The 109937-nt window shown below is 39.7% G+C and carries 127 protein-coding genes and 3 pseudogenes (1 of these 130 running past the window's edge); 56 read left to right on the top strand and 74 right to left on the bottom strand.

The genetic code is table 11. From position 1 onward, the window contains the following. Window positions 1-279: 279 nt before the first annotated feature. The 10 genes and pseudogenes from G6W41_RS02170 (at window position 280) to cas1 (ending at window position 8482) form a co-directional block, all read left to right on the top strand. Window positions 280-963 (top strand): CRISPR-associated endoribonuclease Cas6, encoded by a 684-nt coding sequence (locus G6W41_RS02170; RefSeq protein WP_194170486.1) that lies wholly within the window; start codon window positions 280-282, stop codon window positions 961-963. A gap of 63 nt (window positions 964-1026) precedes the next feature. After that, window positions 1027-2217 (top strand): TM1802 family CRISPR-associated protein, encoded by a 1191-nt coding sequence (locus tag G6W41_RS02175; RefSeq protein WP_194170487.1) that lies wholly within the window; start codon window positions 1027-1029, stop codon window positions 2215-2217. Between the two features lie 44 nt (window positions 2218-2261). Further along, entirely contained in the window at window positions 2262-2417 is a 156-nt protein-coding gene (locus G6W41_RS02180; protein WP_194170488.1) for a hypothetical protein, read from the top strand. Between the two features lie 2 nt (window positions 2418-2419). After that, window positions 2420-2836 (top strand): hypothetical protein, encoded by a 417-nt coding sequence (locus G6W41_RS02185; protein ID WP_194170489.1) that lies wholly within the window; start codon window positions 2420-2422, stop codon window positions 2834-2836. After that, window positions 2829-3704 carry a type I-B CRISPR-associated protein Cas7/Csh2 gene (cas7b, locus tag G6W41_RS02190; RefSeq protein ID WP_194170490.1) on the top strand — a complete coding sequence of 292 codons (876 nt, stop codon included), beginning with the start codon at window positions 2829-2831 and terminating at the stop codon, window positions 3702-3704. Before G6W41_RS02185 ends, cas7b begins: the two co-directional genes overlap by 8 nt. Further along, window positions 3704-4444 carry a CRISPR-associated protein Cas5 gene (gene cas5 / locus G6W41_RS02195; RefSeq protein WP_194170491.1) on the top strand — a complete coding sequence of 247 codons (741 nt, stop codon included), beginning with the start codon at window positions 3704-3706 and terminating at the stop codon, window positions 4442-4444. Before cas7b ends, cas5 begins: the two co-directional genes overlap by 1 nt. Further along, the gene (cas3, locus tag G6W41_RS02200) at window positions 4441-6654 is read left to right on the top strand and encodes a CRISPR-associated helicase Cas3' (protein ID WP_194170492.1); all 2214 of its coding nucleotides are present in this window, start codon (window positions 4441-4443) and stop codon (window positions 6652-6654) included. The genes cas5 and cas3 overlap by 4 nt, the downstream gene beginning before the upstream one ends. After that, window positions 6654-7188: pseudogene (locus tag G6W41_RS02205) on the top strand (Dna2/Cas4 domain-containing protein). The gene cas3 and the pseudogene G6W41_RS02205 overlap by 1 nt, the downstream one beginning before the upstream one ends. Window positions 7189-7196: 8 nt before the next feature. After that, window positions 7197-7475, top strand: coding sequence for a CRISPR-associated endonuclease Cas2 (cas2, locus tag G6W41_RS02210; protein WP_021089505.1), 279 nt, complete (start codon window positions 7197-7199; stop codon window positions 7473-7475). A 9-nt stretch (window positions 7476-7484) separates the two neighbouring features. Next, window positions 7485-8482: pseudogene (cas1, locus tag G6W41_RS02215) on the top strand (CRISPR-associated endonuclease Cas1). Window positions 8483-8927: 445 nt separating this feature from the next. Here cas1 and G6W41_RS02220 read toward each other — a convergent pair. Both G6W41_RS02220 and G6W41_RS02225 read right to left on the bottom strand, forming a co-directional pair. Beyond that, the gene (locus tag G6W41_RS02220; RefSeq protein WP_009293986.1) at window positions 8928-9206 is read right to left on the bottom strand and encodes an addiction module antidote protein; all 279 of its coding nucleotides are present in this window, start codon (window positions 9204-9206) and stop codon (window positions 8928-8930) included. Then, on the bottom strand, window positions 9203-9496 hold the full coding sequence (locus G6W41_RS02225; protein ID WP_194170493.1) for a type II toxin-antitoxin system RelE/ParE family toxin: 294 nt from the start codon (window positions 9494-9496) through the stop codon (window positions 9203-9205). Before G6W41_RS02225 ends, G6W41_RS02220 begins: the two co-directional genes overlap by 4 nt. A 120-nt stretch (window positions 9497-9616) precedes the next feature. Here G6W41_RS02225 and G6W41_RS10080 point away from each other — a divergent pair, with 120 nt between their 5' ends. Next, a complete protein-coding gene (locus tag G6W41_RS10080; protein ID WP_242039887.1) occupies window positions 9617-9715 on the top strand; it encodes a S26 family signal peptidase in 99 nt (32 codons plus the stop codon). A 153-nt stretch (window positions 9716-9868) separates the two neighbouring features. Here G6W41_RS10080 and G6W41_RS10430 read toward each other — a convergent pair whose 3' ends face one another. The 17 genes from G6W41_RS10430 to G6W41_RS02310 all read right to left on the bottom strand — a co-directional run bounded on the left by G6W41_RS10430 (window position 9869) and on the right by G6W41_RS02310 (window position 21676). Further along, a complete protein-coding gene (locus G6W41_RS10430) occupies window positions 9869-10390 on the bottom strand; it encodes a helix-hairpin-helix domain-containing protein (RefSeq protein WP_194170494.1) in 522 nt (173 codons plus the stop codon). 136 nt (window positions 10391-10526) lie between these two features. Further along, window positions 10527-10883, bottom strand: coding sequence for a 50S ribosomal protein L19 (gene rplS / locus G6W41_RS02235; RefSeq protein WP_002941851.1), 357 nt, complete (start codon window positions 10881-10883; stop codon window positions 10527-10529). A gap of 8 nt (window positions 10884-10891) precedes the next feature. Then, the gene (trmD, locus tag G6W41_RS02240) at window positions 10892-11584 is read right to left on the bottom strand and encodes a tRNA (guanosine(37)-N1)-methyltransferase TrmD (RefSeq protein WP_194170495.1); all 693 of its coding nucleotides are present in this window, start codon (window positions 11582-11584) and stop codon (window positions 10892-10894) included. Further along, window positions 11581-12111, bottom strand: a complete 531-nt coding sequence (rimM, locus tag G6W41_RS02245; protein WP_194170496.1) for a ribosome maturation factor RimM — start codon at window positions 12109-12111, stop codon at window positions 11581-11583. Before rimM ends, trmD begins: the two co-directional genes overlap by 4 nt. Continuing rightward, entirely contained in the window at window positions 12104-12346 is a 243-nt protein-coding gene (locus G6W41_RS02250) for a KH domain-containing protein (protein WP_194170497.1), read from the bottom strand. Before G6W41_RS02250 ends, rimM begins: the two co-directional genes overlap by 8 nt. Then, window positions 12346-12573 (bottom strand): 30S ribosomal protein S16, encoded by a 228-nt coding sequence (rpsP, locus tag G6W41_RS02255; protein WP_009293992.1) that lies wholly within the window; start codon window positions 12571-12573, stop codon window positions 12346-12348. Before rpsP ends, G6W41_RS02250 begins: the two co-directional genes overlap by 1 nt. 71 nt (window positions 12574-12644) lie before the next feature. Then, window positions 12645-13985: a signal recognition particle protein gene (gene ffh / locus G6W41_RS02260; RefSeq protein ID WP_103595132.1), complete on the bottom strand. Its 1341-nt coding sequence runs from the start codon at window positions 13983-13985 to the stop codon at window positions 12645-12647. Between the two features lie 62 nt (window positions 13986-14047). After that, window positions 14048-14806, bottom strand: coding sequence for an RluA family pseudouridine synthase (locus G6W41_RS02265; RefSeq protein ID WP_107849867.1), 759 nt, complete (start codon window positions 14804-14806; stop codon window positions 14048-14050). Further along, on the bottom strand, window positions 14803-15939 hold the full coding sequence (gene waaA / locus G6W41_RS02270) for a lipid IV(A) 3-deoxy-D-manno-octulosonic acid transferase (RefSeq protein ID WP_194170498.1): 1137 nt from the start codon (window positions 15937-15939) through the stop codon (window positions 14803-14805). Before waaA ends, G6W41_RS02265 begins: the two co-directional genes overlap by 4 nt. 8 nt (window positions 15940-15947) lie before the next feature. After that, a complete protein-coding gene (locus G6W41_RS02275) occupies window positions 15948-16655 on the bottom strand; it encodes a zinc ribbon domain-containing protein (RefSeq protein ID WP_194170499.1) in 708 nt (235 codons plus the stop codon). Between the two features lie 16 nt (window positions 16656-16671). Next, entirely contained in the window at window positions 16672-17394 is a 723-nt protein-coding gene (locus G6W41_RS02280; RefSeq protein WP_107849868.1) for a Nif3-like dinuclear metal center hexameric protein, read from the bottom strand. 6 nt (window positions 17395-17400) lie between these two features. Then, on the bottom strand, window positions 17401-18261 hold the full coding sequence (gene glyQ, locus G6W41_RS02285) for a glycine--tRNA ligase subunit alpha (protein ID WP_107849869.1): 861 nt from the start codon (window positions 18259-18261) through the stop codon (window positions 17401-17403). A 10-nt stretch (window positions 18262-18271) separates the two neighbouring features. Next, window positions 18272-18688 carry a GyrI-like domain-containing protein gene (locus G6W41_RS02290; RefSeq protein ID WP_103557713.1) on the bottom strand — a complete coding sequence of 139 codons (417 nt, stop codon included), beginning with the start codon at window positions 18686-18688 and terminating at the stop codon, window positions 18272-18274. Between the two features lie 3 nt (window positions 18689-18691). After that, on the bottom strand, window positions 18692-19165 hold the full coding sequence (locus G6W41_RS02295; RefSeq protein WP_107849870.1) for a DUF3972 domain-containing protein: 474 nt from the start codon (window positions 19163-19165) through the stop codon (window positions 18692-18694). An 11-nt stretch (window positions 19166-19176) separates the two neighbouring features. Continuing rightward, window positions 19177-19671, bottom strand: coding sequence for a 5-(carboxyamino)imidazole ribonucleotide mutase (purE, locus tag G6W41_RS02300; RefSeq protein WP_021088047.1), 495 nt, complete (start codon window positions 19669-19671; stop codon window positions 19177-19179). Next, window positions 19668-20927: a peptidase U32 family protein gene (locus tag G6W41_RS02305; RefSeq protein ID WP_107849871.1), complete on the bottom strand. Its 1260-nt coding sequence runs from the start codon at window positions 20925-20927 to the stop codon at window positions 19668-19670. Before G6W41_RS02305 ends, purE begins: the two co-directional genes overlap by 4 nt. After that, window positions 20927-21676, bottom strand: coding sequence for a chemotaxis protein (locus G6W41_RS02310; protein ID WP_194170500.1), 750 nt, complete (start codon window positions 21674-21676; stop codon window positions 20927-20929). Before G6W41_RS02310 ends, G6W41_RS02305 begins: the two co-directional genes overlap by 1 nt. A 136-nt stretch (window positions 21677-21812) precedes the next feature. Here G6W41_RS02310 and G6W41_RS02315 point away from each other — a divergent pair, with 136 nt between their 5' ends. Beyond that, window positions 21813-22592 (top strand): histidinol-phosphatase, encoded by a 780-nt coding sequence (locus G6W41_RS02315; RefSeq protein WP_194170501.1) that lies wholly within the window; start codon window positions 21813-21815, stop codon window positions 22590-22592. Between the two features lie 87 nt (window positions 22593-22679). After that, entirely contained in the window at window positions 22680-24110 is a 1431-nt protein-coding gene (gene glnA / locus G6W41_RS02320) for a type I glutamate--ammonia ligase (protein ID WP_009294014.1), read from the top strand. A gap of 524 nt (window positions 24111-24634) precedes the next feature. Here the strand turns inward: glnA and G6W41_RS02325 are convergent. Continuing rightward, entirely contained in the window at window positions 24635-26299 is a 1665-nt protein-coding gene (locus G6W41_RS02325) for a DNA polymerase III subunit gamma/tau (protein WP_194170502.1), read from the bottom strand. A gap of 117 nt (window positions 26300-26416) precedes the next feature. On the opposite strand from G6W41_RS02325, the gene G6W41_RS02330 reads away from it, so the two are divergent. Beyond that, window positions 26417-26917 carry a LysE/ArgO family amino acid transporter gene (locus tag G6W41_RS02330; protein ID WP_275944612.1) on the top strand — a complete coding sequence of 167 codons (501 nt, stop codon included), beginning with the start codon at window positions 26417-26419 and terminating at the stop codon, window positions 26915-26917. Then, window positions 26841-27026, top strand: a complete 186-nt coding sequence (locus G6W41_RS10265) for a LysE family transporter (protein ID WP_275944613.1) — start codon at window positions 26841-26843, stop codon at window positions 27024-27026. The genes G6W41_RS02330 and G6W41_RS10265 overlap by 77 nt, the downstream gene beginning before the upstream one ends. Here G6W41_RS10265 and ccoS read toward each other — a convergent pair. From ccoS to G6W41_RS02345, 3 genes are read right to left on the bottom strand one after another with little or no spacing between them, the layout of a single operon-like run. Next, entirely contained in the window at window positions 26961-27230 is a 270-nt protein-coding gene (gene ccoS, locus G6W41_RS02335) for a cbb3-type cytochrome oxidase assembly protein CcoS (RefSeq protein ID WP_103640143.1), read from the bottom strand. The two genes, G6W41_RS10265 and ccoS, sit on opposite strands and share 66 nt — an antisense overlap. Continuing rightward, entirely contained in the window at window positions 27230-29608 is a 2379-nt protein-coding gene (locus tag G6W41_RS02340) for a heavy metal translocating P-type ATPase metal-binding domain-containing protein (RefSeq protein WP_194170503.1), read from the bottom strand. The genes ccoS and G6W41_RS02340 overlap by 1 nt, the downstream gene beginning before the upstream one ends. After that, window positions 29605-30225 (bottom strand): helix-turn-helix transcriptional regulator, encoded by a 621-nt coding sequence (locus G6W41_RS02345; RefSeq protein WP_194170504.1) that lies wholly within the window; start codon window positions 30223-30225, stop codon window positions 29605-29607. The genes G6W41_RS02340 and G6W41_RS02345 overlap by 4 nt, the downstream gene beginning before the upstream one ends. 149 nt (window positions 30226-30374) lie before the next feature. Here G6W41_RS02345 and G6W41_RS02350 point away from each other — a divergent pair, with 149 nt between their 5' ends. From G6W41_RS02350 to G6W41_RS02360, 3 genes are all read left to right on the top strand, one after another. Continuing rightward, window positions 30375-30758: a RidA family protein gene (locus G6W41_RS02350; protein WP_103558502.1), complete on the top strand. Its 384-nt coding sequence runs from the start codon at window positions 30375-30377 to the stop codon at window positions 30756-30758. A 20-nt stretch (window positions 30759-30778) separates the two neighbouring features. After that, window positions 30779-31864: a pyridoxal-phosphate dependent enzyme gene (locus G6W41_RS02355; RefSeq protein ID WP_194170505.1), complete on the top strand. Its 1086-nt coding sequence runs from the start codon at window positions 30779-30781 to the stop codon at window positions 31862-31864. 169 nt (window positions 31865-32033) lie between these two features. Further along, on the top strand, window positions 32034-32240 hold the full coding sequence (locus G6W41_RS02360; protein ID WP_194170506.1) for a hypothetical protein: 207 nt from the start codon (window positions 32034-32036) through the stop codon (window positions 32238-32240). A gap of 54 nt (window positions 32241-32294) precedes the next feature. On the opposite strand, the gene G6W41_RS02365 is transcribed toward G6W41_RS02360, so the two are convergent. The 3 genes and pseudogenes from G6W41_RS02365 to G6W41_RS02370 form a co-directional block, all read right to left on the bottom strand. After that, a complete protein-coding gene (locus G6W41_RS02365) occupies window positions 32295-32747 on the bottom strand; it encodes a hypothetical protein (RefSeq protein WP_194170507.1) in 453 nt (150 codons plus the stop codon). Between the two features lie 109 nt (window positions 32748-32856). Continuing rightward, window positions 32857-33063 (bottom strand): hypothetical protein, encoded by a 207-nt coding sequence (locus tag G6W41_RS10090; protein ID WP_242039888.1) that lies wholly within the window; start codon window positions 33061-33063, stop codon window positions 32857-32859. Continuing rightward, a pseudogene (locus G6W41_RS02370) lies at window positions 33006-33986 on the bottom strand (cation diffusion facilitator family transporter). Before G6W41_RS02370 ends, G6W41_RS10090 begins: the two are co-directional and overlap by 58 nt. A 121-nt stretch (window positions 33987-34107) precedes the next feature. On the opposite strand from G6W41_RS02370, the gene rho reads away from it, so the two are divergent. Together rho and G6W41_RS02380 are read left to right on the top strand one after the other, a co-directional pair. Continuing rightward, entirely contained in the window at window positions 34108-35451 is a 1344-nt protein-coding gene (gene rho, locus G6W41_RS02375; protein WP_021092197.1) for a transcription termination factor Rho, read from the top strand. 157 nt (window positions 35452-35608) lie between these two features. After that, window positions 35609-36079, top strand: coding sequence for a hypothetical protein (locus tag G6W41_RS02380; protein WP_194170508.1), 471 nt, complete (start codon window positions 35609-35611; stop codon window positions 36077-36079). A 56-nt stretch (window positions 36080-36135) separates the two neighbouring features. Here the strand turns inward: G6W41_RS02380 and G6W41_RS02385 are convergent, their stop codons facing one another. Continuing rightward, entirely contained in the window at window positions 36136-36348 is a 213-nt protein-coding gene (locus G6W41_RS02385; protein WP_194170509.1) for a transcriptional regulator, read from the bottom strand. Window positions 36349-36509: 161 nt separating this feature from the next. On the opposite strand from G6W41_RS02385, the gene G6W41_RS10275 reads away from it, so the two are divergent. Beyond that, the gene (locus G6W41_RS10275; RefSeq protein ID WP_275944614.1) at window positions 36510-36641 is read left to right on the top strand and encodes a hypothetical protein; all 132 of its coding nucleotides are present in this window, start codon (window positions 36510-36512) and stop codon (window positions 36639-36641) included. Between the two features lie 67 nt (window positions 36642-36708). Further along, a complete protein-coding gene (locus tag G6W41_RS02390; RefSeq protein ID WP_242039889.1) occupies window positions 36709-37113 on the top strand; it encodes a hypothetical protein in 405 nt (134 codons plus the stop codon). 48 nt (window positions 37114-37161) lie between these two features. Here G6W41_RS02390 and G6W41_RS02395 read toward each other — a convergent pair whose 3' ends face one another. Both G6W41_RS02395 and nusA read right to left on the bottom strand, forming a co-directional pair. Beyond that, window positions 37162-37641, bottom strand: a complete 480-nt coding sequence (locus tag G6W41_RS02395) for a GNAT family N-acetyltransferase (protein WP_149708714.1) — start codon at window positions 37639-37641, stop codon at window positions 37162-37164. Next, on the bottom strand, window positions 37641-38747 hold the full coding sequence (gene nusA, locus G6W41_RS02400; protein ID WP_194170510.1) for a transcription termination factor NusA: 1107 nt from the start codon (window positions 38745-38747) through the stop codon (window positions 37641-37643). Before nusA ends, G6W41_RS02395 begins: the two co-directional genes overlap by 1 nt. A 172-nt stretch (window positions 38748-38919) precedes the next feature. Here nusA and G6W41_RS02405 point away from each other — a divergent pair, with 172 nt between their 5' ends. The 8 genes from G6W41_RS02405 (at window position 38920) to G6W41_RS02440 (ending at window position 44269) form a co-directional block, all read left to right on the top strand. Further along, window positions 38920-39162, top strand: coding sequence for an HP0268 family nuclease (locus tag G6W41_RS02405; protein WP_002941786.1), 243 nt, complete (start codon window positions 38920-38922; stop codon window positions 39160-39162). Then, window positions 39162-40463 carry a tRNA (N6-isopentenyl adenosine(37)-C2)-methylthiotransferase MiaB gene (miaB, locus tag G6W41_RS02410; RefSeq protein WP_194170511.1) on the top strand — a complete coding sequence of 434 codons (1302 nt, stop codon included), beginning with the start codon at window positions 39162-39164 and terminating at the stop codon, window positions 40461-40463. The genes G6W41_RS02405 and miaB overlap by 1 nt, the downstream gene beginning before the upstream one ends. Further along, the gene (locus tag G6W41_RS02415) at window positions 40444-41223 is read left to right on the top strand and encodes a lysophospholipid acyltransferase family protein (protein ID WP_194170512.1); all 780 of its coding nucleotides are present in this window, start codon (window positions 40444-40446) and stop codon (window positions 41221-41223) included. Before miaB ends, G6W41_RS02415 begins: the two co-directional genes overlap by 20 nt. Next, window positions 41213-41659, top strand: coding sequence for a hypothetical protein (locus tag G6W41_RS02420; RefSeq protein WP_194170513.1), 447 nt, complete (start codon window positions 41213-41215; stop codon window positions 41657-41659). The genes G6W41_RS02415 and G6W41_RS02420 overlap by 11 nt, the downstream gene beginning before the upstream one ends. 60 nt (window positions 41660-41719) lie before the next feature. Further along, a complete protein-coding gene (locus tag G6W41_RS02425; protein WP_194170514.1) occupies window positions 41720-42724 on the top strand; it encodes a hypothetical protein in 1005 nt (334 codons plus the stop codon). After that, on the top strand, window positions 42721-43242 hold the full coding sequence (locus G6W41_RS02430; RefSeq protein WP_194170515.1) for a hypothetical protein: 522 nt from the start codon (window positions 42721-42723) through the stop codon (window positions 43240-43242). The genes G6W41_RS02425 and G6W41_RS02430 overlap by 4 nt, the downstream gene beginning before the upstream one ends. After that, complete coding sequence (locus tag G6W41_RS02435; RefSeq protein WP_103617497.1) at window positions 43235-43771, top strand: hypothetical protein; 537 nt, start codon at window positions 43235-43237, stop codon at window positions 43769-43771. Before G6W41_RS02430 ends, G6W41_RS02435 begins: the two co-directional genes overlap by 8 nt. Window positions 43772-43954: 183 nt before the next feature. After that, the gene (locus G6W41_RS02440; RefSeq protein WP_194170516.1) at window positions 43955-44269 is read left to right on the top strand and encodes a winged helix-turn-helix domain-containing protein; all 315 of its coding nucleotides are present in this window, start codon (window positions 43955-43957) and stop codon (window positions 44267-44269) included. A 44-nt stretch (window positions 44270-44313) separates the two neighbouring features. On the opposite strand, the gene G6W41_RS02445 is transcribed toward G6W41_RS02440, so the two are convergent. The 4 genes from G6W41_RS02445 to G6W41_RS02460 are packed head-to-tail and all read right to left on the bottom strand — an operon-like array spanning window position 44314 to window position 47274. Then, a complete protein-coding gene (locus G6W41_RS02445) occupies window positions 44314-44937 on the bottom strand; it encodes an SEL1-like repeat protein (protein ID WP_194170517.1) in 624 nt (207 codons plus the stop codon). Between the two features lie 12 nt (window positions 44938-44949). Next, on the bottom strand, window positions 44950-45609 hold the full coding sequence (locus G6W41_RS02450; protein ID WP_103617490.1) for a tetratricopeptide repeat protein: 660 nt from the start codon (window positions 45607-45609) through the stop codon (window positions 44950-44952). Window positions 45610-45619: 10 nt separating this feature from the next. Next, window positions 45620-46960 carry a dihydrolipoyl dehydrogenase family protein gene (locus G6W41_RS02455; protein WP_194170518.1) on the bottom strand — a complete coding sequence of 447 codons (1341 nt, stop codon included), beginning with the start codon at window positions 46958-46960 and terminating at the stop codon, window positions 45620-45622. Further along, complete coding sequence (locus tag G6W41_RS02460; RefSeq protein WP_012139947.1) at window positions 46957-47274, bottom strand: hypothetical protein; 318 nt, start codon at window positions 47272-47274, stop codon at window positions 46957-46959. Before G6W41_RS02460 ends, G6W41_RS02455 begins: the two co-directional genes overlap by 4 nt. Before the next feature lie 77 nt (window positions 47275-47351). Between G6W41_RS02460 and G6W41_RS02465 the strand changes: the two genes are divergently transcribed. Further along, window positions 47352-47903 (top strand): tetratricopeptide repeat protein, encoded by a 552-nt coding sequence (locus G6W41_RS02465; RefSeq protein WP_194170519.1) that lies wholly within the window; start codon window positions 47352-47354, stop codon window positions 47901-47903. 398 nt (window positions 47904-48301) lie between these two features. On the opposite strand, the gene prfB is transcribed toward G6W41_RS02465, so the two are convergent. Continuing rightward, window positions 48302-49402, bottom strand: coding sequence for a peptide chain release factor 2 (gene prfB, locus G6W41_RS02470; RefSeq protein WP_103568484.1), 1101 nt, complete (start codon window positions 49400-49402; stop codon window positions 48302-48304). 120 nt (window positions 49403-49522) lie between these two features. Between prfB and panC the strand changes: the two genes are divergently transcribed. The 3 genes from panC to tilS are packed head-to-tail and all read left to right on the top strand — an operon-like array spanning window position 49523 to window position 52647. Continuing rightward, window positions 49523-50344 (top strand): pantoate--beta-alanine ligase, encoded by an 822-nt coding sequence (panC, locus tag G6W41_RS02475; RefSeq protein WP_194170520.1) that lies wholly within the window; start codon window positions 49523-49525, stop codon window positions 50342-50344. A gap of 3 nt (window positions 50345-50347) precedes the next feature. After that, window positions 50348-51658 carry a 30S ribosomal protein S12 methylthiotransferase RimO gene (gene rimO, locus G6W41_RS02480; RefSeq protein ID WP_194170521.1) on the top strand — a complete coding sequence of 437 codons (1311 nt, stop codon included), beginning with the start codon at window positions 50348-50350 and terminating at the stop codon, window positions 51656-51658. Then, complete coding sequence (gene tilS / locus G6W41_RS02485; protein ID WP_194170522.1) at window positions 51655-52647, top strand: tRNA lysidine(34) synthetase TilS; 993 nt, start codon at window positions 51655-51657, stop codon at window positions 52645-52647. Before rimO ends, tilS begins: the two co-directional genes overlap by 4 nt. Before the next feature lie 721 nt (window positions 52648-53368). Here the strand turns inward: tilS and G6W41_RS02490 are convergent. From G6W41_RS02490 to gmhB, 5 genes are read right to left on the bottom strand one after another with little or no spacing between them, the layout of a single operon-like run. Further along, complete coding sequence (locus G6W41_RS02490; protein ID WP_087580865.1) at window positions 53369-53764, bottom strand: SseB family protein; 396 nt, start codon at window positions 53762-53764, stop codon at window positions 53369-53371. 1 nt (window position 53765) lies between these two features. Further along, window positions 53766-54335: a D-sedoheptulose 7-phosphate isomerase gene (gmhA, locus tag G6W41_RS02495; protein ID WP_103605584.1), complete on the bottom strand. Its 570-nt coding sequence runs from the start codon at window positions 54333-54335 to the stop codon at window positions 53766-53768. Further along, on the bottom strand, window positions 54310-55728 hold the full coding sequence (gene rfaE1 / locus G6W41_RS02500) for a D-glycero-beta-D-manno-heptose-7-phosphate kinase (protein WP_194170523.1): 1419 nt from the start codon (window positions 55726-55728) through the stop codon (window positions 54310-54312). The genes gmhA and rfaE1 overlap by 26 nt, the downstream gene beginning before the upstream one ends. After that, window positions 55721-56710 (bottom strand): ADP-glyceromanno-heptose 6-epimerase, encoded by a 990-nt coding sequence (gene rfaD, locus G6W41_RS02505; RefSeq protein WP_194170524.1) that lies wholly within the window; start codon window positions 56708-56710, stop codon window positions 55721-55723. Before rfaD ends, rfaE1 begins: the two co-directional genes overlap by 8 nt. Next, complete coding sequence (gene gmhB / locus G6W41_RS02510; RefSeq protein ID WP_103637915.1) at window positions 56707-57222, bottom strand: D-glycero-beta-D-manno-heptose 1,7-bisphosphate 7-phosphatase; 516 nt, start codon at window positions 57220-57222, stop codon at window positions 56707-56709. Before gmhB ends, rfaD begins: the two co-directional genes overlap by 4 nt. 92 nt (window positions 57223-57314) lie before the next feature. Between gmhB and G6W41_RS02515 the strand changes: the two genes are divergently transcribed. Continuing rightward, window positions 57315-57617 carry a c-type cytochrome gene (locus tag G6W41_RS02515; RefSeq protein WP_002941852.1) on the top strand — a complete coding sequence of 101 codons (303 nt, stop codon included), beginning with the start codon at window positions 57315-57317 and terminating at the stop codon, window positions 57615-57617. A 24-nt stretch (window positions 57618-57641) separates the two neighbouring features. Here G6W41_RS02515 and G6W41_RS10015 read toward each other — a convergent pair whose 3' ends face one another. The 15 genes from G6W41_RS10015 to yajC all read right to left on the bottom strand — a co-directional run bounded on the left by G6W41_RS10015 (window position 57642) and on the right by yajC (window position 73316). Beyond that, window positions 57642-58088, bottom strand: a complete 447-nt coding sequence (locus G6W41_RS10015; protein WP_196779794.1) for a helicase IV — start codon at window positions 58086-58088, stop codon at window positions 57642-57644. After that, window positions 58052-58432, bottom strand: coding sequence for a hypothetical protein (locus G6W41_RS02525; RefSeq protein WP_194170525.1), 381 nt, complete (start codon window positions 58430-58432; stop codon window positions 58052-58054). Before G6W41_RS02525 ends, G6W41_RS10015 begins: the two co-directional genes overlap by 37 nt. A gap of 31 nt (window positions 58433-58463) precedes the next feature. Beyond that, complete coding sequence (gene epsC / locus G6W41_RS02530) at window positions 58464-59015, bottom strand: serine O-acetyltransferase EpsC (protein ID WP_002941946.1); 552 nt, start codon at window positions 59013-59015, stop codon at window positions 58464-58466. A 4-nt stretch (window positions 59016-59019) separates the two neighbouring features. Beyond that, a complete protein-coding gene (gene cysK / locus G6W41_RS02535) occupies window positions 59020-59925 on the bottom strand; it encodes a cysteine synthase A (protein WP_021087886.1) in 906 nt (301 codons plus the stop codon). Window positions 59926-60018: 93 nt separating this feature from the next. After that, window positions 60019-60687: an endonuclease III domain-containing protein gene (locus G6W41_RS02540; RefSeq protein WP_194170526.1), complete on the bottom strand. Its 669-nt coding sequence runs from the start codon at window positions 60685-60687 to the stop codon at window positions 60019-60021. Next, on the bottom strand, window positions 60684-61448 hold the full coding sequence (locus G6W41_RS02545) for an ATP-binding protein (RefSeq protein WP_103650637.1): 765 nt from the start codon (window positions 61446-61448) through the stop codon (window positions 60684-60686). The genes G6W41_RS02540 and G6W41_RS02545 overlap by 4 nt, the downstream gene beginning before the upstream one ends. After that, complete coding sequence (gene mfd, locus G6W41_RS02550; RefSeq protein ID WP_194170527.1) at window positions 61445-64390, bottom strand: transcription-repair coupling factor; 2946 nt, start codon at window positions 64388-64390, stop codon at window positions 61445-61447. Before mfd ends, G6W41_RS02545 begins: the two co-directional genes overlap by 4 nt. Then, window positions 64371-65573 carry a Mur ligase family protein gene (locus G6W41_RS02555; RefSeq protein ID WP_194170528.1) on the bottom strand — a complete coding sequence of 401 codons (1203 nt, stop codon included), beginning with the start codon at window positions 65571-65573 and terminating at the stop codon, window positions 64371-64373. Before G6W41_RS02555 ends, mfd begins: the two co-directional genes overlap by 20 nt. Beyond that, window positions 65570-67144, bottom strand: a complete 1575-nt coding sequence (locus G6W41_RS02560) for a GGDEF domain-containing protein (RefSeq protein ID WP_194170529.1) — start codon at window positions 67142-67144, stop codon at window positions 65570-65572. The genes G6W41_RS02555 and G6W41_RS02560 overlap by 4 nt, the downstream gene beginning before the upstream one ends. Further along, window positions 67125-67664 (bottom strand): LPS assembly lipoprotein LptE, encoded by a 540-nt coding sequence (gene lptE, locus G6W41_RS02565; protein WP_103606006.1) that lies wholly within the window; start codon window positions 67662-67664, stop codon window positions 67125-67127. Before lptE ends, G6W41_RS02560 begins: the two co-directional genes overlap by 20 nt. A gap of 3 nt (window positions 67665-67667) precedes the next feature. Next, window positions 67668-70133 (bottom strand): leucine--tRNA ligase, encoded by a 2466-nt coding sequence (gene leuS, locus G6W41_RS02570; protein WP_194170530.1) that lies wholly within the window; start codon window positions 70131-70133, stop codon window positions 67668-67670. An 8-nt stretch (window positions 70134-70141) separates the two neighbouring features. Further along, the gene (locus tag G6W41_RS02575) at window positions 70142-70480 is read right to left on the bottom strand and encodes a DUF6394 family protein (RefSeq protein ID WP_002942000.1); all 339 of its coding nucleotides are present in this window, start codon (window positions 70478-70480) and stop codon (window positions 70142-70144) included. Window positions 70481-70489: 9 nt separating this feature from the next. Next, window positions 70490-71461: a protein translocase subunit SecF gene (secF, locus tag G6W41_RS02580; RefSeq protein ID WP_194170531.1), complete on the bottom strand. Its 972-nt coding sequence runs from the start codon at window positions 71459-71461 to the stop codon at window positions 70490-70492. Between the two features lie 2 nt (window positions 71462-71463). Further along, a complete protein-coding gene (gene secD, locus G6W41_RS02585; RefSeq protein WP_103634204.1) occupies window positions 71464-73044 on the bottom strand; it encodes a protein translocase subunit SecD in 1581 nt (526 codons plus the stop codon). Beyond that, a complete protein-coding gene (gene yajC / locus G6W41_RS02590; RefSeq protein WP_002941849.1) occupies window positions 73044-73316 on the bottom strand; it encodes a preprotein translocase subunit YajC in 273 nt (90 codons plus the stop codon). The genes secD and yajC overlap by 1 nt, the downstream gene beginning before the upstream one ends. Here yajC and G6W41_RS02595 point away from each other — a divergent pair. Continuing rightward, on the top strand, window positions 73292-74584 hold the full coding sequence (locus G6W41_RS02595; protein WP_194170532.1) for an apolipoprotein N-acyltransferase: 1293 nt from the start codon (window positions 73292-73294) through the stop codon (window positions 74582-74584). The two genes, yajC and G6W41_RS02595, sit on opposite strands and share 25 nt — an antisense overlap. 42 nt (window positions 74585-74626) lie before the next feature. On the opposite strand, the gene metK is transcribed toward G6W41_RS02595, so the two are convergent. After that, complete coding sequence (gene metK, locus G6W41_RS02600) at window positions 74627-75832, bottom strand: methionine adenosyltransferase (RefSeq protein WP_194170533.1); 1206 nt, start codon at window positions 75830-75832, stop codon at window positions 74627-74629. 138 nt (window positions 75833-75970) lie between these two features. Between metK and sstT the strand changes: the two genes are divergently transcribed. The 13 genes from sstT (at window position 75971) to G6W41_RS02665 (ending at window position 87716) form a co-directional block, all read left to right on the top strand. After that, window positions 75971-77338, top strand: a complete 1368-nt coding sequence (gene sstT, locus G6W41_RS02605) for a serine/threonine transporter SstT (RefSeq protein ID WP_430733012.1) — start codon at window positions 75971-75973, stop codon at window positions 77336-77338. An 89-nt stretch (window positions 77339-77427) separates the two neighbouring features. Then, complete coding sequence (locus tag G6W41_RS02610) at window positions 77428-79149, top strand: M3 family oligoendopeptidase (protein WP_194170534.1); 1722 nt, start codon at window positions 77428-77430, stop codon at window positions 79147-79149. Window position 79150: 1 nt separating this feature from the next. Next, window positions 79151-79600, top strand: a complete 450-nt coding sequence (locus G6W41_RS02615) for a hypothetical protein (protein WP_021084337.1) — start codon at window positions 79151-79153, stop codon at window positions 79598-79600. Between the two features lie 51 nt (window positions 79601-79651). Further along, window positions 79652-81721, top strand: coding sequence for an ATP-dependent helicase (locus G6W41_RS02620; RefSeq protein WP_194170535.1), 2070 nt, complete (start codon window positions 79652-79654; stop codon window positions 81719-81721). Then, window positions 81718-82539: a tRNA pseudouridine(55) synthase TruB gene (gene truB, locus G6W41_RS02625; RefSeq protein WP_194170536.1), complete on the top strand. Its 822-nt coding sequence runs from the start codon at window positions 81718-81720 to the stop codon at window positions 82537-82539. The genes G6W41_RS02620 and truB overlap by 4 nt, the downstream gene beginning before the upstream one ends. Next, a complete protein-coding gene (gene csrA, locus G6W41_RS02630; RefSeq protein ID WP_002941828.1) occupies window positions 82533-82763 on the top strand; it encodes a carbon storage regulator CsrA in 231 nt (76 codons plus the stop codon). Before truB ends, csrA begins: the two co-directional genes overlap by 7 nt. Further along, the gene (locus G6W41_RS02635) at window positions 82760-83503 is read left to right on the top strand and encodes a 4-(cytidine 5'-diphospho)-2-C-methyl-D-erythritol kinase (RefSeq protein ID WP_194170537.1); all 744 of its coding nucleotides are present in this window, start codon (window positions 82760-82762) and stop codon (window positions 83501-83503) included. Before csrA ends, G6W41_RS02635 begins: the two co-directional genes overlap by 4 nt. Window positions 83504-83517: 14 nt before the next feature. Then, a complete protein-coding gene (smpB, locus tag G6W41_RS02640; protein ID WP_035142320.1) occupies window positions 83518-83970 on the top strand; it encodes an SsrA-binding protein SmpB in 453 nt (150 codons plus the stop codon). Between the two features lie 8 nt (window positions 83971-83978). Next, the gene (locus tag G6W41_RS02645; RefSeq protein WP_194170538.1) at window positions 83979-84575 is read left to right on the top strand and encodes a TlpA family protein disulfide reductase; all 597 of its coding nucleotides are present in this window, start codon (window positions 83979-83981) and stop codon (window positions 84573-84575) included. A gap of 62 nt (window positions 84576-84637) precedes the next feature. Beyond that, a complete protein-coding gene (gene flgB, locus G6W41_RS02650) occupies window positions 84638-85072 on the top strand; it encodes a flagellar basal body rod protein FlgB (protein WP_194170539.1) in 435 nt (144 codons plus the stop codon). 9 nt (window positions 85073-85081) lie between these two features. Continuing rightward, on the top strand, window positions 85082-85582 hold the full coding sequence (flgC, locus tag G6W41_RS02655; RefSeq protein ID WP_012139981.1) for a flagellar basal body rod protein FlgC: 501 nt from the start codon (window positions 85082-85084) through the stop codon (window positions 85580-85582). Next, a complete protein-coding gene (gene fliE, locus G6W41_RS02660) occupies window positions 85582-85875 on the top strand; it encodes a flagellar hook-basal body complex protein FliE (protein WP_194170540.1) in 294 nt (97 codons plus the stop codon). The genes flgC and fliE overlap by 1 nt, the downstream gene beginning before the upstream one ends. A gap of 8 nt (window positions 85876-85883) precedes the next feature. Further along, on the top strand, window positions 85884-87716 hold the full coding sequence (locus G6W41_RS02665) for a peptidoglycan D,D-transpeptidase FtsI family protein (RefSeq protein WP_021085499.1): 1833 nt from the start codon (window positions 85884-85886) through the stop codon (window positions 87714-87716). 88 nt (window positions 87717-87804) lie between these two features. Here G6W41_RS02665 and G6W41_RS02670 read toward each other — a convergent pair whose 3' ends face one another. Genes G6W41_RS02670 through G6W41_RS02680 form a run of 3 tightly spaced genes read right to left on the bottom strand, consistent with a single transcriptional unit; the run spans window position 87805 to window position 90136 of the window. Beyond that, the gene (locus tag G6W41_RS02670) at window positions 87805-88266 is read right to left on the bottom strand and encodes a hypothetical protein (protein ID WP_009294079.1); all 462 of its coding nucleotides are present in this window, start codon (window positions 88264-88266) and stop codon (window positions 87805-87807) included. A 47-nt stretch (window positions 88267-88313) separates the two neighbouring features. After that, window positions 88314-89267, bottom strand: a complete 954-nt coding sequence (hemH, locus tag G6W41_RS02675; protein ID WP_194170541.1) for a ferrochelatase — start codon at window positions 89265-89267, stop codon at window positions 88314-88316. Next, window positions 89267-90136, bottom strand: coding sequence for a Gfo/Idh/MocA family oxidoreductase (locus tag G6W41_RS02680; RefSeq protein WP_194170542.1), 870 nt, complete (start codon window positions 90134-90136; stop codon window positions 89267-89269). The genes hemH and G6W41_RS02680 overlap by 1 nt, the downstream gene beginning before the upstream one ends. 170 nt (window positions 90137-90306) lie before the next feature. Here G6W41_RS02680 and alaS point away from each other — a divergent pair, with 170 nt between their 5' ends. The 5 genes from alaS to G6W41_RS02705 are packed head-to-tail and all read left to right on the top strand — an operon-like array spanning window position 90307 to window position 96149. After that, a complete protein-coding gene (gene alaS, locus G6W41_RS02685) occupies window positions 90307-92865 on the top strand; it encodes an alanine--tRNA ligase (RefSeq protein WP_194170543.1) in 2559 nt (852 codons plus the stop codon). Then, window positions 92862-93359 carry a 3-isopropylmalate dehydratase gene (locus tag G6W41_RS02690; protein ID WP_149709998.1) on the top strand — a complete coding sequence of 166 codons (498 nt, stop codon included), beginning with the start codon at window positions 92862-92864 and terminating at the stop codon, window positions 93357-93359. Before alaS ends, G6W41_RS02690 begins: the two co-directional genes overlap by 4 nt. After that, window positions 93359-93901, top strand: coding sequence for a septum formation inhibitor Maf (gene maf, locus G6W41_RS02695; RefSeq protein ID WP_194170544.1), 543 nt, complete (start codon window positions 93359-93361; stop codon window positions 93899-93901). The genes G6W41_RS02690 and maf overlap by 1 nt, the downstream gene beginning before the upstream one ends. Next, window positions 93898-95826: a transglycosylase domain-containing protein gene (locus tag G6W41_RS02700; protein ID WP_194170545.1), complete on the top strand. Its 1929-nt coding sequence runs from the start codon at window positions 93898-93900 to the stop codon at window positions 95824-95826. The genes maf and G6W41_RS02700 overlap by 4 nt, the downstream gene beginning before the upstream one ends. An 8-nt stretch (window positions 95827-95834) precedes the next feature. Next, on the top strand, window positions 95835-96149 hold the full coding sequence (locus tag G6W41_RS02705) for a helix-hairpin-helix domain-containing protein (protein ID WP_194170546.1): 315 nt from the start codon (window positions 95835-95837) through the stop codon (window positions 96147-96149). Window positions 96150-96302: 153 nt separating this feature from the next. Here G6W41_RS02705 and G6W41_RS10095 read toward each other — a convergent pair whose 3' ends face one another. Continuing rightward, window positions 96303-96476, bottom strand: a complete 174-nt coding sequence (locus G6W41_RS10095) for a hypothetical protein (RefSeq protein ID WP_223227800.1) — start codon at window positions 96474-96476, stop codon at window positions 96303-96305. Window positions 96477-96499: 23 nt separating this feature from the next. On the opposite strand from G6W41_RS10095, the gene G6W41_RS02710 reads away from it, so the two are divergent. Beyond that, complete coding sequence (locus G6W41_RS02710; RefSeq protein WP_275944615.1) at window positions 96500-97507, top strand: phosphoethanolamine transferase; 1008 nt, start codon at window positions 96500-96502, stop codon at window positions 97505-97507. A gap of 28 nt (window positions 97508-97535) precedes the next feature. Beyond that, entirely contained in the window at window positions 97536-97793 is a 258-nt protein-coding gene (locus G6W41_RS10280; protein WP_275944616.1) for a sulfatase-like hydrolase/transferase, read from the top strand. A 42-nt stretch (window positions 97794-97835) separates the two neighbouring features. Here G6W41_RS10280 and glyS read toward each other — a convergent pair whose 3' ends face one another. The 15 genes from glyS to G6W41_RS02785 form a co-directional block, all read right to left on the bottom strand. Continuing rightward, complete coding sequence (gene glyS, locus G6W41_RS02715; RefSeq protein WP_194170547.1) at window positions 97836-99854, bottom strand: glycine--tRNA ligase subunit beta; 2019 nt, start codon at window positions 99852-99854, stop codon at window positions 97836-97838. Further along, window positions 99851-100003, bottom strand: coding sequence for a hypothetical protein (locus G6W41_RS02720; protein ID WP_162141601.1), 153 nt, complete (start codon window positions 100001-100003; stop codon window positions 99851-99853). The genes glyS and G6W41_RS02720 overlap by 4 nt, the downstream gene beginning before the upstream one ends. 3 nt (window positions 100004-100006) lie before the next feature. Then, window positions 100007-101389 carry an endonuclease/exonuclease/phosphatase family protein gene (locus G6W41_RS02725; RefSeq protein ID WP_194170548.1) on the bottom strand — a complete coding sequence of 461 codons (1383 nt, stop codon included), beginning with the start codon at window positions 101387-101389 and terminating at the stop codon, window positions 100007-100009. After that, window positions 101386-101865: a tRNA (cytidine(34)-2'-O)-methyltransferase gene (locus G6W41_RS02730; RefSeq protein WP_021085887.1), complete on the bottom strand. Its 480-nt coding sequence runs from the start codon at window positions 101863-101865 to the stop codon at window positions 101386-101388. Before G6W41_RS02730 ends, G6W41_RS02725 begins: the two co-directional genes overlap by 4 nt. Before the next feature lie 74 nt (window positions 101866-101939). Beyond that, on the bottom strand, window positions 101940-103112 hold the full coding sequence (locus G6W41_RS02735) for a CCA tRNA nucleotidyltransferase (protein ID WP_194170549.1): 1173 nt from the start codon (window positions 103110-103112) through the stop codon (window positions 101940-101942). Beyond that, window positions 103072-103479, bottom strand: coding sequence for a CiaD-like domain-containing protein (locus G6W41_RS02740; RefSeq protein WP_194170550.1), 408 nt, complete (start codon window positions 103477-103479; stop codon window positions 103072-103074). The genes G6W41_RS02735 and G6W41_RS02740 overlap by 41 nt, the downstream gene beginning before the upstream one ends. After that, window positions 103476-103721 carry a hypothetical protein gene (locus tag G6W41_RS02745; RefSeq protein ID WP_002941772.1) on the bottom strand — a complete coding sequence of 82 codons (246 nt, stop codon included), beginning with the start codon at window positions 103719-103721 and terminating at the stop codon, window positions 103476-103478. Before G6W41_RS02745 ends, G6W41_RS02740 begins: the two co-directional genes overlap by 4 nt. Further along, window positions 103718-104785 (bottom strand): 3-isopropylmalate dehydrogenase, encoded by a 1068-nt coding sequence (gene leuB / locus G6W41_RS02750; RefSeq protein ID WP_103613730.1) that lies wholly within the window; start codon window positions 104783-104785, stop codon window positions 103718-103720. The genes G6W41_RS02745 and leuB overlap by 4 nt, the downstream gene beginning before the upstream one ends. Before the next feature lie 9 nt (window positions 104786-104794). Next, the gene (locus G6W41_RS02755) at window positions 104795-105280 is read right to left on the bottom strand and encodes a 3-isopropylmalate dehydratase small subunit (protein ID WP_109146406.1); all 486 of its coding nucleotides are present in this window, start codon (window positions 105278-105280) and stop codon (window positions 104795-104797) included. 124 nt (window positions 105281-105404) lie between these two features. Beyond that, window positions 105405-106952, bottom strand: a complete 1548-nt coding sequence (locus G6W41_RS02760) for a flavocytochrome c (RefSeq protein ID WP_149709990.1) — start codon at window positions 106950-106952, stop codon at window positions 105405-105407. Window positions 106953-107084: 132 nt separating this feature from the next. Next, window positions 107085-107978, bottom strand: coding sequence for a DUF4299 family protein (locus tag G6W41_RS02765; protein WP_149709989.1), 894 nt, complete (start codon window positions 107976-107978; stop codon window positions 107085-107087). Between the two features lie 16 nt (window positions 107979-107994). After that, the gene (locus tag G6W41_RS02770) at window positions 107995-108354 is read right to left on the bottom strand and encodes a DsrE/DsrF/TusD sulfur relay family protein (protein ID WP_107965124.1); all 360 of its coding nucleotides are present in this window, start codon (window positions 108352-108354) and stop codon (window positions 107995-107997) included. Between the two features lie 73 nt (window positions 108355-108427). Beyond that, entirely contained in the window at window positions 108428-109027 is a 600-nt protein-coding gene (locus tag G6W41_RS02775) for a LysE family translocator (protein ID WP_194170551.1), read from the bottom strand. Between the two features lie 292 nt (window positions 109028-109319). Next, the gene (locus G6W41_RS02780) at window positions 109320-109811 is read right to left on the bottom strand and encodes a DUF1877 family protein (protein WP_087580901.1); all 492 of its coding nucleotides are present in this window, start codon (window positions 109809-109811) and stop codon (window positions 109320-109322) included. Between the two features lie 85 nt (window positions 109812-109896). Beyond that, window positions 109897-109937 carry the final stretch of a type II asparaginase gene (locus tag G6W41_RS02785; protein WP_035142308.1) on the bottom strand. The gene runs 1006 nt beyond the window's last position, so 41 of the gene's 1047 nt are visible here — the last part of the coding sequence; its start codon lies off the right edge, out of view; its stop codon occupies window positions 109897-109899.

Here is a 109937-nt window from a genome sequence, read left to right on the forward strand (position 1 = left end):
CTGCGTTGGATTCGAACCAACGGCCCCCTCATTAAAAGTGAGATGCTCTACCGACTGAGCTAGCAAGACATGATTATTTAAAAAAGAATTGAGATTATACAAAAAACATTATTATATGTCAAGAAAAGAGCGTTTAAATTTTAAAATAAGTCTTTGATTTTATTTAGCTACATTATTTTAAAATAAAAAATAAATTCTAAAAAATTTATTTTATATAATTGTCTATTTTTTACAAAATTTTGAGTTATAATCCATTTTAGCAACAAATAAGGAGCAAGGATGATCATTATAAATTCACGTCTACCAACTCAAAATTTAAAAATAGCAAAGTCTTTATCTAAGCTCATACAAGGCTATATTTATAGCTATTTGCCAAAGGCTGAACATGACGGATACACACATAAAGAAAGCGGTAAAAATTTTAAAAGATCAAATTTTGATTTTAGATTAAATAGCTTAAGTTTAGATATAAGATTTAGCTCGTTTGTGCCAGAATTTGAAAAAACGATCGCTTTTGCTGTGCTAAAAGACGGATTAAAACTTGGCAATATTTGTTTGCTTGATACGTCTGTGTCAATAAAAAAGCATAGAATTTCACAAAATGAGGCTACTTTTCAAGGATGTGTTGCGTGTTCGGTCGTTGGACTTTTGGGATATAAAGTGCATCTTGAGCCGCAAGACTCCAGGCATCTTGAAATGATGAAAACAAACGCGCTGCAAAGATTTGAAACACTTATGGGGTATAAATACGAGGGCGAATTTGAGCTAAATTTGCTTTGGCAAAATTTACAAAAACCTTTTTATTTTTTCTATGGCAACAACAATATGCCTGTCAGAGCTTGGCCTGCAAAGTGGCATATCAAAGCAAAGCCAGAGCTTATAAATTTGATCCTTGATGTGGGAGTTGGTAGTGGATGTATGAACTGCGGACTTGGGTTTTTAGAAGTAGTTGAAGATAAATAAATTTTATAAATATTTAAGGTATGTTGTCTTAATATTAATAAAAATTTTTAAGGTCAATTTAAAATGGGACTTGCTCATAAGTTACATGTGATCGGAAATTTAATAAGCGATGACGACACTATCGCTATGATAAAAAATTCAAATTTTAAAGATAGCGAACATATTGTTTTAACCATCGATTTTAAAGTAGAAAATTTAAAAATTGTCGATAAGCCAAAAATATCCAGAGCCTCGCTAGATAACATAAAGACGCTTTTTACTAAAAAGATAGGCGGCACGAGCAACTCATACTATCTATATCCAAATTTTGAGTATCAAGGCGAAAAAGATCTATACAAGAAATTTAAAGCCATCTCACATACACTACAAAATTCGGTTATGGTCTATGCAAACGACGACAATAAGCGTGTTGCCGCCTTGGTATTTGAATACATTAAAAATTATGAAAATGACGAGCTTGAGCTAAAGAATTTTAAGCAGGATGATTATTTTTTGATTTTGCTTGTAAATGGCAAGAGTTTTTATGAGTTTATGCCTGAAGTTTTGCAAAACTATCTTAACGAATTTGTCCGCCCTCATATTAAAAACAGCAAAAACGAACCAATTCTAAAAGAACTAGCAGATGTCGTCACAAAAGAAAAAATTGCCTGCGGATACAATCCTGATATTAAATTTTTCACCATGGATAATTATGATGATAGCTACTGCATACAGCAGATAAACAAACTGCCTATGTCTCTAGAAAGCGCAAAGGCAATAAAAAAAGGTTGGATGTTTGCGATAAATAACTTAAAATTTTACTACAAAGGCTTAGAATACATAATCATCCCTTCTATGGCAAATTTCGACGCTGAAATTTTCAAAGGATTAATAAGCTTTCTTAAAAATGCAAAAAATATGCAAGAAGAATCCGAAAGAGAAGAGAGCTTTATGAGAAGATTGCGAAAGCAAATCGAAAATTACGACCAAATAAATAGCTTTACGCTTGATATTTTATTTGCCGAGGTTGATCAGACAAATTTATCCGTTAAGATATTTTCTACACTTGAAGACGTTTTGCCAAGCAGGATAGCAAAGGTCGTAAAACTAATGCAAGAGCATCATATTACCGACTCTTCAAAGCAAATTCAAGATACAGATGATGATATCAAATTTACCTATCTCAAAGATTATTTTGGCGTTCTTGAAAAATATGCCGTTGCCACAAGAGTCAAAGGACTTGATAACAAAATCATACAGGAGAAAATTTTTTAGCAAAGTTGCTGCTCGGATACGCAAAGATAAAATATATCGAGCTTTTGAAACGATTTGAACATTTTAGAGAATTTGATGCCCAAAATAAGAAAAAGATAAAAGACGGCGTCAAAAACTGGATAGCCTTTCCTGAAAATATTGTCAAAAATGAAAATAAAATTTTAGGATTTTTACAAGAGATAAACGCGATAAGGATGTGATTATGAAGCTTTTTTCTGATTATTTTAAGGAGCTGTTAGAAAAGCAGTCAGATTATTTTAAAGATGATCTAATCAAAGGTGCTTATTTGATAGGCGCTTATTCAAAGAGTATTATAAATAGCTCTTTTGCTTCAGACGTTTCTAAAGAAAATAAGACATTTGAAAAGTGGCTTTCAAATCAAAAAATAATAGCGCCAAATTTAAAGAAAATTTTTAATAAAGCAAATGAATTTGAAAGAAAACTAAAGCTAGGTAGTTCGACAAATAGCGATCTGTCGCAACTGATAACTACGCATTTTTGCAATGAAAAAAGCAAGAGCGTTTCTCGCTATGAAATTTCATTTGCATTTATACGAGGTATGAACGACTACGTTAAATTTAAAAAAGATAATCAACAATCAGGAGAAAATAATGAGTGAGATAGCAAAACATAGTGAAATTTTGTTTTTATGGGACGCAAAGATGACAAATCCTAACGGAGATATGCTAAACGACAATGCGCCAAGATACGATGAGAGCGACAGAAAAGCTATCGTGAGTGACGTAAGAGTAAAGCGAACCATTAGAGATGATCTGCAATACAGAAAGTCTCAAACAATCTTTGTAAATAACGCCGAACAAGTACAGTCAGCAGAAACTAGATTTGCCGAGGTAAAGAAAATTTTAGGCGAAGCAGATGATAAAAAAGCATTTTTAAGCTGCATAGACAATAGACTTTTTGGAGGCGTGGCGCCAAAAAGCAATATCCAAATCATAGGCACAGTGCAATTTTCTTGGGCTAAATCACTAAACGAGACAGAGACTATAATGTCTCAAGGAACCGGCGCGTTTGGCAAAGACGGCAGCGGCAATAAAACATTTAGAACCGACAACTACATACCGTATGGCCTATTTGCCATGTATGGCACTATAAATTCACTAAATGCCACCAAATCAAACACTAGCGAAGAAGATGTCGCACAGATGCTTGACTCGATGTGGCAAGGCACAAAGTTGCTAAACACAAGAAGCAAGGTCGGTCAAAAGCCAAGAATGCTTATTAGAGTGATCTATAAAGATACTTATATGATAGGCTTACTTGACGAGCTTGTAAAGCTAGACAATAAAGATTCCGATCAGATCAGAAGCATTGACGAGTGTGAGTTAAATTTTACAGCCCTCATTAGATCGCTAAAAAATATGAGCCAAAAGATAGAAAAGGTTGTGATCTTTTACGATGACTCTTTTAGGAGGTATGTGGATCAGTTTAAAGAGCTGGGACTAGAAATAGACGCAAGAGAGCTATAATGTTTGCATTTAAAATTTGGGGTAAATTTGCTTGCTTTAGAGATCCGCTTTCTATAAGCCAAAATATCACTTTGCCGCTACCGCCAAAGACCACTGTAGGCGGTATGTTGGCGGCTCTGCTTGGTGTGGATGACTATTTAGGCGACGAAAATTTTATGGATTTTGGATATAGCGTCGTTTTGGACGGTGCCATTTCAAAGAAAACCTTTTCGCAAAACTACATAAACGACTACACCAAAAAAACAAAAGCCCATCTAAATAGCCTTAAAAATTTAGATATGCAAAAGATTTCAAATGGTCTAAGAGACGGCTCGGCACCACAGAAACCTATAAACAGAGAGCTGCTAATCGATCCAAGATATACGATTTTTATCGATAAATTTAAATTTGAAAACGAAGCGATAGATAGTCTAAAAAATAGAATTTCCAAATTTCCTTTTTATCTTGGCAATAGCGAATTTACAGGCAATTTTGAGTTTATAGAGATAGCAAATTTTGTAAATAAAAATTTTGATGAGGTAAGTATTGACTCGTTTGTGCCGCAAAGCAAGGCGCATAATATATGCTTTGACGAAAATGTTTTATACTCGCCAATCTGCTTTGCCAAAAGCCTAGATAACGACAGGTCTCCAAAAACGCATATAAATTTGATAGTTTCAAACGATCAAATAAGGGCAAAAAATATAGAGGTTTGCGAGGTGATTTGCGCCCAAAAAACTTATCGATGCATATTTGTATGATGCAAATTTCAGACGTTTTTAACTCACATCCGCAAAAATCATACAACTCACACATTAAAAATATAGCCAACAGCTTTGATGACAATGAGCACAAGGAAGCAGCATCTTTTCACGATCTAGCTAAAATTTCACAAAAATTTCAAGACTATATAAATTTAGACTCTAAAAATTTTAACTCGGCAGATGAATTTGAAAAAGCACGGCAAAAACTAAAAACTACACACACGCTAGAAAGCGCTTTTATATACTTTTTTGCTAGAGACAACAAGGATATAAATTTCTTAGCAAATTTCTTTGCTATCTTAAAGCACCACTCTGATTTACCTGATATAGACTACTTTCTCTCAAGCATAGGCTCCACAAAAGCAAAATTAATAGACAGGCTCAAAAAGATAGATGAGGTAGCCCAAAGAGCAAATTTAGATATCGATATAGATATCTACGATTTTGTAGATTATTTTTTAGACTTAGAAAATGAACTATCAAAATATTATGGTTTGGAGAGCTTTTTTATTTTTAAAAAAAGATACTCAAGGCTCATTTTGGCTGATAAATTTGAAGCCATTTTTTCAGAAAGCTATCAAAATTTAGCCGTTTTAAATGCCAAAAAGATAGATCTTTACATAGACCGCATAAAGAGCTTAATAGCCACCAAAAAGCAAGATGATTATAAAGACAAAGCAAGAGAGATTATATTTAAAAATTTTAACTCCAACAAAGACAAGAAAACATTTCTCATAAAAGCGCCAACAGGTATCGGCAAAACGTTTTTGGCATTAAATTTAGCCCTAGAAATTGCTAGAAACGGCAATAAAAGGCGCATCATAACGGCTATACCTTTTACCTCTATCATAGATCAAACGCACACCGAGTATCAAAAAGTCATAGCAGATCAAGACGTCTTAAAGTATCACCATCTAACAAGCTATAAAAGCCAAAATGACGATGAACAAGAGCAGTTTATGCAAAAGGTATTCTTAGCCGACATCTGGCATGAAAATTTTATAGTCACGACTTTTAACCAGCTATTTTTTGCTTTTTTCTCAAACCACAATAAAGACAATCTCAAGCTTGAAACTCTGCGAGATAGCGTCATCATCATAGACGAGATACAAAATATTCCGCGAGTGCTGCTAAAATCCATGGCAGCTGCTTTTAACGAATTTTCAAAAAGATACAATATCCATTTTATAATCATGTCAGCAACTATGCCTCATATCGCAGCTGAGCTAGAGAGCTTTACCGAGCTTTCGGAGTCTATTTTATATAAACGTGAAAAAGATAGATATGAGATCATCTACGAGCCGGATATAAAAGGGCTTGATGATTTGGTAAGTGAAATTTTAAAACATCAAGACGAAAGCGCACTTTGCGTCGTAAATACAATTTCAAAAGCCAAAAAACTATATGAAACCCTAAAAAACAGTGGCAAAAAAGGCGTCTATCTTTTGACGACGCATCAGATCCCACTTCACAGAGTACAAATAATAGACGAGATAAAAGAAAAACTTGAAGGCGGCGAGAAGATTACCCTAGTTGCCACTCAGCTCATCGAGGCCGGGGTTGATCTTAGTTTTGACGTGGGATTTCGCGAATTTGCACCCATTGGCGCCATCATCCAGGCAGCTGGTAGAGTAAATCGCAACGCCACATCTAGCAGGCCGGCAAAAGTTGTTGTTTTTGACTACATAGACGGCGAAACATTTCCATACCACGATATAGACCTACAAGAAGACAAGGTAAAAGAAATTTTATCTCGCTCTATAAAAGAGAGCGAAATTTATCAAATTTTAGAGAGTTATTTTCAGAGCACCAAAGACGAAACGACAAGCATAGATATGCTAAGCCTTGCTAAAGAGTTAAAATTTCAAACGTTATTTGATAAATTTAATGCCAACTTCATGCCAAAGCAAGACTACAAAGTATCGCTTTTTATAGAGCAATACAATGGTCATTTCAATGAATTTTTAGAAAAACGAGAGGCTCTTTTGACCTCAGGCAAAGATAAATTTATCATCTTGGCAAATATCAAAGAGCTTGAAAAAGAGCTAGCGCTATATACCATTGCGGTTGGCAAAAATATGCTTGGCAATATTAAGTCTTATACTAGAGAGCTTTTTGGTAGATATGTTTTAGTGCCTAGCGATTTTTATAATAAATTTGACGGATTTTTGCCTGAGCTAACGGCAGTAGACGAGGTATTTGACTAATGTTCTCAAAAGATCAGATCACTGGCACGCTTGTGAATTACTACATCACCTGCAAGCGCGAGGCATGGCTTTACGCACATCAGATCCACGCGGACCAAGAAGACGAAAACGTGCTAATGGGCAAGGCGCTAGCAGATATCAAAGAGAGCGATTTGCAGGACTTTGCATTTTCAAATTTGAAATTCGACAAACTTTCCAAGCAGCACGGCCACTACCTCATCACGAAGTATCCTCGCTTTAGCGTTACGAGCGAGAGCGAAGTAAAAAAAGAGCCTAAAAAACGAGCTTGCAGGCAAGATGCAACTGCTTTTTTACATCTATCTTTTAAAAACGGGCCTAAATTTAAAAGAGGTAAAAGGCAAACTAATAAGCGGTAAAAAGGTGATATTAGTTGATGACACCAGCGAAAATTTCGCTCTAATGGAGCAAATTTTAAGCGAGATAAGCGCACTTGCAAATTTAGAAAAGCCACCCAAATTTACTAGCTGTAAATTTTGCCAAAACTGCGCATATCACGACTATTGCACTGCTTAGGAGAGAAGATGTATGTGATACTTTTTTACGACATCGCAGGACGCGAGCAAAAAGAGCGAAATAACGCAAATCGCATCAGAAAAGCGGTCGAGAAATTTCTGCCTCGCGTGCAGTTTTCGGTCTATGAGGGCGAGATCCGCGAGAGCGACTTTAAAAAGCTAAGCAAGACGCTGCAAAAAGAGTGCGTAAGCGAGCTTGACTCCATCGTCATCTATACATTTAACTCGCTAAAATACTCCGAGCGCATCGTCATTGGCGTAGATAAAAATAGCCCAGTATTTAGCTAAGAAGCAAATATGCAAAAGAGCGACAGGACGCACTTTATACTTAGTCCAGGCAGACTTTACAGGCAAGATAACAATATCTACTTTGAAAAATTTGACGAAACGGGCGCACTTGTCGATAGTAAAATTTTGCCGGTAAATGCGATCGATGAAATTTACGTGCTAGCAAAAGTGCAGATCGACACCTACACCATCGCATTTTTGGCGGATAATAACATCCTTTTGCACATCTTTAGCCCGTATCAGAGTTTTCGCGGGAATTTCTACCCAAACACGCCAAACTCCGTAAATAAAAGCGGCTTTGTGTTGCTGTGCCAGCTCTGCTCTTTTGACGACCCGATCAAGCGTGCATATATCGCGCGCGAGATCACTAGAGCCCACATCATAAACGACGCTGCAAACTGCAAAAGACACGGCGTGAAATTTGACATGCAGCCTCACATAAAGGCACTAGATGCCGCCACTAGCGTGCCTGCTATCATGGCGGTAGAGAGTGCATTTCAAAAGCTCTACTACGAAAAGTGGAATGAGATCATCGCAGATCAGCGAAGCTTTAAATTTACCGTCCGCTCAAAAGCCCGCCCGCTGATAAGATCAACAGCTTCATAAGCTACGCAAATACGCGCATCTACAACATCTGCTTAAGCGAAATTTACAAGACCGAGCTAGATCCTCGCATTGGCTTTTTGCACGAGCCAAACTACCGCGCGCTAAGCCTACATCTCGATCTTGCGGAGATTTTTAAGCCGATCTTGGGAGATACGCTGATTTTTAACATGCTAAATAAAAAAGAGATCACTGCAAAAGACTTCCAAACGGACGCTGGCAGGATAAAATTTAGCAACGACGCCGTGCAAAAGATCGAGCTAAAGATGATCTCGCGCCTTTGCGAGACGCTCACGGTGGGCGGTAGGGAGCTAACGTGGAGGCAGGTGATCCGCCGCGAAGCAAATAAGCTTAAAAAGTGTATCTGCGAGGACGCGCCTTATGAAGGCTTTAGGTGGGAGTAAAATCGCATTTTAATAAAGCGTTTTTTAAGATTTTAAAATGCTTGAAATTTAGGGCTTGGCGTATTTACACATGGCTAAATTTTAGTCAAATTTAAGGCGAAAAAATATAGACTTCTTGCACTAGAACACCTATAAAATCAGCTTTTTGGTGCTATTAGAATTTACTCCGTTGGAGTTTGAAACCGAAAATGAACAGCCCCCCCACTTTTTTTCATATTTGGCTCTCCATTAGATTTTGGAGTTTGAAACAACACAGAAGCGACAAATTTAAAAGCCAAAGATTTTCAGAGAAGAGATTTAAATAATAGATCAGATAAATAATAATTGCTATCTTGCAAAGATATATCAAACTGATGATAATATAGTTTTATGCAGATACTTCGAAAAACCAAAACCCCAGCCAATACAGCAAAAAAAGAAACTAGAAATAATAATGAAAAATAGACTAAGCATAAACAAGCTTAATATCAAGAGCATTCACAACCTTAAATATACTTTCAAATCTAGGCTTTGAATTCTCTTTAAACATCTTATAAAAGCTTTCTCTATTTAAATTTGCTTTCTTTGCAACGTTTTCAATGCCTTTTGACTTTGCTATATAAAATAATGCTCTTTTAAATTCTTCAATATCGCCATCAGCTAAGACTTGATTTAAATACTCTTTTCTTAATTCATCAGTTGTTAAGTAGTCTTCTAAATTAAATTTTGTAAATTCTTCTTTCATCTATAATCCTTTAAAATATCTTTTGCTTTTTTAATATCATCGCTTTGGCTATCTTTATCGCCAGCATTTAACAATATAATTATTTCATCGCCATCAAAGGTAAAAAATATCCTTAACCCGCCACGATTGAAAAACCTAAGTTCGTATAAGCCTGTATCTATAAATTTATAATCCCCTAAATGATCTTTTGTTTCTATCTGCTCTAATCTTCTTAATATAGAAACCTTGACAATAGGATTATTTAACTTATGTAACCACTTATTAAATGTCGAACTTTTTAATACTTTCATATGGCAAATTTTAACAAATGTAGCTTAATGGCTACTTATAAAAATAGCGCATAACACTCATAACCCGAAGGTCGGCGGTTCATTAGAATTTATTCCGTTGGAGTTTGAAACTCGACAAACATGGTTGACGACAACCGCAATCACTCTTTTGATAGTCGTTTTTTTGGGACAGTTTCATATAAATTTTTAGTTGGCAAAATTAGATGGCAGTTATTTTGACACAATTTAGAAAAACTCCTTGACCAAAGATAAAAATTATCGGATCAATGAAATTTGAAGAAAGTTGTGATATTTTTTGTCAATTATAATTAAAACAAAAAATATATGGATTTATAAAACCCACTTGTAAAGACAAGCAGGTTTTAAAATGTTTTATTTCTCTAGTTTTTCTTTAAGTTTTTCTTTTTTAGATTTAGCTTTTAAAGCAGCTTTTTCTTTCTTTTCTTTTACTTTGTCAACAACTTTATCTTTTTCATCTTTTGCTTTTTCACTCATACTAGCTTCATCTTCTTTGCTAGAAGTTAGCTCTTCTTTAGTTTTAGAAGCTTTCTTTTTAAATTTATCTTTTTTATCAGAGATTTTTTCTTTCATCTCGTCTTTTGCCTCATCCATTTTCTTCTTACCAGCTTTTGCTTTTTCGCTTACTTCGCTTTTGCCAGTAGTAGAAATTTCACCTTTTAGGTTATCAAAAGTTTTATCGCCGATGCCATTTACATTTTTGAGATCGTCGATTGAGTTAAATTTATTTGCTTTTCTATACTCGATGATAGCATCTGCTTTTGCACTGCCGATACCATCAAGACTCATAAGTTCCTCTTTTGTAGCTGTGTTTAGATTGATTGCTGCCATAGCCAAAGACGCAATAGCTGCAAGTGAAATCAAAATCTTTTTCATTTTTATTCCTTAAAAGTAAATTTGAAGTAAAATTCTAGCAAAGAGTGATTAATGAAGTATAAATATCGAGTAATATAAAAATGATTTTAAATATAGTTTGTAGTAGAGAATCCCTGAAAATTTCAGGGAAAAAGTTTTATTTTCTAAGTTCGCGGATCTTAGCTGCTTTACCGCGTAGTTCGCGTAGATAGAATAGCTTAGCTCTTCTAACACGACCTTTTCTAAGAACCTTTATCTCTTCGATAGAATCGCTAAATATTGGGAAAATTCTCTCAACACCAACACTGTTAGCGCCGATTTTTCTGATGATAAATGTTTCACCAGTACCGCTACCACGTCTAGCTATACAAATGCCTTCAAAATTTTGAATTCTCGTTTTGTCTCCCTCGTGAATACGAGTAGCCACACGCAATGTATCTCCTGCACGGAAGTCAGGGATATTCTTACCAGCAATTTGAGCATTTTCAAACGCTTCAATGTATTTATTTCTCATGTTTTTCCTTATTTATGTGGCTTTAGCTTTTGATATAAATCAGGGCGAAAGTACCTTGTTTTGCAGTGAGCCATCTTGTTTTTTAAGTTGTGGATTTTAGCATGATTACCCTTTAAAAACTCTGAAACCACAAAGAGGGATTTAAAATTATCAGGTTTTGTAAAAGATGGGGCTTCAAGCAAATTACCCTCAAAACTCTCTATTTCAAGGCTCATGTCGTTTCCTAAAACTCTGGGCACATTTCTTGATATCGCGTCGCTCATACAAAGTGCAGGCAGCTCTCCACCAGTTAAAATAAAATCACCTATGCAAAAAACTTCGTCCGCCCAAAGCTCAACAACTCTCTCATCAAGACCTTCATATCTGCTGCAAACAAAGCAAATATGATCTTTTTTAGAAAGCCTCTTTGCGTCATTTTGACTAAATTTTTTACCAGCTGGCGTCAAAAAAATAACATGGGCATTTTTGTCTTTTTCTTTTAAAAATTTGATCGACTCATCCAAAGGCTGTGGAAACATCAAAAGCCCTGCTCCACCTCCAATCATATAATCATCAACTTTATTATGTTTATCGTTGGTAAAATTTCTTGGATTTATGAAATCAATTTCAATAAATTTATTGCTAATCGCGCGTTTTAAAATAGAATCACTAAAGTAAGGTTTAACTAAATTTTCAAAAAGTGTAATAAATGTAAATTTCATGAATTTTCTAAGATATCTCTAGCGCCTTTTACCAAAATCTCTCCACTATCCAAATTTACGCTTTCGATAAAACGCTCCAAATACGGAATGTAGAAATTCTTTGGTTTACCAGCCGCAATAAGCACTTCATCAGTTTTTATGTATAAAAGTGAATTTGCAAAATTATCTTGGATATCTTCTACAATACCTAAATTTTCACCATTTTCTACAACTTTTAAACCAATGATATCAAACCGAAAAAATTCATCTTTTTTTAGTTTGCAGTTTTTTCTGGTGAGCTCTTTTGTGGTATAAATAGTTTTGTTTACAAGTGCTTTAGCAAGGTCTAAGTCATCAAATTTTTCAAACAAAACCAGCTCTTTTTGTCTGTTGTAATCTTTTATGATGAGCTCATCATCGTTTTTATCAAAAAAGGTTGCACCTTTTTTAAATTGCTCTGGGAAGTCGCTCTTGTTGTGAAGCTTTAAATAGCCCCTTAAACCAACACATCTCCCGATGGTAGCGACTTCAACAATATCACTATTCAATAGCTTTTACCGTTACTCTATAACTTGTATTGTCTTTTGCTTTACAGCCAATAATAACGGTTTTTATAGCATTTATCATTTTGCCGTCTTTACCGATAAGCTTTCCAGTATCAACCTTATCAGCACTTATAATAATCTCGACAAAATTTTCACCAAGCTCTTGATGCTCGATAGTTACCTTTTCAGGAAAATCAGCTATCAGCTTGGCGTATTCGTATAAAAAATTTTCAACCATTATTTTGTAATTTGTGCAACTCTGTCGCTAAGTTTAGCACCGACGCTTTTCCAATAATCCAATCTCTCTTTGTTGAAATTTATAACATTTGGCTCGACCATAGGGTTGTAATAACCAATGCTCTCTATCCAACCGCTGTCGCGTCTTTTTCTGCTATCTGTAACAACTATACGATAAAAAGGTCTTTTTTTACGTCCCATTCTTGTTAGTCTTACTACTGTTGCCATATTATATTCTCCTCTTGTTTTTAAATAAAGCTTAAATTTAGATAACAAATATCCAAATTTAAACCCTTTTATCAAACAGGTCTTTTCAAATTTGCTTGTGAAAGCATATTTGCAAGTCCTTTTGCTCCGCCTTTTCCTGAAAATTTCTTAGCAAGCTTTGAAGCATTTTCAAACTGCTTTAAAAAGCGATTTACCTCTACTTGAGATAGTCCTGAACCAGCTGCTAAACGCCTTTTTCTGCTATTGTTTAAAAGGTCTGGATTTTCACGCTCTTTTTGCGTCATAGAGTTTATCATAGCCTTAATATGCAAAATTTCTTTTGAATTATCAAGATCTATATCTTTTATCTGATTTGCAATATTTGAAAGTCCAGGTATCATCCCCATCAAAGACTTCATACTACCAAGCTTTTTAACGCTTTCCATTTGATCTAAAAAATCATTAAAGTTAAACTGACCTTTTTTTATCTTTTGATTTAGACGTTTTGCCTCTTTTTCATCGATAATAGTCGATGTTTTCTCGACCAAAGTAGCTAGGTCGCCCTCGCCCATTATACGGCTTACGATACGCTCTGGTATAAAGCTCTCGATATCAGCTACTTTTTCGCCAGTACCGACAAATCTAAGTGGGATATTTAGCTGTTTTGCAATACTAATAGCTACGCCACCTTTTGAGTCAGAGTCAAATTTAGAAAGGATAACTCCAGAAATCCCCAAAATTTCATTAAAACTTGTAGCTGTTTTTACAGCATCTTGTCCGCTCATAGCGTCAGCTACATAGAAAATTTCATGTGGATTTATCGCATTTTTTACATCTTTTATCTCTTGCATCAACTTTTCATCGATCGCAAGACGACCAGCGGTATCCACCAAAAGCACATCATAAAGACCGCTTTTTGCTTTTTCTAGTGCTTCTTTTGCTACTTTTATAGGGTTATTTTCATTTTCTATATAAAAAAGATCGATCTCGTTTGCAACGCAGAGCTGTCTTAGTTGCTCAACTGCCGCTAATCTTTGCAAATCACAAGCAGCAACTAAAACTTTTTTCTTTCTTAGTTTTAGATAGTTTGCAAGCTTAATAGTTGTTGTTGTTTTACCGCTACCTTGCAAACCAGCCATCAAAACAATGGTTGGCGCAACTGGCGCATAGACAAAGCCTTGATTACCAGGAGCTGTTAAGATAGTCGTTAAATTTGACTTGATCGCATCTAGAAAATTCTTTTGACCAACACCAGTTTGCTTTAGTTCGCTTTCGATAGACGCGAGTAGATCTTTGGTGACTTTGTGGTGAACATCAGCTTTTAAAAGAGCTTTTTTGAGCACGTCAAGTGCGTTTTTTAGAGCTTTTTCGTCATCTACAAAACGTATCTTACTAACGGCTAATCTAAAAGACTCGCTAATTTGTTCGAACACTAATCACCTTTCTAAGTTGTTATTAAAGGGCGTATATTACTAAATAATTTCTTTATTGCTCTTTAAATTTCAAATTTATTAGATAGCTCAAATCCAAGAGAGTTAAATTCTTTTGGTATCGGCGCTTTAAATTTATAGTCTAAAAGAGCGATAGAATAGGCATGCAAGAACATTCTATTTGCCCTATTTTTGCCGTATTTCTCATCGCCAACGATAGGTAAATTTAAACTAGCCAAATGCACTCTTATCTGGTGCGTTCTGCCTGTTTTTATGGCAACTTTTACAAGCGTTTTTTTACCCGCAACCATGAGCGGTGAAATTTCACTGATCGCCTCTTTGCCATCTTTTGAGATCTTAGAAAAGGCACCATTTTTATTTTTTATCGTTAAGATCGGCTCATTTACGACCACCTTCTCGCTCATGATGCCCCTAACTGCGGCCACGTAAATTTTCTCAACCTTCATCTTTTTAAACTCATTTATGGCAAGGCTCGCAAATTCGTCATTTTTTACAAGAAGCAGCACGCCGCTCGTGTCTTTATCGAGCCTGTGAAGGAGTGGAAATTTATAAATTTGACTGATTTTTTCGCTAGTTATGGCAGCTGGTTTGTTAATGGCTATTAAATTTTCATCTTCAAAGATAACACTTGGCTTTGGCATCTCTTCGACGTTAAATTTAGTATTTTCGCTCATTAGCGCACGAGCGATCATCACCTTTTGCCCCTTGGCATAGACTAGTCCGCTGTCGATTAGCTCCTTTGCCTCGTTGTTTGAGATGTTTTTTTGCTTGGCTAAAATTTTATACGCTTTTTCTTCACTCATAAAGTGCTCCTTATATCTTCTATGATCGCATCAGCGCTGGCCTGCACGGCGATCTTGCTCTTTTTGGCGTCACTATCTATTATGCCGCCGATCTCGCTAGTCTTTGCGATGTAGATGTTTTCAACTAGGCCAAATAACACCTTTTGGTTAAATATAAACTCACCACTAATTACCACTGGGTTAAATTGTGCGCACTCGATTGGATTGTGCCCACCTATATTTGGCACAAAACTGCCTCCAAGCACGACTACATCGCTAATAGCATAGACATTTACAAGCTCGCCTAAAGTATCAAGTAAATTTATCTTTGCTTCAAATTTATGTATTTGGCTAAATTTAGCAAAGCTAAAATCATGCTTTTTAGCGTACTCGCCTGCTAGCTTTTCCACCTCTGCAAATCTCTCAGGGTGGCGTGGTGCGATGATTAAAAGATCGTTTTCTTTTAAATTTAAATTATCTAAAATCATCTCTTCTTCGCCCGCATGCGTGCTTGCTAGCACGATCACTCTAGCTTTTGGCCTTTCATAAATTTTACTCACACTTGGTAAAAACGCAGCTTTTATGTTGCCAACAACTTCTATTTCACCTGCTCCAAGCGACTCTAGCCGCTCTTTATCAAGCTCGCTTTGGGCGTAAATTTTATCTATAAATTTAAATAGATATCTGTAAAAAAAACAAAATTTTAAGTAACTTTTATAGCTTCTATCTGAAATTCTAGCGTTTATCAGTATCACGCGACTGCCTTTTAGCTTTGCCATGAAAACTAGCATAAGCCAGAGCTCAGCCTCAAAAATGACTAAAATTTTGCTCTTTTTTAGCCAAAATGGCAAGAAAATTTCAAATGGCAAAAACCTCGTGTTAAAGCAAATTTTGCTCGCCGCTTCAAAGCCCGTATTTGTCACCACGCTTATGGCTTTGCTGTCAAATTTTTGCATCAAAGGCTTAAGCGCTTGCACCTCGCCAAACGAGCAAGCATGAAAATGCACATCTGCATCTTTAAATTTAGGATTATTAAAGAGAAAGAAACGTGCTGGGATTGATCTATGGTATTTTTTTTTGAAACTTAATAAAAGTAGAAAAATAGCCCCAAAAAAGTAAAGTATTGAGGCTAAAAAATAATATATTATTATCACGAAATGTGTTATTGCTCTTGTTTGTATAAAATTCTGCCACAATGCGGGCAAGTAACGATATCTTCGCCTTTTACAACCGCAGAGAAAGTTTTATCATTTATCTGCATAAAGCAGCCATAACAAGCTTGTTTTTTAACAGGCACAACGGCTGTGTTGTGAGCCCATTTTCTTATTTTCTCATAAAATGCTAGTATCTTTTGGTTCATCGCAGCAACAAGCTTATCTTTTTTAGCATAGACCTCTTTGCGCTCTTTTTCGATCTTTTCTAGCTCAGATGAAACCTCGCTTTTTATCTTTTCTAAATTTCCTTCAAGCTCTTTTTTTTTAGCATTTAGCTCATCTTTTTGAGCATTTTTATTGTCTATTAGTTTTTCAAGTCTAGCGATCTCTTCATTTGCTGCTTCAAGTTGCTCTTTTGCGATATCTTCTTCAAGACCTAGAGCTTTTATCTCTTTTTCGCTTTTTGCGCTTGAGCTTTTTTTAGCCACGTCTTTGATCTTTGCGCTAAACTCTGCGATATGAGCGTTTGTGCCTGATTTTTGTGATTTTAGATCATTTACCTCTTCGTCAAGTCTTTCTACATTAACCGCTATAGTTTCACACTCTTCTTCTATGCTTTTATAGGCTTTTTCTACTTCTTGTATGCGTGGCGTGAAACCATCTATTTGTTTGTCAAGATCAGATAATTCAACTAATTGTTGCAAATATTTATTCATAATGTTTCCTTTTTTGTTAGCAATATGTAAATGGGTTTTTAGAATTGCTTATTATAACTTCAATTTTTAGATTTTGCAAATATTTTGCTAAAAAATCACTAAAATAACGCTCGCTTTCATAGTGATTTATGTCGATCAAATTTAGTCCATTTTCCTTTGCGTAAAGGGCTTGGTGATACTTTAGATCGCCTGTTAAAAAGGCGTCTGCTTTGACATCTTGCATGAGATCTGCGCCGCTTCCAGTGCATATGCAAATTTTAGAAATTTCATCTTTTGCATAAACTGCTCTTAAATTTTCTAGCCCAAGTTTTTCTTTTACAAATTTACAAAGCTCACTAAATTTCATCTTCACATTAGCGTAGATCAAAAAGCCTTCTTTGCTTGAAATTTCAAGTCCCAAAACCTGCGTCACAAATTTTTCATTTAAAAATGCAAGGTCGGCATTTGTGTGAAGCGAGATGAGCGAGATATTTTTTATCATCATCTCTCTTATGAGTGAGCTTGGATAGAGGCTGTAGTCTAGGCTCTTTAGTCCTTTAAAAATGAGCGGATGGTGGGTTATGATGAGCGAGTTTGGCAAGACATTTTGCAAAAGCTCACTATCAAGATCAAGACTTAGATAAATTCGCTCAAATTCGCTATCAAATGAGCCAACTTGCAGGCCGCTATTATCCCAAGACTCTTGGCTCACAAATGGGCAAATTTCATCTAAATTTTTATAAATTTCAGCTATTTTCATCAAATTTTACTTTTGCTCTAAGCTCTCTTTATATGTTAGCGCGCACTCTTTTGCAAGCTCGCGAATTTTTAAGATGTAGTCTTGTCTTTGCGTCACACTGATCGCTCCGCGCGCATCAAGGACGTTAAATGTATGAGCCGCAAGCATGCAGTAGTCGTAAGCTGGCAGTGAAATTTTAGCCTCCAAGCAACGCTTACACTCGCCAAATGCATTTTCAAACTGGTTAAAAAGCATATCAACGTTTGCCACTTCAAAGTTATATTTACTCCACTCATACTCGCCTTGTTTATGCACGTCGGCGTAGGTTACGATGTTGCCATTAGAGTCGTCCCAAACGATGTCATAGACGCTATTTACATCTTGTAGATACATAGCTAAGCGCTCAAGACCGTATGTTATCTCGCCAGATATGAGCTCGCATGCGATGCCGCCAACTTGTTGAAAATAGGTAAATTGCGTAACCTCCATGCCATCTAGCCAGACCTCCCAGCCAAGCCCCCAAGCGCCAAGTGTAGGGCTCTCCCAGTTGTCTTCGACAAAGCGGATATCGTGATTTTTCAAATTTAGACCAAGTCTTTCAAGGCTTTTTAGATAAAGCTCTTGGATATTTTCTGGACTTGGTTTTATGAGCACTTGAAACTGATAGTAAGCGCCAAGGCGGTTTGGGTTTTCGCCGTATCTGCCATCAGTCGGGCGGCGGCTTGGAGCTACGTATGCGGTCGCCCATGGCTTTGGTCCAAGGCTTCTTAAAAATGTCGCTTGGTGATATGTGCCCGCACCTGCTGGCATGTCGTATGGCTGAAGTATGACGCAGCCTTGCTCTTGCCAATAGTTTTGAAGCGTTAGTATTATTTGTGAAAATGTCATTTTTTGCCTTTTATTTTATTGATATATAAATTTCTATTTTGTCTTTTAAGTATTTTTCAAAGTCCGTTTTATAGGTTCTTTTTAGCTCACTACTTTCAAAATATCTCCAAATTTCACCCCAAAATTTTGCAACATTTTGTGGCTCATTTGCAAAACTAAAAAGAGCGTATTTTCCGCTTTGTATCTTTAAATTTTCATCATCTTTTTGGCATGATCTTGTGCCGATGAAGTTATCGTAATGTCCATTAAGATCACTTTCGTAGTTGCAGTAAACGCTATAAATTTCACTCTCGCCATCATAGTATTCACTCATAAATTTAGACCATAAAGCTGGAATTTTACCCTTTCCGTCTATCTCATCTTCATTTTTAGTTCGAGTTTTTACTCCGCAAATTTCAAAGCTATCTTCTAAATTTATAATCTTCATAAGCTACTTTTGTCCGTTAAAATTTTCAACCGCTTGGTTCCACATGAGCTTGTATTTTCGTTTTAAAAATTCAACTTCATCTTGTGAAATTTTAAGCTGTTTTGTAAGCGTCTCGACCGTTTTTCTATCTTCATCATAGAGCTCTTGCATCGAAATGAGTGCCTCTTTTAAAAATTTATTCTCATTTCTTAAGGTCTCAAGCGTCTCATCTTTTGCGTCAAGCACCTTTTCGTGTAAATTTAATATCGTGCCAATCGTCTTTTCGACAAAGCTAAAACCATCTTGGCTTCGCGGCTGCAAGGATAAATTTTGCGAAACACTAGGCACCACGCTCATCGTTCCCTCGCTCGCCTCTATCAAAATTTCTCCATTTTCCTCTTTGGTCTTCAAAACGCCACGATTTATCATATCCTCGATAACTTCGCGCTCCAAGTGCACAAGTTTGCAAAATTCATCAACTCCAAGATAGGTCTGCACCGCTTCTCCTTTTATAGTATCACTTCAACCTTTGAAGAGTCTTCCTCTAAAGCCTTTATCTTTGCCTCTCTGTCGGCCTTTAGCGCACTTGCTAGCCCCTCATCTTCAAGGGCTAAAATTTGCACCGCAAGATAGGCTGCATTTATCGCGCCAGCCTTGCCGATAGCCAAGGTTGCCACTGGCATGCCACTTGGCATTTGCACAGTTGAGTAAAGTGCATCAACGCCGCTAAGAGCCGATCCTGCCATTGGTATGCCGATCACTGGTTTTGTTGTGTTTGCAGCGATCGCTCCAGCTAGGTGAGCTGCCATACCAGCAGCTGCGATGAAGACTTTTGCGCCCTTTTTCTCGGCATTTGCGACGTACTCGCTAGTTCTTTTTGGGCTTCTGTGGGCTGAGCTGATTATCAGTTCATATTTTACGCCAAATTTCTCCAGAGTCTTTGCCGTCTCGCTAACGATCTCATAGTCGCTTTTACTTCCCATTATAATAGAAACAAATTTCATATCTTCTCCCTTAAAAAACTAAATTTTGGCAGCTTAACGCCGAGGTTTATCTCATTTTCATTGCCGCTGTGAATTTCGCTCATGACCTTGCCTTTTTTGGTGATGAGCTGCTTAAATTTGATAAATTTCTTGCCATCTTGCGAATAGACTTTTGAAATTTCATTTTCACTATCATCTATGTGCGAGCCAGTTGGAGCTACGATCTCGTAGCTCTTATCTGGGAAAATTTTATATTTACATTTAAAAAACTCACCGTCTTCACTTATAGCATTTACCTGATGAGTGCCCTCTTCTAGGCTGCTAACGTGGTTTTGCGTATCGGTTCGCTCATAAGGTCTATGCACCAAGTAGCCGTCCGTAAAGCCGCGATTTTTCAGCGTATTTATCTCATTTTCATAAATTTGCGCGTCAAATTTATCACTCAGCGCATCATCTATCGCCATTTTATAGGCTCTTGCTGTGCAGGCTGCGTAGTACTCGCTCTTTGTGCGACCCTCTATCTTAAAGCTATCAATGACACCGCTATCAACGATCTCTTTGATGTGCGAGATGAGGCAAAGATCCTTTGAGTTCATGATGTGAGTGCCGTTTTCGTCCTCTTCTAAGCGAAAAAGCACGCCGCTCTCTTCGTTTTTGGCGTAGAGTTCATACTTAAATCTGCAGTCATTTGCACAGCTGCCGCGGTTTGACATACGTCCGCTTTGCACTGAGCTTACCAAGCACCTGCCAGAGTAGGCAAAGCACATCGAGCCATGGACGAAAATTTCAATGTCAAGGGTTGGAATTTCCTCTTTTATCTTTATAACATCTTTTAAATTCATCTCTCTAGCCACGACGATGCGTTTTGCGCCCATATCATGATAAATTTTAGCGTCCAAAACGTTCATAACGTTTGCCTGAGTTGAGAGGTGTATCTCGATATCTGGAGCGATCTCTTTTGCTAGGCTCATGACGCCCGGAGTTGCGATGATAAAGGCATCTGGCTTCATCGCTGAAATGGTTTGCAGGTGCCTTTTTAGCGGCTCTATCTGAGAGTTAAAAGGGAAGGCATTTATGGTCGCATAAAATTTCTTTCCCTTTTCATGAGTGTAGTCTATCGCCTCTTTGAATGTTTCAAGGTTAAACTCCCTTGCTGATCTAGTCCTTAGCGAAAAGCTAGCCACTGAGCCGTAAACAGCGTCGGCTCCATATTCAAGGGCGATTTTAAGTTTTGTTAAATTTCCAGCTGGAGATAAAAGCTCAGGCCTTTTTAGCACTATTTTTTACCTAGACTTTCTATCAAGGCTTCGATGTCGTCGTTGCTGACAAGGTTTTCAGTCGTTGTATCGCCAGCGATATGAACAGCTGAACCAACACGCTTATCGTCATCGATACGACCTTCAAACAAGGTATTCATATATTTGCTAAGCGCCCTCATAACGTTGATAACACGCTCGATCTTTTGCCTGTGGATGTCTTGATACTGCATCATATCCATAGCCATCATGATCTCATCTTGTCCCATTTGTAAATTTCCGATGATATTATCAATCGTGCCAAGAAGAGAGTTGTTTCTCTCTAAAGCCTCGCTAAATGCGGCAATATTTGGAAATTTCTCACTTAGTGTCGTAAATAGCTCAACGTTTGAGTTTATCGCATCTTTTAGGCTATTTGAGTCCCTCTCAGCGTCCATAAAAAAGTTATTTATCGTCTCAAGCTTGTCAAACATCTGAGTAGCTTTCTCTTCGCTATCTCTTGTCACATCGTCAAGCTGGTGTACCATTTTATGGTCTTCAGTTGGTGGTGGTGGTGGCCAAACGCCGTCTGCACTCACTCTGTAGTTTTCGCCATGTTTTGAACTATTTGCTTGTGGCTCATCTGCTTTAGCACTCATTGCCTCTGCAACTTCTGCTACCTCGTCTGTTTCCTCTTTGACGTCCGCGACCTCTTGGCTGGCATCTTTAGTATCACCTAAATCATCCTCTAATCCGCCCGCCATAAGCGCGTCAAGTTCCTCTTGGGTCATAAAAGCTCCTAATAAAATTTGCCTTGATTATATAGGATTTAAATAAAAAGAAAGTTTAAAAAGTATGCGTTTATCTTTAAATTTATCAAATTTTAGGTAGCATTTTTGAAAAATAAACGACTTTAAAAGGCTAAAAATGACCGTCGATCTTCACAACCACACACCTCTTTGCAACCACGCAGTTGGCGAACCGATAGAATTTGTGAGATGCGCCATAAAAGCTGGTACAAAATACTTTGGCTTTAGCGATCACGCGCCGATGAACTACGATGAAGCTTATAGGATGAAATTTGAGGAGATGCAAAGCTACGAAGACGAAATTTTACGTTTAAGAGAGGAATTTAGCGGTAAGATAGAAATTTTACTTGGCTACGAGATGGACTTTTTAGATGGCTTTATGGACGAGCGAGTTTTTGCTAGAAAGGTTGATTATCTAATAGGCTCTGTGCATTTTTTTAACGGCTGGGCGTTTGACAATCCCGAATTTATCGGTGGCTACGAGGGCAAAGACTTGGATCAAATTTGGCAAGAGTATTTTGACCACATAGAAAGATCGGCCAAACTTGGTAAATTTGACATCATGGGGCACATCGATCTTTTAAAACTCTTTAAATTTTTACCTAAAAAAGATGTCAGGATCCTAGCCAAAAACGCGATAAAAGCGATAAAAGAGGCAAATTTGGTAGTTGAGATAAACGCAGCTGGCTTTAGAAAGCCTATCGGCGAGCAATATCCAAGCATAAATTTACTTGAGCTTATCGCTGAAAATGACATAACCATCACCTTTGGTTCAGACGCTCACGCCAAAGAAGATATCGGCAAAAACGGCGAAATTTGCGAGCAGATAGCTAGAAATTTGGGATATTCAAAGTGTGCGATATTTAAAAATAGAGATAGAGAATTAGTAAAATTTTAGTTTGGGGTCAAATAAAATATAAAGATAATCTTAAATATAAAATTTTGTGATACAATACGAAAATTAAAAACCAGAAGGAGATAAAAAATGGGAAAATTTGTCCAAAACATCGATCATTTTTTTGATTTTTGCAAAGAAAATGAAGTTAAATTTGTAGATTTTAGATTTACCGATCTAAACGGCGCTTGGCACAGCATAAGCTACAACATTAAAGCTGTTACAAAAGAGAATTTCACAAACGGTATCCCGATGGACGCTAGCTCGATGAACGGCTGGCAGCCAATCGACAAGAGCGATATGATAATGAAGCCAGAAGCGACATCGGCGTTTTTGGACCCATTTACCTCTGACATCACAGTCGTTGTTTTCTGCGATATCTACGACATCTACAAAGGTCAAATTTATGAAAAATGCCCTCGCTCGATCGCAAAAAGAGCGATGCAATATGTAAAAGATAGCGGACTTGGCGACGAGGCATATTTTGGCCCTGAGAATGAATTTTTTGTATTTGACAACGTCAAGATCATCGACAGCCCAAACTGCGCGATGTATCAAGTAGATAGCGAAGAAGGCGAGTGGAACGACGCTGCAGACTTCAAAGATAGCTACAACACAGGCCACCGCCCACGCAGAAAAGGCGGCTACTTAATGACTCAGCCAATCGACAGCATGGTCGATCTAAGAGCTGAAATGATGCAAGTTTTAGAGCAAGTTGGCCTTGAAGTATTTTTAGGACACCACGAAGTCGCTCAAGGTCAGGGCGAGATCGGCGTGAAATTTGGCAACTTAGTCGAGGCTGCTGACAACGTTCAAATCTACAAATATGTCGTTCGCATGGTCGCTCACCTAAACGGCAAGACAGTTACTTTTATGCCAAAACCACTTTATGGCGACAACGGCAGCGGCATGCACGTGCATCAATCAGTCTGGAAAGACGGCAAAAATTTATTCTACAAAGAGGGCAACTACGCAAATTTAAGTGACTTTGCAAGGCACTACATCGGCGGCGTTTTAAAACACGCAAGAAGCGTTGCCGCCTTTACTAACCCAAGCACAAACAGCTACAAACGCCTAATCCCAGGCTTTGAAGCGCCATCTATCCTCACTTACTCGAGCCAAAACCGCTCAGCGAGCATCCGCATACCTTACGGCGCTGGCGAGAAGTCAGTTAGAGCTGAGATGAGATTTCCAGATAGCACAGCAAACCCTTATCTAGCCTTCTCAGCGATGCTAATGGCAGGGCTTGACGGCGTTAAAAACAAATACGAGCCAGTTGGTCCGATGGATGAAAATTTATTTAAACTTCACCTAGATGAGATCAGAGAGCGTGGCATCGAGCAGCTACCACACACACTTCGTGGCAGCCTTGAAGCACTTATCCGCGATAACGAATACCTAAAACCGATAATGAGCGATCTTTTCATCGACACTTATCAGCACATGAAATTTGAAACTCAGGTTTGGCCTTACGAAGCGCGCCCAACCGCTTATGAGTTTAAAACCTGCTTCTCTTGCTAAAAAGAGAGTTTCCAAGCTTTTTGGGCTTGGAGACTTTTTTAATCAAATTTAAAATATAAAATCCTGCAACTATTAAATTTTGAGATAAATCTAGTAAGCTCTATCGCTTAGAAATTTTTTTAACCACAACAGATAATTTTTTAAAAATATAAAATCTATATAGTTAAATTTTGGGCTAAATTTGGCTTTACGCACAAGAATAAATTTTAAATTTAATAAGACTAAACTCATGAAAATTTAGAAATTTAAAGCTATACATAAAAATAGTCATAGCAGATAAATTTAAACTTCAAATTTAATATGGCGCTTAAATTTTGAGCTAAATTTGATTTTGCAAACAAGGGGTAAATTCGCCAAAATTTTAAATTTATCTGCCTCATTAAAAGCTCAAATTTAACAAGCCCTAGCTCTTTTAAATTTGCAATATAAATTTGAGATTTTATTTAGTCAGGATAGCAGCAGATAAATTTATTAAAAGCTAAATTTGACCACTTTTATTTAGAAATTACAAAAAAGCCAAATGCTTAGCTATTTTGCACTTCAGGCTGTCCAAAGAGCCTATTTGCCTCTTTTATCACGCCCTCTTCTCTTTGTCTTTTAAGCTCCTCTGGGCTTTTGCTCTGACTTAGTGACATCAGCTCTTTTGCAAAGTCATTTTGAGGCTGAGATAGCGCATTTACCCTATTTTCAGGCACTACGGCTGGCATGCTTGCTGGCTCATATTTTTGCTCATCTTGTTGCCTAGCCTTTATCTTAGCGATCTCCTCGTCAAGGTAGCTATATTTGTCCTTTGTCTCTTGTGGTGGAGTTTGTGGCTCAGGCTTTGGGGCAAGAATTTGAGTCTTAGCATTTACGATCTTGATTTTTTTACCAAAAATTGTATGTAAAATTTCATGCATTACGCCCCAGCTTTTTTTGAAAAATGCTAGCTCGTCACCAGTTGCATTGACGACTAAGCCAAGCTCATTTTCATTTAAAAAGCCAAAACTTATGTGATTTTTAAAAATTTCTCCAAGTTCAAAGCTTCTATCATAAATTTTTGCCACAAACTGCTCGTATGGCGTCTTTGGCGCTTCTTTTATGGCTAAAATTTGCTCACTCACGCCAGCTTTTGGCTCGATCACAGCCACGCTAGGCTCGCTCTTAGCAAGCTTTATGGCTTCATTGATATCTTGTAAATTTAGCGCCTCTATCATCATAAATAGCATAAGCATCAGCACAAAGCCATTGTCGCTTGATATGCTTAACATCGACTTTGCCTGCGCCAAAATCCTAAAAAATCTCTCATATATAAGAAGTGAAAATTTTGGGTCATTGTCTAAAAATCTCTGCTTTAAATTTGCCAAAATTTCATCTATGATCATCTCTGGCTCATATGTCTCAAGCTCAGTTACAAGCACTCTTATGGCGTTTTTATCGGCATTTGCGACGTGCTCGATGATCTGCTCGATCCTACTTGGATCAAGAAGTCCAAGCATCGCTGCCACGCTTGATTTTGTGATATTGCCAGCGCCATAAATGATAGCTTGATCAAGCAGCGTTAGCGTATCTCTTAGCGAGCCGCCGCCACTTCTAGCTAGTATCTCAAGCGCCTCCCTCTCGTAGCTCACGCCCTCTTTGCTAAGTATAAATTCAAGATGTTTTACGATCTCATATCTGCTTATTTGCTTAAATCTAAAATGCTGCGTCCTTGAAAGCACCGTCGTCGGAAGCTTAAGCGGGTCGGTCGTTGCAAGGATAAATTTAACATAGCTTGGCGGCTCTTCAAGCGTTTTAAGAAGGGCATTAAAGGCCTCCTTTGTTAGCATATGCACTTCGTCGATGATGAAAATTTTATATCTAGCAGCCGTAGGAGCGTATTTTGTCTGCTCGATGAGCTCCCTTATATCGTCGATCTTTCTGTGGCTAGCTGCATCCATCTCGATGATATCCATATGGCGCGACTCGTTTGCCATCACGCACTGCGCGCAGACCTCGCAAGGCCTAGAAGTTGGCCCTTTCTCGCAGACCAAAGCCTTTGCAAATATCCTAGCACTCGATGTTTTACCGCTTCCCCTAAGGCCTGAAAACAAATAAGCATGGCTCACTCTGTTTTCGTCAAGTGCGTGGGTTAGGCTCTTGCTCACGGCTTCTTGTCCGATGAGCTCGTCAAAATTTTTTGGTCGATATTTTAGGGCTAGTGCTTGCAACTGCTTTCCTTTTTGCAATTTTAATTTGCTGATTTTATAAAAAAAGGCATAAATTTATGGTTATGATAAAGTTAAATTTTGCTAAATTTAAGCCAAAATTTAGCGAGAAGGATAAATTTGCAAGCATTTATATCTGGATTTTTCACCTCTTTATCGCTCATTTTAGCTATTGGCGCGCAAAATGCATTTGTGCTAAAACAGGGCATCAAAAGAGAAAATATCTTTATCATCTGTCTTATTTGCACTATTAGCGACGCCCTCTTGATCTTTGCAGGAGTTTTTGGGCTTGGCAGCCTCGTGCAAAACTTCACCATCATCAAGCAAATCGCCCTTTATGGCGGCTTTTTATTTTTGCTATTTTACGCGCTAAAGAGCTTTCACTCATGCTTTTTCAAGGACCTTAGCATGGATATCAGCGGCGAAAATGCCAGATCAAATTTAAAGAAAAATATCCTTTTAACGCTCGCTTTTACCTGGCTAAACCCTCACGTCTATCTTGACACGATGATCCTAATAGGCTCAGTTTCGACTAAATTTAAAGATGAAAATTTTGATATTTGGCGTGGGGGCCAGCCTTGCCTCGTTTTGTTTTTTCTTCACACTTGGCTATCTGGCTAGGTTTTTAGCGCCCATCTTTGCAAGGCCCATCTCTTGGAAAGTTTTAGAGTTTTTTGTCGGCCTCATCATGCTCGCCCTTGCCTTCATGCTCCTTTTTGCTAGCTTCTAGCCTCTTTTTTAGCGCCTCTTTTTTGCGAAGTTCAAGCGCATAGGCTTCATTTAGCGCGTCTTCGCCATCTAAATTTGCTCCGTCTAAAAATTTGCGGTAGTCTTCAAACTGCCTATTTTTTATCCCCCAAAGCACGCCAAAAAGCAGGGCCGCCCCCATCAAAACCGAGATAAAAACAAGCATCGCAAGAGTCGTTGTATCCACTATTTATCCTTAAATTTTCTAACTATAAAAAGCGAGTTTAGTATGACGCTTAGTGAGCTTGCCGACATGAAAAGCGCGGCAAATAGCGGCATGACGTAGCCACACACGGCAAATGGCAGACTAAGTGCGTTATAAAGCAGGCAAAAGAGTAAATTTTGCTTTATCGTTTTGTAGGTAAATTTTGAAATTTTCACCGCTTTTGCAAGGCTTTGCAAGCTATCATCAAGTAGCACCACGTCGCTTTTTTCTAAGCTCACCGCCGCACCACTTCCCATACAAATAGCCACATGAGCAAGGCTAAGCGCGGCTGCGTCGTTTATGCCGTCCCCCACCATCAGCACCTTTTTGCCATGTTGCTTAAGCCCAGCTATAAATTTAGCCTTTTCATCAGGCAGCATTCCCGCTCTAAACTCGCTCACACCAAGCTCATCTGCCACGTTTTTTACCACATTTTGCACGTCGCCACTTAGGATACACACCTTCATGCCAGCGCTCTTTAGCTCGTCCATAAGCGCCTTTGCCTCAGGCTTTACGCTATCTTTTAGGTAAAATTTAGCCACCAGCTCGCCCTGCTTGCCCACAAAAAAGCTAACATTTTCTTCGCTCTCATCAAATTTCACCCCATTTTCAGCCAAAAAGCGCCTACTTCCAGCCACAAAACGCTCACCCAAAATATCAGCGCTAACTCCCTTTGCCACGCTTAAATTTGCATTTTCAAGCTCAACTTTTTTTGCGCCTTTTTGCTTTAAAAACTCAGCCACTGCCACGCTTATTTGGTGGTTTGAGATGAGGCAAAGCGAGTAAATTTTATCAATACTCACGCCCTCTTTTACAAAAAACTCGCCAACTTCAAATTTAGCCTTTGTGAGCGTCCCAGTCTTGTCAAATACCGCCATATCGCACTTTGCAAGGCTTTCAAAAAATTTAGCCTCCTTAAAAAGCACCTTGTTTTTAAAAGCCACCCCAAGAGCGCAAACGCTGCTAACTGGCGTGGCAAGGGCAAGCGCACAAGGGCAAGCGATCACGATGACGCTCACGGCTGTCACCACCGCTTCTGAAAAGCCAAATTTAAAATACCAAAACCAAAATGTAAAAAATGCCAGAGTTAGCACGCTAAGAGAGAATTTCGAGGCGATTTTATTGACTGCTAGCTCGATATTTGGCTTTTTTAGCTCTGCGTTTTGGAGTAAATTTATAAGCTTATTAAGATATGAGTTTTTAAAAATTTGCCTTGCCTCATAGACGATCTGCCCGTTTATACAGACAACGCCGCTTTTGACCTCGCCGCCAGAGCCTAGCAAAAGTGGCAAACTCTCACCTGTTAAGCTTGAGCTGTCCACGCTCGCCTCACCACTAAGCACCACCCCATCAAGCAGCGCCCTCTCGCCTGATCTAAGCACGATCTTTTCGCCTAAATTTACATCCTTTGGCTCTTTTAAAATGTCCTTGCCATCCTCTAAAACGCACACTTTTGCAAGCAACATGTCGCTTAAGAAATTTGAGGTCTCAAGCGCCTTTTTCTTGCCTAAAATTTCTAAAAATTTACCGATAAAAACAAAGGTTATGATCATAGCAACCGAGTCAAAATAACTCTCGCCGCTTCTCGTAAACATCGCAAAAATCGAGTAGATATAAGTTATGCTAGCCCCAGTGATAACGAGCAGGTCCATATTTGGCGAGGCGTTTTTAATGGCGATCTTTGCCCCCTTGAAAAACTCGCTACCAGTATAGAAAAGCACAGGCGTTGCCAGCACAAACTGCGCGAAGCTTAGCAAATCCTTCACGTCGCTTCTGATACCGCTAAAGTAGCCGCCATACTGCGCGATCGCCAGCCACATGATATTCATCGTGGCAAAGACGCCAACAAGCGCTTTTGCGTAGAAAATTCGCCTTTTTTTGACTAGTTCGTCCTCTTTTTGGCTCGCCGCGTAAGCCTTTGGAGTGTAGCCAACGGCGTAAATTTTCTCGATTATTTGCTCCACCAAAAGCTCTTGCTCATCGTAAACGATAACCGCTTTTTGGCTAAGTGAGTTGATATTTACCTCCAAGATACCAGGCAGGCCAAAAAGAGCCTTTTCAAGTAACCAGATACACGCCGAGCAGGTTATGCCATCAATGAGAAGTGAAATTTTAGAAAACTCGCCCTCTTTTGTCACTAGCTCGCTAAAATTTGCCGCTAAATTTTTGACATTTGCGCCGCTATTTGCAGGATTTAGCGTGTTTTTGTCAAGTCGTTCATAAAACTCGCTAAGGCCACTTTCATTTAAAATTTCATAGACGCCTTTGCAACCAACGCAGCAAAACTTAAGCCCGCCTTTAGCCTCTATCATCGCGCTTTCATCAAAGCTTTGCTTGCAGTGAGCGCACCTACACTTCACGGACGCTTCTTTTTAAGCTGGTCTAAATAGCCATATATCGTGATCTTTGAGACATTTAGCTTGGCTGCCACGACCTCGATAGCGCCCTTTATGTTAAAAATGCCCTTTTCGTTCATAAAGCCCACGAGTTCTAGCTTTTGCTCCTTTTTGAGCTTTTTGCCCTCGTTTTTGGCGATGATCTTGTCGATCAAATTTAAAACGATCTGCATCACATCGTCGTTTTGCTCGCTCTTTGGCTCATTTTCACTCGTCTTTAAGAAATTCCCAGCCATTTCAAAAAGGCTCTTTGCCACGCTCGCATCGACATTTACGCATATTGCTCCTATGATCTCGCCGTGCTCGTCTCTGATAAATGCAGTTGATGACTTCACCAGCTTTTCATCCTTGGCAAAAAAGTAGTTTGCTACGTAGTCGTCTTTGAAATTCTTGCTGTTTAAGACCTCGCTTACAAGGTGGTCAAAGCTTTGTCCGACCTTTCTGCCAGTGACGTCGCCAGCTACGTAGACGACTGAGCGCTGCGGGTGAGAGAGATCGTGCAAAACGACTTCGCAGGCAAATGGCGAGCTTTTTTGGATCAAATTTGCCGTTGGGATAAATGCCTTTAATATATGGTGCATAAGGCGCCTTTTGTTTTTTGCCAAGTAGTTTATCTAAAATATTTTTAAAATTTAGATAAGTAAAATATAATTTTTTATGAAAATTTGTGAAATTTAAGTGCTAATAATAATTTTTTATCTATAATCCTTTAAATTTTTAAGGAGAAAATATGAAAATTTACGAAACCGAAATTTCAAAAAAGAAAAAGGCTCACTACTCTTTGGCAACCGAGCACAACGGCATCCTCTACATCTCAGGCCAGCTTAGTATGGACCCAGAGACTAGGCAGATCCCAGAGGGGCTAAAGGCGCAAACAAGACAGGCTTTAAAAAACCTTGATAACGTGCTAAAGCTGGCAAATGCGACAAGAAACGACATCTTGATGTGCCGCGTCTATACGCCAGATATCGACTTTTGGGACGAGATAGACGACGAGTATGCGCTATTTTTTGGCGATCATAAGCCAGCTCGCGTCGTAGTGCCGACAAACAAACTTCACTTTGGCTGCCTACTAGAGATCGAAGCCACAGCGATACTTGATAGAAAACTTTAAAAAGCTTTAAAGGAGTAAAAATGCCTAAATTTATCTGCTCAAAATGCGGCAAGAGCGCAGATTTTGAGACGCCTATATTTGCGTGCGAGTGCGGTGGGCTTTATGATCTGGACTTTAAACCGGCTAAATTTGATCTAAATTTGATCGATCAGCGCGAGTTTAGCCTATTTAGATACCGAGAGTTTTTCCCTATCAAAAATGAGCTTTGGCGCGACATCAGCCTTGGCGAAGGGCTAACAAAGAGTGTGAAATTTGATGACTCGCTCTACCTTAAAATGGACTATGCAATGCCAACGCTCTCTTTCAAGGATAGGGGTGCGGTGATGCTTATTTGGTTTTGCAAAACCAATGGCATCAAAAAGATCTTGCAAGATAGCAGCGGAAACGCTGGAAACTCGGTCGCTGCCTACGCTGCTAGAGCTGGGATAGAGTGTGAAATTTACGTCCCAAAAGGCACAAGCGAAAAAAAGATAAAGATGCTTGAGTACTACGGTGCAAAGGCGGTTGTCTTTGACGGCACACGCGATGAGACGGCAGATGCTTGCAGAAAAAGGGCAAAAGATGAGGGTATATTTTACGCAAACCACGTGTTTAACCCGCTTTTTTACCAAGGCACCAAAACATATATATATGAAATTTACGAGCAGCTTGGCTTTGTCCCTGAAAATCTCTTTTTGCCAGTTGGCAACGGCACCTTGCTAATTGGCTGCGAGATCGCGCTAAACGAGCTATATGAGGCTAGAGCGATCAAAAAACTACCTAAAATTTTCATCGTTCAAAGCGAGAAGTGCGCACCATTTTTATGGGCAACAGGCGAGCCACGTGCGATCAAGCCAGAGCCAACTTTGGCTGAGGGCATAGCAATAGCAAAACCTGCTCGTGGCGCTGAGATATTAGCTAGCAGGTACGCAGGCGAGCGCGAGGTGATCACGATAAAAGAAGAGGATATTGAGCCAGCTAGAAATTTCCTAGCAAGCCGCGGCTTTTACGTCGAGCACACCACAGCAGCGATCTACGCGGCATACGCAAGCTACGTAAAATCACACAAGATAGAGGGCAGAAGCATCATCTCGATGTGCGGCGCTGGGCTAAAGAGCGAACACTAATTTTTTAAATTTTATCGCTTTAGTTTTCTGCTTTTTGCGCATGTAAGCGAGTGCAGTCTTTTTTGACGGATGCGTCGATTTGGCGGTAAATTTGACGAATTTAAATCGGCTATCAAATTTGATAGCCGATTTTTGCCTCGTTTTCGAGTGTTTAGCGGAGTTAAATTTGATGAGGCCAAACTTACGATGCTTAAATTTAAATGTAAATTTTATAGCCGAGTTTTTTGCACCAAGCGGACTAAATTTGGCAGACGTTTTGCAAAAGCCGTCAAATTTTGCAGCAGATTTTTGGCAAAACTCACATTTTGAAAACGCTGGCAAATTTACGAGCGAATTTTTAATGCTTGCAAATTTTGGCCTCGAATTATACCCATAACCGCTCTTTGGAAACTTGTAGTAATATAAATGGCGTTTTGAGCGCTAAAATTTACTACTTTTGCTCTCTTTTTAGCAAGCGAGCTATTGTGACTATAAAAAGTATTTCGGCTAAAAATATGCCAACCCCTTGAGCAATAACAAAATCTCCTCGTCGTGCCCCAACCGCAAACGGGAGTATCGCACTCAAAATAAGCGCCAAAATAATCGTCGCAGCGGCAGGTAAAAACAAATCTATGAAAAATTTTGCAATTTCGTCAAAATAACTTAGCCGCTTATAAAGCACTGCGCACACGCCGCTAAAAAATATCCAAAAACCAACCAAATAAGCGATATTTAGCTCAAGCCAATCAAGCGGATCACCTAAATCGCCGAGAGGATCGGCATCTCCCGCCGGATTATACTCTGTAAAAAGCACAAGCTCTACCGCGCTAGTCGTAAGCCCGTAGATACTCATAAAGCAAAAACTCATCGAAAACGCACAAGTCAAAATTTTTAAAAACGCCATTTTTCTCACGATTAGATTAAAATTTTTATGCTCTAGTTTTATATTTTTAAAGCCGCATGATTATAACATATTAAAGTGCCCTAACCGCTACCGAATTTATCCCCAAATCTCACGCAAATTCCCTATCTATCACGATGAAAATTTTATATCCTGGATAGCTTAACGATACCTCACGCTCGATCGCAGCACGTAGCTTGCCTAAATTTCTCTCAGCAAAATCAACCACCACGTCAAACCTCACGCTCTTTTTCTTGGTGTCTATAAAAAACGCGTGAAATCCACGCACGCTGCTAAAGCGCGATAGTAAATTTGCCACGCAGGCACGGCTCTCTCTTCTTGACCTAAATTTACGCTATAAACGCCAAAAACCAGATATATCCTATAAATTTTATATATCTTGATCTGAAGCTCATTTAGCCTTTGCGAAACCTCACTAAGTGGCAGATGTTCGTCTATCTCGACATTTACAGAGCCCACGTATCGCTGCGCGCCGTAGTTATGTAGTATCAAGTCGTATGCCCCGCGCACGATCTCGCAGCGATTTACAGTGGCGTAAATTTCATCGCTGATCTCTTTTTCGACGCGCTGTCCGATGATCTTGTCAAAGGTTTCTTTTATCAAAAGCACGCCGTTTATGATGATAAAAAATGATGCCAAAGCGCCCGCATAGCCATCTATCTGAATGTCGGCAAAGTATGAGAGTGCAGCTGAAACTAAGATCACACACGAGATGATAGCATCGCCTAAAGCCTCTTGCTCTACGGCTCTAAGCGAGATAGACTTGGTCTCTTTGCCGATCTTTTTGTAGTAAAAGCCGAGCGCAAATTTAACAAATATAGCACAAAATAAAAATACCAAAAATGGCATCGTAAAGGTTGTAGGCTCTGGCGCAAAGATATTTTCTACCGATGTTTTTAGAAACTAAAAACCAAGCATCAGCACGATAACCGAGACGATGAGACCGCCGATATACTCGGTTCTACCATAGCCGTATGGATGATCCTCGTCAGGCATCTTGCTAGCTAGCTTTGAGCCAAATATCGTGATGATACTTGAGCCTGCATCACTAATGTTATTTATAGCGTATGATATCAAAGCAACTGAGTTTGAAACCATAGCTATAAAAATTTTTGCTCCAGCTAAGAAAAAATTTGTAACTATGCCGATAAACGCCGTTTTTATTATCTTCTTTTCGCGTTTGCCGTCTTTAAAATCCATCATTTTGAGATCCCTTTTCATTTTTCGCAAGATTATATCATTTCTTGACAACAAAGTTTTATTTTTATAAAATGCCAAAACTTTCAAAAAACTTTTGAAGCCCAGAATTCTGCAATCTTATCCCCGCATTTAAAGAGGAAAAATGGAAAACAACAACCAAACCGAGCAAAGTGCTGCTCAAAGCACAAAAACTACAAAAAAACATCAAGCATCAAGAACCCACGTACCAGTCGATGGACACAAGATCGAAGAGCTAAGAACGCTTAGCTTAGATGAGTTAGTGCAGATCGCAAATGGCGTTGGTGTCGAAAATCCACGCGAATTTCGCAGACAGGATTTGATATTTGAGATACTAAAAACCCAGACAAAACAAGGCGGCTTTATACTATTTACTGGAATTTTAGAGATCACAAACGAGGGCTACGGCTTTTTAAGGGCTGTTGATGCAAATTTAAGCGACAGCTCAAACGACGCTTATGTTTCAAACTCTCAGATCCGCAAATTTGCACTTCGTGTGGGCGACATCATCACCGGCCAAGTAAGAGAGCCAAAAGATCAGGAAAAATACTACGCTCTTTTAAAGATCGAAGCGGTAAATTATATGCCTCTAGCAGATGCAAAAGAGAGGCCACTCTTTGACAACCTAACCCCACTCTTTCCAACTGAAAAGCTAAATTTAGAGTATGATCCGATGAAGCTAACGGGCCGTGTGCTTGACCTTTTCACGCCTATTGGCAAGGGTCAGCGTGGCCTCATCGTCGCACCTCCAAGAAGTGGTAAAACAGAGCTTATGAAAGAGCTAGCTCACGGCATCGCTAAAAATCACCCAGAAGCCCAGCTAATGGTTCTTCTAGTAGATGAAAGACCAGAAGAAGTTACAGACATGCAGCGCTGCGTAAAAGGCGAGGTATTTAGCTCGACATTTGACCTACCAGCACTCAATCACGTCCGCGTAGCGGAGCTAGTCATCGAAAAGGCAAAACGTCTAGTTGAGATGGGCAAAGACGTCATCATCTTGCTTGATAGCATAACCCGTCTAGCACGCGCCTACAACACAGTGACCCCGCCAAGCGGCAAGGTGCTAACAGGCGGTGTGGATGCAAACGCACTTCACAAGCCAAAACGCTTTTTTGGCGCAGCTAGAAACATCGAGCACGGCGGCTCACTAACCATCATCGCAACCGCGCTAATCGACACTGGCTCACGCATGGATGAAGTGATATTTGAAGAGTTTAAAGGCACTGGAAACAGCGAGATTGTGCTTGACCGCAATATCTCAGACCGCAGAATTTACCCAGCTATCAACGTGCTAAAATCAGGCACCAGAAAAGAAGAGCTACTTCAAAAACCTGATGAGCTTCAAAAAATTTGGGCTATTCGCTCTGCGATCGCGACAATGGACGACGTCGAAGCGCTTAAATTCTTATACGCAAAAATGCTAAAAACAAAAGACAACAAAGAGCTTCTCTCTATCCTAAACGAGTAAATTTAACTGAGCTTGAAGCACTTGCTTTGAGCTCAAATTTCTTTTTACATCAAATTTATCAACAAATATTTCATAAATTTATTAATTTATTTTTTTCAGTTTTATTTTTTTTTTTTTTGTAAAATCCGAATTTCTAACTTCTACAAAAAGGAAAAATATGAAAACAAAAATCGTTCTTTCAGGCATTACAGCAACACTTGCTCTTGCTCTAACTGGATGTGGCGAGCCAACTACTTTGGCTGAAATTTGTAAAGCCGACATGGGAAGCATCAAGCACTTTAAAGGCGAAGTGAAAGTCTATAAAAGGGTAAGCTATACGACCAAATACGACTATATAAAGGACCAATCAAGACTAGAAGAAAATGGAAAAGGTTATCTGATAGTAGATAAAGACACAAAGGTTAATCTAGATAAATTTAATGAAAAAGAATCTGATAGTTACGAGGTTATAAAAAATAGCATAGCACAAGGGACGCCTTATTATTATGGTGAGCAAAAATATGGAGAGATAGGTGACGAAAATGCGACAGAATTCTTAGCAACACTAGAAACGCTAAACCCAAGATGTATAAAAGGCGAGGAAATAAAACTAAACCATAAAGATACAGAACTAACTCCGATAAAATAACAAAAGGTGGTTCGCCACCTTTAAAACCTTACATCATCTCACTTTAAATTTATACGTCACTTACTAAATTTTTCTATGTCTTGATTGATTAAATTTTCATATTCACAAAGCTCGTTGCAAGTCTTTTTGCTCTGCTCGATAAGCTCGTCAAATTTAAATCCAAGCATCACGATACGATAAAGGTTGGGCTTGTGCTTTCGCCAGTTGTAAAGCGTTGCGATATCAACGTCTAAATGATAAGCCATATCACGTTTTGTCATCTTAGCCACTTTACACTCCTTTTTTTTCGAGTGATTTTATAAATTTTATTCTGATAAGAAAACAATTGAATTATTTTATGTTTTTTATTAATTTCATTGAATATTTAAACTTTATTTAATATAAGAAAATTTAAAATAGCTGCGTAACATTTTTTAAATAAGGAGTAAAAATGAAAAATGTAGTTTTAAAAGTTGCTTTAGGTTTAAGCCTAGCTAGTGCCGCTGCTTTAGCGCAAGGAGCCTTTGTAGGAGTTGAAGGAGACTACTCTTTTGGATCAAAGCTTACTGTAAAAGGCCGATGACGGCTCAAAGATCAAATTTAAAAAAGCTCAACCAGGTCTTGGTATAAAAGCTGGTTATGACTTTGATGTGGCTAGAGTTTATGGTGCTTACATATATGATTTTAAAGTTAAGAAAACAGCAAATGACGAAGATAAAAGCGTAGCTGAATGGAAAACTCATAAATTTATAGTTGGAGCTGACTATACTCCAAGCGTAGCAAAAGATCTTAAACTAGTTCTTGGTGGCTACACTGGTTTTTCAAAGCTTAAACTAAGAGGTGGCGATGCTGAAAATCCGATGGAAAGTGCTAGCACGAACGGCTGGATACTAGGTGCAAGAGTTGGCGCTGAGTACTCTATCAATGAAAACAATGCAGTTGAGTTTGGTCTAAAAGCTGATAGAACTGACTACGGCAAGATCAGCAAATTTGATATGATTGATGCCAAAGAGACAAACCTCGGTCTTTATATGGGATATACATATAAATTTTAATCACCAGCAAGCTCAAATTTCAAAGTAAATTTGAGCTTTTACTAGAAACTATAAATTTACCAGTTTTTCTAAATTTTCGCCGTCTAAGCGATAGGTTCTCCACTCAAGAGATTGATTATTAGCGCCCATGCTTTCATAAAATTTGATGCTTGGCTCATTCCAGTTTAGACAGCACCACTCAAGCCTTTTTAAATTTTCATCCTTGCAAATTTGAGCTAGAAATTTAAAAAATGCCTTGCCGATGCCTTGATTTCTAAACTCTTTTTTGACGTAAATGTCCTCAAGATAGATCCCACCAAGCCCTAAAAATGTAGAAAATGTATAAAAATAGATAGCATATCCTATCGCCCTGCCCTCACTCTCGCAGATAAGGGCTTTTGCGTGATTTTTATTAAAGATAGAGTCTGCAAAAATTTCATTTGTAAAAGTGACTTGATCACTCATCTTTTCATAGCTCGCAAGCTCTCTTACAAGCTCACAGATCACGTCTATATCGCCCTCAGTCGCTTTTCTTATTTGAAATTTCATTAGTTGTCACCAAAGAGTGCTTTTAGATCTTTAACCATTTCGCCATTTTCGCCGCTGCTGCTAGTAGTTTTTGAGCCAAGCTCATTTAGTTCGATCTCATAGCCAGTTAGCATACTTGCTAGGCGGATATTTATGCCATTTTTGCCGATAGCTTTGCTCTTTTGCTCACTTGCAAGTGTCACGATCGCTTTGTTTTCTTCGATCTTTACAGATGTGATGATCGCAGGTGCCATCGCACGAGCTACCAAGATCGCTGGCTCAGTGGTGTATTCGATCGCATCGATGCTCTCACCATGAAGCTCTTTGCTTACGGCATTTATCCTAACGCCCTTTGTGCCGACAGTTGCGCCGACTGGATCGATGTTTGGAGTGGTTGAGATGAGTGCTACTTTAGCCCTTTCGCCAGGGATCCTCGCACTTCCTTGGATGATGATGCCGCCATCTTTTATCTCAGGCACCTCTGAAGTTAGCAGCGCTTCAAGAAATTTAGGCGAAGTTCTTGAAAGCTCGACCTTTATGCCTAAATTTTTATCTGTAAAAACTTTTCTAATGACCGCTTTTACCACATCGCCTACTTTAAATTTCTCGCCTTTTATGCGGTTTTTACGTGGCAAGATGGCACGAAGCTCGTCTATCTCGATAAATGTGTTTTCGTCGTTATCGACTCTGACAACTGGACCAAAAACCATGTGACCGCTCATCTCATTATATTTTTGTAAAATTTTCTCTTCAACTAGGCGCTGGATGTGATACTCAAGCTCCTTGTGAAGCGTTTGAGCTGCGGTTCTACCAAGGTTATCAAGGCTTAGCTCGTAAGTGAGCTCATCGCCGATCTCTACGCCACTATCTATCTTTTTAGCCTCTTTTAAGCTTAAAAAGTGTTCATTGTCTTCAGCAAGCCTCTCATCGTCGTTTGCTACGATTGAAATTTTTTGATAAAGCTTTAAGTTTTTATTAGCATCGATGCTCACGTCATACTCATAATTTTCTCCATAAACCCTTTTTGCAGTGTTTATCAAGGCTCTTATGACGCGCTCTTTTACATCTTCTATCTCTAAATTTTTCTCATTTGCAATTGACTCGATGATATCTGAAATTCTTTCCATTTTTTCTCCATTGTGACGATAAATTTCGGGGATTTTTCGTGAAGTTTTGAAATTATACATAAGCCATACTTTTAATAACATTAAGCTTGTTATTAACTTTTATTTAATCCTTTTTTTATGATGATTTGGGTATATTGACCGATTAAAATTTAAGATTTTGAAAGGATTAAAAATGGAGCTAAAACTTGCAAGAGCCGAATTAGACGCAAAACCAAAAACGATTTCACTAGAAAAGATAGAGGCAGCTGTCGAAAAAGAGGGTCAGAAAATTTTCTATTTTGATAAAGAAAACACACACAAACAACTAATCGCCTTAGTCGAGCACTTTGAAGAAAAAGGGCTAAGCGTTTATCACAGAACCGTAAAATACGGGCTTGATGATAGCGATTATATGTATGAAGTGCATATACTTTAATGAGTAAAAAACTCTTTATCCAAACTCTAGGTTGTGCTATGAATGTTCGTGATAGCGAGCATATCATAGCCGAGCTCTCACAAAAAGAAGACTACTCCTTAACACAAAACATCGAAGAAGCTGATTTAATCCTTATAAATACCTGCTCGGTTCGTGAAAAGCCAGTTCATAAGCTCTTTAGCGAGGTCGGAGCCTTTGAAAAAGCCAAAAAAAGAGGCGCTAAAATAGGCGTTTGCGGCTGCACTGCAAGCCATTTGGGTAGTGAAATTTTCAAGCGCGCACCTTATGTTGATTTTGTCCTTGGCGCAAGAAATGTTAGCAAGATCACAAAGGCTGTAAATACGCCTAAATTTATCTCAACCGATATCAACCACGACGAGAGCGAATACGCATTTGGCGAATTTAGAGGCTCGCCATACAAAAGCCACATCAATATCTCGATCGGCTGCGATAAAAAATGCACCTACTGCATCGTCCCACACACCAGAGGCGATGAAATTTCTATCCCTTCAAGCCTCATCTTAAAAGAGGCAGAAAAGGCTGCAAAAAGCGGTGCAAAAGAGATATTTTTACTAGGGCAAAATGTCAATAACTACGGCAAAAGATTTTCAGGCATGCAAGAAAATATCGATTTTAGCGATCTGCTAGTGAAGATAAGCGAGATAGATGGCGTTGAGAGGATAAGATTTACAAGCCCGCACCCACTTCACATGGATGATAAATTTCTTGAAATTTTCACTAATAACCCAAAAATTTGCAAATCTATGCACATGCCACTTCAAAGCGGAAACACAAAAGTTTTGCGCGAGATGAAGCGTGGATACACAAAAGAGTGGTTTTTAGACCGCGCGCTAAGACTTAGAAAGATGTGTCCAGATGTTAGCATCTCAACTGATATCATCGTCGCATTTCCTGGCGAGAGCGAGAGCGAATTTGAAGATACGATGGACGTGCTTGAGCAAGTTAGATTTGAGCAAATTTTTAGCTTTAAGTATTCACCTCGTCCGCTTACAAAGGCAGCTACTTTTACAAATCAAATAGACGACAAGACAGCTTCAGAAAGGCTAACGCGCCTGCAAAATCGCCACAGCGAAATTTTGGACGAGATCGTGGCGGCGCAAAAAGATAAAATTTTTGATGTATATTTTGAAGAGCTAAGGGCAAATGGCGGAGTTGCTGGACGAAGTTTTAACAACTTTTTAGTTCAAGTTGATGGCAGCGAGGAGCTTCTTGGCACTACGCAAAAAGTAAAGATCACAAACCCAAAACGAATGGTTTTGTATGGCGAGCTGCAAATTTAAAAACACCCTTGAAAAGCTCGCCACGAATGTTGGCGTCTTTTTCATCTACATTTTGATGTGGCTCATTTTTCTAACCTGCAAAAAGAGCTACACTCCAAATTTCTTACCACAAAATGGCTGCGTCGTCGTCTTTTGGCACGGCAGGCTTAGCTTTATGAGCTTTGCTTACAGACGCTGGTGGAGCAGCCAAAACAGAAAACAAGGCAAGGTAATAATCAGCGACCACAAAGATGGCGAGCTCATCACCAGAATAATCAAATTTTTTGGCATCGGCACCATTAGAGGTAGCAGCTCAAAAGGCGGCGCAAGAGCGCTTATAGAGGCTCTAAGAGAGATAAAACAAGGTCATGACGTCATCGTCACGCCAGATGGACCACGCGGACCAAGACACAGCGTAGCAGACGGAGCTGCGGTGATCGCGCAAAAGTCGTCTTGTGAAATTTATGCTCTAAATTTCGAAGCAAACTCGTTTTGGGAATTTAAAAGCTGGGATAAGATGATACTTCCAAAGCCATTTTCAGCTATAAATTTTAGCCTCTCAGCCCCTTTTAGTGTGGCAAATTTAGAGCAAAAAGAGGCAAAAGAGAAGATACAAAATGAGCTTTGGCAGGCCTCACAAAATGACGGCGGCAAGAGCGTGCTACAAAACAAAGAGGACTTTAGGTCAAATTTAAAAATTTGGTGGAAAAAATATGCTCACAAAAATCCGCAAATAAGCGATGAGATAAGAGAAATTTTGGACGAAATTTATGAAAAATAAATTTTCTATCTTTATAGCCATTTTTATAATAGCTTTGTTTGGGCTATTTTTTTACAGCGACAACTCCTACAAGCTCGCTCTTGAAGCGAAATTTTACTACGAGAGCAAAGAGTATGAAAAGGCTATAAATTTAAGCCAAAAAGCTCTTGATCTTGACGCATACAACAAGATGGCAACCACCACGCTTAATCAAAGCAATGCAGCTATGAAATTTAGCTCATACATAAAAAACGGCAAAGAGTATCTTGAACGCATCAAAAAAATGAGCCAAAATGGCGTCAGTAAAGCTGATAATGAGCGCATCAAAATGATGTGTGATGTGATGATAGAGGATTTTGAAAGCTTAAGAAATTCTGCTTTGCTTGATGAGGAGCTAAAAAGCGAGGCTCTGCAGATGAAAGAGGCGTTTGCAAAACTAAAAAACGAGCTGTTTTAAACTTATTTAATCCCTTTTTAGCTAACATACCAAAAATAATGCACTAAATTTAGGAGAGTTATGTCTTTTAGCATCAAAAAGCTTTTTTCAAACCTTTTCTTAAGCGCCGTGATCGAGGGCAATGAGTGCGTTTTTTACGGTCAGGTCTTTAGAAATGGCAAGCTTATAAAAACCATAAATGCTAAATTTACAGACATAAGCATAGATAGTGTCGATGAAAAAGTTTTAAAATACATAGAGGAGCAAGAAAAGGCTTATTTTGGCGTCTATGTTTCGCTCTTTTTTAACGACGACTCGCAAGGTGCACTGCCCACTGCTAACTTTGACGAGTACAAAAAATTTAACATCAACACGCAAAATTTAACCAGCCTTGTGATGCAAGATAGCTGGAGCATATATGCAAATTTAAATGCTATAAGAAGATATAAAAACCTCTTTGGGCAAGGTAGCGTCGATCTTATCTACTCGCCTATCGCCCTGCTCTTTCACGAGCTTTTAAAGCGTGGAATTTCGCCAAAAACCACGCTATATCTCTACATCCACTCGCACTCTTTTGCGCTTGCGATCTTTCAAGACCAGCAGATGAAGCTCTCGACCTTTTTAAATATGACCGACAACGAAGAGAGCAGCGAAAGCATCGAGAGTCTTAAAGAAGAGGACATAACTGACATCGACAACCTGATCGTCAAAGAAGAAGATGGTGCAACGGCGCTTGATGATTTTAAGAGTTTAGATGATTTTTTAAGTGACGACAAGCCAAAAGAATTTGAAGATCTAAACTACGAGCTAAACATGCCAACTTCGACAAACGTCGAAAAGTCGGTGGCGATATTTGGACGTGATATGAAGATGTTTGACTACATCGCAAAGGCTATGAAAGAATTTTATGAAAATCCGATCTACGGCGGCGATTTTATCGAGCAGATCATCGTTTTTGAAAACACAAAGACAAGCGCTACCTTTTTACAATACCTGCAGTCTGAGCTATTTGTGGAGACTTCGGCCTATCCGATCAATACAAATCACATCATGAACGAGATCATGCAAGAAGAGATAACACTATGAAATTTAGCTTCATCACTCCAGAACCAAGACCGCTTCTATCTATCTTTAGTAAGCTCTGGCTAACGCTCATAGGCTTTATTTTTGTGGTGCTTTTGGTGGCAAATTTCTTTATCGTTTATAAAAACTACTCAACCAAGAAAAATATAGAATTTCTAGCAAACGAGCAAAAAGAGCTTAGTCAAAAGATAGTCACTACAGATGAAATTTCAGCTAAACTTGCCGTGCAGATAGACTCGGCAAATGACATCTTTACGTCAAATTCTATCCTAAAGCAAAGCCTACATAACCTTTTTGACCTTGTGCCTGATAGCATCACGCTTGAAGAGGTTTTTATGGATAAAAACTCGCTTATCATACGCGGCATAACGCCAACAAAAGATGTCTTTAACCAGCTCTTAGCATCGCCACTAAGGTCGATTTTCACCACATCAAATACTAGTTTTTATCAGAGTAAAAACGGCTGGTACGGCTTTATAAGCACAAATAAGATTGATAATTCTGAGGGATATAATGAGTAAAAAAGATACGAGCTTAGAAAAAATCGACCCTGTAAAGCTTTTACTTTTTATATTTGCTTTTATCATAGTTTGCTTCATTATGATATTTGGCTTTATCGTGCCAAATATAAAAGAATTTAAAAGCCTCTCAAGACAAAACTACTCGCAAACCTCATCATACACGAAGGTAAAAAACGAATTTGAAACTAAATTTAAAGCGCTTGAAGCGACAAGACAAAAAGATGGTGCTATCATCTTGGCCTATGATACAGCTTTTGATAAGGATAAATTTATAAATTTCGCATCGCAATTTTTTAGCGAGGTAAGCCTTAGTAAAATAGAAGAAGGCGAGAATAACGCAACCGAGAAGTTCTTTAGATACCGCCTAAACGTCACCAGCTCACTAAAAACCCCGCAGAAATTTTATGACTTTTTAGACGCACTTAGCAGCTACGATAGCATCATAAAAGCAGAATTTCCTATCGTGATGAAGGGTGAAAACGACAAAATCCACACAACTTTTAATATAAAAGTTTTTGGATTGAAGTAACCAAGTTTAATAAATTTCTCCGCATCAAATTTAAAATTGCTGTGCCCTTAACAAAGACATGGATATAAAAGACAGCTGAGCCACCACCACTGTTGCAAGGTACCAAACAAGCTCTTACACGCAGGCACTGGCACACAAAGCAAGGTTGTAAAACTATACAAAGAGCTTCAAATCACTATCATAATGGCGACAAAAGATCTTTTTGAAAGTAGGATCAAATTTAAAGAAATTTATGAATACGATATGACAAGCAAACAGCTTTTTAAAAATGGCGAAGAGGTGCAGATGCCAAAAAATGAGGCAAAACTCTTCTTTCTACTTGTGAGTAATATAGAAAAAGTTATAAGTTATGAAGTGATAAAAAACTACGTCTGGAGCGAGAAGTCGATGAGTAACGAAGCGCTTAGAATGACTATCAAGAAGATAAGGGCAAAAACCGACACCGATCTCATCAAAAACATCTCAGGTGTAGGATATAAACTTAGCGGATCAAACTAAATTTAAATTTGTGTAGCTTTTATAAATTTAAGCTACACAAATCCTTACTTTTTATCCACACATTTGCCAAGTTGGCAGGCTCTTTTGTAAAGTGCGTCTGCCTTTGCTTCATCGCCGCTTAGCTTTGCAAGCAAAAAGCACGACTGCGCATACTCAAGCTCGCAGCTCTTTGCCAAAAGCTTTAAAACTCTAGCCTCAGCCTTGTTTCTATCTATCTTATGAGTTTTTAAATTTTCGCTTTCGATGTAGGATTTTAGTCCCATTGCCTCGTTGTAGCAGCCAACACCGTCGCCACTATCGCAAGCTAGTTTATAAAGCTTTAGAGCCTTTTCGATATCTTTTTGCTCATCAACTAGCCCTTGCTCATAAATTTGACCTAAATTTGAACAAGCAGTCGCAAGCCCAGCGTTGCAAGCCTTTTCGTAGTAGCCTTTTGCCTTTACGAAGTCCTTTTCGTTGCTAAAATTTACAGCTAGGTTGTTGCAGTCGATGCTATTTCCGCTCTCGCAGTTTTGCACCATCTTCTCTTTTTCAAGCTCAAGACGCTCCGCCCTAGCCTCCTCATCACTTTGCCAAAAGCCAAAGCTCACCATCTTTTGCCACGACCAGCAGCCACTTAGCATAAAGCTAGCAGCTACGATAAGCCCAAAATTTAAAACTTTTTTCACTTATTTTCCTGCTTACATGCCAAGCTTTGCGCCTAGTCTTTTCATCTGTGGGCACGCCTTGTTTAGACCACGAAAGCAAGCGACTTTATAAATCCCATAAGCTCTCTTTTCGTCCTTGTTCATGCCAAGACCTAGCTCATACATCGCGCCGATATTTGCGCAGCTTGGCAGATCTCCAGCGTTGCAAGCGTTTGTGTAGGCCTCCATCGCTAGATAGTAGTCTTGTTTTACGATCTCGCCCTTGCGGTAGGCGTTGCCTAGATGATAGCAAGCTTGCACACCGCCACTGTTGCAGCTATCTTTGTAAATTTCGACCGCTTTTTTTGGATCTTTTTTCACGCCAAGGCCGTTTTCATAGAGCGTGCCAAGGTTTGAGCAAGCAAGCTGCACCTTCGCATCGCAAGCCTTTTTATAGTTTGCGTAGGCATTGTCATACTCTTTCATAAGCTCGAAATTTACACCCAAGTCATTGCAAGCTTCAGCATCGCCGCTCTCGCACTTTGGTGTTAAAAGATCGATGGCATTTTTTGAAATTTGCTCTTTGTTTTGCACCACCTTTTCGTCCTTTGGCTGCTGCCATGAGTCATCTTGCTTTGGCGTCTCTCCGATGCCGATGACGTTTAAGCAACCTGCAAAAAATAGAGCAGTTAAAAGTAATAGATATTTTTTCATTTTTATCCTTTTAGTATTGTCCAAACAAGTCATTTAGGGCTTCGCTGATGCTTGGATGAGTGAAAATTTGGTTTTTAAAGAAATTTGCATCTGCTTTTAAATTCATCGCGATCGCGATCTCATTTATGATCTCATTTGCGTAGATGCAGTGAAAGCTAGCCCCCAAAATTTCGCCACTACTTGCTTCAACGATCGCTTTTAGCATGCCCACATCATGATTTAGCACCTTTGCTCCTGGCACTGCCGCCATGCTAAGTTTTAGTTCTTTGAAATTTAGCCCAAGCTTGCTAGCTTCTTTTGCATTTACGCCAACTCTTGCTAGCGGAGTGTCGGTAAATAGCACATTTGCATGGATGCTTCTGTTTTGTGTGGTGCGCTTTTTATCGCCAAAAATTTGTGAGAAAACTATCCTAAAATCATCCAAACTAGTGTAGGTAAAAAGCTCTCCACCGCGCACGTCGCCCACTGCGTAGATGTTTGACACATTTGTTTGAAGGCGCTCATTTGTCTTTATAAAGCCTTTTTCATTTAGCTCAACACCAGCTGCTTTTAAATTTAGATCATCTAAATTTGCCACTCTGCCAAGCGCTACTAAAAACGCATCAGCCTTGATGAGCCTATCTTCACCATCTTGTTTGAAATTTAGCGCATTGTCTTTTAGACTCTCTATCTCGCAGCCCTCTAAAATTTCGATGCCCTGCACGTTTAGCGCATCTTTTACACTTTTAGCTATGTCTTCATCTTCGTTTTTTAGCAGTTTTGAGCGTCCAACGATGGTCACTTTTGAGCCAAAATTTGCAAACATCGATGCAAACTCGATGCCGATAAATCCACTACCAACGATTACAAGATGCTTTGGCATAGTTTTTAGATCGAGCAAAGTTTTGCTTGAAAAGACGTTTGAGTTTGTTATCTCAAATGGCGCATACGCCTCTTTTGAGCCAGTGTTTATGATGATAAACTCGCCTTCAACGACTTTTTGCTCGCCGTTTGAGGTTGTAACTAGGACGCTATTTTTATCTTTAAACGAGCCAACACCATCGATCACATCGATATTTTCTTTGTCATTTAGCATCGCATAGTTTTTAGAATTTAAAGCTGAGATTAGCTTATTTTTGTTTTCGATGCTAAGCGTGTAATACTCGTTTTCAACGCTATTATCTGCATATATCGCCTCTTTTGCAGCTGTGATTAGACGCTTTGTCGGTATGCAGCCCACGTTTATGCAAGTGCCCCCATACATCTTCGGCGATCTCTCGATTAGCGCGACCTTTTTGCCAAGCGCAGCAGCCTTTACAGCTAGCGTCTTGCCAGCCTTACCAAATCCAATAATAACAATGTCATATTTCATTTAATTTTTCCTATTATGTAGTATGTAGTTTCGTTTATCTTTTTGATATCCATTTTGTATTTATTTGCCCAGCTTTTGATGATCTCATCAACCCGCTCTTTTATCTCTTTGACGGTCGCAACGTTTTTTATCTTTAGCCTATCCTCGCTCCCGCTCATCGCTACAAAGCAAAGGTGCGGCTTTAGATGATCGTTTAGCTCGATCACACTCTTTGGCAAAAGGCCGTCAGTGTTATTTAAAATTCTACGCATATGCTCAGTGGTCGTTTCATCTATGTTGTAGCCAAGCTGTGTCAAAAGTGCGTTATGATCCATATCGTTCCTTTTTGCTTAAATTTGCGATCATTATAAGATAAAATTCGATAAAATCGCCTAAATTTTCAAGGACAAATATGAAAAAATTTATCATTTTTCTATTTAGCATTTTGCTATTTTTGGGCTGTTCGGCGCAGCAATTGTCGCAAAATTTAGGTCTTAGCGAGCCACCACTTGATCCTGAAGTAGAGCAGATAGCAGACGCCATCTATCTATATAACGAAGGCAACTACCAAAAAGCTTGCAAGAGATTTTACGACTACGCAAAAGATGGCAATGTCCTAGCCATGCAGCAAACTGGCGTTTGTTTTCGTGACGGCAAAGGCTTTAGCAAGGATATCTTAAGGGCACTTTTTTGGTTTGAGACAGCTGGCAGATACGGCAACATAGATGGTCTTAGAAGCGCTGGATATATCTATGAGTACGGCCTTGGGGTCAATAAAAATTTAGAAAAAGCGATATATTTTTATGAAAAAGCCACTAGTCTTGGCTCAAGTGAGGCTAGCTATGATCTAGGGCTTATCTATCTTGGCAAAAACGACTATAAGAAAGCTAGAATTTATCTTGATGAGACCTGCTATCACGGCAAAGAAGAGGCATGCATGAAGCTAAAAGAGATGAAATTTTAGCTCTTAATTAGTTTCAACAGAATTTAGAGCCGAATATCCGATCAAAATCACACTTGCTATCATAAGAACAGATACAAAAATTCCCATTTTTATCCTTTATTTCTTTAACTCTTTTATCTCTTTTAATATCTTTTTAGACTTTGCATTGCCAAGTAATATCAAAATCAATAAAAGAGCTGCACACATGCAAACACTATAAAATTCTAGCTTGTCGGCATAGTCCTTATAGTGGGTAAAAATCCAACTAATAAGACCAACCAAAATTGTGACAAAAATCCCGAGCCAAAATTTTAGCATACCCAAGTGCTCTTTGGCTTCATAAAGTTTTTGGCATTCTCTTTTTTTAAATTGCTAAAGCATTTAACGCATAAATTTAACAGCTAGCTATATTTTAGCTCCTACGCCTCAGCCTTTTGGGCGATCAAGACGCCCTCTATCATCTTTTTGATATCCCCATCAAGTATCGCATCAGTTTGTGAGTATGCCTCGCCACTGCGGTTGTCTTTTACTTGCTGATATGGGAAAAGCACATATGATCTTATCTGATGCCCCCAGCCGATCTCGCTCTTTTCGACGCTATTGCTCGCCTCTTGTTGCTTCATCAGCTCAAGCTCGTAAAGGCGCGACTTTAGCATTTTCATCGCTGTGGCTCTGTTTTTGTGCTGACTGCGGTCGTTTTGACACTGCACGACTATGCCAGTTGGTATGTGCGTGATGCGGATGGCTGATTCTGTTTTATTTACGTGCTGGCCGCCCGCGCCACTGGCTCTATAAGTGTCTATCTTTAGATCTTTCTCTTCGATCTCGATCTCTATATCATCATCTACTTCGGGGCTTACCATGACGCTAGAAAAGCTTGTGTGACGGCGTCCTGCACTATCAAATGGGCTTGTGCGAACGAGCCTGTGGATGCCATTTTCTGCCTTGAAGTAACCATAAGCGTTTTCACCTTTTACGATGAAGCTCACATCCTTTAATCCTGCTTCTTCGCCCTCTTGAAAGTCCAAAGTCTCGACCTTAAAGCCCTCACGCTCGCAAAATCTAAGATACATCCTATAAAGCATGCTCGCCCAGTCGTTGCTCTCAGTGCCACCAGCTCCAGGGTGTATCGATACGATCGCGTTTTTGCCGTCATCCTCGCCACTTAAAAGCATAGAAATTTCTAAATTTACTATCTTTTCATCTAAATTTTTAGCATCTTCAAAGAGAGAATTTATAGTCTCCTCGTCATTTTCAGAATTTGCTAGCTCAAAGAGCTCTTTTGCGTCGCTAACTGCTTGATGAGCGTCACTAAATTTAGCAAGCATGTTTGAAATTTTTGTCTTTTCTTTATTTAGCGCCCCAGCTTTAGCGATATCTTGCCAAAAGTCAGGGTCTTGCTCGGTAGCCTCGATCTCTTTTAGCCTAGCCTTTATCTCGTCAGGCTTTACGATAGAGCCTATGTTTTCAACTTTTGTTTGTAGCTTCTTTAAAAGCTCGTTGTATTCGTAACTATCCAAGTTTTTCTCCATAAATTTTTGCCGATTTTAGCCAAAAGTTGCTTACATTTTTAAATTTACGCCCTTTTAATCCTTTTTTGTTACAATGCCAAGTTAAAATTTAGATAAAAAGAGTCAAATATGCAGATCATAAGAACTATAAAAGAGCTTGAAAATTTTGTCCAAAATGCAAGCGGCAAGATCGGTTTTGTGCCGACAATGGGCGCACTTCACAACGGACACGTTAGTCTTATAAAAAAATGTGTGAGCGAAAACGAGACAAGCATCGTCTCAACTTTTGTAAATCCAACTCAATTTCTACCAGGCGAAGACCTAGACAAATACCCAAGAAAAGAGCAAAGCGACATCCAAATTTGCGAGCAAAATGGCGTTAGCGCTATCTTTATCCCAGATGCTAATGAGCTTTACTTTGAAGATGAGCCGCTCATCGTCGCTCCAAAGAAGCTTTCGACCATCTTAGAGGGCAAAACTAGACCTGGTCACTTTGATGGCGTCTTAAGAGTGCTAAACAAGCTATTTCGCCTAACTCGTGCAAATAGCGTCTATATGGGCAAAAAAGACACGCAACAACTAATCATCGTGCAAAATATGATAAAGACATTTTTCTTAAACATCGAGTTAGTGGCTTGCGATATCGTTAGAGAGCCTGACGGCCTAGCACTTTCAAGCAGAAACGTCTATATCTGCGATGAAGATAAGTGCAACGCGCTAAGGCTTTCAAGGTCGCTAAATAAAGCGCTAAATTTGATCCAAAATGGCGAAGAGGACGCAAGCGAGATCAAGGCAAATATGCTTGAAGTTTTAGAGCCACTAAAGGTTGATTACGTCGCGGTTACGGATAGAAATTTAAATGAAATTTCAAAGGTAGAAAAAGGCAATACAATAATCTTAGTAGCCGCCTATGTTGGCAAAACTAGGCTAATAGACAACATCTGGATCTAAAAAATGCCAAAACTTCATCTAATCTCGCTTGGTTGTAATAAAAATTTAGTTGATTCAGAGATCATGCTTGGGCGCTTGCAAAACTACGATATCACGGACGATATCAGCGACGCTGACGTCATCATCGTAAATACCTGCGGCTTTATCAAATCCGCCAAAGAAGAGAGCATCCAAACCATACTTGAGATGCATGAAGCTCGTAAAAATGGCTCTTTGCTGGTAGTGACTGGCTGTCTTATGCAGCGCTACAAAGATGAGCTTATCAAAGAACTACCAGAGGTCGATCTCTTTACTGGCGTGGCTGATTATGACAAGATCGACGAGATCATCTTAAAAAAGCAAAATTTATTTAGCCCAGAAACTTATCTGCAAGCAAACGAAGAGCGTGTGATAACTGGCTCAAACTACCACGCCTACATCAAAATTTCAGAGGGCTGTAACCAAAAATGTAGCTTTTGTGCGATACCGACATTTAAGGGCAAACTAAGATCACGCTCGCTTGAGAACATCGTAAATGAGGTCAAAAATCTAGTCAAAAAAGGCTACTACGACTTTAGCTTTTTGTCCCAAGACTCAAGCTCATATATGCGCGATCAGGGCGTTAGCGACGGGCTAATAAATTTAATAGACGAGATAGAAAAGATAGAGGGCGTAAGAAGTGCTAGGATACTTTATCTCTACCCAAGCACGACCAGCAAGGAGCTCATTTCGCGCATCATCGCCTCGCCCATCTTTCACAACTACTTTGACATGCCCATCCAGCACATCAGCGAAAATATGCTAAAGATAATGAAGCGTGGAAGTGGCGCTAAAAAGATAAAAGAGCTTTTAAATTTGATGAGAAATGCCAAAAATTCATTCTTACGAACTGGTATCATCGTGGGACATCCAGGCGAGAGCGAGGAGGATTTTGAGGAGCTTTGCGAGTTTTTAGAAGAGTTTAAATTTGATAGGATTTCCGCCTTTGCCTACTCAAAAGAAGAAGACACAGCCTCTTTTGAAATGGAGCAAATCCCAGCCAAGATCATCTCAAAAAGGCTAAGCAAGATAGAGAAGATCACCAAAAAAGCGATAAATGAGAGCTTGCAAAAAGAGCTTGGCAAGCAAATTTACGCATCGCTTGAGGGCATTAGCAGCGAGGGCGAGATGTTTTACGCTGCCAAAAAAGATATCTGGGATAAAGATATAGACGGCGAAATTTTGATCAATGAAAGCGACGTAAAAGAGCTTGAGATCGGCTCGCTCTACCTTTGCGAGGTCAGCGACGTGGTCGATCAAAAACTAGTCGCTACCATCATCAAAAAAGCAAAATGATAAGCCAGAACGTGCTTGATAGGCTAAGCTTGGGCGCAAACCTGCTTGCCTTCTCGCACGGCATTGATAGCACTGCACTTTTTTATATTCTACACGAGGCTGGGGTCAAATTTGATCTAGCCATAGTCGATCACAACGTTAGAGAGCAGAGTAAATTTGAAGTTGAAAGCGCCAAAGAGCTTGCTAGCAAATTTGGCAAAAAAATCTACATAAAAAGCATAAATTTAGATAGATCAAATTTTGAAAAAAATGCACGCAAGGCAAGGTATGAGTTTTTTGGTGAAATTTGTCAAAAATATGGCTATGAAAATTTGATCTTAGCGCATCAATTTGACGATAAATTTGAGTGGTTTTTGATGCAACTTGGTAAGGGCGCTGGGCTAAAAGAGCTCTTTGGCATGAGCGAGCTTGAGAGGAGAGAGCACTTTTGGCTGGTTAGGCCGCTTTTAAATTTACGCAAAAAAGAGCTTCAAAACTACCTTGACGAGCGAGGTTTGCGCTACTTTGTCGATGAGACAAATTTAGAAGGCAAGCTTAAAAGAAGCTTTGTGAGGCTAAATTTTAGTGAGCCATTTTTGGACGAGTATTTTGGCGGCGTGAAGAAAAGCTTTGAGTTTTTAGAGACTGATAGGCAAAACCTGCTGCCAAATATCACAAAAATGGATGATGAAATTTTCATTATAAAAAATGATAGTAACGTCGTGCGGGGCGTCGATATGGCTGCAAAAGAGCTAAATGTGCTTTTAAGCAAAGCTCAAAAAGATGAGCTAAATGCAAATTTAGCAAAGCAAACAAGCGTGGTTCTAAGTGGCAAGATCGCCGTTGGCTACGCTGATGGATACATCCTAGTGACGCCATTTTGCAAAGCCGTAATGCCAAAAATATTTAAAGAAAAAGCTAGAATTTTAAAGCTCCCAGAGATAAATAGGGGCTATTTATTTGCAAAGGGCATTCAAATAGAAAACCTTTCTAAATTTTTTAGTAGATAGAGCGTTTTGGGCTATAAATTTGATCTGCCAAAGGTTAATTTAAACTTTTTATCACCAAATTTTCTACAACAATCTTAACAAGTCTGCAAAAATTTAAATTTCTATCTGCAAATTTGATCTACAAAGATCAAATTTAAAACTAAATTTTACTCCAATCCTTAAACCAGACACCCACTAACATTGGTATTTTAGAGAAAGACCGCAAATTTAGTTTTGGCTATTTTTTCTCTAACATAAACTGCTTTTGCATTTAAATTTAGAGTATAAAGGCTATAAATTTAATCCACAAAAGAGCAAATTTAAAGTTTCTAGTGATAAATTTTACCCTTACGATCCTCACACTAAAGTATTAAGCTGCAAAATTAAAATTTCTATCGGTAAAATTTATCCATATATCTTTGTTGCAGGATAGCTGCCGATCTTCAAAATTCATAGCACTCTTGTAGCTTTGAAATCGTATATCAAATTTAATTTTGTTACCAATAACAAAGATATATGAAATCAAATTTTATAAACGAGATAGTGAAATTTGTAGCTTACTAAATTTAGCTCATCTACAATATCAAATTTAATAAAAGCGCACAAAAAAAATAAATTTATAAAATCGCCACCGATCGCAGCAAAAGCCAGCCTAAAAATTTAAATAGACCGACAATTAAATCTACCTCATCAAAGCCATTTGCGTAAAATAATGCGCAAAATTTTATAAATTTTATTAGCACTAGGCGAGGATTTTCTCTATAAGCTCTCTTTTTAGCACAAAGTCATAGCTAAAAGCATCGACCACGACGCCGGCGTAACTACTCTCTTTTAGCATCGCAAGATACTCCTTTAGCCCTATCTCAATGCTTTCTTGCTCGCTGTCGTTTCGCCAAAGCTTCATCGCCTCTTTGCTTGTAAATGCTGGAAAATAGCTAAGCTTTTCGCCCTCATCTTCAAGCAGGATAAATTTGATATTTGAGCCCTCCTCCTCATAAACTACGCCACCATCAGGCTTTGCGAGCGCTTGGTTTAAAAGTACCGGAGCGAAAAAAGTAGCCTTTTTTAAAGCCGATATCAAATTTACCTCATTTTTCTCGCTAGGATCACTTAAAAATTTATCCATCGCTTCTTGCATTTTAACCCCTAAAAGCCTCGTCCACAGCTTGACAGATCGTGTGTATGAAAAAGATGTGCGACTCTTGAATTCTTGCTGTATCGCTTGAGCTAACGACTAAATTTAGATCACATCCTTCATTCATCGCGCCACCGCCTTTACCACTAAGTCCGAGCACTGATGCGCCCATTTTCTTGGCACTTTTTATAGCTTCAAGGACGTTTTTGCTGTTGCCACTCGTTGAGATCGCCACGAGCAAGTCGCCTGGCTGAGCTAAGGCCTCAAACTGGCGTGAAAAAACATAGTCAAAGCCGTAGTCGTTACCAATGGCTGTAAGTGCCGAAGTATCGGTGGTTAGCGCGATGCCTGGTAGTGGCTGGCGCTCGCTTTTATATCTGCCAGTTAGCTCGGCTGCAAAGTGTTGAGCGTCCGCCGCAGAGCCGCCGTTACCGCATATCAGCACCTTTTTGCCATTTTTTAGCGTATCAGCCACCATCTGGCAAGCACGCTCCAAGCTACCTAGCAAATTTACATGCTCGCTAAAGGTCTTTTGGTGAGCCTCAAGCTCATTTTTTATCATCGTTTTTAGCATCTTTTATCCTTTTTATTATCCCTGTTGTGCTTTTGCCCTCGACAAAGTCGATCAGCCTGACCTCTTTTACGATCTCGCTGCCAACGACCTCTTTGCCTTTATAATCAGCCCCTTTTACAAGCACGTCAGGCTTTATCTTTGTTATCAAATTTAGAGGCGTATCCTCATCAAATATCACGACATAATCGACAAATCCTAGCCCGCTTAGCACGCAGGCTCTATCTTCTTGCGAGTTTATAGGTCTAGCCTCGCCTTTTAGCCTCTTAACTGAAGCGTCCGAGTTTAGCCCGACTACCAAAAGATCGCCAAGCTCCCTTGCGCGCGCTAAGTATTTTACGTGTCCAGTGTGCAAGATATCAAAGCAGCCATTTGTGAAAACGACCTTTTTCTTGCCCTTTTGGCTCAAAATTTCTTCTAACTCCTCAACACTTTTAAGCTTGTGCTCGAAATTTGCTCCAAACGAGCTATTTAGCAGCTGCTCGATCTCACTAAAGCTAGCCGTTGCGCTGCCTATCTTTGCCACGACGACGGCTGCAGCAAGGTTTGCTATCTTGATCGCCTCTTTTATATCAGCCCCGTTTGCTAGCATGTAGCCAAGTGTAGCCAGCACCGTATCTCCAGCGCCAGTGACATCAAATACCTCTTTTGCCTTGGCCGCAAAGATGTGCAATTTGTCATCATATAGCGCGATGCCCTCTTCTGAGATCGTGATGATCGAATAGGTCAAATTTAGCTCGTCTTTTAGCTGTTTTATCGCCTTTTCAAGTTCAGCCTTATCTTTTATCTTTAAATTTGTAGCCTCGCTCGCCTCTTTTTTATTTGGCGTTAGAAGGGTCGCGTTTTTATACTTTGAGTAGTCGCTGCCTTTTGGGTCTATGAGAACTGGTATTTTTAGCCTCACGCACTCATTTATGATCTCTTGGCAGACTTTTTCGCTAAGCACGCCTTTGCCGTAGTCACTTAGCAAGACCGCCTTGAAATTTGCAAGATTTTCTTTGACTTTTGAGACAAGCTCATCTTCTAAATTTATCTTTACAACGCTCTCTTTATCGATCCTGACAACTTGCTGATGAGATGCCATGATGCGGCTTTTTATCGAGCTTTCACGCCCTTTTTCAGTGAGGATCAGCTCATCTTTTACATTTAGCTCAGCAAGTTTCTCTTTTATCTTTTTGCCAGCCTCATCATCTCCTAAAACGCTAGCCACGCTCACGTTTGCGCCAAGAGAGAGTAAATTTCTCACCACATTGCCAGCGCCACCAAGCGTATAAGTTTCGTTATTTATCTTTACAACCTGCACCGGTGCCTCAGGCGAGATACGCTCACAACTGCCCCAGATATAGTGGTCCAGCATGAGGTCACCGACGACTAAAATTTTAACTCTCTTAGCCATTTATCTCTTCCTTATAAATTCTCTTTATCTCTGGCAAATAGTCTTTTATCGCCTCTTCCAAGCTCCAAGTCGCACTAAAGCCAAATGCCTCGCGAGCTGGGGCGACATCGGCCTCGGTGTGAAACTGATACGAGCCGATAAATGGATTTTTGATATATTCGTTGCCTAAATTTACGCCGATCTCACGCTGTAAGATGTCAGCGATATCTTGAAAACTTCTAGCCTTGCCAGTGGCTGCGTTATAGACGCCACTTGGCGCGTCAAGCGCTTTTATGTTTGCCTCAATAATATCTTTTATATAGACAAAGTCACGTTTGATCTGGTCGCTGCCCTCAAAGAGCCTTGGGGTCTTGCCGGCTAAAATTTGCAAGCCAAACTGAAGCACCATCGAGGCGGTTTTATTTTTGAAAAACTCGCCCTTGCCAAAGACGTTAAAGTATCTTAGCCCAACCACGTTCACACCGCGCTTTGCGTAAATTTTATTGATATTATCCATGCTTAGCTTACTAAAGCCATATACGTTATTTGGCGCTTCGCACTCGCCAACTGTTTGTGGGCTCTTTGCGTTGCCATAAGTCGCCCCTGAGCTAGCGTAGATCATCTTTGCGCCCAAACTCTCGCAGATATCAAGCAAATTTACAAAGGCATTTACATTTGTTTTTATTAACTCATCTTGTTCTTTTACGGTCGTGTCTGAGATCGCTGCTTCGTGGTAGATGACGTCTGGGCGAAAGCTTTTTATCTTCTCAAGCGTGCTAGGGTCGTTGATGTCGCCAGCGTAAATTTCACCCTTAAAGCCAAGTAAATTTTTAAAATGGCCAAAGCTTTTTAGGTTGCCGTTGCTAAATGTCTCGTCGTTTCTAAATTTATCCACGACAAGCACGTGAGCATCTTTATAATTTTCATCAAAATAGTGCGCCAAAGCTGAGCCGATAAAGCCAGCACCGCCAGTTATAACTATCTTTTTTCCGTTTAAATTCATAGTGATTTTTCCTTTTTTAGCTTATTTAAAACATCTCTTACATCTTTAAAATTTATGCCATCAAGCAAGAAATTTTTGCCCACACCAGCCCTTTTGCCAGCCTCGACGTCACTTGGCTTATCGCCTATCATTAGCGAGTTTTCAAGGTCGATGTCAAACTCTTTGCAAGCATCAAGTATCATTTTTGGATTTGGTTTTCTGCAGGTGCATTTTTGCTCTGGAGCGTGCGGGCAAAAATAGACCTTGGTGATGAAAATTTGCTCTTTTTTAAAGCTTTCAAGCATAAATTTGTTTAGAGCGTCAAACTGCTCCTGCGTATAGTAGCCCCTGCCGATGCCTGATTGATTTGTCACGACAAAGAGCTTGTAGCCAGCCTTAGCAAATTCTCTTAACGCGTCAAAAATGCCATCAATAAATTTGAAATCTTTGATCTCGCAAACGTATCCAGCGTCCTCATTTATGACGCCGTCTCGGTCTAAAAAAAGTGCTTTGTTGGCTGTTTCTCTTATCATTTGGTGATTATAGCCAAAATATTTTAACCCACCCCTTGCAAATTTACATTTTTGTATTATAATGCCGGCACGTTTTTTAAAAAGGATGACAAATGAAAAAACTACTAATCGTTTCAAGTGTTGCAGCACTACTTTCAACTGCTGCTTTCGCTGCAGATGGCGCTACTATCTATAAAAAATGTGTTGCCTGTCATGGCGCTAAAGCTGAAAAAGTTTTCAATAACAAAGTTCCAGCTTTAACATCACTTGACGCAGCAACTATCGAAGCAGCTCTAAAAGGCTACAAAACAGGAGCAAATAAATTTGGTCTTGGTGCTATGATGAAACCTATCGCTACTCCAATGAGCGATGAAGATGCAAAAGCAGTAGCTGAATACATCCAAACTTTAAAATAATCACAGGGGCGCTCGCCCCTTTTTCTACAAATTTAAACTCACGCCAAATTTCAAAAGCTCTTTTGGTAGATAATCGTCTAAATTGCCGATCTTGTCGTTATCTATCTCTATTAAATTTAGCCCATATTTTTTATAAAGCTCTATCTTTTGTTCTTTTCTTTTTATATACGCCTCATCATCTACATATCCCCAAAACTCTATATAGATCTTGCCTTTTGGTATATAAAAGTCACAATAGACATCTTCTTTTATCGGCACTTTTTTTTCATAAGCGTAGGCTATGCCCTCAGTAAATAGCCAGTTTGCTATAACTAGCTCTGCCCTACTTCTTACGTAGTGACCGTCGTTTGTTCGGTATTCAGCCTTAAATTTCTCTCTAAAGTCTTCTTTTTGCTCTTTTTTGCTAGATTTTTCGCTAGCTTTTACTATCTCGTTTATGAAATTTTCATTACAAAGTAGCTCTCGTCCCACCTAACACTTGCTTTACCCATGTAGTAGTTTTGCATGCCGCCATAGTATCTGCCAGCATCTGTCACGTTGTAGCCGTTGTCACATTTTTTTATAAAGCCTAAATTTAACAAAACCTCATTTACATCTTTTGCGTTTTTGCCAAATTTCTTTGCTATCTCTTTTGCACTAAACGTATCAGCTATATTTTTTTGGTTAAATTTTACGTGAGATTTTTGGCGCAGCTTTCGCCTGATAAATTTTGTTATCAAATTTACTAAAATGACAAATATTATAATAGGCAGCGCAAAGCTAAAAAACGCTGGCAGCATTATGGATAGTAAATTTGCCGTATCAAAAATTTGCATTTTTATGGTGTAGTGGGAGTAAATTTAAATTTTAAATGATAAATTCTGGCTCAAATTTTGTCCCATTTACCCTGACAACCCTTGCTGGTATGCCAACGACAGTTGCGTTTGCTGGGACGTTTTTTAGCACGACTGAGTTTGCACCGATCTTAGCATTTTCACCGATAGTTATAGCACCAAGTATCTTTGAGCCAGCGGCGATAGTCACGCCATTTTTAACGGTTGGATGGCGCTTGCCACACTCTTTGCCAGTGCCGCCAAGTGTCACTTGATGATACATCATCACATCATCACCGACCTCGGCCGTCTCGCCGATAACCACGCCCATGCCATGATCTATGAAAAATCTCCTACCGATCTTTGCCCCTGGGTGGATCTCGATGCCTGTTAGAAATCTTGCTATTTGCGAGATGAGTCTAGCTAGAAAAAACCACTTTTTTTCATATAAAAAATGAGAAATTTTATGAAACAAAACCGCATGGATGCCAGGAGTGTTTATAAGTATCGCCAAAAAGCAACAACTATGCACCGATGGGTCTTTTTCACGGACGGTTTGAACTAGCTCTTTTAGACTCTCCCACATATTTTTACGCTCCGTAAAGCTCTGTACTTAGGTATCTCTCGCCGTTATCTGGAGCTATGAAAAGCACTTTTTTGCCAGCGCCAAGTCTTTTAGCCACTCTTTTTGCAGCCACATAAGAAGCGCCACCACTTATGCCTATCATCAAGCCATCACTCTTTGCGATCGCTCTAGCTGCGTTTAGTGCGTCATCGTTGCTTACTTTTTCTACTTCGCTAACTAGGCTCATATCCATTGTATTTGGTAAAAATCCAGCTCCGATGCCTTGAATTTTATGTGGTCCTGGGTTGCCGCCACTTAAAACTGGTGATGCTTCAGGCTCTACTGCGATGATCTTAGTGTCATAGCCTTTTTCTTTTAAAACCTTTGCCACACCGCTTATCGTGCCACCTGTGCCAACGCCAGCCACAAAGGCATCAAGCTTGCTAAAATCAGCCACGATCTCAGCAGCTGTTGTTAGCTCGTGAGCTTGCGGATTATACTTGTTTTCAAACTGGCTTAGCATTACGTGGTTTGGTTGAGAAGCTAGCTCAGTAGCTCTTGCGATCGCTGCTTTCATACCGCCAGCTGCAGGAGTTAGCTCAAGATGAGCGCCATAAGCTGCAACGATCTTGCGTCTTTCGATACTCATGCTCTCAGGCATGCAAAGGATCACTTTAAAGCCAAGTGCAGCACCGCACATAGCTACGCCGATACCTGTGTTGCCGCTTGTTGGCTCAACGATAGTGTCGCCATGTTTTAGTGTGCCATCAGCTAGCATTTTTGTGATCATATTAAATGCGATCCTATCTTTTACAGAGCCGCCTGGATTAAAAAACTCTAATTTTACATAAATTTCAGCCTCGTCAGCACCTGTTTTAACCTTTACGATAGGTGTATTACCGATCGTTTTTACGATGTTATCGTAGATCATCACTTCTCCTAAAATAAATTTGAGGTAAATTTAGCATAGAATTTAAAATAAAACATAAAAAGTCCTAATTTGCGCTAAATTTAAAATAAAAATTTAGTTTTTAATGCTATCAAGCACCTCTTGTCCGCTCTGGCTTAAAATTTTGCCTTTGAAATTCTCTTTGCAAAACTCTAAAATAAGTGCATGATAGAGCTTTAAAACCTCAGTTTCGTCAAATTTCTCGCTATCAAGAAATTTGTAAATTTCATCATAATCAAGCGAGCTAAACCACTCAGCCGCCTCGTCGTAGCTCTCAAAAATGTAGTCAAAATATGCCATTATCCTAAGCGCATAAGCATCAACGACCATGTAAGGCTTGTCGCAAGCGTAAGCAAGTATCGCATCACAAGTCTCAGCGCCAACGCCTTTTACGCTTATGAGCCACTCGCGGCTAGCGTTTTCTTTAAAATTATCAAAGCTCTCAAATTCATTTTTTATAGCTAAGCAAAGCGTCTTTAGCCGTTTTGCCTTTGTGTTGTAAAAGCCACTTGGCTTTATGAGTGTGGCAAGCTCGCTGTTTTCAAGCGCGCAAATGCCTTGCAGGCTATCTTTACCTGCTTTTTTTAGATTATCTAGCGCTTTTTCAACGTTTTTCCAGTTGGTATTTTGCACCAAAATAGCGCCCAAAATGACCTCAAAAGTGCCCTCGCCTGGCCATTTTAGCTCGTCAAAATTTCTACTTTTGTGATTTAGCAGAGCCAAAAACAGATCAGTTGATCTCATTTTAAATTTTCTTTAAAAGTTAGATAAAACTGCTTTGCCGTCCTGCCACTTCTGCTGGCTCTTAACGTGGCGAAATTTTTAGCAAGCGTGTGAAGCTCATCTTTGTCGCCTGCGTAGTCTTTAAAGTAAAAATCAACCATTTTTAGGTACTCGTCGTAGTTGCCTTGATAAAAGCTGATCCAAAGACCAAAGCGGTCTGAGAGCGAAATTTTCTCCTGAGCTGCGTCGCTATAGTGGATTTCTCCGTCTATTAGCTCTGAGTTTTCATTTTCGCTTTTAAACTCGCTTATTAGGTGTCTGCGGTTTGAAGTGGCGTATAAAAGGACGTTTTTAGGCGGTTTTTGGATAGAGCCGTCCATGATAGGCTTTAGAAATTTATACTCATTGCTACCATTTTCAAAGCTTAGGTCGTCGCAGAAAATGATAAATTTAAACTCACTTTTTCTGATCTCATCGATGATGTCGCCAAGGTATTTTAGATCCTCGCAGCCGATCTCGATGATGCGAAGTCCCTCTTTATAAAATTTAGTAAAAACAGCCCTTACAAGGCTTGACTTGCCACATCCTCTCTCACCCCAAAGAAGCACGTGATTTGCCTCGTCGCCAGCTATAAAATTTCTAGTATTTTTTAGCAAAATTTCTTTTTGTTTCTCTAGTCCATAAAGTGAGTCGATATCGACAAAATCGATATCCTCAACCGGCTTTAGCATCCCTTTTGTGCTCTTATAAATCGCTGCGTACTTCATACCCCAATCTATCATTTCTTATCCTTTCTTAGATAGACCAAAATTTCAGCCAAAACATCGTCATCGTCCTTGCTACGTGACTTTAGCCTGATCTTCTCGTCATCATTTTTTGTTATTAGTATATTTTGTTCGCTGTTTGAGATCGTCTTTATGCCAGCTTTTAGAGCTAAAATTTTGATGATGATAAGGTCTAAAAACTGCTTTGTAAATGTATCTATCTTGCCAAATCTATCCTCAAGCTCGCTTTGTATCTCATAGACTTCACTCACCTCTTTACACTTGCTAAGGCGCCTGTAAATTTCAAGCCTTAGCCTATCTTCTCTTATAAATTCTTGATTTAAAAAGGCGCTCACACTAAGCTTTAGATCGATCTTATCAAGCTTTGCGGAGTCTTGATTAAGAAGCTTGTTTATCTCGTCTTCTAGCATCTTTAGATATAGCGAGTAGCCGATAGCCTCGATGTGGCCGCTTTGCGCCTCGCCGATGATGTTGCCACCACCCCTTATCTCAAGATCGTGATAAGCTAGCACTGAGCCAGCGCCCAAAAATGAGTTGCCCTCAAGTGCCACGAGGCGTTTTAGCGCGTCCTTGCTAATGGCATCTTTATCCTCAACCAAAAAGTAGCAATAAGCCTGCTTGTCGCTTCTGCCCACGCGACCACGAAGCTGGTGCAGGTCAGCCATGCCAAATTTATTGGCATTTTCTACTATTATAGTGTTTGCATTTGGCAAGTGGATGCCGCTTTCAACGATGCTGGTGCAAAGTAGCAAGTCATACTCGCCACGCTCAAATTTCATCATCTCATCTTCAGCGACTTTTGCATTTATCTTTGAGTGAAGTATTAAAATTCTGAGCTTTGGCAAAATTTTTCTTAGCTCATTTGCCGTCTGCTCGATGTCTGCGATGTGGTTGTGGATGTAAAAGGTCTGCCCGCCGCGTCTTAGCTCACGCATGATCGCCTCTTTGACGACCTTTTCATCCCACTCTCTCACGCTCGTTCTCACATCAAGCCTTGAGCTTGGCGGAGTGGCTAAAATGCTATATGTTTTTATCTTGCTAAGCGCCATATTTAGGCTTCTTGGTATCGGCGTGGCACTCATACTTAAGATGTGAGAGTGCTGAGAAATTTCTTTTAGCTGCTCTTTTTGCTTAACGCCAAATTTATGCTCTTCATCAACGACGATAAGCCCTAAATTTTCAGCCTTTACGCCAAGAAGCGCATGCGTACCCACGCAAACTATGGGCTCATTTTCTTTTAGCGCTTTTTGCAGGCTTGATTTTTCTTTGGCGCTTGAGAAGCGATCCAGCCTAAAGACCTTTATGCCAAATTTGCTAAATCTCTGGCTTAGCGTCTTGTAGTGCTGCGAGCTAAGAAGCGTCGTTGGCACAAAGAAAAATGCGCTAAAGCCTGATTTTATGCAGGTAAATATGGCATTCATCGCGACTTCAGTCTTGCCAAAGCCAACATCTCCGCTAAGCAGCCTGTCCATCACCTTGCCGCTTTTTAGCTCATCTTTTATATCATTTACCGCTTTTTGCTGATCGTTCGTGTATGAAAAGCCAGCGTCTTGGACGAAATTTAGATAAGAGATATCCTCTTTTTGTAAAATTTTACCAGCGATCAGCTCCCTTTTTGCCGCCATCGCCACGATCTTTGAGGCGATCGCAAAGAGTTTTTCTCTAACCTTCTCTTTTATCTTGGCAAAATTTGCCTTACCCAAGCGATCAAGCACCGCCATAGAGCCATTTTGCGCGATATAGCGATCTATCAAATTTAGATGCTCAACCGGCAAAAGAAGCTTGTCGTCATTTTGGTAGGCGATAACTACAAATTCCTTCGTCGCACCCAAAACCTTGATCTTTTCAAGCCCTAAAAATCTGCCTATACCATAATCTTCATGCACGACGTAGTCATTTACTTTTAGCTCATCGACCACAAGGCTTGAGCGTTTAACTCGCCTTTTTTTCTCAAATTTATTAAGTGATACTACGATCTTGTCGCTTGAGGTTAAATTTACAACAAGGGGCGAAATTTCAAGCTTTACGTTGGCAAAGCCATCAAGCTCATAGCCCTTAAAAAGCCCCTCATTTCTTGAAAGAACGGTTATGCTTTTGCTCTTATTTAGCTCAAAAAAGTCAAAATTTAAAGTAACTTCTAGGTCTTTATAAACCTTTGGCTCGGGCAAAATTTCAATGCCCTTAAATTTCTCCTCAGGCGCATCATAAATTTCAAAATCGATCTTTTTAACAAGCTTTGAGTCAAAAACTTTCAAGTAATCGCTAAAGCTATCTATCGCCCAAAATCCAAGCGAATTTAGATCATTCACCAGGGCATCGCTTTGCATATCCTCGATCTTTTGGCTAACTTTTTCAAACTCATCTTTGCTCAAATTTGCGATAAATGGCACGATCTCGGCTTCGCTTAGCTCATTTTTGTTGCTAATTTGCGTGGCGGTGTTGTAGTTTCTGATACTCTCCACCTCATCGCCAAAGAGTAAAATTCTAACAGGATCGTCCATATTTACGCCGTAAATGTCGATCACTTCGCCACGAATGCTAAACTCGCCAACGCTCTCAACGATATCGACGCACTCGTAGCCAAATCGTATGAGCAAGTCGGCAAATTCGCTTAAATTTAGATTATCTTTTAGCTTGATCGTTGAGCTTTCTAGGTTTTTTTGCGTTGGAAGTGGGTTTAAAAGCGTGCTAAATGGGCTTATGATGATCTTTTTGCCATCAAATTTATAGTATTTGCTAAGAACGGATGAAATTTCAAAGAGCTCTTCGTTAAAGCTTCTTAGATCATCGCCCTTTTTAGCTCTAAAATCAGGTAGTTTAAATGCGCTAAAGCCGGCAAAACTGGCCGCATCAGCGCAGAGTGCCGCCTCTTTGTCATCTTCGCAGATGAGAATTTGTGGGGCGTGTGTTAAAAGATACTCATAGACCTTTGCTTGCATAGTACTCTTTTAAAAAGGCTTCGACCAAGTGAAATGAGCCAAATGCTAGGTAAATTTTGCCGTTTTTTGCCTCTTTTATATCGTTCATATCGCTTGACTCAAACTCTCTATGTGAAATTTCAAGCTCGTTTAAAGCCTTGTTTATAAGCTCTCCGCCAAGCTCCCTGCCCTCGCAGTGGTAGTGATAAAGTAGCACGCCATCAATGACTGGCTTAAGAGCTGCTAAAACTGCCTTAAAGTCTTTATCTAAAAACGAGTTATAAATTAGTGTTAGCTTCTTGCCGCCAAACTCTTTTGAACTAAATTTCTTAGCCACAGCCTTTGCGCCAAGCTCGTTGTGACCGACATCAACGTATAAATTTGAATCGATCTTTTCACATCTGCCACGAAGCGATAAGGCGCCAAGCTTTTTGATATCTATGCTGCTATCTAAAATTTTAGCTGCGGCGTAGGCTAGAGTTAAATTTGAGCGCAAAAACTCTGGTAGGTTAAATTTATCTGCGTAGTTTGCGATCTCGTTTAAATTTTCTTTGGTCAAAATTTCTCTTGAAAAGCTCAGAGTTACGCCTTTTTCGCTTGCGATCTCTTTTGCGATAGCCACACTTATCTCGTTCATCTCATCATTTAAGATAGCTCTTTTGCCCATGGCTTCAAATTTCGTTCGTGAAATTTCTTCTAAGCTATTTCCCAGTATCGCCGTGTGGTCAAAGCCGATCGGAGTAAAGATGCTTAGCTCTTTTTCAAAGACATTTGTCGCATCCAGCACGCCACCCATGCCAGCTTCGCAGACAAAGTAGTCACAACCCTCAAAAAGCACCGCAGAAAGCAGCGTCATATACTCAAAATAGCTTGTTTTTATCTTGTACTCATCACTCAAAAGAGCTTGCAGGCGCTCGTGAGCTACCTCTAAAATTTCATCGCTAGCAACCTCTCCATTTAGCCAAAATCGCTCGTTAAATTTAAATATATGTGGGCTCGTGTAGTGGCCTACTTTTGCGCCATTTTGGCTTAAAATTTGCGCTAAAAAGCGGCCCGTGCTACCTTTGCCATTTGTGCCGATGATGTGGATTATCTTAAAAGGCTTTAGATGGCCTTTGATCGTATCATAAGCCCTAATGATCCTGCCATAGTCGATCTCTTTGTAGTAAAGTGGCTTGCCGTCAAGAAATTTAGCTAGGCTCATTTTTCCTCGATTATCTTTGGCATGACTTGGTTTCTGCCGCCCTCTTTTGAAAGATAGAGCATCTTGTCAGCGCCCTCAAGCGTCATCGTATCGCTTAAATTTGCACTTCTTGTCGCCACACCAGAGCTAATGGTAACTTTGATGCGCTCATTTTTATAGATAAATTTGAAATTTTCTATCATACTTCTTAGCTTATCGCCAAATCTAACTCCATCTTTTAGGCTCGTACTTGGTAGCAAAATGACAAATTCCTCGCCGCCATATCTGCCAACGAAGTCCACTTTTCTAGCATTTTTCTTAAGCACTTGAGCCACGGCTGAAAGTATCACGTCGCCAGCTTCGTGTCCGTAGGTGTCGTTTATCTTTTTAAAGAAGTCAATATCAACAAAGCAGATCGAATAGTCCGTGCCGTAACGTTTATAAGCCTCTTCGATACGCTGAATTTCACTCATCAAAGCTCTTTTTGTAGCCACTTTTGTCAAAAAGTCCTCTTTGCTCTCAAGCTTAGCAGCTTCAAGCTCTTTTTCTAGGCTTGTGACCCTGTTTTGAAGCTCAGAAATGGTCGCTTGCTTGCTATTTATCTCAAGGCCAAGCTCCTTACTCTCGATCTCCAAGGCACCTGCGATCTCGATAAGCATGCTCTTTACATGATCGATGCTATTTGCATTTAAATTTACATTTTTAAGATCATTTTTGATGCTTTGCACCTTGGCTGAACTACTTTGAGAGCTAGCTGCGATATCTGAAATCCTCTCGCCTATGCTTTGCAAGATGTTGTTTAATGAGCCAACTTTTTCGATGATCTCGGTTCTATCTTCTTCGATCCTGCGATCGACAAAGGTTTTTATCTTATCTTGAAATTCTTTGCTATTTAGGCTTTGTGGATTTTGCTTTAAAACACTTCTAATGGTGCTAAGCTCTTCGCCAAGCTCCTTTGTAATAGAAGGCTCAAGCGCAAAATTTAAAAGCTCAACTAAAGCGTTTTCTTCTGTGTTTTCATTTTTTTGAGATAAGAATTTCTCAAGCTCAGCGCTCATAGTCTTTAGATCGTCAAAGTCTCTCACGCCGTAATATTTCAAAAAGTCTAAAAATTCAGTATCGTAAGAGCTTACAAAGTCAAACCATTTAAGGCACATCTCTTCAAGATTTTTCTCATCATATCTTCTAGCAAGTAGCTGCATGCCCTGCTCTGCTAGAGCTTTTGCATCTTTGTTGTGAAGCATAGAGATGGCTTGGAGGATTCTTCTTGCAAAGGCATTTAGTGACTTTAACTTTTTATCATCGACCACTTGTGCTGTGCCATTTTTAGCACCATGAGAGAGCCTAGCGGTCATAAAAGCTACAAACTCATCGACCGTTTTTATATGAAGACTTATAGCTTGCGCCTTGTAGTCATCACCAAGCCTTGAGATATATTTTTCTATCTTTTTGCTCTCTTCGGTAGTAAAGCCATATTTTTTAGAAATTTCATTATAAACTTCGGTGTAATTTTCTGGCGTTAGCATCAAATGGCGATCTTTTATCTCGCTCAAGGCTTCCTTGACTATTTGACTAACGGTTACTGCTGCCATTTTTATATCCTTTTACAGCTAAATTTGCGATGTACTCATCAAACGCCTCTTTTGAGGCCTCTTTTATAGCTTCATATTTTTGAGTATCGCTAATGACACTATCGGCGTATCTTACGCTCTTTTGACGTCTTGCCACACTAAAATCATACTCGCCAGTAGCAGGTATATCTATGACACGACCATCTTTAAATTTGGTTTTATAGTTTAGAATTAAAAAAGCTTTATACGATGTGATATAGCCGTATTCATCATAGATTATCGCTTCATAGGTTAAATTTTGCACTGAGACAATTATCGAAGTATCAGCGCTCTCTTTGCCAGACAAACTCTTATTTAGCCTTGCGACCATACCCTCTTTTACGGCGTCTTTTATCCAGACACTATTTTTTGGCTCTTCTTTGCTGATGATAACATCAACATAAACTCTATCTCCAACCAAATCCTGCGAGATCTTTGAAACTGGTTTATAGCCACATCCGCAGATAAATATAGCAATAAAAAACGCTAAAAAATATCTCAAAATTTATCCTTTAATGACAAAATTTACTAATTTGCCTTTTATATAAATCTCTTTTAAAATTTCTTTTCCTTCAAGCCACTTAGCTACGTTTTGCTTAGCTTGTTTTAAAATTTCACCCTCACTCTCGCTTGCTGCCACTTCAAACTCAGCCCTCTTCTTGCCATTTACCGTTATAGCTAGGCTTATGCTATCTTTTACAAAGACCTCTTCTTTTACAGCTATCTTTGTGAAATTTTTTCTACCAAAAAGCTCTTCACTAAGCTCGTTTGCGATATGTGGCACGATGGGTTCTAGCAAATTTAAGATGATGAAAAAGCCCTCAGCATTTACGTCGTCATTATCTTGCGCATTTATAGCGTTTAGTGCCTCCATGCAAGCAGCGATTAAAGTGTTAAAAGCAAATGTATCGCCAAAAACCTCGGTTGATTTTTTAAGTGCTTCATAAATTTTAAGCCTTGCAAATTTCTCATCTTTATTTAGACTTTCGTGATCTATCTCAGGCAGCTTGTCTATCTTTTTGATAGTTTGTGCCTTCTCCCAAAGCCTATTTAAAAACCTAAATGCACCCTCAACTGCGCTGTCGTTCCACTCAAGCTCTTTTTGAGGAGGAGCAGCAAAAAGGATAAAAAGCCTTGCCGTATCGGCGCCGTATCTATTGATGATATCATCAGGATCTACGACGTTGCCCTTGCTTTTACTCATCTTTTTGCCATCTTTTAAGACCATGCCTTGAGTTAGTAAATTTTCAAACGGCTCATCGTCTCTTAGATAGCCAAGGTCTCTTAAGACCTTTTGGAAAAATCTAGCGTATAAAAGGTGCAAGATCGCATGCTCGATACCGCCGATGTACTGATCTACATTCATCCAATAATTCACGCTCTTTTCATCAAGTGCTTTTTGCTCCCAACTCTTCTCATCGCTTGCAAATCTAGCAAAATACCAGCTACTCTCTACGAATGTATCCATCGTATCGGTCTCTCTGATCGCGTCTTGGCCGCATTTTGGACACTTTGTAAATTTCCAAGTTGGATGTTTATCAAGCGGGTTGCCCTCGCCTGTGATCTTAACATCTTCAGGCAGTGCGATAGGCAAATTTTCCTCTTTTTCTGGTACTACGCCGCAGCATTTGCAGTGCACGACTGGTATCGGAGCACCCCAGTATCTTTGGCGAGAGATTCCCCAGTCTCTTAATTTGTAGTTTGTGATCCTTTTGCCAAGACCATCTTTTTCAAATTTCTCTATTATAAAGCTTTTGGCGTCCTCTGAGCTAAGGCCATTTATAAGCTCAGAATTTATAGCAACACCGTATTCTGAATACGCCTTAGAGCCGTCACTCTCGCCCTCAAGCGGCTTTACGACTGGTTTTATAGGTAGATTAAATTTGCTTGCAAACTCGAAGTCTCTTTGATCATGCGCAGGGACAGCCATGATAGCGCCACTGCCGTAGTCAGCCAGGATGAAATTTGCAACCCAAACTGGGATCTTTTCATTTGTGAGTGGATGAACGACGTAAATTCCTAAAAATTCTCCATCTTTATCGCTTGCTTGACGCTCTCTTGGGCTTTGATTAAGTATTGCTTTTATCTTTGCCTTTTTACTTTCATCAAATTTAGCATTTTCGAGAAGCGCTTTAACGATAGGATGCTCTGGCGCAAGGGCTGTGTAGCTAACGCCGTAAATAGTATCAGGCCTTGTTGTAAATACCTCAAAGCCATCAAATTTACCACCTAAAGTCTCTTTTGAAGCCTCATCAAGGCTAAATTTAAACTCCAAGCCGTAGCTTCTGCCGATCCAGTTTTCTTGCATTGTGATGACTTGATTTGGCCATTTGCCCTCAAGAAGTTTTAGATCTTCAAGTAGCTCGCTAGCGTATTTTGTGATGTTGAAGTAATATCCTGGAAGCTCTTTTTGCACAACATCATTACCACATCTCCAGCATTTTCCGTCTTCAACCTGCTCGTTTGCAAGCACAGTTTGATCGTACTCACACCAATTTACGATGGCATTTTTTCTATAAACAAGCCCTTTTTCAAACATCTTTATAAAAAAGCTTTGCTCCCACTTTGTGTAAAGCGGGTCAGATGTAGCTAAAATTCTCTTTTTAGAGAATGAAAAGCCAAGGCTTGCAAGCTCTTTTTTCATATAGTCGATGTTTTCGTAAGTCCAAATTTTAGGGTGAATTTTATGTTTTATGGCTGCGTTTTCAGCTGGCATACCAAAGCTATCAAAGCCGATAGGATGAAGCACGTTAAAACCGCTTTTTCTATATGATCTAGCCAGCGCATCACCGATAGAGTAGTTTCTTACATGCCCCATATGTATGCGTCCGCTTGGATATGGAAACATGCTTAAGATGTATTTTTTTGGCAAGCTTAAGTCGTCTTTTGGCTCAAATTCTTCATTTTTATCCCAAATTTCTTGCCACTTTTTTTCTATCTTTAAAGGCTCATATTTTCTCTTCTCAGCCATTTTTTCTCCTAAAATTCTTCTTGTGATTTGCTTGATTCTATTAGTACCAAGGCTAGTGAAAATATATTTGCAATGACTGCACCAATAGCTAGTGAATAGCTAAGCGTTGCATTTTCGGAGACTTGCAAAATAACAAAAGCTGGTATAAGGTGCAAATCAGCAACCAACGAGCTAGCAAAAAGCTCAGCTGATAATAAATTTTTAACACCGATCTTAAGTAGCGTAGAAACTAAATTTATACTAGCTGCCACAAAAAGGGCGATCTCGTTTTTATCATATAAAAACTCCGCTGTAGTCGTAAGACTCATCAGCGCAAAAAATATGTAGATAACTTTTCCCCAGTTCATTATCCCTCCTTACACAACGCCTTTTTCAAACATAGCACGCTCTTTATCACGCTCTTTTTTGATCCTTTGCTTCTCAGCCTCTCTAGCTCTAAAATGCTCAATGCTAAATTTAAACCAGATAAGAAATGGTGATGAGATGTAGATCGAACTGATCGTTCCTATAACGATACCAACGATAAGGATAAATGAAAATCCATGTATCATATCTCCACCAAATAAAAATAGCACAACAACAGTCATCATCGTAGTGGCTGAAGTTAGGATAGTCCTTGAAAGTGTGGCTGAGACTGACTCGTTGATAACGCCCTCGATATCGGTTCTCTTGCTCTCTTTTATGCCTTCTCTTATCCTGTCAAAAATGATGATCGTATCGTTTAGCGAGTAGCCAAGCACTGTTAATACAGCCGCTAGCGTGTCTAAATTTACATCGATGTTAAATAGTGAAATAGCACCGACGGTTATAACGATATCGTGAATTTCAGTTGCGATCGCAGCAAGCGCAAATCTCCACTCAAATCTAAATGTGATATAGATCAATATGCCAATTAGTGAAATTCCAAGAGCCATTAGACCTTTTTCTCTAAGCTCGTCACCAACCTTTGGACCAACGATATCAACACGTCTTACTTCAAAATTTCCAGTATCTTTTAAAATTTGCTTTATCTCAGTGCCGATGTCACCAGTTAAATTTGAACTTGATCCTGAAAATCTAATAACAGCCTCATCTTCGCTTCCAAACTCAGTAACAGAGGCGTTTTTAAGCACTTCATTTGCGCCAAAAGCGTCGCGAATTTTATCAAGTGGCGCTTTGGTGTCGTATTTTAGCTGGATAAGTGTACCACCAGAGAAGTCGATGCCGTAGTTTAAACCCTTTGTTGCAAGCAAAAAGATCGAACCAACAAATAAAAATATAGAAAGTGCGAGTGACACAAATCTAAACCGCATAAAATCATAAACTTTTGCCTTAGTAAAAATTTGCATCTCTAGCTCCTTTTATAACCAAACCAAAGTCTGGTATTTCCGCTTTTTTCTATCTTATCCATGACTGCATCAAACATGCCATGTGTGCCTAAAATGGCCGTTAGCATCGAAGCCATGATACCTATAGCCATAGTCACAGCAAAGCCTTTAACTGGACCAGTACCATAAGCATAAAGCACAGCAACTGTGATGATGGTAGTTAAGTTTGAGTCAATGATCGCACTCATAGCGTGCTCATAGCCCTTTTGAACGGCTGTCCTTATCGCCACGCCTTCACGTAAAAGCTCACGTATACGCTCATTTATGATGACGTTTGCATCAACCGCCATACCGATAGTTAGCACGATACCAGCCATACCAGGCAAGGTAAGCGTCGCTCCAAAAAGCGCCATGACAGCAACTAATATAACAACGTCCGCAACTAGCGCGATATTTGCAAAAATTCCAGAAATTCCGTAATAAACTAGCATAAATAGCACGACTAAAATAGATCCAGCAGCAAGAGCTACCATGCTTTGGTTTATACTCTCTTGTCCCAAAGATGGACCGACACTTCTTTTTTCTAGCATCTTAACAGGTGCTAAAAGTGCGCCACTTCTAAGCGCGATCGCTACGTCGTGAGCCTCGTCAAGTGTAAAGCCACCGCTGATCTGACCGCTGCCGCCACCTATTCTTTCATTTATAACTGGAGCCGAATAAACCTTGCCATCAAGCACGATAGCAAGCCTTTTGCCGACATTTGCACCAGTAAAATCACCAAAAATTCTAGCACCTTCTGAATTTAGTGTGAAATTTATGATCGGTAGGTTATTTTGCTGAGAAAATGCAACCTTTGCGTCAGTTAGCATCGAGCCATCAAGCACTGGGATATTTTTAACGACGTATTTTACGCGGTCATTTTTAGCATCTTTAAAGATCACGTCACCATAGCTTTCAGCCTCGGCCTCGCTCATGGTATTAGCCTGATCTTGTCTTTTATCATCAACTGCCATAAGCTGCAAGTGAGCAGCCTTTGCGATAAGATCTCTCGCTCTTTGCTCATCCTCTTCGGTTTTTATACCAGGAAGCTCGACTAGGATATTGTCTTTGCCTTGTCTAGCGACTGTTGGCTCAGCTAGACCAAACTGATCAAGCCTGTTTCTAATGGTCTCAACAGCTTGTGAGATAGCGTACTCGATCGTATCATGCCTCTCTTGCTCTGTAAGAGTGATATGATAGTTTAGACCATCTTTTTTGATATCAAGCCCTTTTATCTCAGCAAGCGCTTTATCAACCTTTGGAGCCTCGTCACTATCAAGTAGTGCAAAATCAACACTATCTTCTTTTATCTTAAATTTATCAATGAGCACATCTTCTTTTTTGGCATAATAATTTATGCTTCCAGCGATTGACTTGATCTTAGAGTGGATGGCTTCATTAGTTTCAACACCAAGAAGCATATGAAGACCGCCTTGAAGGTCAAGTCCTAGCGAAATTTTAGCTCCGCTTTGAGTCTGAAAAAAAGATGGCACCGAAAAGCCAAAACCAAAAACCAAGGCTAATATTAATATAATCAGCCTATATGTAACTCTTGCGTTACGCATTATTTATCTTCGATCTTTTTAGCTACAAACTCGCGTGCTATACGAACGATTACATCATCGTTAAGTTTAACTTTGATAAAATCATTTTCGGCTTTAATCACTTCGCATATAAGTCCGCCATTAGTTACTATCTTATCGCCTTTGTCAAGAGCTGCAAGCATTGCTGCGTGGGCTTTTTGTTGTTTTTGTTGAGGTCTGATAACCAAAAAGTAAAATATGGCGAAAAGCACAACAAGAGGTAGTAATGATGTTAAAAAATCAGCGTTTTGCATGGATTTCCTTATTTGTAAGATTTTTAAACGGACATTTTAGCACTAAAATTATAATAAAAGCCTTTGTCGGTGCTTTTTTGCTTTCTAATTTCATTTTTTTAGCTATGGCTGAAAATCAAATTTTAAATTTCATCTCACCATTTCTTACGCTAGCTGGAATTTTCGTCTTAATAAATTTAAGCAGAGCTGGCTTTTTCGCAGCTGGATTTTTCACTGGGATTTTGTGGTTTTACTGGATCGGCTTTAGCTTCATCTACTACGAGCTTGTCTGGCTTATCCCATTTGTCATCCTCTTTGTAGCCCTTGTTTATGGGCTTTTGTTTTGGATAGCCGCTTTTCCAAGCTTTGTGGCACTAAGAGCCGTTTTATTATTTTTAATAAGCTACGTGCATCCATTTGGCTTTAACTGGTTCAACCTTGAAGCCACGCTTGTTTTAGGGGCTTTTGAGCCAAATACTAGAGGGCTTATATTTATATTTTTAGCAGCCATTTCTTTGAGTTTAAAAGGTAAAATTTTAAAATTTATCCTAGCTTTTATCTGCCTCATCGCCGCCTTGCAGTTTAAAAGTAACGAGGCAAAGACTCTGCCATTTGAGGTGGAGCTAGTAAATACTAATGTCGCTCAAAGAGTGCGCTGGGATAAAAGCTTGCGCATGAAATTTACAAATGAAAATTTAGACATGATAGGCAGCGCCATAGCCGAGCAAAAACGCCTCATCGTGCTTCCAGAGAGTGCGTTTCCATTATTTATGACAAATGAGCCACTACTTGTTGATGAGCTAAAAGAGCTTTCAAAGCAGATAACTATCGTAGCTGGCGCACTTGCTTATGAAAATAAGCAAATTTATAACTCTGCATTTTTGTTTCAAAATGGCACTCTAAGGCGAATGGATAAGAAATTTTTAGTGCCATTTGGAGAAGAAATCCCTCTGCCAAAATTTATGCAAGATGCAGTAAATAAGCTATTTTTTGGCGGAGCTAGCGACTTTAAAAAAGCTGAAAATTTTAGCGACTACGAGATAGATGGGGTTAAAATCAGAAATGCTATCTGCTATGAAGCGACAAGAGAGGAGCTTTATAAGGGCGAATTTGACGTGGTTGTGGCTATCACAAACAACGGCTGGTTTGTGCCAAGCAGCGAACCTGTGCTTCAAAGACTACTTATAAAACATCTTGCTACAAAATATAATAAAGCGGTCTATCACAGCGTAAATGGCTCAAAAAGCGAGATCATAAAGCCTAAAAAAGCGTTTTGGGATGAGTTTTAAAAGAAATTTAAAGTGGCTTTTTAGATAAAGCCACTTTTTTGATTATTTTTTTAGTAAAGCCTTGAAAGTATCGACTGCATCAAGCTTTTCCCAAGGGTATTTTGCATTTCCCACTTGACCTTTTGCAGCTACTTTTGCATATAAAAATGTCTCTTTGCTTGGTTTATCAAGACCAAATTTATTAGTTATCCAGCGAGGTGTTAGAGAAAAATGCTCGCTTACAAAATTTGAAAGCATATCGTCATTTACGCCGTTTGCGTGAGTTCCCATAGTATCAACGCTAACTGAAGTTGGCTTTGAAACGCCGATTGCGTAGCTTATCTGAACGATGCATTTTTTAGCAAGGCCAGCAGCGACTATGTTTTTAGCTATCCAGCGCGCTGCGTAAAGTCCGCTGCGATCAACCTTTGTGTAGTCCTTGCTTGACTGAGCGCCACCACCTATTGGGCTATATCCGCCAAAGCTATCGACGATTAGTTTTCTGCCTGTTAGGCCGCTATCGTGAAGCGAGCTGTGATTTACATATCTACCTGTTGGGTTTATATAGATGATCGTTTTTTCTTTATTATATAGCTCTTTTGGAAGGCCAGTTTCGTCTATTAAATTTTGAATTAGTGCGCGAAGCTCTTCTATCTTCATGCTCTCCACGCATGGCGCAGAAACGACGATGGTATGGATGCTTTGAGGCTTGCAGTTTTCAAAGTTGTCTTTACTGCCGTAATCAATCGTAACTTGAGTTTTTATATCAACGCCAAGCTTATCAGGGTTTGCTTTGGCAAATTTATATACTTTTTCACAAAGCATTCTTGCGTAAGTTATAGCTGCTGGCATAAATTCTTTCGCTTCGCAGCTTGCAAAGCCAAACATGATGCCTTGATCACCTGCTCCGATCTCGCCATCACTTTGATCAACGCCTTGATTTATATCTGGACTTTGTTGATTTAAGCAGACTTTGACCTCGATATCATCTGGGTGTAAGCACTGCTCTTTTGTAAAGTTGCTCTTTCCATCATATCCAATATGCGCAAGAGCGTCTTTTACGATCTTTTCGTAGTCTTTATAAGAGAGTTTTACTTTTGAGTTTATCTCTCCGCCTATTACTATATTTTTTCCAGCTACAAAAACTTCGCTTGCGACGCGTCCATTTGGATCTTGCGTTAAGATAGTATCAACAATGCTATCAGCGATGATATCAGCGCATTTGTCTGGGTGACCTGGACTTACAACTTCAGAAGTAAATAGATACATTTTCGTCCTTTTCCTTGGTTAAATTTTCGTGCAATTGTAACAAATCTATATAAAAAGCGAATTAATCTTTTTAAATTTCTTTATATTTAAAAATCATTTAGCTAAAATCAACAAAAAACTAATTTATTAAGGTGTCAAATGAATATGTTTAAAAACATTGCAAGAAGATACGCCGATGGAAATTTGATCGTTCAAATTTTAGTTGGTATCATTTTAGGTGCCCTAGTTGGCTTTTACACACATTATCAAGCAGCCCCTTACAACCAAATCTCAGCTAAAATTCAAACGATCCAACAAGAGAGTGGCCTTAGCGTAGATGAAGTCATAAAAACTCGCCTTAACCAAGATGAAGCAAAACAGCTTGATGAGGCCAAAGAAAAGGCTAGTTCGGCTAATTCTATCGCTGCTTCTGCTTCAGTGTTAGGAGATTTGTTTAAAGGCGCTCTAAAAGCGATCGCACCTATTCTTGTTTTTGTCCTAGTTGCAACCTCTATCATTTTAAAAGATTTTGGTCATACAAAAGGCATGCAAAAGATCATCACTCTCTACCTTGTTGGCACCTTTTTAGCAGCTGTTGTGGCAGTCATTGCTAGCTTTTTATTTCCTATCGAGATACCGCTAAAAGGTCTGCAAAGCGCTGATATGTCAGCACCTCAAGGCATCACAAACGTGCTAAAAGACCTTATCTATAAAATGGTCGAAAATCCGATAACCGCCCTAGCAAACGGCAACTATATAGGTATCATCACTTGGGCGATAGGTGGTGGCATCGCTATGAGATATGCTACACCTGAGACCAAAAAAGTATTTAAAGATATAAGCGACGGCGTAACTCATATCGTTAAATTTATCATTAGGCTTGCTCCATTTGGCATATTTGGTATGGTTGCTATCAGCATTCATGACACTGGATTTGAGGCACTTGCAGGATATCTCAAACTGATCTTAGTTCTTGTTGGAGCGATGCTTGTAGTGGCATTTATCGTCTATCCAGCGATGGTTTTTGCACTAACAAAGAAAAATCCTTATCCACTTGTGATGATCTGCTTAAAAGAGAGCGCGATCTCAGCGTTTTTTACAAGAAGCTCAGCCGCAAATATCCCTGTAAATATGGCGCTTTGCAAAAAGCTTGGACTAAAAGAGGAGCTCTACTCGATCTCTATCCCACTAGGAGCCACCATAAACATGGGTGGTGCGGCAGTTACCATTAGCATCCTAGCGCTTACTGCGGTAAATTCTATCCCATCTATCACAGTTACATTTGGCGATGCGCTTCTTCTTTGCTTCATCTCAGCTCTTGGCGCGTGCGGCGCATCTGGCGTGGCTGGAGGATCGCTTCTTCTAGTGCCATTAGCGTGCGGACTTTTTGGTATCGGCAACGATATCGCTATGCAATTTGTCACAGTTGGCTTTACGATAGGCGTCATCCAAGACTCAGTTGAAACTGCGCTAAATAGCTCATCAGACGTGCTTTTTACAGCCGTAGCCTCAGAGACTTCAGAATAATCCTCAGTAAAATTTCAGCTAAATTTTGGCTGAAATTTTACTTTTATCCATTTTTTTGTAAAATGTCCCAAAAAATTTAAAGGATAAATATGCAAATTTGGGATCTAAAAGCACTTTTTGCAAACGAAAAAGAGTGCGAGCAAAACGCACTAAATTTACAAAAAGAGTGCGAGAAATTTAAAGATAAATACCTTGAAATTTATGAAAAATTAAAAACAGACAAGTTTTTAAAGGCATTTTGCGAATATGAAAGCTTGATAGCTAAAATTTCAAAAGTAATGACTTATGCTTTTTTAAATTTTGCCAAAGACACAAGCAAGGGCGCATTTTACGCGAAAATCGATGAGATAGCGACAAAAGCAAATGAAAATTTGATATTTTTTGAGATCAAATTTAATGAGTTTAGCCCTAAAAAACAAGAAGAGATCATAAAAAGCTCCAAAAAATATGGCTACTATCTAAGCAACCTCGCCAAAGCAAAACCGCACCAGCTAAGCGTTGCAGAAGAAAGGGTGCTACTTCGCACTGCAAGCACCGGAGCTGAGGGCTTTTCAAGGCTTTTTGATGAGAGTATGAGCAAGATGAGGTTTAAATTTAAAGGCGAGCTTTTAAATGAAGAAGAGATTTTAGCCAAACTTCATGAGAGCGACCAAAGCGTGCGAAAACTAGCCGCCAAAAGCCTCTCAAATGAGCTTAGCAAGCACCAGCACCTTCTTGGCTACATATATAATATGATAAAAACTGATCTAAAAACGAGCTGCGAGCTGCGAAATTTCAAGCTTCCTGAAGAGCCAAGACACCTTGAAAATCAGATTAGTAAAAAAAGCGTTGATTCGCTAATTGCTGTGACGGAGAAAAATTTTGATTTAGTTGCTAAATTTTACGAGCGCAAAAGAGAAATTTTAGACCTTAAAAAGCTTTATGACTACGATAGATACGCGCCTCTTAGCAGTGAAGGCGAGTATAAATTTGATGAGTGCAAAAAGATAGTTTTAAAGGCGTTTGGGACATTTTCACCTAAATTTGGCGATATAGCCAAAAGTGCCTTTAGTGACGGCTGGATCGACGTTTATCCAGCGCCAAACAAGCGAGGTGGCGCGTTTTCTCACTCAGGATCAAGCGACACGCATCCTTATGTTTTGCTAAATCACACAAATCAGCGAAGAGACCTTTTCACGCTTGCCCACGAACTTGGCCACGCCGTGCATCAAAAGCTCTCTTATAGTGTAAGCTACCTAAACTCAGACACTCCGCTAACCACGGCTGAGACAGCTTCAGTCTTTTGCGAGATGCTAGTTTTTGACCACGTAAAAGACGGCCTTAGCAAAAAAGAGAAAATTTCACTGCTTGCTGGCAAGATCGAGGATATATTTGCCACACTTTACCGCCAGATAAATTTCACCACCTTCGAGCGCGCCGTACACGCACACGAGGGCGAGATCAGCCTAGATGAGCTAAATAAAATTTGGCTAAAAGAGAGCAAAAAGATGTTTGGCAAAAGTGTCACACTAAATGACTACTACAAAATTTGGTGGAGCTATATCCCACACTTCATCCACACGCCATTTTACTGCTACGCCTACTCTTACGCGCAGCTTCTTGTGCTTGCACTTTTTGGGCTTTATAAAAGCGGTAAATGCGAAAATTTTGTTGAAATTTACACCGAGTTTTTGAGCCTTGGTGGGAGCCTTAGCCCAAGGGAGCTTGTGGGTAAATTTGGCTTTGATATAGATGATAAAAATTTCTGGCAGATCGGCATAAACGAGGTCAAAAAACTAGTAGATGAGTTTTTAGAAATTTCAAAGGATTAAGATGTTAGATGAAATTTTAGACGATGAGAAATTTGCGCTTTTGATGAAGATGCATGTCTATGAGTGCATTGATTTTTTACTTGAAAAGGGGCTAAATTTCTCAGTTATGGCAAATTTACCGCTAGTTAGCTTTGAGCCTAGCTTGCCAGATGAGATAAGTGGCAGCTTTAGCATGCCAGTCATTATGTTCTCGCTTGGTGGCTACACGCTTGAGAGTGCTAGGCTAACGCAAGATGAGCTTAGCTTTGAGGCTGGCTTTGGCAGTGAGAATTTTGCCTCAGTGGTATCGTTTCCACTTGGCGCGGTGGTTCAAATTTTGGTTGAAAATAGCCCGATCCTCGTAAATTTCTCCATTTATAAGCCAAAAGAGAAGCAAGTCGATCACGCTAAAAAATCAGCCTCAGTCTTTTTACAAAACCCAAAGAATAAAGATATATTTAAGAAAAAATAGTAATTTTAAGCATTTTTGGCTAAAATCAAAAGAAAATTTAAAAAGCGAAAAATGGAAAATTTACTATCAAATTTAAACGAAGCCCAGCGCGAAGCGGCCACCCACATAGACGGTGCGATGCTCATACTAGCGGGTGCTGGCAGTGGCAAGACAAAGACGATCACGACTAGGCTTGCCTATCTCATCGGCGAGGTCGGCATAGACGCGGCAAACACGCTAACTCTTACTTTTACAAACAAAGCCGCCAACGAGATGCGCAGCAGAGCCATGGCGATGCTAAGCCAAAGCGGCAAAAACTACTCGCCGCTACTTTGCACATTTCACAAATTTGGACTTTTGTTTTTAAAGCTCTACATAGAAAAGCTTGGCAGAAAAAATAACTTCGTCATCATCGACACAGACGATAAAAAGCGCATCATAAAAAGCTTTGAAAGTCCAGTCGCTACGGCTATTTTGTCAAGTGAAATTTCAAACTACAAAAACTCACTTTTAAGCGTCGAAGAGGTCTATAAAAATGCAAATTTCTCTTCATTTGACAAAAGCAAGGACAACTTTTACAAGCAAGCAGCGCAAATTTATGAAAAATATGAGGACTATTTAAAGGCGAACAACCTTGTTGATTTTGACGACCTGCTAGGTCTTACATATAAAATTTTAGACGAAAACGAAGATCTTGCTAAAGAAATTTCAAACCGTTACAAATACATAATGGTCGATGAGTATCAAGACACAAATGACCTTCAGTATAAACTGCTAAAAAAACTCTGTCTATGCCACGAAAACATCTGCGTGGTGGGCGATGATGACCAAAGCATCTACGGCTGGCGCGGTGCAAAGATAGATAATATCTTAAATTTCAAAGATCAGTTTAGCAACGTAAAGATCATCAGACTTGAGAAAAACTACCGCTCTAGCGAGGCGATACTAAAGGCTGCAAACGAGCTAATAGACCATAACCGCAACCGCCTTGGCAAGAAGCTTGTGGGCACAAAGGGCGAAGGCGAGGCTGTAAATTTGATAGAAAGCTTTGATGAGAGCGTCGAGGCTGGCAAGATCGCAAAAAATATAAAAGAGTTTTTAAGCAAAGGCGTGCAGGCCAAAGATATCGCGATCTTATACCGCATAAACGCACTCTCTCGCTCACTTGAAGATGGGCTAAACAAAGAGCAGATCGCTTATAAAATGGTAGGCGGAGTTAAATTTTACGAAAGAGCCGAGATCAAAGATATCATAAGCTACCTAAGGCTGATAAACAATCCAAATGATGACTTCTCAATAAGACGTATCATCAACCGCCCAAAGCGAGGACTAGGCAAAGTGAGCCTTGATAAGCTTGAAAAGATGGCATTTGAAGGTAAAATTTCCATTTTCGAGGCGATCTCAAACATCTCTGATAACGACGAGGCCTTTAGCAAAAAGGTAAAATCAGCCCTTCTTGAGTTTGCAAACAACCTAAAAGAGCTTCAAGAAAGCAGCTCAGTTTTTGACCTCATAGATAAATTTGAAGCTAAATTTGGCGTGAAAAAATACTACGAGAGCTTGCCAGATGGTGCTGAAAGAGCGGCGAACATCGACGAGTTTTACGCTGTTTTAAAAGATCAGATCAAGCAAAATCCAAGCTTTGATCTAGAAGAGTTTTTAAACGAGATCACGCTAACAAGCGAGCAAGACGGCATCAGCGACGAGGCTATTAGTATCATGAGCGTGCATGCTAGCAAGGGGCTTGAGTTTGAGCACCTTTTTGTGATCGGCCTTGAAGAGGGATTTTTCCCGCTTATTGGCGATGGTAGCGACATCGAAGAGGAGCGCAGGCTAGCTTACGTGGCGATAACAAGGGCCAAAAAGACACTTAGCCTAAGTTTTGCAAATTCGCGCTTTTATAAAGGTCAGCGCACGAGGCTAAATAAGAGTAGATTTTTAAGCGAGAGCGGTATCACGCATGGCTCGCTAGTTATCGAACAGAGCAATGAATTTAAAAAAGGCGACCTTGTTAAACATAAAATTTTTGGTATCGGCAGAGTGAGCGCGGTTAGCAAGATCAAAAAAGAGTTTAAACTGACTATAAATTTTGGTGGCAATGTAAGAGAGATAATGTCAAGCTTTGTGGAAAAGGCCGTATGAACGCCATTTTCGTGGCAAACAAGCCTGCTGGTATGAGCTCAAACCACTTTTTAGGGCGACTAAAGAGAAAATATGGTGTCAAAAAGGCTGGATTTTCGGGCACGCTTGATCCATTTGCGAGTGGCTGTCTGATAGTCGCTTTTGGCTCATATACGAAATTTTTTAGATTTTTAGACAAAAGCCCAAAGGTCTATGAGGCGACGATCTGGCTTGGGGCGAGCAGTCCTAGCATGGATAATGAAAATGTCACTGAAATTTCAAATGTAAAAGAGCTAAATTTAGAAAAACTTGAAGCCATAAGAGGCGAGCTAATAGGCAAGATAAGCTATATCCCGCCAAAATTTAGCGCCAAACATGTAAATGGCACAAGGGCTTACAAACTAGCAAGAAGTGGCGAAGAATTTGAGCTAAAGCCAGAGACAATGGAAATTTACGAGAGTGAAATTTTGAATTATTCACACCCTTTTTTGACACTTCGTTTAAGTGTAAGTGAGGGGAGTTACATCCGCTCTTATGCAGAAATTTTTGGGCAAAAAGTTGGTTATAATGTAACTTTAAGCTCATTAAAGAGGGTAAGCGAGGGTAAATTTCGCTATGAAAATGAAAAATTTTTAAATATTTGCAATTTTTTAAATATTGAGCAAAACACGTATTTTGGGGATATTAACAACATACTTGACGGCAAGAAATTAAAAATTAACGATTTTGAAACACAAACACAAGGAATTTATTTGCTAAATTATGATAAATTTATGAGCGTAATCCAAATCATGGATGATACTATAAATTACACTTTAAACAAGGTAGAAAAATGTTAATCTTAGCAAGAAAAGAAAACGAAGAAATTTTACTAGGTAACGACATAAAAGTCGTCGTAGTAAGTATCTCAAAAAGCACCGTTAAGCTTGGTATCGAAGCCCCGCGCAACACAATGATACTAAGAAGCGAGCTGGCAAATGATATCAAAAATGAAAATATCCACGCCACTAAAAAAGCAAGCGAAGCCGATATCCACGAGCTTGCGAAAAAAATCGAGAAATGAAAAGCTTTGCAAAGATCAACGTATTTTTGAAGGTAGTTGGCACCAGAGGCAACTACCACGAAATTTTGTCACGTTTTGTTCTTTGCGAGCAGCTTTTTGATGAAATTTATTTTGAGAGGTCAAATTCTTTTGCTATCGAATGCGACAACAAAGAGATAAAAGAAAACATCATCCAAAAAGCGATAGACGAGCTAAAAAAAGCTGGCTTTTCAAACGAGCTAGATGAATTTTTTAGCTCTCACAAAATCATCATTAACAAACAAATCCCAATAGGTGCTGGTCTAGGAGGAGGCAGTTCAAACGCCGCCACCTTTTTACTAATGGTAAATGACGAGCTAAATTTACATATAAAACGCGAAAATTTGATGCAAATAGCCTCTAAAATCGGTGCAGATGTGGCCTTTTTTGTAAGCGGTTACAAGGCAGCAAATGTAAGCGGCATAGGCGAGATCATAGAAGAATTTGACGATGATGTGCCAAATTTAAATATCTTCACACCAAATGTTTTTTGCTCCACACCGATGGTTTATCAAGAATTTAGAAGCAATTTCTTACAATACATAGACGTTAATGCTGCAAAAAAGATGCAAAATTTAAAGAGCAAAGAGCTACTTGAAATTTATAAAAACGAGGAGCTAAACGATCTTTTTGCCCCATGCTTTAAGCTCTATCCACAGATGAACGAGTTTAGGGATAAATTTCTAAGCGGCAGCGGCAGTAGCGTATTTAGCGTAAAATAAAAGGTAAAATTTTGATAAAAGATCTAGCAAAAAACAAAAAAGCTTTGCATGACTTTAGCATACTTGAGACCTTTGAGGCTGGTATCGTTTTAAAAGGCAGCGAGGTCAAGGCTCTAAGGGCTGGCAGAGCAAATTTAAAAGATAGCTTTGTGCGCGTCATAAAGGGTGAGCTTTTCTTACTAAACGCCCATATCAGCTATCTTGAGACTACACACAGCGCATTTCGTCCAAACGAGCGAGCCGCCAGAAAACTTTTGATGCACAGAAAGCAGATCGATAAAATTTTCGGTCAAGTCTCACAAGATGGGCTTACTTTGGTTGTTTTGGCACTTTATCTAAGCGATAAAAACATCGTAAAAGCAAGGCTGGCCCTTGCAAAAGGTAAAAATTTACACGACAAGCGCGAGACTTTAAAGAGGCGCGAGGCAGACAAAGAGGCAAGAGCTGCCATAAAAAGATATGTTTAAGGGATAAGATGAAGAATTTACTTGTTTTAATAATCGCTTTATTTGTTTTTTTTGGTTGTGGTGATGATGAGAGTAGCAGTGCAAATTTTAAAGAATTTAGCTCAAACGAAGAGGTTAAGCTTGTAGATGTGAGCGGCAAAGAGCTTACTTTAGTTAGAAAAGATCACGGCTTTGCTATCAAAAATGATGAAAATAAGGTTTTAATGATCGACATTTTTGGCACATTTTGCCCACCTTGCCAAAAAGAGGCGGCTGAACTTACAAAATATCAGCTTGAAAACAAAGATAAATTTACGCTAATTGGACTAACTCACTTTGAAAATGTCACAAATGAGTATGTTTTGCATGAATTTATGCAAAAATTTAACGCCTACTACTTCATAACAAACGATCAAAAGATAAATGACAGGCTTGCCGAGCAAATCGTAAGAGATATAGAATACAAACACGAGATCGCACTACCTTTTAAAGTGGTGATAAAAAACGGCGAATATCAAATTTTAACAGACGTAGATAGCGGGCAATACGGAGTAAAATACTATCTTGGCGGCATAAAAGTCACAAAAATGAAAGAAGATTTGGCAAAAATCTATGAAACAAAATAAATTTGCCTTATATTTGGAACATCATTTGCTTATAAAAGTGTGAAATTTTAGAAGGACTTTAAATGTTTGTTTTAGATAGATCAAAATCTAGCCCACTCGTCGAATCAGCCCTTGCAGGCAGAGAGCTACGCCAAAAGCTCATCTCTGGCAACCTTGCAAATGTTGATACGCCATTTTACAAGGCTAGAGATGTAAGATTTGAAGATGTTTTAAGAGAAAAAGCAAATGAAATTTACAATATTTCAGAGAGCAAAAAACTAAATTTAGCTAAAACAAACGAAGCACACATGGCTGCGGTTGATTTTCCAAAAAGCGATACAGCTCAAATTTTCTTGCGTGATGGTCACATGGCTAGAAATGACGCAAACACGGTCGATCTTGATGTTGAGACAACAGAAATGGGCAAAAATACAGTTATGATAAACGCTCTTGATAGCGCCTACAAGGCTCAGGGCAATATCTTTAAAAACGTAATAGACGCAAGTGCTAAGAACTAGGAGAGATTGATGTCATACTTAAATGATTTTGATATTAGCGGATACGGACTAAGCGCGCAACGCTTCAGGATGAATGTCATCAGCTCAAACATAGCAAATGCTCAAACCACAAGAACAGCCGAAGGCGGTCCTTACAGAAGACAAGAGGTCATCTTTAAAGAGATGAACTTTGATAAAATTTTAAACGATCAGCTTAAAAACTCACAAAGTTTGCTTGATTATGAAAATCCACTCGATGATCCAAGCTCACCTAAAAACGCTCACCCTGCCCTAACTAGCGTTATCGTAGATAAGGTGGTGCGTGATGACAAGGACTTTCAGCTAAAATACGACCCAAGCCACCCAGACGCAAATGCAAATGGCTATGTCGCATTTCCAAATATAAACCCAGTCATCGAAATGGCTGACTTGCTTGAGGCGACAAGGGCCTATCAAGCAAATGTAGCGTCATTTCAAAACGCAAAGACAATAGCACAAAGTGCGATATCACTCATTTCAGGACAAGCATAATGATAAATGGCATAAATTTAGATAAGTTAAACAAAAGCGAAAATTCAAGCAAAATAGCAAAAGCAGGCGAAGAGGGCGGCTTTGAAAACGCACTAAATGACTCTTTAAAAGAGCTAAATAAGGTTCAAATAAACGCCGATAAAGCCATAGCTGATCTCGCAACTGGCGAGGTAAAAGACCTGCACCAAGCAGCTATCGCCATAGGCAAGGCAGAGACTAGCATGAAGCTTATGCTAGAAATTCGCAACAAAGCGCTAAGCGCATACAAAGAAATTTCAAGAACGCAAATTTAAGCCATTGAATGAATTCCAGAAAATCAAAAATAACCATACTTTTTTTATTAATTACTTTTGGAATTTCAATCTTTGTGCTCGTTATATTTTATAGAGCAAGCATCGAGCGAAAGCTTCCTAAGCTTCAAACAAGCGACGTAAATACCGCAATCCGCGGCAACATCGTCACAAAAGACGGCTTTAGCATCTCATCAAGCCAAAAACTCTACAAAGTGATGCTTGACACTAGAAACATCGATCCAAACAAAAAAGAGATGTTTATCAAGCTCTACTCGCTTTATAGCGGTGACGATCCAAACAAAGTAAGAAAGATCATAAACGGCACAAAAGGCCTTGTCACACTCTCTTATAGCATCGACGCAAAGGGCGCTACCTACCTTCAAGAGCTTTCAAGAAAGCTAAACCGCAAGGGCATTTTAATCTCATATCTTGACCCAAAAACTGGGCTTGCCTCATTTCAAGGTATGCGCGTAATGGAGAGCGGTCAAAACCGTAAATTTATGTCAAAAGACGCCTTAACACCAGCTATTGGCTACGTGAGCAAAACAGAGAGCGACGCACTTACCAAAAGCAAAGGTGTAAAAGGGCTTGAGAGATACTACGAGGACTACCTAGCTCCGATACAAAACGCCAAAATCCTTGGCCCGCGTGATATTGGCAACAATATAATTTTAACTAGTGATTCAAATTTAGCAACAAGAGTTGATGGCTACAACGCGGTGCTTTCTGTACCGCTTAAATTTCAAACCAAGCTAGAGCAAATTTTAGATGAAAAACGTGAATTTCTAGACGCAAAAGAGCTAATCATCTGCATAATGAATAGCAAAAATGGAGAAATTCTAGCCCTAGCTTCTAGCTCAAGATACGATCCCTCAAATATAAGAAAGCAAGATTACAGCGCGCTAAATTCAAGCGCTAGCGAGTATGCATACGAGGTTGGATCGGTTTTTAAACCATTTATCTTCTCCATACTACTTCAAGAAAAAAAGGTAAATCCTTTTGAGCTAGTAAATACCTACAACGGTCGCTATCAGCTAGGCAAAAGGATCATCAAAGATACCCACCCAGAGCCTTTTATGAGCGCTGAAGACATCATCGTGCACAGCTCAAACATCGGCATGATCCAGCTAGTAGAACGCCTAAATGGTCCGCAAATTTATCAAGGGCTTTTAAATTTTGGCTTTTCAAGAAAGACCGGCATCGACCTGCCATACGAGCAAGTGGGTATGATGCCAACGGTTACCAAGCTAAACTCATCGACCTATAAGGCAACAGTTAGCTACGGATACGGCCTTCAAGCGACATTTATGCAGCTTTTAAAAGCTTATAACACATTTAACAACAAAGGCATCGAGGTGACGCCACACATGGTGGCATATCTGGAGCGAAACGGCAAGCGCTACGATCTGCCAAAAGCAGAGCCAGCACAGGTCATCTCGCAAGAGACCGCAAAGATAATGAAGAGAATTTTGATAAAAACAGTTGAAAAAGGTACTGGTCTAAAGGCATTTACGCCAGGTCTTGAGATAGGCGGTAAAACTGGCACCGCGCACATCGCTTCTGGCAAAGGCGGATATAGCAATACCTATAACGGCTCGTTTTTTGGCTTCGTAAATGACACAAGAGGCAACAGCTACACCATAGGCGTTTTGGCAAGAGACCCTAAAAAACCTTACTACTACTTTGGTGCGCAAAGTGCGTTGCCGACATTTAAAAAGGCCGTTGATCTAATGGTTGAAGATGGTTATTTATTCCCAGATCCTAATGTCATAGCTGAGTTTGAAGCCAAAAAAGACAAGCTTAAAAACGACAAAGCAAAGCAAAAACCAGCATTAGATTAAATTTAACTTCTAAGATATAAATATTAAATTTCAAATTTAGAGTTTAAAGTAGAAATTTGGATCTAGGCAAGCGGCCTAAATCCAGAATTTATGCAAGTCCAAGTTCATTTAAGACAGAGCTTAAATTTACAGAATTATTTGTATTTTTGCCAAGGCTATTTTGCTTCTCAAGCAGTGTTTGGCTAGTAAGTGCCATGTTTAGCTCTTTGCGGTAGTCACTTAAAATTTTATCCATGATTTTAAGTAGCTCATTTTTTTGATCCTGCGTTTTGGTCGGATCATTTATGCTTAAAAGCTCAGTTAGCTCCTCTTTTTTCTGAGCTATTTTCTCTTCTATCTTGTTTGAATTTAGCTCATTCATAAAGCCAGCAGCACCGATCTCTGTAAGCCTTTTCTTAAACTGCTCAAGCTTGTCTGAAACTTTTGCCTCGCTTGTGATCTTATCAAGCGTTAGACTTAAAATTTCATCAAAACTATTTTTTTTATCTTTAGCTTTGCTTGAGCCTGACTGCAACAAATAATCGATAATATCGTTATTTTGAACCTTCATACATCTCCTTTTAAATTTGAGATGCTTTTTATAAGCAAGATTTATTCCTAAAGGCTAAATTCTCTAGCGTTTTTTGACTTTTCTAGGATAAAACTAGCAAATTCATCGCTAAAATTTGGACACTCTACCACTTTATAAAAGCTAAAATTTAGCTCTTTTGCAAGTTTAGCATACTCGATAACTAGCTCAAAAATGGTCTCAGAGTTGTCTATACAAAAAGAGAGCGGATAGATAAGCGCTTTTTTATTTTCGCACTTTGCCAAAGCTTCGTTTAGCGATGGTTCTAGCCATTTAACTGGGCCAAGGCGTGACTGATAGGCAAGGCTCACATCTTTAAAATTTAGCCCCTGCTCTTTTAGCATTTTGCTTAAAATTTGCACATGTTCGTTTATGTGTTTTTCGTAGATATCGCCTTTTTCTATGATCTTGCGAGGCAAAGAGTGAGCTGAAAAGATGAGGCTAACATCGCTTATATCGGTATCTTTTATCGCTTCACAGATGTGAGAGATAATGATCTTATTGTAAGCGTCATCATCATAAAATGGCTCGCAAAGTGAAATTTTAGCTTTTAGTTTAAGCTCCCCTTTTGCCTTTTTAAAATCAGCTAAGCTCGAAGTTATCGTAGTTTGTGAGTGGTGAGGGTAGAGCGGCAAAAGAACTATCTCATCAAATTTTTCATACTTTTTAAGCACATCTTTTACAAATGGCGAAGTGTAGTTCATCGCAAAATCAACCGCGTCAAATTCGCTTTTAAGGCTTGAAATTTTCTCACAAAGCTTAGCTGTAAGCTCGCAAAGTGGCGACTTTCCACCTATTTGCTCGTAGTTGTGCTTCGCAGTTTTTAGCCTGCCTTTTGTGATCATGAAAGCTACAAATTTTCTTAAAAATTTATTTTTTATACCCAAAATATATGGGTCATTAAACATATTTGTTAAGAAAATTTCGACATCATCCAGACTGTTTGCACCGCCCATATTTAAAAGCAAAAGAGCTTTTTTCATCAAAATAGTTCTCTTATTTTTATAGCGTCATCGATGTTTGAAAGTTCGCTGCTCTCGCCACTTTGGCAAAGATCGTAAAAGGCCTCGTATTGCGCTTTTAGCTCGCTATTATTTGTATCTATCTTTAAATTCATCTGTCCATTTTCGCTCACTTGATGAAGCTTGTGATCGATGAGATCGCCAAAATAGACGCCATTTTTCGCATTTACCTCTATCTTAAAGCGCTCTAGTGAGCCACAAAATGAGTCGGTGATATGCACTAGAATTTGATTTTTACTTTTAAAGCTTATCGCCGCGTTATCGGCACTTTTGGCATTTGTCTTGTTTGTTTGAGTATAGTAAAAGTCGCTGACTTCAGAATTTATGATATTTTTTGCTAGGTCGATGTCTGAAACAGATAGCTCATTTATGATATTTCCGTCGCAAAGTGGCTTAAAATGAGCGATAGAAATGCTATAAATTTCCTCTTCTTTTAAAAGTGCCTTTTTAAGCGACAAGATAGCTGGATTAAAACGCTCAGAAATTCCAGTGCAAACCCTAGTTTTGTTTGTTTTGGCGGCATATTTTATCTCTTTAAGGTCTGCGATACTTTTAAAAACTGGGCGTGAAATGAGGATATTTTGGCAATATTTTGCACACTGGCAAAATGCCTCCACCATCTCCTCTCTTGGAGAGCAAAGCACGACTGCTTGAGGCTGGGCAACCTCTATAAATTCTTTAAAATCAGTATAAAAATCAGCTCTGCAAAACTCATCAACATTGTCTTTGTCAAAAATGCCACAAATTTCAAACTCGTTTGAGCGTCTAAGCTCTAAATAATGTTTTTTACCTGTGCTGCAATAGCCGATAATGCCGATTTTTAGCTTCACATTCACCCTTTAAAACTTTAGAAATTTTTAATTATTTTATTTACAAATCGCTTTTAAATAGATAAAACAAGAGATAGTTTTCAAAATATCACTATTTTTTCTCTTTTTAGAATTTCGCAAACGAATTTTGGCTAAAATCAAGCAAAATTTTAAAACTAACGAGGATAAAAATGCAAAATTTAGATATAAGAAAGGCATATCTTGATTTTTTTAAATCAAAAGGTCACGAAGTCGTAGCTTCTGCACCACTTGTGCCAAACGATGCAACACTACTTTTTACAAATGCTGGCATGGTGCCATTTAAGAGCATTTTCACAGGCGAAGTGCCACGCCCAACACCACCTATCCGCACTAGCTGTCAGACCTGCATAAGAGCTGGAGGCAAGCACAACGACCTTGATAACGTCGGCTACACAGCGCGCCACCACACATTTTTTGAGATGCTTGGCAACTTTAGCTTTGGCGAATACTTCAAAAAAGAGGCGATCGCTTACGCTTGGGAATTTGTCACAGAGGTGCTAAAACTACCAAAAGATAAGCTTTATGTAACCGTTCACGAAAGCGACGATGAGGCGTTTGAAATTTGGAGCACTCACATCGCAAAAGAGAGAATTTACCGCTTTGGCGATCATGATAACTTCTGGCAAATGGGCGATACTGGACCATGCGGCCCTTGCAGTGAAATTTTTTACGATCAAGGGGCTGAACACTTTAACACGCCTGAAGATTACATGGGCGGCGATGGAGATAGATTTTTAGAGATCTGGAACCTTGTTTTCATGCAGTATGAAAGAAGCGCAGATGGCAAGCTAAGCCCACTACCAAAGCCAAGCATCGATACAGGTATGGGGCTAGAGCGCGTTACTGCTATCTTGCAAGGCAAATTTAGCAACTACGACAGCACACTTTTTATGCCACTCATCAACGAAGTAGCAAAACTTTGCGGCAAGCCATACGTCTATGAAAGTGGCGCTAGTTACCGCGTCATAAGCGACCACATCCGCTCAGTCACATTTTTGCTAGCTCAGGGCACGACATTTGACAAAGAGGGCCGTGGCTACGTGCTTCGCCGTATCTTACGCCGTGCGATCCGCCATGGATACTTGCTAGGCATAAAAGAGCCATTTATGTATAAGCTTGTCGATAAAGTTTGCGAGCTTATGGGCGGACACTACACCTATCTAAACGATAAAAAAGCGGCTGTAAAAGAGCAGATCAAACTTGAAGAAGAGAGATTTTTAGCAACAATCGCAAGCGGACTTGAGCTATTTGAGAGCGAGCTTAAAAATACAAAAGAAATTTTTAGCGGAGAGGCTGCGTTTAAGCTCTATGATACATTTGGCTTCCCACTTGATCTAACGGCTGATATGCTTAGAGAAAAGGGCTTAAAGGTCGATGAGGCAAGGTTTGATGAGCTTATGAGCGAGCAAAAAGCACGTGCAAAAGCTGCTTGGAAAGGCAGTGGCGACAAGAGTGCGAAGGGCGACTTTAAAGAGCTACTTGAGAAATTTGGCGAGAATAAATTTATAGGCTACGAAGAGCTTAAGAGTAAAAGTAAAATTTTAGCCTTGCTTGATGAAGAATTTAAAAATGTAGATAGCCTAGATGCTGGCAAAGAGGGCTGGGTGATGTTTGATGTCACTCCATTTTACGCTCAAAGTGGCGGTCAATGCGGCGATAGCGGTAAGATAGTAGGCAAAGCAAATGTGCTTGATACGCAAAAATTCCACGGGCTAAATTTATCTTTAGTAAAAACTAGCGCGGCGCTAAAAGTTGGCGACGAAGTAGAGCTTGAAGTGGGCAGCGACAGAGCGGAGACTGCGCGTCATCACAGCGCTACACACTTGCTTCACGCAGCCCTTAGAAGCGTGCTTGGCACACACATCGCTCAAGCTGGCTCAAACGTCGAGGCAGATAGGCTAAGGTTTGACTTCTCTCATCCAAAGGCGCTTACTAGCGAAGAAATTTCAAAGGTTGAGAACCTTGTAAATGAGTGGATATTAACTGGCACAAATGCAAAAACGCAGGTTATGGAGCTTGAAGAGGCCAAAAAAAGCGGGGCGATCGCACTATTTAACGAAAAATATGCCGACAAAGTAAGAGTTGTGAGCTTTGGTGACGTCAGTAAAGAGCTTTGCGGCGGCACACACGTGAAAAATATAGACGAGATCGGCTCATTTTTCATCACAAAAGAGAGTGGCGTAAGTGCTGGCGTTAGGCGTATAGAGGCTGTTTGCTCAAGGGCTGCGCTAAATTTAGCAAAGTCATTTAGAGCTGAGCTTGAAGAGCTAAAAGATGAGCTAAAAAGCACAGAACCACTAAGTGCCGTTAAGAAGCTAAAGGGCGAGATAAAAGGCTTAAAAGATAAGCTAAAAAACGCTAAAAGCTCTGAGGAGCTAGCCTTTACAAATGTAAATGAAACTAAACTTTGTGTGGCACACATAGATGGTGGCGACATAAAAACTTTGATAGATGAGTTTAAAAATGGGCATGAAAAGGCTGCTATTTTACTGATCCAAACAGATGAAGAGGGTAAAATTTCTCTTGCAGCTGGCGTGAAAAATGCCCCACTAAAAGCTGGCGCTTGGGTTAAATTTGCAGCGCAAATTCTAGGCGGCAATGGCGGCGGAAAAGACGACTTTGCAACAGCTGGCGGCAAAAATGCTCTAGCCATCGAAGACGCCATAAAAAGCTCACTTGAGTATGCAAGGCAAGCTTTAGAAAAATGATTCATCAAGAGATCGCTTTTTTTAAATTTGATCAACTAATCATCTTCTTGCACATTAGCTTCGTAGCTCTTTTTATAGGGCTACAAGCTGGTTTGGTGCTTGCTGGAAGCTATTTTATAAAAAATAAATTTGAAGATAAAGAGCGCTATCACATCTTGCTTCACATCATAAGACGCTTTGGACTAGCCATCTTTGCGCTAGTTCTTGGCATCGCGCTAACTAGCCTGATAATAATCTTTTTCTTTGATGATGGCAAAATGCAAAATCCGATGGCAAGTGCGATAGTAGCGACCAAATGGGCGATAGAGCTATTTTTACTCTTAAATTTAAGCTACATCTTTTATAGATACAAAAAGGCTTTAAAAACTCTAAGATCGCACGAGATGATCGAGCTAAACGAAAGCCTAATCGTCATCATCTACTACTTCACGCCACTAAATTTACTAGCCTCGCTTGCGGCTGTCTATCTTGGCGTGGGCTATAGGGGCTTTTGATGATCACTCTTGCTTCTAGCTCGCCAACAAGGGCAAATTTACTAAAAAATGCTGGGATAGAATTTAAACAAATTTCTTGCAGCTTTGATGAGAGCATGATAGCAAAAGAGCTAAAACCTGAAATTTACGTCCAAAACGTCGTAAAAGCTAAAAAAGAGCAGTTTTTAAAGGCAAATGGCAAGCTTTTAAATTTACTCTTTGCAGATAGCTGCGTGGCTTGTGGGGATAAAATTTTAGGCAAGGCAAAGGATGAAAACGAGGCATTTGCTATGCTAAATTTACAAAGTGACAATGAGTGTAGCGTCTATACGGCGATGATATTTTTAGGCGAATTTGAGCTTATAAATGTGAGCAAGACTACATATAAATTTGCTAAATTTAGCGAGCAAGATCTAAAAAGCTACCTAGAAAGTGGCGAGTGGCGAGGCAAAGCTGGAGCCATGACGATAGAAAATTTTAATAAAAAATACATCATCTCCCAGCACGGCGAGACAAGCACGGCAATGGGGCTAAATTTAAAAATATTAAAGGCATTTTTATGAAATATATCTTGGCATTTATCTTTGTAGTTGCCGTCGCACTTGGTGGAGCGTTTTTATACTTTTATTCGCAGGTGAGATTTGACGCTTATACCATCATCGACTACAAGCCAAAGCTTGCGACACAAATTTTTGATAGAAACAACGAGCTTATCGCAAATATCTTTGAAGAAAACAGAATTTACGTAAAGTATAACGACATCCCACCACGTGTCATCGAAGCGCTCGTAGCTATTGAGGATACGAGCTACTTTGAGCACGGCGGTATCAACGTAGAAGCCATGGCAAGAGCGGCTATAAAAGACATCAAAGCTAGAAAGCTAGTAGAAGGCGCATCTACGCTAACTCAGCAACTCATAAAAAACCTAGCCCTAAGCCGCGAGAAGAAATTTACAAGAAAGATAAAAGAAGTCGTGCTTGCCATGAAGCTTGAAAGCGAGCTTAGCAAAGAGGATATCATCGAAAGATACCTAAATCACGTATATTTTGGACACGGCTACTACGGCATCAAAACGGCTGCGGAGGGATACTTTAGAAAAGAGCTAAATGAGCTAAGCATAAAAGAGATAGCGATGCTAGTTGGCATGCCAAAAGCACCAAGCACCTATGACCCTACAAAGCACCTTGACCTCTCGCTTAGCCGCGCAAACAGAGTGCTTGAAAGGATGTATAGCATCGGCTGGATAAATGAGGATGAGTACCGAAAGGGCGTGCTTGAAGAGCCAGCAGTCTTTGACGATACGCTCACACGCAACAAAGCTCCTTACGTGGTCGATGAGATCATAAAAGAGGCTTCAAAGAAATTTGACGATATAAAAACTGGCGGTTACAAGATACAAAGCACAGTCGATCTAAACGTGCAAAAGATCGCTCAGGATGCCCTAGTCTATGGCTACAATGAAATTTTAAAAAGAGATAAAAAGGCAAATCCAGAGATGCTAAATGGCGCTATCGTCGTCACTCATCCACAAAGCGGACAAATTTTAGCACTCATCGGAGGTATCGACTACGCAAAAAGTAGCTACAACAGAGCGACACAAAGCAAGCGCCAGCCAGGATCAAGCCTTAAGCCATTTATCTATCAAATAGCCCTTGATAGCGGCTACTCAGTCGTCTCTCAAGTAGCTGATATCGCTAGGACGTTTGACATGGGCAATGGCAAAGAATGGACGCCAAAAAACTATAGCGGCGACTTTCAAGGCTACATCACGATAAAATCAGCCTTAACCCAGTCTCGCAACCTCGCAACCATAAATTTACTAAACGATCTTGGTCTTAGCTCGGTTCGCAAACAGCTTACGGATATGGGCTTTAACGACATCCCTGAAAATTTATCAATCGCACTTGGTAGCTTTGGAATTTCGCCACTTGACTTTGCGAAATTTTACTCGATGTTTCCAAACGATGGCGAAGTGGTCGAGCCTACGCTCATTAAGCATATAGAAAATAGCTTTGGCGCGTCGATGGACTATGAGCCTCAAAAGAAGCAGGTGCTAAAACCTGAGCAGGCATTTTTGATGACTACCTTGCTTCAAAACGCCGTAAACAACGGCACTGGGCGCAACGCAAAGGTAAATGGCATCCAGATCGCTGGCAAAACTGGCACATCAAACAACAGCATCGATGCTTGGTTTTGCGGCTACTCGCCTGATATCGAGGCCATCATCTGGTACGGAAACGACGATAACAGCCCTATGAAAAAGGTCGAGGGCGGCGGCAGGACAGCTGCACCGGTCTTTAAGAAATTTATGGAGGGCTACATCAAGCTCTACCCTACCCTAAGACGTGCGTTTGAGCAGCCTGATGGCGTCTATAAAGGATACTATAACGGCGCTGATGAGTACTACACAAACGACTCGCCGTTGCCGCAAAATACGCCAACAAATGACATCATTCAAGATCAAGAAAATGATGGATTATTATTTTAGGAGATAAGATGAAAAAATTAAAAATTTTACTTTGTCTAACGCTTGCAAGCCTTGCATACGGCGCTGATCTAAACACAGCTAGCAAGAGCGAGCTAATGAGCCTTGGGCTAAACAAAAGCCAGGCGCTAAACGTCATAAAGTATAGAAAAGCTCATAAATTTACAAGCATCGAGGAGCTTGAGAAGGTTCAAGGCATCGGCTTTAACGACATGCAAAAGGTCAAAGAAAAGCTTAGCGTAAAAGATAGCCAAAAGGCGAAAAAGGCTGAGCCTGAAAAGAAGTCAAAAAGCAAGAAGCTAAAGAGCAAGAAAAAGAAAAAATAATTTTTCTCTTATAAATTTCTAGCCATTTACATTTTAGCTCTATCATTACGCCCCTGAAAGAAGGTGGCTAGAAATGCTAAACATCGACAAAATAAGACATATAAGCTTTGTTAAATTTTTAATTTTATTTGTAGCTTATATGTTTTTCATAAACTACATATTTTTATTCAAGGGCGTATTTTTAGGGTTTTTATCGGGCGACACTTTGTCTTTTTCTATACTGCTTTTTGCTCTACTTAGCATATTTTTTCTTTTGCTCTTTGCTGGAGTTTTTTGCATTTTGCTTGTGCCATTTTTACTAAAACCTCTTGCTATCTTTCTCATCATGATTAGCAGCACCTGCTTACTTTATGCAAACTTATGGCGTCATTATAGACAAAGGCATGCTATTAAACGTCTTGCACACTGACACAAGAGAGGCATTTAGCTATTTTAATGCCAGCTTAGCTCTTTTGGCTTATTTTGTAACCATCCTGCCTTGCGTATATGTAGCGCTTGTAAAGATTAGCTATGGTAGTTTTAAAAATGCGCTTAGATCAAGAGTAAAAATAGCCCTTAGCACTTTAGCAAGTGCAGCTATAATCTTTGCACTCATGTCTAAAATTTTTATACCATTTTTTAGAGAGCATAACGTCTCAAGCGTTTTACTCCCATACTATCCTATCTACTCTAGCATAAGATTAGCAAAGTCTTTGGCACAAAAACCGCTCCCTTTTACCTACGTGGCAGATGACGCAACTCTTACTAACGATAAAAAGAAAATTTTAGTTTTGATAGTTGGCGAGACGCAAAGAAGCAAAAACTACTCGCTAAATGGCTACGCTAAAAACGATACAAACAAATTCACCAAGCAAAAAGATGTGGTAAGTTTTACAAATTTTTACTCATGCGGGACTGCCACAGAGACTAGTGTGCCTTGCCTATTTTCAGACTTAAAGCGAGAAAATTTTAGCAACCGCGAGGCTAAAGCTCGTGAAAATTTAGTTGATATCATCAATAAACTTGGCATAAAAACATACTTTTTTGGCAACAATAGCGGCGGTTGCAAGGGCGTTTGCGACAATCTTGATCAAAACCACACTTCAGAGCACAGAGCAGAAGGCTTTGATGAAGTGATATTTGATGAGGCAAAAAATGTTATAAAAGATGCAAACTCCACTACATTTATCGTGCTACATTTGCAAGGCTCACATGGCCCTATCTACTACAAAGGCTACCCAAGCAAATTTAAAGAATTCACCCCAACATGCGACACTGCCGAGCTAAACAAATGCACGCCAGATGAGATAGCAAACACCTATGACAACACCATTTTATATGAGGACTATCTGCAAAGCGAGCTGATAAAACGCCCTTGAAGCAAGAAAAGATAAATTTGAGGTTGCCATGTTTTTTTTCTCAGATCACGGAGAGAGCCTGGGCGAAAATGGCATATATTTACACGGCCTGCCTTACTCTATCGCTCCAGATGAGCAAAAACACATCCCAGCCATCGTCTTTTCAAGCGATAGCGAGCTTTTAAAAAGGCTAAAAGCTAGAAAAGATGAAAGCCTTTCGCATGATTTTATATTTAGCTCAGTGCTTGGATATTTTGGGGTGAAAACTAAGGCTTACGAGCCAGAATTTGATATTTTTAGGGAGTAAATTTAAAAGCCAGCCTAGGCAAAGCCCGAAGCTGGCGCAAATTTAAAAGCTGATCTCTTTTATATCAGCTACTTTTAATATCTCACTATAAATTTGACCGATGATTGCGACGCGGTTATTTCGTACTTTTTCGTTTTCAACGTTTATCATAACTTTGTCAAAAAACTCATCTATCTGCGGCTTTAGAGCAAATAGCGCTTTTAGCCTTGGCTCATATGCCAAGCTCTTATCGACAGCTTTAAATGCGTCATTTAAGGCCTTTTCAGCATCTATCTCAAAGAGGCTCTCATCGACCTTGCTAAATTTATCATCTTTTATGATGTTTGCAAGGCGCTTGAATGTCGAGAAATTCTCTCTAAAATTTGGCTCGCTTGAAATTTTAGCAAGTGCCTCCATCATCTTAGTTAGCTCCAAGATGTCCTTTTCGCCGCTTTTTATGCACGCTTTTACGATAGAAGCGTTTGCGTCAAAGAAGGTGTAGAGCCTATCAAGGATGAAATTTATAAGCACTTCAACGTCAAATTTCTTATAATCTTTTGCGATATCTTCTAAAATTTCTTTTACGTTAAATTTCAAATTATGCGTCAAAACGATCTTTATCACGCCATTTGCCGCGCGCCTTAAAGCGTATGGGTCCTTGGTGCCGCTTGGGATTTTGCCGATGCTAAAGAGTCCCATTAGCGTATCAAGCTTATTTGAAAGCGCAACAACCGAGCTAAAGACCTTGCTTGGGCACTGCGCCTCCTCGCCATCTGGCAGATACTGCTCTTTTATGGCTAAAACGACGTTTTCATCTTCATTTTTGGCCTTTGCGTAGTAAGCACCCATGATACCTTGAAGCTCGGTAAATTCATAAACCATCTGCGTTGTAAGATCAGCCTTACTTAGCATCACAGCTCGCTCCAGCTTAGCTGCGTACTCGCCAGCTTCTTTTTTAAGTAGCTCACCATAGTTGCTAGCAAGTTTTTTAGCCACCTTTAGCTCTCTAAGCTCTTTTTCGTAGATACTTCCAAGCTCTTTTAGGTAGGTTATATTTTTTAGTTTTTCTGGGCTAAATTCGGCCTTAAGGTCGCTTTGCCAAAAGAACATCGCATCACTTAGTCTTGCTCTTAGCACCTTTTCGTTGCCTTTAATAATGAGCGAATAGTCCTTTGTGATGGCGTTACTAACTACAACAAAGCCATTTGCAAGCTTGCCATCTTTAAAGACTGGGAAGTAGCGCTGATTTTCTTTCATCGATGTGATAATGACCTCGCTTGGCACCTCCAAAAACTCCTCTTCAAACGAGCCAAGAAGCGCTGTTGGATACTCAGTGATCGCCACGACTTCAGCTAGCAAGTCTTTATCTATCTCGATCTTTAGTCCGCTTTTTTGGCTGATCTTTTCAAACTCATCAAGGATTATATTCTCTCTCTCGTCTGCCTCTAGCACGACGCCACGGCTCTTTGAGCCTTCAAAATACTCTTTTATATTTGAAATTTTTATCTTGTCATAGCTGATGCTTCTGTGAGGATAGGTAGAGTTACTGCTCTCTACGCCAAATTTGTTAAATTTAATGACCTCATCTCCAAGCAAGCATAAAAACGATCTTATCGGGCGGATAAACTCAAACTCGCCGTTGCCCCAGCGCATAGACTTGCCAAAGCTAAGGCTCTTTAAAAACTCCTCGACCATGTCGCCCATTATCTTAGCAACCGACTCGCCCTTTACCTCTTTTTCGTAGTAAAGCACCTCTTTGCCGTCTATCTCTTTAAATTTAAGCTCACTCTCGCTTATGCCACATTTATTTGCAAAGCTAAGCGCCGCCTTCGTAAAAGCTCCGTCTTTTAGCGCTACTTGCTTTGGCGCGCCAACGAAACTAGCCACGCTATCTGGCTGAGCTAATGGGAATTTCTCATGGAAAAAGACCAAACGGCGCGGTGTGTAGTAAAATTTAAACTCGCTTTTGATGTTATATTTTTCAAGCACAGCCTGCCATTTAGCGTTGATGTTTGGCAGCTCCCTTAAAAATGGTATCGCTGGGAGCTCCTCGACTCCGATCTCTAGTAATAGCTCTTTCATATCTCACTCTTTTTATTAAAATTTTCTCTTTTTTCTCTTATCATCTCTCTTGCTCTCTCCTTCTCTTGCGCCTGCAAAATGACGCCTCTTATCATAAATATCACAAACAAAACAAACGCTGCGATCATAAAAATATCTAAAATTTGCACCATCTACTCCACAACGATCTCTTTTTCGTTTTTATAAATTTTCACCCTCGCCTGCTCAAAGCTATACTCACCATCTTTTAGCCTTTTTTTGCTATAAATTCTGATCTTGCCATGCGGTGTATGCAAGTAGCCACCCTCTAGCCTACCTGAAATTTTAGCGATCACATCGCCGCTTCTTGCAATGCTTAGCTTTGAGCTATCAAGTAAATTTTCACTCACATCTTTTGTGCCATGCTCATTTATGATCTCATAAGAGCTTACTTCAAGCGCCTCTTTGTAAAATTTCACTCGCCTGACCAAGATATCAAGCTCATCGCCCACGCCGACGCTATTTTTAGGATCATAAACGTAAATTCCACGGCGATTTTTTGAGATGATAAAGCCATGCTTATCTTTTAAGATGACAACAGCTCGCTCCACAAGTGCTGGCAAGGCCTCAGGATGCTCAAAAAGCGTATCTATGTCAGCTTTTTTGTAGTTTTGATCCTCTACTTTTTTAGATTCTTTTTTTAAATTTTCATTTGATTTAGCAGGACTTGATTTGGTTGATATTTTAAATTTGAGCGCAAAATGATCTGAGTAAAGATCGCTCTTTGCAAAGCCATGCTCATCAAGCACAAAGCTTGGTTTAAAGACTTCAAAACTGCCATCAACGTAGCTTAGATCGCCATTTGCCATAAAGCTAGGCGAGAGCAAAACGTGATCAATAGCTCGCTTTTTGCCATGGACTGCATGAGAGTATCTATCTTTTGGGGCTAAAAAGCTATAAAGATCGTAATATCCACGAGTTGCGATGATATCGTTTAAGATGGATTTTTGCCCATAAGGTGAGTTAAAATCGCCCAAAACTATGGCATTTTGCTCGTTACCAAGAGCTGCTCTTAGCGTTCTTTCGGCCTTTTTTTGCATATTTATGCCGTTTTTATAAGCTGGGAAGTGATTAACAAAAACGCCAAATTTCTTACCCTCCACCTCAAAAACGACCTTTAAAATGTTTCTAGTTTTTACATTTGGCACTTCAAAAATTTCACTGCCACCTGACTTTATCTTTGATATGAGAGCTAGCCCAACTGGAGAGTTTTTTGCCTTGCTAAAGGCTATAAATTTATACTCGCTGCCATCAACTAAAGCCTTTAAAACCTGCTCGTTTTCAACCTCTTCAAGTGCGATGATGTCGGTATCTAGGGCATCTATGACCTGCCTTGTTCTTTTTAGTTTTGAGCTGGCCGCCTCGCAGTCCCACTTTGAAGTGCTAGATTTAAAGTCAGGATATTCGCTGCCATCGTCCTTGCAGTCAAATAAATTTTGCACATTATAAGTTGCGATGCTTATCTCGCTTGCAAACGCCATAAAAACAGCAAAGACTAATGCAAAGAGCGCTCTCAAACCTCGCTCCTAAAGTCAAATTTAGAGATGTTTTGCCTAATCGCCTCATACGCGATGATGCCAGCACTCATGGCTAAATTTAAGCTCCTGCCCTCTTTTCCCATCGGGATCGTTATGGCGTTTTTGAAATTTATATCCATAAATTCTCTTGGCAGTCCCGTGCTCTCTCCGCCAAAAAATATAAAATCTCCTGGTTCAAATTTAGCGTCGTAATAAAGTCTGTTTGTCTTAGTCGTAGCAAAGAAAAATCGCTCTTTATGGCTTAAATTTGCCTCCAAAAACTCATCTAGACTTTGCCAAATTTGTGGCTTTAGGATTTTCCAATAATCAAGCCCAGCACGTCTAACAGCCTTTTCGCTCAGATCAAAGACAGTTGGCTTAACGATGTGCAGCTTTAAATTTGCATTTACGCACATTCTGCCGATAGCTCCGGTGTTTTGCGGTATCTGAGGATGGACTAGGACTATGTTAAACATAAGTTTTTCTTGCCTTAAAAAGTGTTATAAACTGGTTCATTTTAGCCAAAATGGGCTTTTAAGAGTTTTAAAGATTAAGATTTTCTAAATTTGCGCTCACTAAGATAGTTTGAAATTTCAAGCTCTTGTCTGCGTTTTATCTCAGCGGCGATCATCTCGTTTTTAAAGCCAGCCGCCAAGATCTCTCTCACATCTATCTTTGGCTCAAATTTACGCTCATAAATCCCAAGCTCTTTTGCACGCTCTATGCGCTTTTTGTTATAAGCTCCAAGCCATGATTTTAGTGGCATATTTAGAGCGATTTGCAGTAGCTCATTGTCACTTGGCATAGCTTTAAAAAAGGGCTCTTTTAAGATAGAAAAGTAGCTCTTTGGCAGGCGCATTTTCTCTAGAATTTCCTTTGCGTTAAGCTCAAATTTACCAAAAAGCATATATAAAAACAGCCGCTCATCATTTACGAAATTTCTAGCACTTTTAAGTTCGCTCAAGAACTCATCATTTTCACAAATTTTCACGCCAAAAATTTCTTTAAAAAGTAAAAGCTTAAAAAGATAAAATGCCCCTTTTTCAAGATGCTCTGAGCGAAAAAATTTAATGAGCTCGGTATTTATCCTATCCTTACTTAGATGCGCTAGATCAAGCGTTTTCATAAGCTCTAGCGTCTCGTCAGCTATGCTAAAACCAAGCCTAGCGCTAAACTGCACGCCACGCAGCACCCTTAGTGGATCTTCTTTAAATTTCTCACTATCGATGTGCCTTAGCGTCTTGCTCTCAAGGTCCTTTTTACCGCCATGAAAGTCTAAAATTTCGCCGTTAAAGATATTCATCATCATGGCATTTACTGTAAAATCACGCCTAAGACTTGCAAGGCTTGGATCATTTATGTAACTTACGGCAAAGTCTTTGTGCGAATTTCCAGTCTTGCTCTCGCTTCGTGGCAGACCAAGGTCGTAGTTTTTGTATTTGTAGATGAAGTAGCTTTTGCCAACACCACTAGCTCTTATGCCAGTCATTAGCTCGTCAAATTTGAGAGGCTCGATGTCATAGACTTCGATGTCATAATCATAAATTTCTCGCCCCAAAAGTGCATCTCTCACGCAGCCACCTACTAGATAGACGCGCTTGCTAAAAGGGGCAAATAGCGATCTAAAAAAATCTAGCTCGCTATTTTTGTAAATGCTTGTACCAGTTTTTGCCTCAAATTTGTTATTTTGAGAGATTTTGGAGTCTATTTTCGATGTTTGCAAGGGTAAATTCTAAAAATTTAGTCGTTAGCTCGAGCCTTTGGCCAAGGTCTTGCTCGCTAGTTTGTTTAAGCCCCTCAAAAAGCACCTCGATACGCTCAGCAAGGTTTGCTAAGAAAATTTCTTCATCACTTATCTCCCTGCTCTTTGGCGAAATTTGCGCTACCTTTGGCTCTGACTCGCTTTGAGCACTTATCTCAAGCTCTGGCTCATCAGCCACCTCTTGCTCCCTAGCCTCCATAGCCAAAAGCTCTTTTTTTAAATTCTCCCTTTCAAGCTCTTCTTGCTTTTTGCTTTGCAACGCCTCTATCTTTTCAAGCTCGGCGCTAACCTCACTAATGGCCATCCTAGCGATATCATCAAGCTTCATAATCTTATCAACCACCTTTTAAATTCATTTATCTCTTCGTCACTTTTCATCCTGATAAAAAACTCTTTCATCTGCTCATTTTTTATCACGCGCTCCTTGCGAAGTCCGCTCAGGCGGTTTATCGCGCTAAGGGCGTCCTTGTTTGATGGGTCTTGTTTTAAGATGTTCTTGTAAATTTCAAGCGCGTCATCTTTTAGCCCTTGCGCCTCGTAGATCAGTGCTTCAGTGATCGTGTTTTTCATTTTTTGATAAATCCTGCTATCACGTCGCCTATCTCGCTTGTTGAGCAAATTTCAACTGCGTTAAAAGCGGCGATATCTTTTGTTCTATATCCCTTTGCAAGAGCTGTTTTTACGGCATTTTCTATCGCATTTGCAGCCTCGCTCTCGCCAAATGCGTATCTTAGCATCATCGCTGCACTTAAAATGGTCGCGATCGGATTTGCTATGCCCTGCCCTGCGATGTCTGGCGCTGAGCCATGAATTGGCTCATAAATACCCACTTTGCCGCCCATGCTAGCACTTGGTAAAAGTCCTATCGAGCCACAAACCATGCTCGCTTCGTCACTTAAAATGTCGCCAAATAAATTTTCAGTAAGTATGACGTCAAAATTTGCTGGCGCCCTTACTAGCTGCATCGCTGCGTTATCGACATACATAAAGCTAAGCTCTACTTCAGGATAGCCCTTTGCTACCTCGCTGGTCACCTCGCGCCAAAGCTGGCTTGTCTCAAGCACATTTGCCTTATCGACCATGCAGACCTTTTTCTTGCGAAGCATAGCCGTCTCAAAGGCGATCTTTGCGATGCGCTCGATCTCAAATTTAGAATAAACCATCGTATTAAACGCTCTATCTTCGCCTTTTTCACGTGGCTGTCCAAAATAAAGCCCACCAGTTAGCTCACGAACCACGACAAAATCAACACCCTTTAAAACCTCTGGCTTTAGCGTGCTAGCATCCACTAGCTCGTCAAAGATGATGGCTGGGCGTAAATTTGCATAAGCTTCTAGCTCTTTTCTGATCTTTAAAAGCCCGCTCTCTGGCCTTAGGTGTCTTGGCAAGCTGTCCCATTTCTCACCACCTATCGCTCCAAAAAGTACAGCGTTGCTATTAAGTGCTGAGCTTAGCGTCTCATCTGGTAATGGCTCGCCAAAAACGTCGTAGGCTGCGCCGCCCATAAGCTTGTAGTCATACTCAAATTTGATACCAAACTCAGCGCTAACTACGTCTAAAACCTTTATCGCCTCGTCGATGATCTCAGGGCCGATGCCATCGCCTTTTATAACGCAAATTTTATAGTTTTTCATCGCCTCTCCTTAGTTCATCTTCGCTTTTGCGTATTCGATAAGGCCGCCAGCGTTTAAAAGCTCTTGCATAAATGGCGGGATAGCGTTAAATTTATACTCTTTTTTTGTGCTCTCATTTACGATGACGCCGTTATCTACATCGATCTTTAGCGTGTCGCCCTCGTTTATCTCCTCAGTTTCTTTTATCTCAAGTATCAAAAGCCCTGTGTTAAAGCTGTTTCTGTAAAAAATCCTCGCAAAGCTCTTAGCCACAACAGCTGCTATGCCAGCCTCTTTTAGCGCTAGTGGGGCGTGCTCTCTTGAGCTACCGCAACCAAAATTTTCGCCAGCTACGATGATGTCGCCTTTTGCTATTTTTGAGCTAAATTTAGGATCGGCGTCTTCCATGATGTGTTTTGCTAGCTCTTTTTCGTCTGAAGTGTTTAAATATCTTGCGGCGATGATGATGTCGGTGTCGATATTATCGCCAAATTTCCAAACTTTGCCTTGTTTCATTTTTAACCTTTAGTTTTGTAAATTTGGGCTGATTTTAACCAAAAGAAGCTAAATAAATAATCAAAAGTGCTCTTGCAAGCTAAATTTAGCGGCATTTAAACCGCTAAATTTAAGTAAAAATAAATTAGATATTCTCTCCAGCAACCATGCCAAATACCATACAATCAGCCATACTCATCGTGCCAAGACGGCTTGCTCCATGCACGCCACCAGTGATCTCGCCAGCTGCATAAAGACCTGCGATAGGCTCGTGAGTAGTTGCGCTTATGACTTGCGCTTTTGTATTTATCTCGACACCGCCCATGCAGTAAAGGATCTTTGGCGTAGTCTCACTTGCGTAAAATGGCGCTTTTGTAATGCCAATGCCATTTACATCAGCTTTTGTCAAAGGTTTGCCAAATTCAGGGTCTTTTTCATTTTTGACATATTCGTTAAAATTTTTAATAGTCTCCAAAAATGGCTCAAGCGGGATATTATAAGCTTTTGCAAGCTCTTCAAGTGTGTTAAATTTCTTTATAGAGCCCTCTTCAACGCCCTTTTTTGTATAAGCGATATTGTTTGCATCAACGGCTGCTTGATCGCAGATATTTACTGGATAGTTGTCATTTTTATCGCTTTGCGCCATACAAGCAAAGATCGCATCGCTCTTTACCTTACGGCCTGCATGCTCGTTCATAAAGCGTTTGCCCGTTTTTGGATTGACGCTTAGGCCGTAGTCATTTGCGCAGTGATTTGTAAAAAGTGCAGATGTGCCAAAGCCTCTTTCAGTTGGATTTGTGTATGGATTTAGCTGGATCCAGCTAAGTTGAATAGGGTTTGCGCCAAGCTTCATCGCAGCCACTAGCGCTCCAGAGGTTGCACCTGGCTGGCTAACTGTCTCGATATTGTCTTTTAGATATGGCACTTGCTGCATCCTAAACCACTTATCAGAGCTAAAACCTCCTGCTGCTAGGATGACGCCATCTTTTGCTTTAAAGCATTTTGGCGTGCCAGTTTTATTCTCTTTATCATCATTTGCAAGCTGATGATCAAATCTATAATCCTCCCTGCATTTTATGCCAACAACCCTGCCATTTTCATCGATGATAAAATCATCAAATTTAGTCCTTCTTTTTGTCACGGCATTTGGATTTTTATCGATCGCATCGTGCATAGGTAAAACGTATCCTGCACCACTTGTGTTTTTAGACTGAACAGCACGTTTTATAGAGTGACCGCTCGCTGAGATCACCTTGCCAGTAAATTCAACGCCAAGCGTTTTTAGGTATTCAAAAGCGTCATTTGCGCGGTCATATATGACTTCAAGTAGATCGACATGGTTTAAATTTTGACCATCTTTTAGGCAGTCAGCGATAAAAGCCTCTTTGCTATCTTTTATGCCTGCTGCTTTTTGAAATTCATTATTTGGGACAGCCATATTGCCAGCATTTATGACTGAGTTGCCGCCGCTTCGTCCCATTTTCTCGATCATTAGCACTTTTTTACCGCGTTTTAGCGCTTGCAAAGTAGCCATCGAGCCTGCAAAGCCTGTGCCTATGACGATGACGTCATACTCTTCGTCAAATTTAATATCTTTTGCCTCTAAAACTCCAGCATTTGCGTTGCTAGCAGCAAGTGCCAATGCGCCAGTAGCACCCATTTTCATAAAATTTCGCCTTGAAATTTCTTTCATTGTTTGCTCCTTTTTTTAAATTTCTTGGAGTAAATTATACGTCAATTACGCATAAAATAAAACTTAATTATGAAAATTTGACTAAAAATATTTATAAAGAAAATTTTAATACTAGCCTTTAAAACTCCAAATTTAAGCTTTTGCCTTTTGCAAAATTTCTTTCATCTCATCTTCGCTAAGTGGCTCAACAAGCACGTTTGCAGCGTCAATGAAGTGGTATTTTTCTTTTGGTAAATTTGCCATGAAAGCTCCATATTCACACTCATCAAGCACTTGAGCGTTACTATCATCCACGCCCACAACTAGCGTAAGCACCCAGCGTGAGACCTTGCGATCTCCAAGCGCTTCTTGCGCCTGCCACGACGGAGATGGAGCATAAGGCAAGATGGTCGGTAAATTTTCACTAAGCGTATATGTGCCAAAAATTTCGTTGCCGTCTTTGTCTTGATAGAGGTGCTCTTTTGCGCTATATGCGTCAAGATACTGCACCTGCCTCATCATCTCATCAAATTTAGCCGCAGGGCTGGCACTTGCAAAAATTTCATCTACCATAACCGCGTCAAACGCCACGTCACGCCCCACGCCAGAGATATAAAGTGTTTGATTTTTCTCTTTTATATCTTTTAACGCTTCAAGTCCAGCTGCGATGTCAGCCTCGTAGTCAAATTTTAAAATTTGCTCGCTATCATAAATTTTTTCGTTGTCGCACTCTATTTTTGAGCCAGTTTGGGCTGAGAGCTTTGAGAGTAGCTCAAGTGCGATCTGCCAGTCGCCAACGCCACTTGGAGTATAAACGCGCACGATATACTCGCCATCTTCGTAGTTTAGCTCAAAGCCACGAGCGCTCTTTTGCCACACGCCTGCTATCATCACGTCAGCGCCCAGCTCATTTGTGCCCGGCTCCTCTTGCTCGCTGTTAAAAAAGAAAAGTCCCTCAACAAGAGCTGAAATTTCACGCTCGCTTAGCGCCTTTGCGTATCCGCCAAGTAGCTTCTTTTTATTTTTTACACTAAATGTCAAACTCATAAATTCTCCTTTTGCTCTAAAATGTCATCACCTGATCGCACTCTCTCACCCACTCGGACAAGATATCCATGCTGCCTTTCACCTCAGCCTCAAAATAAGGCTCTCCCACATGCAAACCGCACCTTGTTTGGCAGCTACCACAAACCTTAAGCATCGCACCGCCAGCGTAAAGCTCCTTTAGCATCTCCACTAGATCAACGTCGTAGTTTTCTGGCTTTTTGGTGCTATTTCGCGCAAGATCGACCGCGTCGTTCATAAGAAAGATCCTAACCTCTTCGCCCTTTTCTTTTAGCGCTCTAGCTAGCCTTAGTGCGTTGTAAGCGTTGTCCGTGCCATTATATGGCTGATTTGTAAGTATAAATAGAAATTTTTTCATCTCTTATCCTTTTGCTAATAATGTAGTGCAAACTGGACAAATTTTAGCCAAGCTAGGTAAAAAGGGGATAAATTTATCTAAAAAGCAAGAGCACGCCGATCGTGCAGACGATGATAGCAGTGCAAATTTCAAGTAGTCTTAGGTGCGTTTGTAAAAATTTCTTTAGCATAGCTCCGCCAAGTGCGTAGATATTTAGCGCTAAAAACTCGACAAAGATGAGCGAGGCGGTGATAACGCACATGCGAGTAAGGCTAAAAGGCTCATCTTTATCCAAAAATGTAGGCAGCAAGGCTGAGAAAAATATCCACGCCTTTGGGTTTGAGACGCTAACGATGAGGCCATTTATAAACATCTGCTTTTTGCTTGGCAAATTTGAGACATTTGTGATGCTAAGCTCGCCCTTGCCAAAAAAGAGCATCACGCCAAGATAGAGCATATAAAGGCCTGCGATGATATTTAGCGCCTTAAATGCGTAATCAAAGTGATGTAGCACCGCTCCCACGCCAAGCATGCAGCTAAACGATACAAAAGCGATCGCTAAAAGCTGCCCAGCCATCACGAAAAACGAGTGCTTGTAGCCAAAGCTCATACCAACGCTCATCGCATAAGTCATGTTGATGCCTGGCATCATTGAGATGGGCGCAAGGGTGATAAAAAATAGCAAGAAATTCATGAGATGCCTTGAAATTTTAATGAAATGCTAAATCAAAATCTATAAATTTATGATAAAAGAAGGCTTTATTAGTAAATTTAGCCTGCTTTTAGTTGTGAGAAATTTGGCTTTTGGCGCTAGGCATATAAATTTAATAAATTTAGCGCTAAAACAAAGGCGATTTTGTGTGTGTTTCGCAACCTAGATGGCAAATTTAGCTTTTGCCACGTAGGCACTCTATAAATTTAATAGCCCTCAAAACTAGCTAAATTTAGAGCAAAATGGCTCACCTTTCATTTATAAATTTAAAAATTTAGGCTATTACTATTATCACGCCAAGCCCTTTGTTGGCGGCATTTTGGTAAAAATTTAAAAGCCCAGTAAAGTGCTCTTTTAAACTCGCCCTTATATCTTCAAATTCGCTCTCGCTCCCAAAGATATCAGGATAAGTGTTTGAACTAGCAAATTCTTTTAAATTTATCTTTGCTAAAAGCGCGCTAATCTCAACATTTTTCAACGTCTCAGCCACCTCTTTTACCTCTGTGGCATTTGTATAAGAGATCATCTCGCTTAGCTCTTCGTTTAGCGCACTACGCCCAAAAATAGCCCAGCTAAAAGGCTCATTTGAGCTAAAAATATCGCCAGCCTTAAGCCTCTGCTTGAAATTTTTACCAGTTAGCATCTTACACATCGCGTCCCAAAAATTATTCAAGTCGTATTCGTCCAAAAGCTCGCCGACGTCGCCATTTTTTATCTTTTCTATATCATCTTGCAAGTAGGCGTAGTAGTGTGCGCTGATACCCATTTTAGAGCCTTAAATTTTAGTGTGAATTTAAAAAAAGAGAGGGCGGAGCTATAAATTTACATAGATCCGCCACGAGAATTTAAGCTTAGTGAGTTAAGAAAAACTCTTGAATTTTAGCTTTGTCGC

Source organism: Campylobacter concisus (genome assembly GCF_015230035.1).
GTDB lineage: Bacteria > Campylobacterota > Campylobacteria > Campylobacterales > Campylobacteraceae > Campylobacter_A > Campylobacter_A concisus_BK.

What these genes read in the sequence shown, in the direction of transcription:
- G6W41_RS02170 (WP_194170486.1), top strand. Translation starts at nt 280, where the DNA reads ATGATCATTATAAATTCACGTCTACCAACTCAAAATTTAAAAATAGCA.
- G6W41_RS02175 (WP_194170487.1), top strand. Translation starts at nt 1,027, where the DNA reads ATGGGACTTGCTCATAAGTTACATGTGATCGGAAATTTAATAAGCGAT.
- G6W41_RS02185 (WP_194170489.1), top strand. Translation starts at nt 2,420, where the DNA reads ATGAAGCTTTTTTCTGATTATTTTAAGGAGCTGTTAGAAAAGCAGTCA.
- cas7b (WP_194170490.1), top strand. Translation starts at nt 2,829, where the DNA reads ATGAGTGAGATAGCAAAACATAGTGAAATTTTGTTTTTATGGGACGCA.
- cas5 (WP_194170491.1), top strand. Translation starts at nt 3,704, where the DNA reads ATGTTTGCATTTAAAATTTGGGGTAAATTTGCTTGCTTTAGAGATCCG.
- cas3 (WP_194170492.1), top strand. Translation starts at nt 4,441, where the DNA reads ATGATGCAAATTTCAGACGTTTTTAACTCACATCCGCAAAAATCATAC.
- cas2 (WP_021089505.1), top strand. Translation starts at nt 7,197, where the DNA reads ATGTATGTGATACTTTTTTACGACATCGCAGGACGCGAGCAAAAAGAG.
- G6W41_RS02220 (WP_009293986.1), bottom strand. Translation starts at nt 9,206, where the DNA reads ATGAAAGAAGAATTTACAAAATTTAATTTAGAAGACTACTTAACAACT.
- G6W41_RS02225 (WP_194170493.1), bottom strand. Translation starts at nt 9,496, where the DNA reads ATGAAAGTATTAAAAAGTTCGACATTTAATAAGTGGTTACATAAGTTA.
- G6W41_RS10080 (WP_242039887.1), top strand. Translation starts at nt 9,617, where the DNA reads ATGGTTGACGACAACCGCAATCACTCTTTTGATAGTCGTTTTTTTGGG.
- G6W41_RS10430 (WP_194170494.1), bottom strand. Translation starts at nt 10,390, where the DNA reads ATGAAAAAGATTTTGATTTCACTTGCAGCTATTGCGTCTTTGGCTATG.
- rplS (WP_002941851.1), bottom strand. Translation starts at nt 10,883, where the DNA reads ATGAGAAATAAATACATTGAAGCGTTTGAAAATGCTCAAATTGCTGGT.
- trmD (WP_194170495.1), bottom strand. Translation starts at nt 11,584, where the DNA reads ATGAAATTTACATTTATTACACTTTTTGAAAATTTAGTTAAACCTTAC.
- G6W41_RS02250 (WP_194170497.1), bottom strand. Translation starts at nt 12,346, where the DNA reads ATGGTTGAAAATTTTTTATACGAATACGCCAAGCTGATAGCTGATTTT.
- rpsP (WP_009293992.1), bottom strand. Translation starts at nt 12,573, where the DNA reads ATGGCAACAGTAGTAAGACTAACAAGAATGGGACGTAAAAAAAGACCT.
- G6W41_RS02265 (WP_107849867.1), bottom strand. Translation starts at nt 14,806, where the DNA reads ATGAGTGAAGAAAAAGCGTATAAAATTTTAGCCAAGCAAAAAAACATC.
- G6W41_RS02275 (WP_194170499.1), bottom strand. Translation starts at nt 16,655, where the DNA reads ATGAATAAATATTTGCAACAATTAGTTGAATTATCTGATCTTGACAAA.
- G6W41_RS02280 (WP_107849868.1), bottom strand. Translation starts at nt 17,394, where the DNA reads ATGAAAATAGCTGAAATTTATAAAAATTTAGATGAAATTTGCCCATTT.
- glyQ (WP_107849869.1), bottom strand. Translation starts at nt 18,261, where the DNA reads ATGACATTTTCACAAATAATACTAACGCTTCAAAACTATTGGCAAGAG.
- G6W41_RS02290 (WP_103557713.1), bottom strand. Translation starts at nt 18,688, where the DNA reads ATGAAGATTATAAATTTAGAAGATAGCTTTGAAATTTGCGGAGTAAAA.
- purE (WP_021088047.1), bottom strand. Translation starts at nt 19,671, where the DNA reads ATGAAATTTGTTTCTATTATAATGGGAAGTAAAAGCGACTATGAGATC.
- G6W41_RS02310 (WP_194170500.1), bottom strand. Translation starts at nt 21,676, where the DNA reads ATGACCCAAGAGGAACTTGACGCGCTTATGGCGGGCGGATTAGAGGAT.
- G6W41_RS02315 (WP_194170501.1), top strand. Translation starts at nt 21,813, where the DNA reads ATGACCGTCGATCTTCACAACCACACACCTCTTTGCAACCACGCAGTT.
- glnA (WP_009294014.1), top strand. Translation starts at nt 22,680, where the DNA reads ATGGGAAAATTTGTCCAAAACATCGATCATTTTTTTGATTTTTGCAAA.
- G6W41_RS10265 (WP_275944613.1), top strand. Translation starts at nt 26,841, where the DNA reads ATGAAAATTTTGATATTTGGCGTGGGGGCCAGCCTTGCCTCGTTTTGT.
- G6W41_RS02345 (WP_194170504.1), bottom strand. Translation starts at nt 30,225, where the DNA reads ATGCACCATATATTAAAGGCATTTATCCCAACGGCAAATTTGATCCAA.
- G6W41_RS02350 (WP_103558502.1), top strand. Translation starts at nt 30,375, where the DNA reads ATGAAAATTTACGAAACCGAAATTTCAAAAAAGAAAAAGGCTCACTAC.
- G6W41_RS02355 (WP_194170505.1), top strand. Translation starts at nt 30,779, where the DNA reads ATGCCTAAATTTATCTGCTCAAAATGCGGCAAGAGCGCAGATTTTGAG.
- G6W41_RS02360 (WP_194170506.1), top strand. Translation starts at nt 32,034, where the DNA reads ATGAGGCCAAACTTACGATGCTTAAATTTAAATGTAAATTTTATAGCC.
- G6W41_RS02365 (WP_194170507.1), bottom strand. Translation starts at nt 32,747, where the DNA reads ATGGCGTTTTTAAAAATTTTGACTTGTGCGTTTTCGATGAGTTTTTGC.
- rho (WP_021092197.1), top strand. Translation starts at nt 34,108, where the DNA reads ATGGAAAACAACAACCAAACCGAGCAAAGTGCTGCTCAAAGCACAAAA.
- G6W41_RS02380 (WP_194170508.1), top strand. Translation starts at nt 35,609, where the DNA reads ATGAAAACAAAAATCGTTCTTTCAGGCATTACAGCAACACTTGCTCTT.
- G6W41_RS10275 (WP_275944614.1), top strand. Translation starts at nt 36,510, where the DNA reads ATGAAAAATGTAGTTTTAAAAGTTGCTTTAGGTTTAAGCCTAGCTAGT.
- G6W41_RS02395 (WP_149708714.1), bottom strand. Translation starts at nt 37,641, where the DNA reads ATGAAATTTCAAATAAGAAAAGCGACTGAGGGCGATATAGACGTGATC.
- nusA (WP_194170510.1), bottom strand. Translation starts at nt 38,747, where the DNA reads ATGGAAAGAATTTCAGATATCATCGAGTCAATTGCAAATGAGAAAAAT.
- G6W41_RS02405 (WP_002941786.1), top strand. Translation starts at nt 38,920, where the DNA reads ATGGAGCTAAAACTTGCAAGAGCCGAATTAGACGCAAAACCAAAAACG.
- miaB (WP_194170511.1), top strand. Translation starts at nt 39,162, where the DNA reads ATGAGTAAAAAACTCTTTATCCAAACTCTAGGTTGTGCTATGAATGTT.
- G6W41_RS02415 (WP_194170512.1), top strand. Translation starts at nt 40,444, where the DNA reads ATGGCGAGCTGCAAATTTAAAAACACCCTTGAAAAGCTCGCCACGAAT.
- G6W41_RS02420 (WP_194170513.1), top strand. Translation starts at nt 41,213, where the DNA reads ATGAAAAATAAATTTTCTATCTTTATAGCCATTTTTATAATAGCTTTG.
- G6W41_RS02425 (WP_194170514.1), top strand. Translation starts at nt 41,720, where the DNA reads ATGTCTTTTAGCATCAAAAAGCTTTTTTCAAACCTTTTCTTAAGCGCC.
- G6W41_RS02430 (WP_194170515.1), top strand. Translation starts at nt 42,721, where the DNA reads ATGAAATTTAGCTTCATCACTCCAGAACCAAGACCGCTTCTATCTATC.
- G6W41_RS02435 (WP_103617497.1), top strand. Translation starts at nt 43,235, where the DNA reads ATGAGTAAAAAAGATACGAGCTTAGAAAAAATCGACCCTGTAAAGCTT.
- G6W41_RS02440 (WP_194170516.1), top strand. Translation starts at nt 43,955, where the DNA reads ATGGCGACAAAAGATCTTTTTGAAAGTAGGATCAAATTTAAAGAAATT.
- G6W41_RS02450 (WP_103617490.1), bottom strand. Translation starts at nt 45,609, where the DNA reads ATGAAAAAATATCTATTACTTTTAACTGCTCTATTTTTTGCAGGTTGC.
- G6W41_RS02455 (WP_194170518.1), bottom strand. Translation starts at nt 46,960, where the DNA reads ATGAAATATGACATTGTTATTATTGGATTTGGTAAGGCTGGCAAGACG.
- G6W41_RS02460 (WP_012139947.1), bottom strand. Translation starts at nt 47,274, where the DNA reads ATGGATCATAACGCACTTTTGACACAGCTTGGCTACAACATAGATGAA.
- G6W41_RS02465 (WP_194170519.1), top strand. Translation starts at nt 47,352, where the DNA reads ATGAAAAAATTTATCATTTTTCTATTTAGCATTTTGCTATTTTTGGGC.
- panC (WP_194170520.1), top strand. Translation starts at nt 49,523, where the DNA reads ATGCAGATCATAAGAACTATAAAAGAGCTTGAAAATTTTGTCCAAAAT.
- rimO (WP_194170521.1), top strand. Translation starts at nt 50,348, where the DNA reads ATGCCAAAACTTCATCTAATCTCGCTTGGTTGTAATAAAAATTTAGTT.
- tilS (WP_194170522.1), top strand. Translation starts at nt 51,655, where the DNA reads ATGATAAGCCAGAACGTGCTTGATAGGCTAAGCTTGGGCGCAAACCTG.
- G6W41_RS02490 (WP_087580865.1), bottom strand. Translation starts at nt 53,764, where the DNA reads ATGCAAGAAGCGATGGATAAATTTTTAAGTGATCCTAGCGAGAAAAAT.
- gmhA (WP_103605584.1), bottom strand. Translation starts at nt 54,335, where the DNA reads ATGCTAAAAACGATGATAAAAAATGAGCTTGAGGCTCACCAAAAGACC.
- rfaE1 (WP_194170523.1), bottom strand. Translation starts at nt 55,728, where the DNA reads ATGGCTAAGAGAGTTAAAATTTTAGTCGTCGGTGACCTCATGCTGGAC.
- rfaD (WP_194170524.1), bottom strand. Translation starts at nt 56,710, where the DNA reads ATGAATTTAAACGGAAAAAAGATAGTTATAACTGGCGGTGCTGGCTTT.
- gmhB (WP_103637915.1), bottom strand. Translation starts at nt 57,222, where the DNA reads ATGATAAGAGAAACAGCCAACAAAGCACTTTTTTTAGACCGAGACGGC.
- G6W41_RS02515 (WP_002941852.1), top strand. Translation starts at nt 57,315, where the DNA reads ATGAAAAAACTACTAATCGTTTCAAGTGTTGCAGCACTACTTTCAACT.
- G6W41_RS02525 (WP_194170525.1), bottom strand. Translation starts at nt 58,432, where the DNA reads ATGCAAATTTTTGATACGGCAAATTTACTATCCATAATGCTGCCAGCG.
- epsC (WP_002941946.1), bottom strand. Translation starts at nt 59,015, where the DNA reads ATGTGGGAGAGTCTAAAAGAGCTAGTTCAAACCGTCCGTGAAAAAGAC.
- cysK (WP_021087886.1), bottom strand. Translation starts at nt 59,925, where the DNA reads ATGATCTACGATAACATCGTAAAAACGATCGGTAATACACCTATCGTA.
- G6W41_RS02540 (WP_194170526.1), bottom strand. Translation starts at nt 60,687, where the DNA reads ATGAGATCAACTGATCTGTTTTTGGCTCTGCTAAATCACAAAAGTAGA.
- G6W41_RS02545 (WP_103650637.1), bottom strand. Translation starts at nt 61,448, where the DNA reads ATGATAGATTGGGGTATGAAGTACGCAGCGATTTATAAGAGCACAAAA.
- mfd (WP_194170527.1), bottom strand. Translation starts at nt 64,390, where the DNA reads ATGCAAGCAAAGGTCTATGAGTATCTTTTAACACACGCCCCACAAATT.
- G6W41_RS02555 (WP_194170528.1), bottom strand. Translation starts at nt 65,573, where the DNA reads ATGAGCCTAGCTAAATTTCTTGACGGCAAGCCACTTTACTACAAAGAG.
- G6W41_RS02560 (WP_194170529.1), bottom strand. Translation starts at nt 67,144, where the DNA reads ATGGCAGCAGTAACCGTTAGTCAAATAGTCAAGGAAGCCTTGAGCGAG.
- leuS (WP_194170530.1), bottom strand. Translation starts at nt 70,133, where the DNA reads ATGGCTGAGAAGAGAAAATATGAGCCTTTAAAGATAGAAAAAAAGTGG.
- G6W41_RS02575 (WP_002942000.1), bottom strand. Translation starts at nt 70,480, where the DNA reads ATGAACTGGGGAAAAGTTATCTACATATTTTTTGCGCTGATGAGTCTT.
- secF (WP_194170531.1), bottom strand. Translation starts at nt 71,461, where the DNA reads ATGCAAATTTTTACTAAGGCAAAAGTTTATGATTTTATGCGGTTTAGA.
- secD (WP_103634204.1), bottom strand. Translation starts at nt 73,044, where the DNA reads ATGCGTAACGCAAGAGTTACATATAGGCTGATTATATTAATATTAGCC.
- G6W41_RS02595 (WP_194170532.1), top strand. Translation starts at nt 73,292, where the DNA reads ATGTTAAAAAATCAGCGTTTTGCATGGATTTCCTTATTTGTAAGATTT.
- yajC (WP_002941849.1), bottom strand. Translation starts at nt 73,316, where the DNA reads ATGCAAAACGCTGATTTTTTAACATCATTACTACCTCTTGTTGTGCTT.
- metK (WP_194170533.1), bottom strand. Translation starts at nt 75,832, where the DNA reads ATGTATCTATTTACTTCTGAAGTTGTAAGTCCAGGTCACCCAGACAAA.
- sstT (WP_430733012.1), top strand. Translation starts at nt 75,971, where the DNA reads ATGAATATGTTTAAAAACATTGCAAGAAGATACGCCGATGGAAATTTG.
- G6W41_RS02610 (WP_194170534.1), top strand. Translation starts at nt 77,428, where the DNA reads ATGCAAATTTGGGATCTAAAAGCACTTTTTGCAAACGAAAAAGAGTGC.
- G6W41_RS02615 (WP_021084337.1), top strand. Translation starts at nt 79,151, where the DNA reads ATGTTAGATGAAATTTTAGACGATGAGAAATTTGCGCTTTTGATGAAG.
- G6W41_RS02620 (WP_194170535.1), top strand. Translation starts at nt 79,652, where the DNA reads ATGGAAAATTTACTATCAAATTTAAACGAAGCCCAGCGCGAAGCGGCC.
- truB (WP_194170536.1), top strand. Translation starts at nt 81,718, where the DNA reads ATGAACGCCATTTTCGTGGCAAACAAGCCTGCTGGTATGAGCTCAAAC.
- csrA (WP_002941828.1), top strand. Translation starts at nt 82,533, where the DNA reads ATGTTAATCTTAGCAAGAAAAGAAAACGAAGAAATTTTACTAGGTAAC.
- G6W41_RS02635 (WP_194170537.1), top strand. Translation starts at nt 82,760, where the DNA reads ATGAAAAGCTTTGCAAAGATCAACGTATTTTTGAAGGTAGTTGGCACC.
- G6W41_RS02645 (WP_194170538.1), top strand. Translation starts at nt 83,979, where the DNA reads ATGAAGAATTTACTTGTTTTAATAATCGCTTTATTTGTTTTTTTTGGT.
- flgB (WP_194170539.1), top strand. Translation starts at nt 84,638, where the DNA reads ATGTTTGTTTTAGATAGATCAAAATCTAGCCCACTCGTCGAATCAGCC.
- flgC (WP_012139981.1), top strand. Translation starts at nt 85,082, where the DNA reads ATGTCATACTTAAATGATTTTGATATTAGCGGATACGGACTAAGCGCG.
- fliE (WP_194170540.1), top strand. Translation starts at nt 85,582, where the DNA reads ATGATAAATGGCATAAATTTAGATAAGTTAAACAAAAGCGAAAATTCA.
- G6W41_RS02665 (WP_021085499.1), top strand. Translation starts at nt 85,884, where the DNA reads ATGAATTCCAGAAAATCAAAAATAACCATACTTTTTTTATTAATTACT.
- G6W41_RS02670 (WP_009294079.1), bottom strand. Translation starts at nt 88,266, where the DNA reads ATGAAGGTTCAAAATAACGATATTATCGATTATTTGTTGCAGTCAGGC.
- hemH (WP_194170541.1), bottom strand. Translation starts at nt 89,267, where the DNA reads ATGAAAAAAGCTCTTTTGCTTTTAAATATGGGCGGTGCAAACAGTCTG.
- alaS (WP_194170543.1), top strand. Translation starts at nt 90,307, where the DNA reads ATGCAAAATTTAGATATAAGAAAGGCATATCTTGATTTTTTTAAATCA.
- G6W41_RS02690 (WP_149709998.1), top strand. Translation starts at nt 92,862, where the DNA reads ATGATTCATCAAGAGATCGCTTTTTTTAAATTTGATCAACTAATCATC.
- maf (WP_194170544.1), top strand. Translation starts at nt 93,359, where the DNA reads ATGATCACTCTTGCTTCTAGCTCGCCAACAAGGGCAAATTTACTAAAA.
- G6W41_RS02700 (WP_194170545.1), top strand. Translation starts at nt 93,898, where the DNA reads ATGAAATATATCTTGGCATTTATCTTTGTAGTTGCCGTCGCACTTGGT.
- G6W41_RS02705 (WP_194170546.1), top strand. Translation starts at nt 95,835, where the DNA reads ATGAAAAAATTAAAAATTTTACTTTGTCTAACGCTTGCAAGCCTTGCA.
- G6W41_RS10095 (WP_223227800.1), bottom strand. Translation starts at nt 96,476, where the DNA reads ATGATGAGAAAGATAGCAAGAGGTTTTAGTAAAAATGGCACAAGCAAA.
- G6W41_RS02710 (WP_275944615.1), top strand. Translation starts at nt 96,500, where the DNA reads ATGCAAACTTATGGCGTCATTATAGACAAAGGCATGCTATTAAACGTC.
- G6W41_RS10280 (WP_275944616.1), top strand. Translation starts at nt 97,536, where the DNA reads ATGTTTTTTTTCTCAGATCACGGAGAGAGCCTGGGCGAAAATGGCATA.
- glyS (WP_194170547.1), bottom strand. Translation starts at nt 99,854, where the DNA reads ATGAAAGAGCTATTACTAGAGATCGGAGTCGAGGAGCTCCCAGCGATA.
- G6W41_RS02730 (WP_021085887.1), bottom strand. Translation starts at nt 101,865, where the DNA reads ATGTTTAACATAGTCCTAGTCCATCCTCAGATACCGCAAAACACCGGA.
- G6W41_RS02740 (WP_194170550.1), bottom strand. Translation starts at nt 103,479, where the DNA reads ATGAAGCTTGATGATATCGCTAGGATGGCCATTAGTGAGGTTAGCGCC.
- G6W41_RS02745 (WP_002941772.1), bottom strand. Translation starts at nt 103,721, where the DNA reads ATGAAAAACACGATCACTGAAGCACTGATCTACGAGGCGCAAGGGCTA.
- leuB (WP_103613730.1), bottom strand. Translation starts at nt 104,785, where the DNA reads ATGAAAAACTATAAAATTTGCGTTATAAAAGGCGATGGCATCGGCCCT.
- G6W41_RS02755 (WP_109146406.1), bottom strand. Translation starts at nt 105,280, where the DNA reads ATGAAACAAGGCAAAGTTTGGAAATTTGGCGATAATATCGACACCGAC.
- G6W41_RS02760 (WP_149709990.1), bottom strand. Translation starts at nt 106,952, where the DNA reads ATGAAAGAAATTTCAAGGCGAAATTTTATGAAAATGGGTGCTACTGGC.
- G6W41_RS02765 (WP_149709989.1), bottom strand. Translation starts at nt 107,978, where the DNA reads ATGAGTTTGACATTTAGTGTAAAAAATAAAAAGAAGCTACTTGGCGGA.
- G6W41_RS02770 (WP_107965124.1), bottom strand. Translation starts at nt 108,354, where the DNA reads ATGAAAAAATTTCTATTTATACTTACAAATCAGCCATATAATGGCACG.
- G6W41_RS02775 (WP_194170551.1), bottom strand. Translation starts at nt 109,027, where the DNA reads ATGAATTTCTTGCTATTTTTTATCACCCTTGCGCCCATCTCAATGATG.
- G6W41_RS02780 (WP_087580901.1), bottom strand. Translation starts at nt 109,811, where the DNA reads ATGGGTATCAGCGCACACTACTACGCCTACTTGCAAGATGATATAGAA.